Consider the following 109,948-nt stretch of genomic DNA (forward strand, 5'->3'; position numbering starts at 1 on the left):
GTCTTCGGCCTCTGCGCGCTGCTCGCCTTCGGCGTCAGGTCGCTCGCCGGCCAGGTGGAGTCGGACGACTCGACCCTGCACGCGACCACCGGCCTGATCGGCACCGCCGTCTCCGGGTCGTTCCTGCTGCTGCTCGGCCTGATCAACCTGGGCGCCTTCAACGGCATCCTCAAGGTGTTCCGCCGGATGCGCGTCGGCGAGTACGACGAGGCCGAGCTGGAGCGCCAGCTGGAGAAGCGCGGGCTGATGAACCGCATCCTCGGCCGGGTGACCAGGGCCGTCACCAAGCCCTGGCACATGTACCCGGTGGGCCTGCTGTTCGGCCTCGGCTTCGACACCGCCACCGAGGTGTCGCTGCTGGTGCTGGCGGGCGGCGCGGCGGCGTTCTCACTGCCCTGGTACGCGCTGCTCACGCTGCCGATCCTGTTCGCGGCGGGGATGAGCCTGCTGGACACCATCGACGGCTCGTTCATGAACTTCGCCTACGAGTGGGCGTTCTCCAAGCCGGTCCGCAAGATCTACTACAACCTGACCGTCACCGGCCTGTCGGTGCTGGTCGCGCTGGTGATCGGCCTGGTCGAGCTGGTCGGCCTGCTCGGCGAGAAGCTGGACATCACCAGCGGGCCGATCGCCTGGGTGGGCGAGCTGGACCTCAACTTCGTCGGCTACGCGATCGTCGGTCTCTTCGTGGTGACCTGGGCCGGTGCGATCGCGTTCTGGAAGTTCGGCAAGGTGGAGGAGAAGTGGTCGGCCGGGCTGGCCGCGGCGGCCGCCGAGTCCGAGTAGCCCGCGGCGCGCGGACCGAGGGGGCGGTGACCGGGGTCTGGTCACCGCCCCCTCGGGGCTTTCCGGACGGGCTCCCGCAGGGCGTGGGCCGCGGGACGCGGGGCGCCGGTGGCCAGGCGCAGAGCGCGCGGCCCCGGCGCCTTGGCCGGCCGGCGCGCCGGGGGGTCGCCTCCGTGCGCCGGCAGGTCGCCGCGGCCGGTGCGGCGGGCCCTGCGGCCGGTGCGGCCGGTGCCCTCCGGGCGTCCTACCGCAGCGCGGCGAGCACCGCGTCCGCCATCACCTTCTCGCCGGTGGCGTTCGGGTGGAACGGCACGGCGGGCGAGCCGGGCAGCGCGCCCTCGATCCAGCGGTCGTCCGAGCAGACGTCGTGGCCGAGGGTCGGCGTCGCGGTGTCGACGTAGGTGGCGCCGTTCGCCGCCGCGGTGGACCTGAGGGCCGCGTTCAGCTTGGTGAGCACGCCGTGCATGTACTCGACGTCGCCCGGGGTGACGGGCTGGCGCAGGATGCACTTCGAGCCGTCGGCGGGCAGCACCGACGGGTAGCCGACCAGCAGGATCCGGGCGCCCGGCGCCTTGGCGTGGATGCGCTTGAGCGTGTCGGCGATCTGCGGCGCGATAGTGGTGGTGATCCGCTCGGCGAGGTCGTCGTTGCCGTACTGCCAGGACCACGTGCTCCAGTCCCAGTAGCCGTGGTGGTAGACGTCCTTGCAGGGCGTGCCGAGCGGGTTGACGACGGCGCCGGCGATGCAGGTGGCGACCAGCTCGCCGAGGCCGAGGTCGCTGGCCGCGAGGTCGTTGCCGCCGATCCCGAGGGTGACCAGGTCGGTGTCGGGGGTCACCGCGTCCAGCTGCGGGTCGTTGACCCTGATGAAGGCGTCGTACTGCGGCTGCGTCATGGCCTTGACCTTGGCGGCGGCGCAGGTGACGTCGGTGTACGCGGCGGCCTTGAGGGCGCCGGCGACGAGGTGGCCGTAGTTGCGGTCGGAGCGCAGGCACAGGCCGGCCGACTGGCCGGGCACGCCGGCGCCGGCGGCGTAGGAGTCGCCGAGCGCCACCATGTGTTTCGGCGCCGGGGTCGCGGCCTGCGCACTGGTGGAGGTGAGGGCGAGGGCGGCGCCGACGGCCACCGCGGCGAGCGCGGTGGAGCGGCGGAGTTTCCGGGCAGGGCGGAGCACGGTTCCTCCTGGGGGAGAGAAACGACGGGTGGGGGTCGTGCCAGCCGGGCCACAGCTACTCACAGGTAAGTTACTGTCAGGTTTCGCGCACGTCCATGGCATGCGCAGAAATTCCCGAAATTCCGTCAGGTGGTATTTCGAATTACGCTCCACCGCGTATCGGAGGCATTTCCGAAACGCCGTGGAGCGGAATTGCCGCCGTCGGTTGTTACCCGCCGGTTGACCGGGCCTCGCCGCAGGCCGCAGTATCGGGCGCACGGCGACGCCGCCCGCCCGTGCGCCGCCCCGCCGACGGCGCCCGCCCCGGAGCGCCGTCCGTGCCCACCGCGACGGAGGACTGCGCAATGGCCCTGGACGCCGACGTCATCGTCATCGGAGCGGGACTCGCAGGCCTCGCCGCCACCGCCGAACTCGCCGACGCCGGACGGAGGGTGATCCTGCTCGACCAGGAGCCCGCGGCCTCCCTCGGCGGCCAGGCGCACTGGTCCTTCGGCGGCCTCTTCCTGGTCGACTCGCCCGAACAGCGCCGGATGCGGATCCGCGACTCGCACGACCTCGCCCGGCAGGACTGGCTCGGCACCGCCGGATTCGACCGGCCCGAGGACGCCTGGCCCCGGCGGTGGGCCGAGGCCTACGTCGACTTCGCGGCCGGTGAGAAGCGCTCCTGGCTGCACGGCATGGGCGTGCGCTTCTTCCCGGTCGTCGGCTGGGCCGAACGCGGCGGATTCCTCGCCGACGGGCCCGGCAATTCCGTGCCGCGCTTCCACATCACCTGGGGCACCGGGCCCGGCCTGCTGGAGCCCTTCGTCCGCCGGGTCCGGGCCGCGGCGGCCCGCGGTCTGGTCGACCTGCGCTTCCGGCACCGGGTCACCGGCCTCGCCGCCACCGCGGGCGTCACCGACACCGTCACCGGTGAGGTGCTGGTGCCCAGCCCGGCCGCCCGCGGCGAGGCCAGCTCGCGCGAGACCGCCGGCACCTTCGAACTGCGCGCCCAGGCCGTGATCGTCACCTCGGGCGGCATCGGCGGCAACCACGACCTGGTCCGCAAGGCGTGGCCGGCCCGGCTCGGCACCCCGCCCGCCAGGCTGCTCTCCGGCGTCCCCGCGCACGTGGACGGGCTGATGCTCGGCATCACCGGCGAGGCCGGCGGCCACCTGATCAACGGCGACCGGATGTGGCACTACACCGAGGGCATCGAGAACTGGGACCCGATCTGGGCCCGGCACGGCATCCGCATCCTGCCCGGCCCCTCCTCGCTCTGGCTCGACGCCCGCGGCGAGCGGCTGCCCGTCCCGCTCTTCCCCGGCTTCGACACCCTCGGCACCCTCGAGCACATCATGTCCACCGGGCACGAACACACCTGGTTCGTGCTCAACCAGCGCATCATCGAGAAGGAGTTCACCCTCTCCGGCTCGGAACAGAACCCCGACCTGACGGGCCGTTCGGTGCGCGGCGTCCTCGGCCGCGCCCTGCCCGGCGCCCCCGGCCCGGTCCGGGGCCACCTGCGGCACGGGCCCGACTTCGTCGTCGCGAGCACCCTCGCCGACCTCGCCCGCGGCATGAACGCCAGGACCCGCCGGGCGCTGATCGACCCCGACGCGCTGCGCCGCACCGTCGAGGCCCGCGACCGGCAGATCGCCAATCCCTTCGCCAAGGACCTCCAGGTCACCGCGATCCACGGCGCCCGCCGCTACCTGGGCGACAAGCTGATCCGCACCGCCGCTCCGCACCGCATCCTCGACCCGGCCGCCGCCCCGCTGATCGCGGTGCGGCTCAACATCCTCACCCGCAAGTCCCTCGGCGGGTTGGAGACCGACCTCTCCTCGCGCGTCCTGCGCCCCGGCGGGGAGGTCCTCCCGGGGGTCTACGCGGCCGGTGAGGCGGCCGGGTTCGGCGGCGGCGGGGTGCACGGCTACCGCTCGCTGGAGGGCACCTTCCTCGGCGGCTGCCTCTTCTCCGGCCGCACCGCGGGCCGCGCGGCGGCCCGGGCGGTCGCGTAGCGGGGCGGGGGCGGGTAGGCCGGCGGGCCGGGCGCACGAAGGCTGGAGCACGCGTGCGCCGGCCGGTGCGCCCCTCCCCTGTGGGAGCGCACCGACCGGCACCGGTAGGGGTCCAGCCTCCCCGAGCGGTGCGCGCGGAACTATCCACTCCGGGGCGGTGGCCCCGCACGTTTCCGGATAGCCGGCGAGGGCCCGGACTGCTACCGGGCCGCCGTCCGGCGGACCCGGGTGGCCGTCCGGCGGACGGGCGGCGCCGGTTGCCGGCGGACGGTCAGCGCCGGCCCCGCAGGGTCTCCGAGGGCAGCCGCCCGTACGCCCGCCGGTACTCGGCGCTGAACCGGCCCAGGTGGGTGAAGCCCCAGCGGCAGGCGACGTCGGTGACCGTCCCGGTGGCGTCCCCGGCGGCGACGGCCGTGAGGTCCTGGTGGGCGCGGTCGAGCCGGACCCGGCGCAGGTACGCCAGCGGCGTGGTGTCCAGGTGCCTGCGGAAGCCCTCCCGCAGGGTGCGCAGGCTGACCCGGGCGGCCCGGGCGATGTCGGACGCCGTGACGGCCTCGTCGGCGTGCTCGGCGCAGTAGGCCGTCGCCCGGCGCAGGGCGCTCGGCAGCAGGGCGCCGTCGTGGCCCACCGTCCGGCTCCGGTCGAGCGGGTGGACGTCCAGCAGGGTGTCGGCCAGCAGCCGCTCGAACTGCTCGACGCCCAGCGGGGAACGGCGGCCCAGCGGGGAGACGACGAACTCCCGGAAGGCGTGGGCCAGCGCCAGCCAGGAGTGCACGGCCGGGTCCGCCGGGTCGAGCGCGTGCTGCCGGAATCGCAGCGGGTGCCGCGGAACGTCCCCCAGCCGCACCGCGAGGGCCTCGTCCAGGGTCTCCCGGGACATCGCCAGCGCCGCGTTCACGGCCAGGCCGTCCCACTCCATCCCGACCTCGTCGCCCGGCCCGGCGACGAACGGCGGGGACAGCAGCCCGGTGCCGTTCACGGTCACCCGCCCGTGGCCGGCCTGGGGCAGGATGACGCTGTAGAAGTCGGGGATCTCCCCCGTCCACAGGCGTACGGGGGCGCCGTAGGCGAGGTCGTAGAGCGCCACCCGGCCCTCGTGGAAGGCCCGGAACCGGCCGGGCGCCAGTTGGTCGCCGAGCACCGTCAGCCGGTGCGGCGAGAGCCGGTCGCTCACGATCAGGCGCAGCTCCTCGATGCTGCCGCCCTCGTAGAGCGAGACCGGACCGCTCCCGTCGCCTTCCCGATCCAGTGCCGCGACCGCCACTGCCACCCCCTGATCCGATGATCCGAGCCCGGTGCCGGCGCCGCCCGTGCGGCGGCGCGACGGACCACTCTGACCCCCCGGGCACGGCCGGGCAACGGTATTACGGCGGGCGCCCGCGGGAGCGGCCGGTGGCCGGTCAGTCCTCGTCGGAGACGCCCAGCCGCAGGTGCTCGACGTGGTAGACGGCCTGGTCGAGCAGGGCGGCCACGTGGTCGTCGTGCAGGGAGTAGACCACCGAGCGGCCGCGGCGCTCGCCGACGACCAGGCCGAGGTTGCGCAGCAGCCGCAGCTGGTGCGAACACGCGGACTGCTCCAGGCCCACGGCGCCGGCGAGTTCGGTGGCGGCGCGCGGGCCCTCCCGCAGCGCGGCGAGGATCAGCAGCCGGGAGGGGGTGGCCAGGGCCTGCAGCGTGGTCGCGACCTTGGCCGCGTTGGACGCGTCCAGGCGCATCCGCGGTACGGCGTTCTCGGTGGTCGCGTGTCCCATGGGGGCATCCTACGGACCGCCGTGGCGCCCCGGCACCCGGCGGGGGCCCGCCCGCCGCCCGGTAGGCTGCGCGTGCACGACCCGCCCCTGACCTGGAGGAGAACCCCGACCGATGAACGTGCGAAGCGGGCGAGTCATACCGAGGTGCCGGTGGGCGTGCGCCCCGGCCGGGCGCTGCGGGGCCGGGGCATGAGCCGTCGGGACCGCGACCGCGGGCAGGGGGCCGGCTCCCCGGTGACCGTCACGGTCTGCCGCGGCTGCTGCTGCGGCACCGAGGCCAAGCACCCCGGCGTCGACCACGCGGGGCAGTACGAGCGCCTGCGGGCGGCGGTCGGCACGGCGGGCCGGGTCCGGGCGGTCAAGTGCCTGGACGTGTGCACCCAGTCCAACGTGGTGGTGGTCGGCCCCTCCTCGGCGGGCCGCGCGGCGGGCGGGCGGCCGGTCTGGCTCGGTTTCGTGCTGGCCGACGACATGATCGACGAGATCGCCGACTGGGTGCACGCGGGCGGCCCCGGTCTGGCCGATCCGCCCGGGCTGCTGGACCTCCAGCTGATCTCGGTCTCCCGCAGGGTCCGCGAGGCCCTGCCCGAGTAGTCCGCGAGGCCCTGCCCGAGTGGTGCGCGGGGCGGCGCCCGAGTGGTGCGCGGGGTGGCGTCCGAGTGGTGCGCGGGGTGGCCTCCGGGGCGGACTGAGCTCCCGTCACCGCCCTTTCCGGCCGGGCGGTTCGGCGGATCCTCCAGTCGACGGGCATCCGTGGGCGCCGCCCTCGGGCGGCCCCACTAGCATGACCCGTGGTCGCGAGCGGTTCCGCCCAGGGAGGAAGACGATGACGACGGTCTGCCGCATCTGCGCGGGCACCGGCCGGACCGCCGGCCTCAGCTGCCGGACCTGCCAGGGCACCGGCACCACCGAGGTGGGCGGCGGGGGCGGCAACTGCTTCCTCTGCGACGGCACCGGCGTCTACGTCCGGTACCGGGTCGACGCGGGCGGTGCCAAGCACGCCTACCGGGACGAGATCTGCCGCACCTGCGACGGCACCGGCAACCGCTCCACGACGCACTGGGACGAGCCGTCCGGCTGAGGAGCCGTCGGCGCGGCGCCTCCGCCCCGGCCCGACGGCCGCTCAGGCGGCCCCGCAGGTCGGGGCCATGATCCCCGGTCGGTCCGGCGGCGAGCGCGGTCTTTACTCCGTCTTGGTCGAACATTGGCGTTCGAATGAGCGGCACGCTGCGGCCCGTTCACCGCGCGTCCGCGTGCGGTCAACGCACCACTGGAAGAGTCCGGCACATGGATATCCCCAACATGGGCGTGCCGGCCCGGCTCGCCGACCGCATGAGCATGGCCGAGCAGCACGAGTACCTGCGGGCCCGTTTCTCCCGCCGCCGGATGCTGCGGGCCGGCGCCGTGACCGTCGGCGCCATCGCCGTCGGCGGTGCGATGGGCAGCGGCACCGCCTTCGCCGCGCCGGCCGGCCCGACGCTGCTCCCGGCCGGTACGGCGGACGGCATCGACGGTTCGCTGGTCGCGCCGATCGGCCGCCACCTCCAGTTCGGCCCCGAGCCGGACACCCAGTTCCGCGTCTCCTGGCAGGTGCCGGCGCCGGTCAAGAAGCCGTTCCTGCGCTTCGGCAGGACCCCGTGGGAGCTCAGCCACAAGGTGCAGGCCGAGGTCCGCGCCCTGCACACCCCGGCGCTGACCCCCACCGGCCAGCCGGTGGACCAGTACTACCTGCACGTGGCGCTGGAGGACCTCCACCCCGACACCACGTACTACTACGGCGTCGGCCACGAGGGCTTCGACCCGGCCTCGCAGCAGCAGATCTCCACCCTGCACACCTTCCGCACCGCGCCCTCCCGGGACCACCGCTGGGGCAAGGTCTACGAGCCGTTCACCTTCACGGCCTTCGGCGACCAGGGCGTCAGCGCGCACGCGGCCGGCAACGACCACATCATCAAGGCCCAGAAGCCGGCCTTCCACCTGCACGCCGGCGACATCTGCTACGCCGACCCGGCCGGTTCCGGCACCGACCCGGACAAGTCCGTCTTCAACGCGAAGACCTGGGACGCCTTCCTGGTCCAGACCGAGACCGTCGCCGCCGAGATCCCGTGGATGGTCGCCTACGGCAACCACGACATCGAGGCCTGGTACTCGCCCAACGGCTACGGCGGCGAGAACTCCCGCTTCTTCCTCCCGGACAACGGCCCGGACCCGCGCAGCGTCCCCGGCGTCTACACCTTCCGCTACAAGAACGTCGGCGTCATCTCCCTCGACGCCAACGACGTCTCCTACGAGATCCCGGCCAACCTGGGCGTCTCGGCGGGCAAGCAGACCAAGTGGCTGGAGCGCACCCTCAAGGACCTGCGCAGCGACGAGACCGTCGACTTCGTCGTGGTCTTCTTCCACCACTGCGCCTTCTCCACCACCGTCGCGCACGCCTCCGAGGGCGGCGTCCGCGAGGCCTGGGTGCCGCTGTTCGAGAAGTACCGGGTGGACCTGGTCATCAACGGCCACAACCACATCTACGAGCGCACCGACGCCATCCTGGGCAACAAGGTCTCGAAGCAGGTGCCGAGCGGCGCCACCATCGAGCCCGAGAAGGACGGCGTGGTCTACGTGACCGCGGGCGCGGCCGGCCGCAGCCTGTACAACTTCGCGACCCCGGACACCTACGAGGGCCACGAGAACCACCAGGACGAGGTCACCACGTACTACTGGAGCAAGGGCCGGGTGAAGACCCCCGAGACCATCCAGTGGTCGCGGGTGCGCTACACCGGCTACTCCTTCATCAAGGTCGACGTCACCCCGGCCCACCTGGGCCAGAAGTCGGTCATGAAGGTCACCGCCCTGGCGGAGGACGGCACGCAGATCGACAACTACTCGATCCTGCGCAAGGTCGGCGAGGGCTGGGACTCCGGCCGCGACGACGACGGCGAGGGCGGCGGCTGGGGCTGGTAGCCCCGGCGCGCCCGACGGGCCCCGGTGCCGGGGAGGCGAGTCCCCGGCACCGGGGCCCGGTGCGGCTCAGCGCCTCGGGCCGTACATGATGACGGCGACCCCGGCCAGGCAGATCAGTGCGCCGACCACGTCGTGGCGGGTCGGCCGGAAGCCGTCCACGAGCACGCCCCACAGCAGCGAACCGGCCACGAACACCCCGCCGTACGCGGCCAGCACCCGGCCGAACTGGGCGTCCGGCTGCAGCGCCGCGACGAAGCCGTAGGCGCCGAGCAGCACCACGCCCAGTCCGGCCAGCCACCACGGGCGCTGCTCGCGCACGCTCTGCCAGACCAGCCAGCAGCCGCCGATCTCGGCGAGGGCGGCGAGGACGAACAGGGCGGCGGAGCGCAGGACGGTCATGCGGTCGAGCCTAGGGTCCGTCCGGCGGGGCGGGGTGGGCGGTCAGCTCTGGCGGTACGTCGCCAGGAAGCGGCCGATGCGGTTGATGGCCGTCTCCAGGTCGTCGGCGCGGGGGAGCGTGACGAAGCGGAAGTGGTCGGGGCGGGGCCAGTTGAAGCCGGTGCCCTGGACGACGTGGATCTTCTCGCGCAGCAGCAGGTCCAGCACGAACTGCTCGTCGTCGACGATCCGGTGGACCGCCGGGTCGAGCCTGGCGAAGGCGTACAGCGCGCCCTTGGGCTTGACGCAGCTGACGCCGGGGATCTCGTTGAGGGCCTTGAAGGCGACGTCGCGCTGCTCGGTGAGCCGGCCGCCGGGCAGCACCAGGTCGTTGATGGACTGGTGGCCGCCGAGCGCGGCCTGGACGGCGTACTGGGCGGGCACGTTGGGGCACAGGCGCATCCCGGAGAGCATGGTCAGGCCCTCCAGGTAGTCGGTGGCGTGCTGCTTGGGCCCGGAGACGACCAGCCAGCCGCTGCGGAAGCCGGCCACCCGGTAGGCCTTGGAGAGGCCGTTGAAGGTGAGGGTGAGGACGTCGTCGGCGAGGGCGGCCAGGCAGTGGTGCTCGGTGTCGTCGTAGAGGATCTTGTCGTAGATCTCGTCGGCGAGGACCATCAGGTGGTGCCGGCGGGCGAGGTCGAGGATGCCCTCCAGCAGCTCCTTCGGGTAGACCGCGCCGGTCGGGTTGTTGGGGTTGATGACGACGATGGCCTTGGTGCGGGCGGTGATCTTCGCCGCGATGTCGTCGAGGTCCGGGTACCAGTCCGCCTGCTCGTCGCACAGGTAGTGCACGGCCTTGCCGCCGGCGAGGCGCACCACGGCCGTCCACAGCGGGTAGTCCGGCATCGGGACGAGCACTTCGTCGCCGTCGTCGACGAGCGCGGTGACGGCCATCTGGATCAGCTCGGACACGCCGTTGCCGAGGTAGACGTCGTTGACGCCGACCCCGCTGACGCCGCGCTGCTGGTAGTACTGCACCACCGCGCGGCGGGCCGGCAGGATGCCGCGCGAGTCGCTGTAGCCGTGCGCCCTGGGCAGGTTGCGGATGATGTCCTGGATGATCTCCTCGGGCGCCTCGAAGCCGAACGGAGCCGGGTTCCCGGTGTTCAGCCGCAGCACGCTGTGCCCGGCCTCCTCCAGCGCGTTGGCCTGGTCGACCACCGGGCCGCGGATCTCGTAGCACACGTCATTCAGCTTGCTGGACTGTCGAAACTCCATCAGCGGCCTCCCGACCGTCACCACCCGCATCGTTGCTGTTGCTTTGTTCTACCAAGTTGTCACTTGGAAAGTCCAACCTTTTGGCTATGCTGATCCACATGTCACGCCGAAGCTACGACCAGTACTGCGCCGTCGCCCGCGCCCTGGACGCGGTGGGGGAGCGCTGGAGCCTCCTGATCGTCCGTGAACTCCTGGGCGGTCCGCGCCGCTACACCGACCTGCACGCCGACCTGCCGGGCGTGTCCACCGACATCCTCGCCACCCGGCTCAAGCAGCTGGAGGGCGACGCCCTGGTCCTGCGCCGACGGCTCGAACGGCCCGCCAACGCCACCGTCTACGAGCTCACCGAGCGGGGCCGCGAACTGCGCCCGGTGATCGACGCCCTGGGCGAATGGGGCCTGCCGGCCCTCGGCGAGCAGCGGCCCACCGACGCCGTCCGCGAGCACTGGGTCGCCCCCCGGAAGGCCGTGGACGGGGCGGCCGTCGGGGCGTAGCGGCCCGCGCGTACGATCGTCGGGCCACGGAGCAACCGGAGCAGAGCGGAGGCCGCCCGTGCCCACCACCTACCGCAGGTACGTCGCCGTCGGGGACTCCTTCACCGAGGGGATGTGCGACGACCTGCTGCCCGACGGCCACTACCGGGGCTGGGCCGACCGGGTCGCCGGAGCACTCGCCGGCGAGGCCGCGGACGAGGAGTTCCGGTACGCCAACCTCGCCGTCCGCGGCAAGCTCATCGGCCAGATCCACGACGAGCAGCTGTCCGTCGCCGCCGCCATGGGCGCCGACCTGGTCACCCTCGCCGGCGGCCTCAACGACGTGCTGCGCCCGGGCTGCGACATCGCCCGGGTCGAGCGGCTGCTCGGCCGCTGCGCCACCGAACTGCGCGCCACCGGCGCCACCGTCGTGCTCTTCACCAGCACCGACCCCACCCGCAGGATGGCGGGCAGCGCCCGGCTGCTGCCCGCCATCCTGCGGATGAAGGCCTTCGTGCACGAGCTCGGGCAGGAGGAGGGCGTCGCCGTCGTCGACCTCTTCTCCGCCCCCTGCTTCGACGACCGCCGTCTCTGGGCCGAGGACCGCCTGCACCTCTCGCCCGAGGGGCACCGCCGGGTGGCCGACGGGGTGCTGGAGGCCCTCGGCCGCCCCGCCGCCGCCGACTGGCGCGCCCCGCTGCCGCCGGTCGCCCCGCCCGGCCCGGCCGAGCGGCTGCGCACCGACGCCCGCTGGCTGCGCAGCCACCTCGGGCCGTGGATCGGCCGCCGGCTCACCGGGCGCTCCTCCGGCGACGGCCGGCCGCCGAAGCGGGCGGAGCTGCTGCCCTACCGCGGGTGAGCGGTCGGGCGGCCTCCGGCCGCGGGTGAGCCGTCAGCCGTCAGCCGTGAGCCGTCAGCCGGCCTCCGGGTCGAGAACCAGGCTCGCCATCGGGGTGCGGGTGGTCCAGCCGATCGCCCGGTAGAGCGACTGGCCGGCCTCGGTGCCGACCAGGACGCCGGTGTCGGCGCCCGCCCGGTACGCGGTGTCCTGGAGGGTCCGCATCACCAGGGCGCCCAGGCCGCGGCGCCGGTGCTCGGGGGCGGTGAGGATCTGGTCCGGGACGGCCACCGCGCCGGCCAGGCCCGCCTGGCCGCGGGCGGCGAGGTGTCCGGCCCCGGTGCGGACCAGCACCCGGGCCACCCCGCCCCTGGTCCAGCTGGTCACGGTGTACCCCGCCGGCACCGCGGGCCGTTCGGCGGTCAGCGGGGCGGTCATCAGGTAGCCGGGCTCGTCCAGCCGCCACTGCGGGCCCAGCCAGGGCCGGACGGCGGCGTCCTCGGTGAACAGCTTCAGCCAGGTGCCGGGCGCGGTGGTGCACTCGGCGATCTTTCGGACGTCGGCCTCGGTCGGTTCGGGCAGCACGTGCCGGGCGACGTGGCCGACCACGCCGACGTCGATCGTCCAGCCCCAGGGCTCGTCCACCGGTTCGGCCGCCCCGCGTGAGACCGTCCACCCGGCGATCCACATCCGAACGAGTTCGTTGATGCTCGGGTCCTGCACTCCTACCCCCGTACGTAATAGGTGCACTACTGATTGAGACCTTACCGGGGTGGGGTGGCCGTGACCAGCGCCCGGCGGGCGCACAGTACGCTTGACGGGTTCCACGAGCCCGGCGAGTACCACCGACCGGCGGGTTCACCGCACCGGACCGCCCGGTGCCCCGACGCCGGAAGGACCGAGGAAACGTGCGCGAGACCGAGCCGCCGCAGGACCCCACGGCGGCCGGGCCGACCGAGCTGCGCTCCGACTGCACCAGCTGCTTCGGGCTCTGCTGCGTCGCGCTGCCCTTCGCCGCCGGCTCCGACTTCGCCGTCGACAAGGCCGCCGGCACGCCCTGCCGCAACCTGCAGACCGACTTCACCTGCGGCATCCACGAGAAGCTCCGCGACAAGGGCTTCCAGGGCTGCACCGTCTACGACTGCTTCGGCGCCGGGCAGCGCGTCTCCCAGGTCACCTTCGGCGGCCGCAGCTGGCGCGCCGAACCCGCCGGCGCCAGGGCGATGTACGAGGTCTTCCCCGTCGTGCGGCAGCTCCACGAGCTGCTCTGGTACCTCACCGAGGCCCTCACCTACGCCCCGGCCCGCCCCCTGCACGCCGACCTGCGGCAGGCCCTGGAGGAGACCGACCGGCTCGCCGGCGGCACCCCCGAGGAGGTCCTCGCCGTCGACGTCCCCGCGCACCGGCAGCGCGTGAGCGAACTGCTGCTGCGCGCCGGCGAACTCGTCCGGGCCGCCGTCCCGAACCGCCGCGAGCACCGCGGCGCCGACTTCTTCGGGGCCCGCCTGCGCGGCGCCGACCTGCGCGGGGCCAACCTGCGCGGCGCCCTGCTCGTCGCCGCCGACCTCACGGGCGCCGACCTGCGCCTCGCCGACCTCATCGGCGCCGACCTGCGCGACGCGGCCCTCGGCGGCGCCGACCTCACCGAGGCCCTCTTCCTGACCCAGGCCCAGCTCAACGCCGCCCGCGGCGACGCCTCCACCCGACTCCCCGCGGGCCTCACCCGGCCCGCCCACTGGCCGGACACCACCACCGCCCCGGTGGCCGCCGCCGCGCCCGCCGGCAAGGCGCGCGGCCCGCGCAGGCCGCGACCCGGCGGCCGCGAGGGTGGCGGCGGCCGCCAGGGCCGGCGGCGCTAGACCCGGGGGGCGGGCGCCCGGCGGGGGATCAGTCCGTGAGCAGCCGGGCCCGGAGGGCGGCGACCTGGTCGCGGTCCACGCCGAGGGTGCCGGTGGCGTAGGCCTCGACCGAACCGTGGCGGGCGGCCAGGTCGGCGAGGGCGAGCCGGATGACCGTCTCCGGGGCCCGCCCGTAGCCGGGCCAGCCCAGGGTGCGTCCCGGGTTGGCGGCGTGCCAGTCGGCGATCAGGTGCGGGGTGGCCAGCTCGGTGAGGGCGAAGTCGGCGGCGACGTCGTCCTCGGACACCCCGAGCAGGGTGAGCACGAGGGCGGCGACCAGGCCGGTGCGGTCCTTGCCGGAGGCGCAGTGGAAGACCAGCGGCTCCTCGGCCGCGGTGATCACGTCCAGGGCCTGGCGGATCTCCTTCACCCCGTCCTCGGCGACCTCGGCGAAGCGGTCGGCGAGGTAGCGCCAGGGGTCGAGCCGAGGGTCGATCGCGGCCTGGTCGTACGGGCGGTGCTCGATCGAGAGGTTGTGGTACGCGAGCCCGTCCAGGTCGGGCACCCGCCCCTTGGCGGCGATCTCCCACGGGTAGCGCAGGTCGATCACCGTCCGTACGCCGAGCTCCCGGAACCGTCCGAGGTCGCCGTCCGTGGTGAGCTTGCCCAGTGAGTCGGAGCGGTAGAGCAGACCCCACCGGACGGATCGTCCTCCGGCGGCCCGGTACCCGCCCAGATCGCGGAAGTTGTGCAGTCGGTCGAATGCGAGGTGACGCTTCGTCATGCGCCGCACTCTAGCCACCGGTCCCGCCACCACCCCGGGCCGGGGCGGCGGCGGACGGGGCCGGGAGGGGCTCAGGAGCCGAGCGAGTCCAGGATGCGGCGGATCGACTCCACGACGGGGGCGCCGGCGGCGGCGAGGGCCGCGACGCCGGAGATGTTGCGCAGGGCGCGGCGCAGGGTGGCCGGCGGGGTGCCGCGGCCGTCGCCGATGGCCTCCAGGGACTCGTCGAGGACCTCGCGGTCCTCGGCCGGGACCTGGCCGCGCAACTGCGCCACGGCGGCGATGAGTTCGCGCATCGCGGTCTGGGGGTCGACGGGGCCCTGGTTCTTGACGATGCCGATGTTGTGGTCGCCGTGCTGGGTGACCGAGTCGCCGAAGTGGATGCCGCCGTTCACAGACCGACCTTCTTTCCGATGTTGTGGTCGCCGTACTGGGTGATCCGGTCGCCGACGTGGACGTTCTCCACCTGGACCGCGAACTCGGCCTGCGGGTTGTCGATCGCCTCCATGATCAGCTCGATCAGGTTGTTGACCTGCCAGGCGTCGTGGCTGACCACGGCCGTGTTCGAGGAGCTGGACGTCTCGATGATCAGCGAGTACAGGGTCCGCATCCGCAGCCGGGTGACCAGCCGGTAGAGGCTCACCAGGAACAGGGCGACCATCACCACGGCGATCAGGTTGCCCGCGGTGGGGTTCGCGGAGCTGGAGGTGAGCGAGCCGAGCAGCGCGGTGGCCAGCAGCAGGCCGATCACCTGCCGGACGAACCGGAGGATCACCCGGGCGCGCTTCGGCGGCACCGTCTCGAACCGCCGGGCCCGCGCGATGTTGTGCAGCGGGTAGGCGTCACCGCCCACCCACAGCACCCGACGGCTGACCCTGACGTCGATCACATTGCTTCTGCGTGCCACGTTCCGTCCCCCTGCGCGTGAGTAGCGGGGAGAACCATAGCAACGGCCGCCGACCCGGGGCCGCCGCGAGCGCAGCGGAAGGACCGTCAGGCACCCGGTGCGGCAGTGCGCGGGGCGTGCCGTCAGGTGCACCGCGCCGGGAGTCAGGCGCCGCGGTGGCCGTCAGGCGCTGCGGTCGGCGAGCACCTCGCGGACGACGTGGCGGGCGTTGGCGGTCAGGCCCGGGTCGGTGTGGCGGTAGTACGGGATCGTCACCAGGGCGATGGAGAAGGCCCAGGCGCGGCCGCGGGCCCACATCGCGTCGTCGGCGCCTAGCGCGGCGCGGAAGGCGGGGCGGGCGGAGGCGGGCAGCAGGTTCCAGGCGACGATCAGGTCGGCGGTCGGGTCGCCGACGCCCATCAGGCCGAAGTCGACGACCGCGGCGAGCCGGCCGGTGCGGTCGACCAGCAGGTTGCCGGGGGTGAGGTCGCCGTGCATCCAGCTGGGCGGTCCCGCGTACTCGGGCAGCCGCAGGGCCTTGTCCCACAGGGCGGTCGCCGCCCCGGTGTCGACGGCCCCGGCGAGCTGGGCGATGGCGGCGCGGGTGGAGCCGTCCCGGGACGCGAGCGGGAGGCTGCGGTGGGCGGCGGGGCCGCCGGCCGGGTTGACGGCCCGCAGCGCGGTGACGAAGCCGGCCAGGTCGCGGGCGAGCCCGTCGGGGGCGGCGAGGGCGCCGACGGCCGGGTTGACGCCGTCGAGCCAGCGGACCACCGACCACTCCCAGGGGTAGCCGGCGGCGGGTCTGCCGACCGCGACGGGGGCGGGGACCGGCCGCGGGAGGTGCGGTGCGAGCTTCGGCAGCCACTGCTTCTCGCGCCGGACGTCCCCGGCCGCCCACTCCACCCGGGGGAGCCGGACGGCGAGTTCGGGCCCGAGCCGGAACATCGCGTTGTCCGTCCCGACGGAGGCGACCGGTGTGACCGGCAGGCCCACCCAGTCCGGGAACTGGGCGGATATCAGCCGCCGCACCAGGGCCGCGTCGATGACCAGTTCGTCGGGGTGCATCCGGGTGGCAGCGCACATGTGCGGCAGCGTACAGCGCGGACCGCCGCCCTTCAGGCGTTTCCGGAAGCCGGTCCGCCGACCCGCGGGCGCGGACCGTTCGCATGCCGGTGGCGGGTCGGGCCCGGGTGGCGGGTCCTCCCCTCGCCGGGTCGGGCCCGGGGGCCGGTCCTACCCCGCCGCGCGACGTACCCCGCCACGCGAGGTACCCCGCCGGCCGTCCGGGACCGGCTCAGTCCAGGGTGACCCGCACGCCGATCGTCCCGCCCTTGCCGAAGCGCAGCACGTTCGCGGTGAGCGCGATCGCGCAGAGCGGCCCGTACTTGCGGCGCAGCAGCCTGCGGTAGGCGGGGGCGCGCGCGGAGTCGAGGACGGCGGTCGCCGGGACCTGCTCGCCGAGCAGGGTGCCGCGGATGTCGCTCGGCCCGACCAGGACGTCGGAGCGGTTGCGCAGCCGCTTGACCTTCCCGGTGCGGGTGACGGTGGTGAAGACCAGCGCGTCCCCGTCGCGCGCCACCCAGACCGGGGTGTTCACGGGGGTGCCGTTCCTCCGGTGGGTGGTGAACAGCAGGTACTTGGCGGCGGCGAGCTCCGACAGCCGGGCGGAGGCGGCCGAGGAGGCGGTCGCGGGGGCGGTCGCGGAGGAGGCTCCGGCGCGGCCCGCGGACGGGGCCGGGCCGGCGTTCAGCGGGCGGGAGGTGTCCATGCGCGCCAGCGTAGGAGGGCACAACGGGGCCCGGCTGGAGTCCTGTTGGGGCCGCCCGGTGCCGCCGCCACGCCCGGCCGCGCCGGGTGCGGCCGGGAGCCGTCCCCGGCACCTGCCAGAATGCAGGGCGTACGGCGAAAGCACTGAAGGAGAAGGTGACCGGCTTCGTGACCACGCCAGTCGAACAGGTGGCCCGGCAGGCCCAGCAGGCGATCGAGCGCAAGATCGCGGAGGAGCTGGGCGTCCGCGAGGGGCAGGTGAAGGCGGCCGTCGACCTGCTCGACGGCGGCGCGACCGTCCCCTTCGTGGCCCGTTACCGCAAGGAGGTCACCGGCTCCCTGGACGACGCCCAGCTGCGCGCCCTGGAGGAGCGGCTGCGCTACCTGCGGGAGTTGGAGGAGCGCCGGACGGCCGTCCTGGAGTCGATCGAGGCCCAGGGCAAGCTCGACGACGCGCTGCGCGCCCGGGTGCTGGCGGCCGATTCCAAGGCCCGGCTGGAGGACATCTACCTGCCGTTCAAGCCGAAGCGGCGGACGAAGGCGCAGATCGCCCGTGAGGCCGGGCTGGAGCCGCTGGCCGACACCCTGCTGACCGACCCGACGCAGGACCCGGCGGCGCTCGCCGCCCGGTACCTCAACGAGTCCGTCGCGGACGGCGCGGCCGCGCTGGAGGGCGCCCGGGCGATCCTCGTGGAGCGCTTCGGCGAGGACGCCGACCTGGTCGGCTCGCTGCGCGAGCGGATGTGGACGCACGGCAGGCTGGTCGCCACCGTGCGCGACGGCAAGGAGCAGGACGGCGCCAAGTTCGCCGACTACTTCGACTTCGCCGAGCCCTACACCAAGCTCCCCTCGCACCGCATCCTGGCGATGCTGCGCGGGGAGAAGGAGGAGGTGCTGGACCTCGAACTCTCGCCGTACGACGGCGAGGAGGGCGACCTGCCGGGCGAGAACGACTACGAGCGGCGGATCGCCGCCCGGTTCGGCGTCGCCGACCGCGGCCGCCCGGCCGACAAGTGGCTCGGCGACACCGTCCGCTGGGCCTGGCGCACCCGCGTGCTGGTGCGCCTCGGGATCGACCTGCGCGCCCGGCTGCGCGCCGAGGCCGAGGACGAGGCGGTGCGGGTGTTCGCGGCGAACCTGCGCGACCTGCTGCTCGCCGCCCCGGCCGGCACCCGCGCCACCATGGGCCTGGACCCGGGCTTCCGCACCGGGGTGAAGGTCGCCGTGGTGGACGCCACCGGCAAGGTCGTCGCGCACGACACGATCTACCCCCACCAGCCGGCCAACAAGTGGGACGCCGCGATCGCGACCCTGGCCGCGCTGGCGAGGAAGCACGACGTGGACCTGGTGGCGATCGGCAACGGCACCGCCTCCCGGGAGACCGACAAGCTCGCCGAGGACCTGCTCAAGCGCCACCCCGAGCTGAAGCTCACCAGGGCGATGGTCAGCGAGGCGGGCGCCTCGGTCTACTCGGCCTCCGCGTTCGCCTCGCAGGAGCTGCCGGAGCTGGACGTGTCGATCCGCGGTGCGGTCTCGATCGCCCGCCGGCTGCAGGACCCGCTGGCCGAGCTGGTGAAGATCGACCCGAAGTCGATCGGCGTCGGCCAGTACCAGCACGACCTCAGCGAGGTGAAGCTCTCCCGCTCGCTGGACGCCGTGGTCGAGGACTGCGTGAACGCCGTCGGCGTGGACGTCAACACGGCCTCCGCACCGCTGCTGACCAGGGTCTCCGGCATCACCGGGACGCTGGCCGACAACATCGTGGCCCACCGCGACGCCAACGGCCCGTTCCGCACCCGCCGGCAGCTCAAGGACGTCTCCCGGCTCGGACCGAAGGCCTTCGAGCAGTGTGCGGGCTTCCTGCGCATCCCCGGCGGCGACGACCCGCTGGACGCCTCCAGCGTGCACCCCGAGGCCTACCCGGTGGTGCGCCGGATCCTCGCCTCGACCGGCGGCGAGCTGCGCGAGCTGATCGGCAACGGCGAGCGGCTGCGGGCCCTGCGTCCGGCGGACTTCGCCGACGAGGTGTTCGGCGTCCCGACCGTCACCGACATCCTCGGCGAGCTGGACAAGCCGGGCCGCGACCCGCGCCCGGCGTTCCGCACCGCGACCTTCAAGGAGGGCGTCGACAAGATCGGCGACCTGGAGGTCGGCATGGTGCTGGAGGGCGTGGTGACCAACGTGGCCGCGTTCGGCGCCTTCGTCGACGTGGGCGTCCACCAGGACGGCCTGGTGCACGTCTCGGCGCTGTCCCGGACCTTCGTCAAGGACCCGCGCGAGGTGGTCAAGCCGGGCGACATCGTGAAGGTCCGGGTGGTCTCGGTGGACGTGCCGCGCAAGCGGATCGGGCTGACCCTGCGGCTGGACGACGAGGTCGGCCGGGACCGGGGTGACCGGGGCGACCGGGGCGGGGAGCGTGGCGGCGACCGCGGCCGGGGTGGCCAGGGCGGCGAGCGGCAGGCCCGCCCGCCGCGCCAGGACCGTCGGGGCGGCGGCCAGGAGCGGCGCGGTCAGGGCGGCTCCGGCGGCGCCGCGGCGCCGTCCAACAGTGCCATGGCGGACGCGTTGCGCCGGGCGGGCCTGACCGGCGGCGAGGGCGGCTCGGGGGACCGGCGCTCCGGCCGGCGCTGAGCGGCCGCCCGGGCGCGAGAACACGGCGGCGGGGCCGGTGGACGACTGCTCCACCGGCCCCGCCGCCGTACCCGCCCGCCCGCTCAGACCAGCAGCTTGTCCTTGGCCTTCTGGTACTCCTCCTCGGAGATGGCGCCCTTCTCCCGGAGGTCGGCCAGCCTGGCGAGGTCGTCGACGTGGCTGCCGCCCGTGCCGCCCGTGCCGCCCTCCGGCCCGCCGGCGGCCGCGTCGCGGATGTACGTCTTGAACGCGGCCTCGGTCTGTCTGGCCTGCTCGACGTCCCGCTCACCCATCGACTTCCCGCGGGCGATCACGTAGATCAGCACGCCGACCAGCGGGATCAGGATCACGAGGATCAGCCAGCCGGCCTTGCCCCAGCCGCTCATGTCGCGGCTGCGGAAGATGTCCGTGATGATCTTGAACAGCAGGAAGAACCAGAGGATCCAGAGGAACAGCTCCAGCATCGTCCAGAAGATGTTGAGCAGCGGGTAGTTGTCCATAGCCGAGTCATATCACCGCAAAACGGACATCGTGCTCCGGTGTACGGCCATTCCGGTGGTTCTCGGTGCCGGCGGGAATAACCCCGGCCGCGGGAGACCGGGTGTCAGCCGGCGCCGGCAGCCGGGTGCCGGCCGACCTCGGGTGCCGGGCCCCGGCCGATGCGGCAGGCCGGGTGCCGGGCCCTGGTCGATGCGGCAGGCCGGAAGTCGGCCGTTGCGGCCGGACCGGTGTCAGCCGAGCCCTGCGCGGCGGCGCAGCTCCACCGCCAGGCCGACCAGCTCGCCCCACCACTCCTCGTGCCCGGCCAGCAGCAGCCGCTGCGCCTCGGCCGCCGGCACCGCCCGCACCTCGACCACCTGCTCGCCGTCCGCCGGGTTGGTCGGCGTCGAGTCCACCGAGACCTCCGCCCAGCCCCACAGCCACGCCTTCTCGGGGTGCGGCTGCCACGGCCGGTACGGCGTCGGGTCGTCGGTGCGGCAGCGGTGCGCGCCCAGCCAGTCCGGCTCGCCCAGCAGTCGGGCGCCGGCCTCCTCCCGCAGCTCGCGCTCCAGGCAGGAGGCGATGCTCTCGCCCTGCTCCCGGGTGCCGCCGGGCAGGAACCAGTGGTCCCGGTCGTCGCGGCAGAGCACCACCCGGTCCCCGGTGAAGCCGACCAGGTGGATGTTGGTGACCAGTTCGTCCGGCGGCAGCTCGGTGGAGAACAGGGCGTCGTACCTGCCCCACGTCCAGTACTGCGGCGCGTGCAACGCCGGGAAGAGCGCCGCCAGTTCGGCGGCTCTGCCGGAGGTGTCGGTGCGGTCCGTGGTGTCTGTCATTCGGTGATCGTAGTGCCGGCCGGGAAACGGTGGGGGGCGCTCGGATGGACGAGGGAGATGTCGGAGGTGGAGATGGCGCGCGGCCGCCGGACCCCCGAACCGGCCGGTTCGCCGACCCAACTCCCCAACGCCATCTCGGCGGTGATGCCCGGTCCGAAACCGGCGATCAGCCCCGGGGTGCCGTCCGGCACGCCCCCCTCGGCGAACAGCCGGGCGAGCGCGTCGAACACCACGGCGCTCGCGATGTTGCCGCGTTCGGTGAGGGTCGCGCGGCTGTGCCGGAAGGCGGCCGGCTCCAGGCCGAGGAACCGGCAGAGGTCGTCGAGGATCCGCGGGCCGCCGGCGTGCACGATGTAGAAGCCCAGCCCGGAGGCGTCCCAGCCGTGGTCGCCGGCCAGGCCGCGCAGGGCCGGGGCGAGCATCTCCATGGTGCCGGGCACCCGTTTGTCCAGCTGGAAGTGGAAGCCGGTGTCCTTCACCCCGTACGAGATCCAGTCCTCGGTGTCCGGGACGAGGTGCGAGCCGTTGCGCTCCACCTGTACGCCCGTGCCGCCGCGCCCGCGCATCACGACGGCGGCGACGGCGTCCCCGAACAGCCCGTTGGAGAGCAGCGAGCCGACGCCGAGGTCGGTCGGCTGGTAGCAGAGCGAGCAGAACTCGCAGGAGACGATCAGCACGTTGGCGCCCGGGTACGCGCGGCAGAAGTCGTGCGCGCGGCTGACCGCGGCCCCGCCGGCCGCACAGCCGAGCTGGGCGACCGGCAGCTGGCGGGTGTCGGGGCGGAAGCCCAGGGTGTTGATCAGCCAGGCGGTCAGCGAGGGCATCATGAAGCCGGTGCAGGACACGTAGATGATCAGGTCGACCTCCCGGGCGCCCAGCTCGGCGTGGAGCAGGGCCCGCTCCACCACCTCGGGGACGCGTCGCCGGGCCTCCCGCTCGTAGACCGCGTTGCGGGCGGTGAACCCCGGGTGGGTGAGGGTCCGCTCGATCGGCTGGACCAGGTGCCTGGTCCGCACCCCGGTGTTCTCGATCAGCCGCAGGGCGAGGCCGAGTTGCGGGTGGCCGGCGTGCAGGGAGCGGGCCAGGTCGAGCGTCTCGTCGAGGGTGACGACGTGCTCGGGCACGGCGATGGCCGGGCGGCAGAGTGTTGCCATGGGTGAGGGTCTCTTGTGAGGGGCCTGGACGGGCGGGGTGCGGGGGGTGGGGGTGTGCGGGCGGGGCCTGGACGGGCAGGGGGGCGCGGGCTGGGGCGTGCGGGCTGGGGTGTGCGGGCGGTCGGTCACCGGGGGCCGGTCACCGGACCGCTCGGTGACCGGCCCCCGGGGTCGGTCACCAGGCGACCGGCAGGGTGCGCGGGTAGCGCCAGATCGAGCCGGTCTGCCAGTCCAGTTCGGACGGGTCGACGGCGAGCCGCAGCCGGGGGAAGCGCCTTAGCAGGGTGCCGACGGCGACCTGCAGCTCCATCCGGGCCAGGTGAGCGCCGAGGCAGTGGTGCTGGCCGTGGCCGAAGGCCATGTGGGTCGGCGCCCCCCGGTCGAGGTCCAGCTCGTCGGGCCGCTCGTAGACGGCCGGGTCCCGGTTGGCGGTGAGGTAGGACACGTGTACGGCCTCGCCCGCCCGGATCGGCGTGCCGCCGAGCTCCACGTCCTCGGTGGCGACCCGGGCGATGCCGACGCCCTGGCGGAACGGGATGAACCGCAGCAGCTCCTCCAGGCCGCGCGGCAGCAGTTCGGGCCGGGCGCGCAGCTTGGCCAGCTGCTCGGGGTGGGTGAGCAGCGTGTAGGTGATGTTGCTGAGCTGGTAGGTGCTGGTGTCGTGACCGGTGACCAGCAGGACCATCGCCATGACGGCCAGCTCCTGGTCGTCCAGCAGCTCCTCGCCGTCCCGGGCGGTGGCCAGGGCGCTGATCAGGTCCTCGCCGGGGTGCGCCCGCCTGGCTGCCGTGAGCTCGGTGAAGTAGCCGCGCAGCGCCGCCTTGGCGGCCTCCTGGCCGTCCCGGCCGCCCGGGCCCGTCGCCATCATCGCCACGGCGTGCCCGCGCAGTTCGGCGCGGTCCGGCTCCGGGATGTCCAGCATCTCGCAGATGGTGGTGAGCGGGAGCCGGCCGGACAGGAAGTGGGCCAGGTCGGCGGGGGAGCCGTGCTCGGCCATCTCGTCGAGGCAGCCGTCCACGATCCGCTGGGTGGCCGGGCGCATCCGCTCCACCTGGCGGTTGGTGAAGCCCCGGGCGACCAGCCTGCGCAGGCGGTTGTGGGCCGGCGGGTCCATCAGGTTGATCGACTCGACCTGGGCGATCGGGGCGGGCGTCATCCGCGGCAGGTCGCGTCCGATGCCGGCGGCGCGGCTGAACCGGCGGTCGGTGGTGACCACCTTGACGTCCTCGTAGCGGGTGGCCAGCCAGGCCTCCCCCTCGCCGTGCGGCAGCCGGATCCTGGCGACCGGGGCCTCGGTGAGCAGCCGCCTGAGGAGGGGGTCGAACTCCAGGCCGTCGGTGTGGTCGAAGGGGCAGTCCCACACGGGGGCGGTGGTGGTCACGGGCCTGTCCAATTGTCCTGGTACTGCTTTCTGTGTCCTGCCTGCCGTGAACGGCCTGCTGTGAGCCGCCCCCGGTGCGACCCGGCCGGATGGGCCGGGTGGAGCGCCGTGGGCGTACCACCCGGGGGCGGATTCCTCGCCGGGCCCTGTTGTTCGGGCCCGGACAAGCCGATGTTCCCCCATGGATCGGCAAAAATCTTGCCTGCCAAGGGAGTTCGCTCAAATGAGTGAGCCGGATGATGGTCATGTGATGCGACGGCATTCTCGCGGTGTTCTCGCCGTCTTCTCGCGCGGTATTTCCGGCGTGCGCGGGGCACCGGTGGCCGGTGGGTGGCGGTCGGTGGCGAGGGCGTGGCGGGGCGTCGGCCGTTCGGTGCGACCCGGTGGCCCGACACCTGACGTGCGGTCAGGGGCGGGTGTTCGAGCGCCTATCATCACGCCATGGCCACCCCTGAGCTGATCCGCATCGTCTCCCGCTCCTCGCCCATGGCGCTCGCCCAGGTGGAGCGCGTCCGCGCCGAACTCGCCGCCCTGCACCCGGGGCTGCGCACCGAGGTGGTGCCCGTCACCACCTCGGGCGACCGCTGGACCGGAGACCTCGCCCGGCTGGGCGGCAAGGGCGCGTTCACCAAGGAGGTCGACGCCGCACTGCTCGCCGGGGAGGCCGACGTCGCCGTGCACTGCCTCAAGGACGTCCCCGCCGACCGCCCGCTGCCCGCCGGCACCGTCTTCGCCGCGTACCTGCGCCGCGACGACATCCGCGACGCCCTCGTCCACCCCGGCGGACTGACCCTGGCCGAACTGCCGCCCGGAACCCGGATCGGCACCTCCTCCGTCCGTCGGGTCGCCCAACTCGCCGCCTCCCACCCGCACCTGGTGTGCGTGCCGATCCGCGGCAACGCCAACAGCCGGCTGGCCAAACTGGCGGCGGGCGAGGCCGACGCCCTGCTGCTTGCCGTCTCCGGCCTCGAGCGCATCGGCGAGCAGGCGCGGATCACCGAGGTCCTGGACGTCGACGCGATGTGCCCGCCGATCGGGGCCGGCATCCTCGTCCTGCAGTGCCGTGAGGACGACGAGGCGACGATCGAGGCCGTCGCGGCGATCGGCCACCGTGACACCTGGCGCGAGGCCGCGGCCGAGCGGATGTTCCTGCACGTGCTGCAGGGGCACTGCAACAGCCCGATCGCCGGCTACGCCAGGGCCGAGGCGGACGGCCGCCTCTCGATGCGCGGCCGGGTGTTCAGCCCGGACGGCAAGCAGGTGCTGGACGCCCACGAGTGGGCGGGTGCGCTCAGCCCCGAGGACCTCGGCACCTCGACCGCGCTGGCGCTCAAGCGGCAGGGCGCGCAGGAGCTGATCGCGGGCATCCCGCACTGATCGGGCGGTGGGCGGGTGCCGGGCGGGTGCCGGCCTTGTGCTGACTGCGCCGGTCGGGCCCGGAGGCCGGTCGGGTCGCCCGACCGCCGGGCGTGCGTCCGGATCGTGCACGCCGGATCGTCGGGAGAGCCCGGAGGCCGTCCGCCCGCCCGAGGGCCCGGCGGGTCGGGCCGCCCGGGTCGTGTGCCCGCCCGTCCGTCCGCAGGTCAGGCCGTTCGCACGCCCCTCTTCCGGCCGCTCGGTTCGCCGGGCTTGCGGCAGAACCGGGCGGGTGTTCGAAGCGTCCGTTGGGGCGTGATCAGTGGAGTTATCGACCGAATCCCGATGTTCTGGCCCGGACTGCTGCTCGCCCTGGTCCCGGCGGCGCTGCTGAACCGGCCGGCGGGGCGGCTGCTGCGCGCGCACTGGGCGGTGGGCTTCCTGCTGCTGCTCGGGCTCGGCGGGGTGGTCACGGCGACACTGCTGCCGGACGCGTTCCGACTGTCCGCGGACGCCGTCCGGCACTGCGCCGTGGCCGGCGGGCGGCCGCGCTCGGCGCACGAGCTGCTGACCGTCCGGCACCTGGACCTCAAGCTGGCGGCCTTCGCCCCGGTCGGGCTCGCGGCCGCCCTGGCCGGCACCCGGCGGCGGGCCGTGCAGGCGCTGATCGGCGCGGCGGCGCTGCCGTTCGTGGTGTCGGCGGTCCAGTACGCGGTGCCCGCGATCGGGCGCCAGTGCGACGTACAGGACGTCTGGGACGGCGTGCAGGGCATCGTCATCGGCGCGGGCACCGGACTGCTGGCCGGGCCGCTGCTCCGCGCCGGGTGGTCCCGGTCGCGCCGGGAGGGCGCGGCCGGCTGAGGCGCGTCCGGCGGATCCCGCCGGATCCCCCTCGGCCAGTGGGAGGGTGCGGCCGGGCGCGGCCAGTGCTCGGGTCGGTGTTCGGGGCAGTGCTCCGGGCAGTGCTCGGGGCAGTGCTCAGGCCAGTGCTCGGGTCAGTGCTCCGGCCCGTCCTCGCCCGGCAGGAGCGGGAAGAGGCGGGCCACGGCGGCGACCGGGCGGGCGTCGGCGGGCCGGGCGGCCGGGTCGTCGTCGCGGTCGCGGTAGCGGGCGAGCACCCGGCGGATCTCCGCACCGACGGCGGACAGCTCGGCGGGGGTGAGGTGGACGACGGCACTGAACGCCTCGTCCCGGCGCCAGTCGGCGGGAGCCCCGTCCCGGTGGGCGAGCCAGCGACGGTAGCTCTCGTCCTCCAGGCCGCGCGCGAGCTCGCCGAACCCGTCCGCCTCCTGTCCCGCCCCCCGGGCCGGGTGCCCGGCGGGGGCCTCGGCAGGGTCCGGCTCCCGCGGCAGGCGCCAGGGCCGGGCACGTCCGTCGACGGGCGGGGCCTCCTCGACGAGCCCGTGGCGGGCCAGCTGGCGCAGGTGGAACGAGCACAGCCCCGAGCTGAACCCGAGCCGGGCGGCGGCCTCGGTCGAGGTGAGCGTGCCGGTCTCGGCGAGCAGCCGGAGCAGGGCCGTGCGCACGGCGTGCTCGGGCAGTGTGCCGGTGGCGGGGGCGGTGAGGTCGTCGGTCACTTTGCAAAGTCTGCTACTTTGCAAAGCAGCTGACAAGCCGTCGGCCACCCGTGGCCGGAGCCGAATCGACGAGGGAGCGCCGATGTCCGAACTGCGTGAACGCCCGACCGTCCTGCGGATCACCGAGGTCGGGGAGGAGATCCTCCGTCGCACCTGCCGCCCGGCCGACGCGACGGACTACGGCAGCGAGCGGCTGGCCCGGCTCATCGACGACATGTTCGCCACCATGTACGCCGCCGACGGGTGCGGACTCGCCGCCAACCAGGTCGACGTGGACCTCGGCCTCTTCGTCTACGACTGCCTCGACGACCGGGGAACCCGGCACGTCGGCCACGTCCTCAACCCGGTCGTCGAACCGCAGGAGCCGGGCCGCCGACTGATCGAGGACGCGGAGGGCTGCCTCTCCGTACCCGGCGCCAACACCGAACTCGCCCGCCCCGCCCGGGTGGTGGTACACGGCTTCGACCGCGACGGCGAGCCCGTCACCATCGAGGGCACCGGCTACTTCGCCCGCTGCCTCCAGCACGAGACCGACCACCTCAACGGCGGCCTCTACATCGACCGGCTGTCCGGCCGCGACCGCAAGCGCGTCCTGCGGCAGTCCGCCGACCGCCGCGAGTCCGTCTTCGCCGAGCGCGCCGCCCGAGCCGCAGCCGCAGCCGCCGCGAGGCCCGCGGGCTGACCATCGCGCCTGTTCACGCGGTCCGGCCCCGTCGAGGATCCTCAGATGCGGTCCGGCCGAGTGGGCCGACGTTCCGGCGACGGGCGACGTGACCGGCGCGGTCAGGGAAGCACACCCTGCCGGTTCGTCCATGGCCTGCTCCGCCGGATCGGTCGGATCGGTCGGATCGGTCGGGTCGATCGGCGAGGCGGCGTCCGGCCTCCCGTCCACGGGGTCGGTCGCTCCCGACTCGCCTGACTCCGAACGAGTTTCACCGCTCCGGGCGGCGGCCCGGGCGGCGGCCGGGCGTGGGTGGGGCGGTGCGCCGGTAGATGCTGCCGCCCGGTGCGTACCAGCTCGCCTTCTTCCGGACGGCCGGGCTCGGATCCCCGGTGCGGGACGCTTCCAGCGCGGCGGCGGCGCGCGCGTCGACGTGGACGAACTTGCCGACCAGCTCGGCGGCCATCGACCGGACCAGCGGGGAGGAGTCGGTGGCCAGATGCCGCAGCGCGGGTTCCAGGACCCGGTCCGCCCCCGGCGCGCAGGTGTCCCCCTTGCACCGGTCACAGGCCAGCGCGTGGAACGCGGCCACCCGCACCCGGGCGTCGGAATCGTCGGCCATGGTGATGAGCGCGGGCATGGACTCGATGTCCACCAGGTGGTCCAACAGGCGGCAGCAGCCCTCCCGGACGGCCGCGTCCGGATGGGACAGCCCGGCGCGGACGGCGGCGATCACGCCCTCCCCGCGCCGCAACAGCTCCTGGTAGGCCGGCACGGCGCGTTGCGGGTCGGCCAGGCAGGAGACGAGGGACTGGTCGTCGGTGCTGACGAATCCGAGCATGGCCCGAGTGTCCGGCGGCCCGGCCCCTTCCGGCAACGGGATTTCGCCGCCCCCGACGGCGCCGCCGGCCGGGGGTCGGCGTCGGCCCCCGGTCAGGCGCCGGTCCCGGTCAGGTGCCGGTGGAGCGCCCGTGCCGAGGAGGCCACCTGCGCGGCGGGCACCTCCAGGTGGCCACCGGGATTGGCGTGCAGCACCTTCGCCCGGGTGCCGAAGGCGTCGAACAGCGCGAGCGCCGCCTCGCGCGGCACCAACTCGTCGTCCCACTGCACGACGAACTCCACCGCGGCGTCGACCCGGGCCGCCGGCCGGTCCAGCGAGCCGTGCCCGGCCAGCCCGAACACGGCCGCCGTGATCCGGGGTTCGGCGGCGGCGAGCGGAACGCCGACCACACTGGCCAGCGACAGACCCCAGTACCCGACGGGACCGTCCGCACCGACCTCGTCCAGCCGCTGCAGGGCGTCCAGCACCGCCCGCCACTCGGGGACGGCCCGTTCCGCGAGCGCGGCGGTGTGCCGGGCGACCCGTTCGCCGATCGGCTCACCGTTCGCCAGCAACTCGCCGACGGCGGCCGGGAACCACTCGTCCTCGGCGGTCCGCGGGCGTTCACCGTGCCCGGGCGCGTCGAGGCCCGCGACCGCGAAGCCGCACCGCGCCACCCACCGGCGCGCCCGCTGCACCAGCCCCGGTGCCAGCTTGTGCTGACCGCCACCGTGCCCCTGCAGCACCAGCGGGCGGCCGCCGACCGCACCGGCGGGGGACCACAGCACCCCCGGGACGCCGTCGAGCGTGAACCGTCGTTCCGTGACGCCGCCGTCGGTCGTCTCCGAACTGAAGCGCATGAGCCCCCCGACCCTCGCGGGCGGCGCCGGATCCCGCCCTGCCCCCGTCCCCGCCCGCCGCATTCTCGCCGAGAACCCTCGCACGCTCCTCCCGGTTTCGCCCTCAGCAGCCGTGCGACGATCCCGGACGGCTCTGCGCTCCCCCTTGGACGACGACGGAAGCGGCCCGGGGAGGGGCTCCTCCGCGCCACCGACCGGGCGGCGCAACCCCAGCAGGCCCGGTCCTTGCTGCGCAGGAAGTCGGCCCATCCGACTTCCCGTGCGCAGCTCCTGTGTCGCCCGTGCGGTTGGAATATGTAGACCGGGCGTCATATTCTGCGAGGTGGCGAGGCGTGGAGTGGGAAGTCGGTGGGGTCGACTTTCTGTGTGGCGGCTGCTGTGGAGGGGGCTGCATATGTAGACCGGTCGTCATATTCGATTGCCCGCTTTCTCGCTGATTGCTGGGGAGGCGCACTGGAAGTCGATGGCTTCGACTTCCTGTGTGTGAGGGGTGCGACACTCGCGGAGTCTGTAGACCGGTCGTCATATTCGCTTCGGGTGCCCGGGGTCCTGGGGGCGGGGGAGTGTCGGGGGGGCGGGGCTAGGGTGTGGCTGGTGGACGACCAGTACTTCGCGTTGGCGTACAGGGGTGAGGCTCGGTGCCCCGTCTTCCTGAACGGTGTTCTCCACGAGGAGTTCGCCGAGGGGGCCTTCGACCGGCCGATGACGTACGGCTGGCAGCACGACGCCCCCGGGCAGGGGCCGCCCGGTGACCTTCCGGCCGAGCTGTGGCTCGTCACCAAGGACCGGTCCTACGGCTTCGACTTCCACACGGCCTTCGGCGGACACGTCGTCAGTGCGGGTTTCCTGGAGCTGCTGCGGGCCGGGGACACGGGTGACTGGCAGGTGTCGCGGCTGCAGGTGGTGTCCGCGAAGGGGCGTCCGATCCCGGCGAAGGAGTACTACTTCGTACGGTTCCCGCGGTCCGCGCTGCTGAGCACCGAGCGGCTGGTCGATCTGGAACGGTCGCGGATCGACCTGCGTCGTGACGGTCAGGTCAAGAAGGTGTGGGAGTTGCGCTTCGCGGAGTCGCCGGAGCGGGACTTCTTCCTGCTCGACTCGGTGGCGCTGTCGGGGGTCGCGTTCTGCTCCCGCCGCTTCGCCGAGGCCGCGGAGCGGCTGGGGCCGAAGGGTGTCGAGTTCGTGCCGTTGCCGGGGATCGGATCGCTGCAGAGCGCCTGACCCGGACTCGTCCGAGCCCGGGCCGGGCGCCCAGGGCCGGGTGCCGTGGGCGGTCAGTGTGGAACGGGCGGCGAGGTGGGGCCGAAGGCGCGCTCGGCGGCGGTCATCACCCAGAGCGGGAACTGGTCGAGGGGGAGTGCCGGCGAGGCCGGGAAGTCCGGGCGGATGGCGGCGTCGGGGAAGAACGCCGTCCGGCAGCCGAGGCAGAGCCAGCCGGCCTGCCAGACGCTCAGGTTCTGCTGCCACTGGGCCTTCTGGGCGGGCAGGACGATCGCGGCCGCCTGGCGGCGCCGCCGCCGGGACACGGCCTGCACGATCAGGCCGCAGACCACCAGGAGGCCGGGGAGGACGAACGGGCCCAGGCGGTAGCCGAGCCGGTAGGCGGCGTCGTAGCGGTCGAGGTCCCGGGCTCCGTGGAGCAGCGAGACGACGCCGAGCACGGCGAGGGCGGCGGCGATGCCGTAGAGCACCGTCGATGCCGTGCCGGCCTGCCCGGGTGCCGGTCGGGGTTCGGGCGGCGGGGCCAGCAGCGCGCGGGTCGGGCCGTCGAGGGGTGTGCTCGGGTCGGCCACCGCCCGGGGTATCGGGACGGTGTGGTCCGGCGCGGCGCACTGGGGGCAGGTGGCACTCATCGAACGGGTTCGCTCCTGGTGCGGACTGGTGCCTGAACGGTGGACCCGCGTAGTACACCACGGGCGGTCGGGCGGCTCGGTGCCCGGTCGGGCGGTGCCCGGCCGGTGGGCTACCGGCCGTTGCCGTCGAGGAGGGAGCGGGTGAGCCGGTCGGCGACCGTACCGTCCAGTGGGGCGTGGCCGAGCAGGAAGCGGTACCAGAAGACCCCGTAGACCTGGTCGACGACCAGGTCGAGGTCGGTGTCCTCGGCGAGTTCGCCGCGTTCGCGGCCGCGGGCGAGGAGTTCGCGCAGGGCGGTGCGGCGGGTGGCGGTGAAGCTCTGCATGAGGTCGGCGAGGTGGGGGTCGCGGGCGGCTTCGCGGACGAGGGTGCGCAGGGCGGGGGCGGTGGGGCCGCGTTGGGCGCCGTCGAAGGTGGTGGCGACGAAGGCGCGGAGGTCGCTGCGCAGGGTGCCGGTGTCGGCGCCGGGGACGTCCTGGTCGGCGCGGTCGGTGAGCGCGTCGAGCAGGACGGCGCCCTTGGACGGCCACCAGCGGTAGACGGTCTGCTTGCCGACGCCAGCGGTGCGGGCGATGGCGTCGATGGTGACGGGTGTGCCGTCGGAGGTGGCGAGCAGGCGGAGAGCGGCGTCGAGGATCGCCTGGTGGGCGGCCTCGTTGCGGCGGCGTCCGGTGTGCGGGCGGGTGGGGGTCGCGGGGGCGCCCGGGTCGGTGGTGTCCGGAGTCGCGGTATACGGAGCCGCGGTGTCCGGAGCAGGGGCGCCCGGGTTGGCCGGGGTGTCGGGCCGGGGGTCGGTCGCTGGCATGGCGGTCCCTCTTCTCTGCTGCGGTTCGCTGCATCCCCTTGACAAGACTAACAGTCTCGACAACCATCATTACCGGAACTAGCGGTCTCGACAAACCGGAGGATGCACCACCATGAGCACCACCTCTGAACTCTTCGCCGGACAGCACGTCGTCGTGATGGGCGGCAGCTCGGGCATCGGCGAGGCCTCGGCCGCCGCCTTCGCCGCGGACGGCGCCGAGGTCGTGATCACCGGCCGCGACCGGGAGCGCCTGGACGCGGCCGTCGCCCGGATCGGCGGCAAGACCACCGGTCACCGGGTGGACGCCGCGGACGCCGAGGCGGTCGCCGCCTTCTTCGCGGAGGTCGGCACCGTCGACCACCTGGTGGTCGCGGTCAGCGGCGCCGCCGGCAGCGGCCCGTTCGCCGGGCTCGATCTGGCCGATCTGGCCACCGGGTTCGACGCGAAGTTCTGGCCGCAGGTCCGCGTCCTGCAGGCGGCGCTCCCGCACCTGCGCCAGGACGGTTCGGTCACCCTGATCACCGCGGCCTCCGCCCGCGCCGCCATCCCCGGCACCGCCGGGCTGGCCGCCATCAACGGCGCCCTGGAGGCCATGGTCCCGCCGTTGGCCGTCGAGCTCGCCCCGCTGCGGATCAACGCGGTCTCGCCGGGCGTGATCGACACCCCGTGGTGGGACCGCGTCGCGGTCGAGCAGCGGACGGCGCTCTTCGACGGCCTCGCCGCGACCACCCCGGTCGGTCGGGTCGGCCGGGCCGAGGACGTCGCGCGGGCGATCCACCTGCTCGCCGCCAACACCTTCGTCACCGGTGTCGTGTTCGACTGCACCGGTGGGGCCAACCTTCCCACCGGGCGCTGAACCGGGGATAGTCGGATGATCGCGCCCGGTCCGGAGTCAGCCCCGGACCGGGCGCGCACCCGGGCGGACGACCCGGGTGCGGCCGGGCGGTCCGCTGCCCGTGCGCACATCCGTGCGGTGGAGGTTGACGACCCGGCGCCGCGGCCCGGGGTGTCACCCGTGCGGGGGCGTCACCACGCGGCCTCGCGGTAGTCCTTGAGGAACACTCCCGACACCGGGTGGCCGGCCTCCCCGCGCACGATGGGGTCGTAGACCCGGGCCGCGCCGTCCACGACGTCCAACGGGGTGCGGAAGCCCTGGTCGGCGAGGTGGGCCTTCTTCGGCGCCGGGTTCTCGTCGGTGATCCAGCCGGTGTCGACGGCGCACATGTGCACGCCCTGTCGGGCGAGTTCGGCGGCACTGGTGCGGGTGAGCATGTTGAGCGCGGCCTTGGCCATGTTGGTGTGGGGGTGGCCTGCGGTCTTGTTGCGGACGGCGAAGCGGCCCTCCACCGCGGTGACGTTGACGATGTAGCGGGCGGGGTGCGGCGAGGCGAGGAGGAGGGGGAGGAGGCGGTCGCACAGGAGGGTGGGGGCGAGGGCGTTGACGAGCTGGGTCTCCAGGACCTCCGCCGGGTCGAGCGAACCGAGCCGGACGGACCAGGAGTTGGCCGGGGAGAGGTCGGGCAGCAGCCCGGCCTCGTCGGTGAGGTCGAGCAAGGAGGCGGCACCCGAAGGGAGTTGGGCGAGCGCGGAGAGCGGCTGGAAACCGGGGGCGTGGGTGACGGCCCGGCGCTCGGCGGCGGGCAGGGCGCTGCGCTCGCCGGCGGCCAGCAGGGCGTAGGACTCCGGCGGGCGGCGCAGGGTCTGCGCGGCGTTGTTGACGAGGACGTCCAGCGGCCGGCCCTCGGCGGTCAGCCGGTCGGTGAGCCCGATGACCTGGCGCGGGTCGCGCAGGTCGATGCCGACCACGGTGAGCCGGTCCCACCACTGCCCGCTGCCCTCGGCGGCGCGGAAGCGGCGGACGGTGTCGTGCGGGAAGCGGCTGGTGACGATGAGCTCGGCGCCGTCGCGGAGCATCATCAGGGCCAGGTGGTAGCCGATCTTGACGCGCCCGCCGGTGAGCAGGGCGCGGCGGCCGCGCAGGTCGGTGCCCAGGGTGCGGCGGCCGGTGTTGTCGGCGGCGCAGTCCGGGCAGAGCATGTGGTAGAAGGCGTCGACCTGGTGGTACGGCCCCTTGCAGACGTAGCACTTGCGCGGGATCCGCAGGTCGCCGACCGGCCCGTGGGCGGTGGCGAGCGGTGCGTCCTCGCGGCGGTGCCGGGCGCCGGTCGCGGTGCCGGCGAGCAGCTCGGCGTCGGCCTGGCGCAGGGTGTCCCGGGCCTCGCGGCGGCGGAGTTTGCGGCTCTCCGTCACGAAGGAGCGGAGCTGCCGCTCGGCGTGCTGCCGGGTGCGGGAGTGTGCGGGGAGGGTGCGCAGTCGGCCGAGGGTGCGGTCGAAGGCGGCGAGCTCCTCGGCGGTGAGGTCACGGCCCGCATCGCCGACGCGGCCCGCATCGCCGACGCGGCCCGCAGCTTCGACACGGCCTGCATCGCGGACGCGGCCCGCAGGGCCGGTCGTGCCGCGGCCGTCGGCGGCTTCGGCCGCCGACGTGGTGCCGGTGTGCTGGTTCTCGTCGTCCCGGACCGTCATGCCGGTCATGTCCGCCCCCTCTGGTCGTGCAGGTGGGTGGGACTGTAGTGGACGGTCCGGCCTGATGAGATGCCAATTTCCGGGCGGTCGGCCCCCCGGCATCGCCGCCCGCCGGGAACGGGCCTCGGTCCTCCGGAACGCCGAGGTGCCGGCGGCCTCCCGGCCCGCCGGCACCTCGCCCCGCGGTGATCGGCCCGCGGATCAGCCCGCGTACTGCGCGAAGATCTTCGCGAACTCGTACGGCTGCTGCGGGATGTTGGTGCACTTGGACAGCGAGCCGCCGGTGCAGGCGTTGGCGTCCCGGGTGGCGTCCCAGAAGGCCAGCATGCCGAGGTGGTTCTGCTTGGCGAAGTTCACCAACTGCTGGGCGGCGGCCTGGTTGTAGATCTGGTGGTCGTCGTTCTCGCCGAGCATCGGGGTGACCCCGACCATGGCCCACAGCTGGGCGTCGGTCCGGGCCGGGTAGAGCGCCTTGAGCTGCCCGAAGAGCGCCTGGGCGGCCTGGACGGCGGCGTTGCCGTAGTCGGTGCCGGCCCGGTAGTAGTCCATGGCCATGATGTTCACCAGGTCGACGGCGACGCCCGCGTCCCGGGCCGACTTGACGATGGCGACGCCCTCGGAGGTCAGGCCCTCGGGCAGGACGGGCAGGGTGAACGAGACCTTGAGGCCCGGGTGGGCCTGCTGGAGCCTGGCGAGCGCGGCGGAGCGGCGGTCGTTGGAGACGGTGTCGGCGATGGCCGCGCCCTCGATGTCGAAGTCGACGTAGCGCAGGCCGTAGGCGTTGACCACGGCGTCGTACTCGTTGAACAGGGAGTCCACCGAGGTGCAGGCGGCGGCGAGTTCGGTGCCGCTGGCGCCGCCGAAGGAGAGCTTGACGTCGCCGCCGGCCGCCCGCAGCGCGTCGATCTGGTCCTTGGCCCAGCCGGTGCGCGGGTCGTAGGCGTTGAACCAGCTGGCCTTGCAGCCGACGGCGGTGACGAAGCCCATGGTGTAGGCCTTGAGGTTGCCGGCCTTGGCCATGGCGGGCATGGACGGGGTGGGCCAGGCGCCCATGTCGATGTACGGGGCGACGGGCACGGCGACGTTGGGCGGCGGGGTGCTCGGCCCGCCGGTCGGGGTGCCGGTCGGGCCGCCGGTGGGCGTGCCGGTCGGGGTGCCCGAGGTGGGCGGGGTGGTGGGGGTGCCGCCGGGGCCGGTGAGCGTGACGTCGTCGGCGAGGTAGGCGCCCTGCCCGTACCAGCCGTGCAGGTAGACGGTGACGCTGGTGGTGGCCGGTCCGGTGGTGAAACTCGTCGACAGCTGCTGCCAGTCGGCGCCGCCCGGGGTCCAGGTGGCCGGGTCGGTGACGCCGCTGCCGGTGGCGCCGAGGTAGACGTACTGGCCCTGCACCCAGGCGCTGAGCTGGTAGGTGGTGTTGGGCCGCACCGCGACGCTCTGGCCGCACTGCGCGGTGTCGCTCGCGCCCACCGCCCCCTTCAGCGCGTGGCTACCGCTGTGGGCGCCGGAGTTGACGACGCTGCCGGTGCCGCCGGAACAGCTCCACGGGCTCAGTGCGCCGCTCTCCAGGCCCGGGTTGGCGAGCAGGTTGCCGGGAGCGTCGGCGGCTCCGGCGTTCCCGGCGACGACGGCCAGACCGCCGGCGGCGAGCGCGGTGGCGGCGGCCAGGCCGAGCAGCTTGGTGCGGCCGCCGGAACGGCGGTGCGTGGGGGTGGGTCGGGGCGCGCTGGGCATGGGGGTGCCTCTCGGGACGTGGGGCCGCCCGCGCCGCGAGGGGGGAGACACGGTGCGGGCGGCAGCTTGGGGGCTGGTCCGGTGCGGGGGCGGATCCGGTGCGTGGGGAGCGCGGTGCGGGGGAGCGGTGCGGGGTGGGGCTGCGCGGTGCGGGGGAGCGGTGCGCGGTGGGGCTGCGCGGTGCTGAGCATCAAACTGGACTAGACCAGCTGTGCACGTCAAGCACTTCCGGCGCATCGGAAGGCCGCCCTGGGAAGGTTTTAGGAAGTGTTTAAGGCGGGGTTCCGGACGCGCCGGTGGGCCGACGGCGGTGCCGTCGGCCCACCGGGCCCGCGGGTCGGCCGGAGCCGGTCAGTGGCCGCAGCAGGAGGTGCACTCCTTCACCTGGACGTCGTCGAGGACCGGGCCGTACGCGCCGCCGACGGTGCTGACGAAGCTCAGGGTGGTGGACGTGCCCTGCGCGACGAAGGTGAACTGGCGCCCCACGTAGCCCATGGCGGCCCTCGTCCTGCCGGTGACGTCGAAGGAGAAGTCCTGGAAGTCCTGGCCGTCGATCAGCGCCCGGCCGGTGCGCAGGGCGACCCCGCCTTCGGGGTTGCCGGCGAGCGCGTAGGTGACGGAGTAGGTGGTGCCCGGGGTGGTGGTGAAGCCCTGGGCGACGGTGCCGCTGCCGGAGCCGTTGAGGTCGAGCGACTGGTCGCCCTCGGCGGCCTGCCAGAACCCGGCGCCGATCAGGTCGACGTTGCCGGCGGTGACCTTCCACGGGCCGATGGTCTGACCGGCGGACACCCCGGTGAAGGAGTTCGCCGGGACCTTCGGGGTCTCGAAGCTGCCGTCGTCGAAGCGGCTGAGCGCGCGGTGGCCGCCGGCGGCCTGGGCCGGGGCGGCCAGGGCGGTGGCGCCGACGACGAGCAGGACGGCGAGGGCGGTGCGGGTGCGGGAGAGCGGCACGGGTGGTCCTCCGAGGAGTGGTGGGGATCAACCGATGATCGGCCGATGATCGGCTGTGCACAGAGCGTCTTCGGTCACGGTGATCGCTGCCAAGACGGGACGGGCGGCGCCCGGTGGCGTGCACGGCCCCCGGGCAGGCTCTCGCGCGCCGGTTTCGACCGGGCCGGTGCGGCGGCGCCGGGCGGGAGGACCGTTCCCGGCGGTCGGCCCGGGCCGATCCGCCGTCATCAGGACGGCCCCGTCCAGGGAGTGGGACGATCCGCGCGAGCCCCCACCCCGTCGTGCGCTCCGGCCTAGGCTGAGCCGGTGATCGACGACACGCGCATCTGCTTCATCGGGGACTCCTTCGTCCAGGGCCTCGGCGACCCGGAGTTCCGCGGGTGGGTCGGCCGGGCGCTCCAGGCCTGCGCGGCCGACGTCACCGCGTACAACCTGGGCGTCCGCCGCAACACCTCCACGGACGTGCTGCGCCGCTGCTGGGCGGAGGTCGAGGCGCGTACGGTGCCCGGCGCCGACCACCGGCTGGTCGTCTCGGTCGGCAGCAACGACTCCACCGAGTCGCCGTCCGGCGGCCCGCGCGTCCCGCCGGACCGGACGCGGACGAACCTGGCCGCGCTGCTCGACGGCGCCCGGGACCGCAGCCACGGCGCCCTGGTGGTCGGGCCGCCCCCGGTGGTCATGGGCGGCGCCCGGCAACTGGACCGGATGCTGGCCCTGGTCCCGCTGCTCGCCGAGGTCTGCGCGGAGCGCGCCGTGCCGTTCGTCGACGTCACCCGGGCGCTGGCCGGGAACCCCGCGTGGGTGGCCGAGGCCACCGCGGGGGACGGCGCCCACCCGGGCGCGGGCGGCTACGCGGCGCTGGCCGAGCTCGTCCTGGCCGGCGGCTTCCGGGACTGGCTCCTGGCGGGCCGGGCCGACCGGGCGGCGCGCGCGGGCAGCGCGGACCGGCAGACCCCGACGGCCCCGGAGGCCCTGGCGACGCCCGAGGCCCCGACGGCCCCGGAGTCCCCGACGGCCCGGCCGGCCTGACGCACACCCGGCTCCGGGAGACCCGCCCGCCCCGGTGGCCCGGCCCCGGCGGACGCGCTTGACCTCGAGAGCACTCCAAGGTGAATGCTGGACGCGTCGGTCCACCGCACGACCGCCGCACCACCACCGCACAGATGGGAACACCGCCATGCGCAACGCCACGTTCGGTACCAACGGCCCGGAGACCGGTGTCATCGGCCTCGGCTGCATGGGGATGACCTGGGCGTACGACGTGCACAACCGGGACGACGACAACTCCGTCCGGGTGATCCGCCAGGCGCTGGACCTCGGGGTCACCCTCATCGACACCGCCGACATCTACGGCCCCTACAGCAACGAGGAGGTGGTGGGCGCGGCCCTGGCCGGCCCGTACCGGGAGCGCGCCTTCCTGGCCACCAAGGTCGGCCTCGTCCCGGGCGCCGGCGGCGAGCGGGTCGGGCGCGACGGCCGGCCCGAGCACGTGCGGCGCGCGATCGACGACAGCCTGCGCCGGCTCGGCACCGACCACGTCGACCTCTACCAGCTGCACCGGGTCGACCCGGAGGTCCCGATCGAGGAGACCTGGGGTGCGCTCGCCGAGGCCGTGGAGGCCGGCAAGGCCCGCCGGATCGGCCTGTCCGAGGTGAGCGTCGAGGAGATCGAGCGGGCCCGGGCGGTGCACCCGGTGGCCTCCGTGCAGTCGGAGCTGTCGCTCTGGACCCGGGACGCCCTGGCCGACGTCCTGCCGTACACCGAGGAGCACGGGATCGCCTTCCTGCCGTTCTCCCCGCTCGGCCGGGGCTTCCTGACCGGCAGCATCTCCTCCTTCGACGAGCTCCCGGCGGACGACTTCCGCCGTGCCCTGCCGCGCTTCCAGCAGGACGCGCTGAAGGCGAACCTGGAGCTGGTCGGCAGGGTCGAGGCGGTCGCCGAGCGGGTCGGCGCGACCCCGGCCCAGGTGGCGCTGGCCTGGGTGCTGGCGCAGGGGCGTCACGTCTTCCCGATCCCGGGGACCCGCACGCCGCGCTACCTGGTGGACAACGCGGGGGCGGCCGAGGTCGTGCTCACCGCCGCCGACCTGGCCGAGCTGGACGCGCTGCCGGCGCCGACCGGCGGGCGCTACTGACCGGCGGGCGCCACCGGCCGGCGCCCGCGCCAGCCGCGACGAACCCGCGCCCGCCACCGCCGGCCACACCGGCCGCCCGCCACCCGTGGGCGCGGCCCCGCTACCGCTCCATCACCCAGATCAGCTGCCGCCCGGTCTCGGCCGGCGCCCGGACGGCGGCCGCGGCGACCCGGTCGAGCCGGTAGCCGAGCTTGCGCGGGACGGCCGCGCTGGCGCCGTTCGCCTCGTCGCAGTGGATCTCCACCCGGGCGATGCCGGGCAGGGCCAGCGCGGCCTCGGTGAGCGCGGCGGTGGCGGTGGTGGCGATGCCGCGCCCGGCGTGCCGCGCGGCGACCCAGTAGCCGATCTCCAGCGCGCCGGGGCCGATCCGGCCGTGCAGGCCGAAGGCGCCGATCACCCCGCCGGGTTCGGCGTCCAGGCCGACCAGGTACATGAAGTCGGTGCCGGCCTCCCAGGCGAGGGCGCCGGCCCTGGTCAGCTCGGCGGACTGGGCCCGGCTGGGGGCCTCGGCCGCCCACTCCATCCAGGGCCGCAGGTGGTCGAGGTTGGCGCGGACGGCCTTGTTGAGGGCGAGCGCGTGGGTGGTGCGGCGGCGCAGCAGCGAGATCCCGCCGGGCAGCCGCAGCACCTCGGGCGGCCGCCCGGTGGTGACCTCCTGCGGGCCGGGGCCGGGGCCGGGGAACGGTGCGGGCGGGTGGTCGCAGGACCGTGGCTGCGGGTGGCTCATGACCGCGATTATGTCCTTGGCCGGGACCTGTCACCAGCCGGGTCCCGGGCGGCGCCCGCCCGCACGCCCCGGCGTGCGCGACCGGCCGCTCAGAGCCGGACGAGCACCTCGTCGAGCTCCTTGCGCCGCAGGTCCGGGACGCGCGCCCCGTCGGCCGGGTAGCCGACCGGGATGACGTAGGCGGCGCGCTCCTCGACCGGGCGGTCGCACACCTCGTTGAGGAACCTCATCGGGCTCGGCGTGTGGGTCAGGGTGGCCAGGCCGGCCTGGTGCAGGGAGGCCAGCAGCAGGCCGACGGCGATGCCCACCGACTCCTTGGTGTAGTACGGGCGCGGCGAGTCGGGCCCCTTGTGGACCTCGAACACCACGATCACCGCCGGTGCGTCCTCCAGGAACGGCTTGCGCCAGTCGGTGCCGATCGGTGCCAGTGCGGCCAGCCACTCCGCCGAGGCGCGGTGCGCGTAGAACTCGCGCTCCTCGGCCTCGGCGGCCTCGCGCAGCCGCCGCTTGCGCTCCGGGTCGGTGATCACCACGAACCGCCAGGGCTGGACGTGCGCGCCGCTGGGCGCGGTGTTGGCGGTCCGGACCGCCCACTCGACCACGCCGTCCGGGATCGGGCGGGTCGCGTAGTCGCGGACGGTCCGGCGCAGCGCCATCACGTCGTGGAAGGACCTGCTGCGGGCCTCGGCCTCGTGGGCGGGCACCGTCATGGGGCGGAGCGGGACGCTCGGGTAGGAGCTGCCGTCCGCCGTGCTGTCGATCGTACGGTTCTCAACCATGGTCGACAGCACAGCACATGGGCGCCGTGCCGGGAAGAGGTAGAGACCAATGGCGGTCTACAGCTCGTGCACCCGCCCGCCCCGGACCTCGATCCGCCGGTTCACCGCGACGGTGTCCAGCATCCGCCGGTCGTGGGTGACCAGCAGCAGGGTGCCGGTGTACGAGGAGAGCGCGGACTCCAACTGCTCGATCGCGGGCAGGTCCAGGTGGTTGGTGGGCTCGTCCAGCACCAGCAGGTTGACCCCGCGCGCCTGCAGCAGCGCGAGCGCGGCCCGGGTGCGCTCGCCGGGGGAGAGGGTGTCGGCCGGGCGCAGGACGTGCACCGCCTTGAGGCCGAACTTGGCCAGCAGGGTGCGCACCTCCTCCGGCGTGAGCTCCGGCACGGCGGCGGCGAACGCCTCCGCCAGCGGCTCGCCGCCGAGGAACAGCCCGCGCGCCTGGTCGACCTCGCCGACCACCACGCCGGAGCCCAACGAGGCGTTGCCGGAGTCGAGTTCGAGTCGGCCGAGCAGGGCGGCCAGCAGCGTGGACTTGCCCGCGCCGTTGGCGCCGGTGATGGCGATCCGGTCCGCCCAGTCGATCTGCAGGTCCACCGGGCCGAACGCGAAGTCGCCGCGCCGGGCGACGGCCGCGCGCAGGGTGGCGACCACCGCGCCGGAGCGCGGCGCGGTGGCGATCTCCATCCGCAGCTCCCACTCCTTGCGGGGCTCCTCGACCACGTCCAGCCGCTCGATCATCCGCTGGGTCTGGCGGGCCTTGGAGGCCTGCTTCTCGGTGGACTCGGCGCGCACCGCGCGGCCCATCTTGTCGTTGTCGCTGGACTTGCGGCGGGCGTTGCGCACGCCGTGCTCCATCCAGCCGCGCTGCATCCGGGCCCGGGCCTCCAGCCCGGCCTTGGTGTCGGCGTACTCCTCGTACTCCTCGCGGGCGTGCCGGCGGGCGACGTCGCGCTCCTCCAGGTACGCCTCGTAGCCGCCGCCGTACAGGTTGACCTGCTGCTGGTGCAGGTCCAGTTCGAGCACCTTGGTGACGGTGCGGGCCAGGAACTCGCGGTCGTGGCTGATCAGCACGGTGCCCGCGCGCAGGCCCTTGACGAAGGACTCCAGCCGCTCCAGGCCGTCCAGGTCGAGGTCGTTGGTGGGCTCGTCGAGCAGGAAGACGTCGTAGCGGGAGAGCAGCAGCGAGGCGAGGCCGGCCCGGGCGGCCTGGCCGCCGGACAGCGCCGTCATCGGCAGGTCGAGCGAGACCTTCAGCCCGAGCGAGTCGGCGACCTCCTCGGCGCGCTCCTCCAGGTCGGCGCCGCCGAGGTCCAGCCAGCGGTCCAGACTGACGGCGTAGGCGTCGTCGGCGCCCGGGCGGCCCTCGACGAGGCCCTCGGTGGCCTCGTCCAGCGCGGCCTGCGCGGCGGCCACCCCGGTGCGGCGGGCCAGGAAGTCGCGGACGGACTCGCCCTCGCGTCGCTCCGGCTCCTGCGGCAGGTGGCCGACGTTGGCGCTCGCCGGGCTCAGCCGCAGCGAACCGCCCTCGGGTGTGTCCAGGCCGGCCAGCAGCCGCAGCAGCGTCGACTTGCCGGCGCCGTTCACGCCGACCAGGCCGATCACGTCGCCCGGGGCGACGACCAGGTCCAGGCCGGAGAAGAGGGTGCGTTCGCCGTGGCCGGCGGCGAGGTCCTTGACTACGAGTGTGGCGCTCATGATGAGCCCGATTGTAGGAGGAGGGCGCCGGGCGGCGGAAAACCCGCAGGGTGCCGGGCCGGCGGGCCCGGCGCGGGCGGCGGGTGCAGGGGGACGCCCGGGGGCCGCGGCCGCGCCGGCCGCGGCCCCCGGGCGCGTGAGGGTCGCCCCTCAGCGGATCACTTGGCCTTCTTCGAGAAGTAGTCGAACATGTGCGCCGCCACGTCCTCGAGGTACGGGCCGGCCTCGTAGGTGTTCGCCCCGTTGCCGATGGAGGTGTCGCTGACCAGGGCCGGCTTGCCGTCCTTGGTCGCGTACCAGCCGCCGCCGCTGCTGCCGCCGGTCATGTTGCAGCCGATCAGCAGCATCGCCGGGCGGCTCGGGTCGCCGGTCTTCTTGGCGGGCTTGCCGCCGTCGCAGTGCTCCAGCTCGACGCCGTCGAAGGGCTTGCCCTCCGGGAAGCCGTAGTTGCTGACGGAGGCGAGCTGCTCGCGCGGGGCGTTGAACCACAGCGGCACCGAGCCGCCGACGGTCTCCTCGAGCGACTTGCCGTTCGGGTCGGGGTTGGCGACCTTGATGATGCCGAAGTCGTACTGGCTCCAGGGGCCGCCGTGCTCCGGGTCGGCCTCCGAGGTCCACTGCGGGGAGACCATGCCGGCGGTCGCGCCCCACTCGCCGTACGGCTCGGCGTCGTCCAGCTTGGACTTCTGCTTGTTGCCGTTGCTCAGCACGCCGTTGCTGTTGAAGGCCGGGGCGAAGGTGATGTCGGTGTAGTACTTGTTGCCCTTGCCGCCGTGCAGGCAGTGGCTCGCGGTCCACACCAGGTTGCTCTTGCCGGGGTTGGCCGGGTCGGAGACGACGGTGCCGGAGCAGACGTAGTCCTCGTTGCCGTCCTTGAAGAAGATCTTGCCGTTGACGTGCATGTTCTTCGGGAACGGGTGCGCCACGGGCTTCGCCGGGACGACGGCGGGCAGCTGGTCGGGCCCGGTCGGCGGCTGGGCGGCGGTGGGCTGGGCCGGGGCCGCGGTGGTGGGCTGCGCCGGGGCAGCGCCGGTCGGCTGGGCGGGCGCCTGCGTCGGGTCCTGGGCCGGGGCCTGCGGCAGCGGCTTGGGCTTGGCGTTCAGCAGCTTCTGCAGGGTCCAGTAGCCCTTGACCGCCGGGGTGACGACGTTCTCCTTGGCCCACTTGTCCCAGTCCTCGAGCTTCCAGGTCTTCAGCTCTTCGACGGTCGGCAGCTTGAGCGGCGCCGCGCCCGGCTTGCCGGAGGCGCTGGCGGCCACCGTGGGGGCCGCGGTCTGGGCCCCGGCCGGGTCGCTGTTGTCGGGGCCGCACGAGGTGGCGGCCAGCACGGTCAGCGCGGCGACGGAAGCGCCCAGGACGGCACGGCTCGGCCGGGATATCGGTGACATGAGTTCAGTTCCCCCTGTGAATAACGGCCGCACGCCCCGTTCCGCGGGTACGGCCCCGGGAGGGGCCGCAGGTGCGGCAGGTGAGGAGTCTGCCATGCGGATAAGGACCTCCTTACGCCCGCCCCGGGCTGGGACGGAGCCGTCACCGGATCGGCACCGGATCGGCACCCGCCCTCCTCCGGCGCCCGAAAACCGGTTGTCCGCGTCCGGCGGCGTGCGTAGCGTGGTCCGAGCCACCAGCCAGACAAGGAGAAGGCCGTTGCTCTACTGAGGTCCCGGGACACCGCCCCCGCCGCGCAGGCCTGTTGCCGTGCGGTGCGCGAGTGTGCGACCTCGGTCACGGCCCCCTGGCGAGCCCGGTCCCCGCGCGTCCTCCTGGACGCGCGGCCGACCTCCGGCGACTCCCCCCGGCCGTAGCGGCCCGCACCCGCGGTGTCTCCCCGTGTTGCTCCCCCTTCCTTCGGCAACCATCCGGGAGTCCCTTCATGGCACAACCCACCACCGCCGTGCTCTGCACCGACCTGTCCTTCGAGTGGCCGGACGGCAAGCCCGTCCTGGACGGCTTCCACCTCGCGGTCGGCCCCGGCCGCACCGGCCTGATCGGGCTCAACGGCGCCGGCAAGTCCACCCTGCTGCGGCTGCTGGCCGGCGAGCTGACCCCGACCGGCGGCACCGTCCGGGTCGACGGCGAACTCGGCCACCTCCCGCAGGGCCTGACGCTGGACACCGGGCTGCGGGTGGACGAGGCGCTCGGCGTCCGGGCCGCCCGCGAGGCCCTGCACGCCATCGAGTCCGGCGACACCGACCAGCGCCACTTCGACGCGGTCGGCGACGACTGGGACGTCGAGGAGCGCGCCCGCGCCACCCTCGACCGGCTCGGCCTGCACCGGCTCGACCTCGACCGCACCACCGGCGAACTCTCCGGCGGCGAGGCCGTGTTGCTGCGCCTCGCCGCGCTGCTCATGCGCCGCCCCGACGTCCTGCTGCTGGACGAGCCCACCAACAACCTCGACCGGGCCGCCCGGGAGCGGCTCTACGAGACGGTGGCGGGCTGGCACGGCGTCATGCTGATCGTCAGCCACGACCGCGAACTGCTGCAGCACGTCGACCAGATCGCCGACCTGAGGGACGGCGCGGTGACGTGGTACGGGGGCAACTTCGCCGCGTACGAGCGCACCCTGGCCGCCCAGCAGGAGACGGCCGAGCGGCTCCTGCGCAACGCCGAGGCCGACGTCCAGCGCCAGAAGCGGGACCTCACCGAGGCCCGCGTCCGGCTCGAGCGCAGCGCCAGCTACGGGAGGAAGCGCTCGATCGCCCGCAACGACCCGCACATCGTCGCGGGCAAGCTCAAACGCCAGGGCCAGGAGACGGCCGGGCGGCTCCAGGGCATGCACACCGAACGCCTGGAGGAGGCCAGGCAGCGGCTCACCGCCGCGGAGGAGGCCGTCCGCGACGACGCCGCGATCCGGATCGACCTGCCGCGCACCGCCGTCCCGGCCGGGCGCACCGTGCTCACCCTGCAGAAGGTCCGGCTGCCGCACGGCATCACCGCCGACCTCGATCTGCGCGGCCCCGAGCGGGTCGCCCTGGTCGGCCGCAACGGCGCGGGCAAGAGCACCCTGCTGCGAGCCGTCGCGGGCGAACTCGCGGCGCTGGAGGGGGAGATCACCACCCCGGTGCCGCTGCGCCACCTGCCGCAGCGGCTCGACCTGCTGGACGACGGGCTCACCGTGGTGGAGAACGTCAAGTCCTTCGCCCCCTCGGCGGGGGACAACGCGATCCGGGCCCGGCTGGCGCGCTTCCTGTTCCGCGGCGGCCGGGCCGACCAGCGGGCCGCCACCCTCTCCGGGGGCGAGCGGTTCCGGGCCACCCTGGCCGCCCTGCTGCTGGCCGACCCGCCGCCGCAGCTGCTGCTGCTCGACGAGCCGACCAACAACCTGGACCTCGCCAGCGTCCGCCAGCTCACCGAGGCGCTCGCCGCCTACCGGGGCGCGCTGATCGTGGCCAGCCACGACCTGCCGTTCCTGCGCGGCCTGGGCCCGACCAGGTGGTTGGAGCTGGACGGCGACCTGCGGGCGGTGGACCCGATGTGACGGCGCCGGTGCGGTGCCACCGCCGGCCGTGCCCGGGCCGTGCCCCGGGCACGGCCGGCTCCCCGGCGGCGCCGTGGCGGGGCGCCCGGCCGGAGCCCGTGGGCCCTGTCGCGGGCTCCGGCGGGCTCCGGCGGCGGGGCCGGTTCGGTACCCAACTCCGGTGTGCTCCAGTACCATCGGCGCCATGCCTGCGCTCAACATCGAGTACACGGAGCACGAGCTCGCCGCGATCCGCGAGGCCGCCGCCGCCGACGGGAAGAGCGTCAAGGCCTACGTCCACGACCTGAGCGTGCGGGAGCAGCAGCGGCGGGTGTTCGTGGACCACGCGGTGGCGTTCTGGAAGGCGCACCGGGCCGAGTTCGACGCCGCGTTCCCGGAGGACGCGCCCGCCGCGTGAACGGCAGGGGTGCGGAGCGGGCGCTGCTCCACGTCGACCTGCGCTGGCTGCTGGACGTCCAGGAGCTGGCCTCGCCCGAGGACCTCAGCGTGCGGGACTACTCGGCGCTGCAGGCCGCCGTCGCCCGGCACCGGGTGAACACCGCCCAGCTCGGCCACGACGCGGACGCCGCCTGGTGCGCGGCCACCCTGATGCACACGATCGTGCTGCTGCGGCCGCTGCCGGTGCGCAACAACCTGTACGCCTGCATGACGACGGCCGCGTACATGCACGCGGCCGGGGAGGGCGTCGACCCGCCGTACGGGGCGCTGGTCGAGCTGGCGAGGGACGTCGCCGAGGGGCGGGCGGACGTGTACGCGGCGGCCGACCGGATCCGCGCCTGGCGGATCTGAGGCCGGTCGCCGCTCGCGGCCGTCGTCGGGCGGGGACCGGTGCGCCCGGGCGGGCGTGCTAGGCCCGGGCGGGCCGGAGTCTGGCGGCCACCAGGGTGCCGAGTCGGTCGAGGCCGACCACGGCGGCCGCGAGCACGGTGAACTCGACGGTCAGCAGGGCGATCTGGCCCCAGACGTAGCCGTAGCCCTTGGTGGTGGGGTCGAAGAAGAAGTAGGGGTAGGGCGTCGGGTAGTCGTCGAAGAGCGCGTTGCGGGTCAGCACGATCGCGGCGTAGCCGAGCGGGAACGCCAGCCACAACGGGACGTCCTTCCAGGCCGCCGCGTTGCGCGGCTTCAGCACCAGCCAGTCGACGATCACCATCACCGGCGTGACGTAGTGCAGGAAGAAGGACGACCAGTGGGCGAGCCGGTCCGGCCCGTCGACCAGCCCGGGCAGCGGGTTGGCGCCGTGCTGGAGCAGGATGTGCGAGACCAGCCCGGTGATCAGGATGTAGAGGGTGGCGGCGCCGCGCAGCCGGGGCGCGGGCGCGTCCACGGTGCCGCGCTCGGTCATCCAGTACACCGCGCCGATGAAGTAGCCGAGCACGATGACGTTGCTCTGCACGGTGAAGTACACCAGTGGCGCCGTCCCGAGGGTCAGGCCGAGGCCCGCCGAGAGCACGATTCCCATGCGCCACCAGAGCGCGGGGCGGGTCCGGACAGTCATGCGGCCACCAGTTCGTTCCAGGCGATACGGGAGGTATCGGGCGGTTGCGGGGGAATCCCGCACTCTACTCGCAGGTAGCGGCCGGACGGAAGAAACGTCCCTGCCGGTGACCGGACGGCCCGGGCGGTCCGCTCACCGGCAGGTGTCCTCAGCCCGGCAGCACGAAGCCCGACTCGTACGCGGCGATCACCGCCTGGGTGCGGTCGCGGGCACCGAGCTTGGCGAGCACGCCGCCCACGTGCGTCTTCACCGTCTCCTGGCTGACCACCAGCTCCCGGGCGATCTCGCCGTTGTTGAGGCCGGTGGCCATCAACCGCAGCACCTGGCCCTCCCGTTCGGTCAGCCGGCCGATCGGCCCGCGCTCCGGGGCGGCGGCCCGGCGGGACTCCGCGCCTTGGCGCAGCGCGAGTTCGCGGACGGCCGCCGGGAAGAGCAGCGAGTCGCCGCGCGCGACCAGCCGCACCGCTTGGACCATCTCCTCGGCCCGCGCCCGCTTGAGCAGGAACCCGGCCGCGCCGGCCCGCAGCGCGTCGTACACGTGGTCGTCGTGCTCGAAGGTGGTGACCACCAGGATCCGCGGAGGCTCGGCCATCCCGCCGACCAGCTGCTCGGTGGCCCGGATGCCGTCGATGCCGGGCATCCGGACGTCCATCAGCACCACGTCCGGTCGCAGCTCGCGCACCAGCGGGACGACCTCGGCGCCGTCCGCGGCCTCGCCGACCACGGTGAGGTCCGGCTCGGCGTCGATCACCACCCGCAGGCCGGCCCGCACCAGCCGCTCGTCGTCGGCGATCACCACGCGGACGGTCCCGCCGCCGGCACCCCCGTCGCGGTGGTGCCCGTCGCGGTGCTGGCCGTCGCGGTGCTGGCCGTCCTGGCGGACGCCCCCGTCGCGGCGGTGCCCGTCGCGGTCGTACTCGTTCATCCTGCTGTTCCTCCCACCGGCAGCCAGACGGCCAGCCGCCACGTCGTCCCGTCCGCGCTGGGCCCGGCCGTGCTGCCGCCGCGCAGGGCCGTCGCGCGCTCCCCGATCCCGCGCAGCCCCCGCCCGCCGCCGGGGCGGCTCGGGCGGGCGGTGCCCAGCGGGTTGGTCAGTTCGATCTCCAGCCGGCCCCCGGCCAGCGCCACCCGCAGCCCGGCCGGTGCGGGCCCGGCGTGCCGCAGCACGTTGGTCAGGCCCTCCTGCACGATCCGGTAGGCCTCGCGGGAGACCCCGGCCGGCAGCCGGGCCAGGCCGGGGGCCAGGTCGGCGGACACCGTGACGCCGGTGCGGGCCAGTTGGCGCAGCAGGTCGTCCAGCCCGCCGAGGGTGGGGCCGGCCGGTCCGGCGGCGTCCTCCTCGCGCAGCAGCCCGAGCACGGTGTCCAGCTCGGCGACGGCCGCCCGTGCGGTCTCCTCGATCGCCTGCAGCGCCTCGGCCGCGAAGTCCGGGTCGCTGCGCAGCACCCGGGCGGCCGCCGAGGCCTGGATGCCGACGGCGCTGAGCGCGTGGCCGACCGAGTCGTGCAGCTCGCGGGCCAGCCGGTTGCGCTGGGCCAGTACGGTGGCCCGGCGCTCGGCCGCGGCCAGCCGCTCCTCCGGGGTCGGGCCGAGCAGGACGGGGGCCCAGCGGGCCAGCAGCGCGCCGCAGGCGGCGTTGGTGACGACGATCAGCAGTAGGACGGCGAGGCCCAGCGCCGGCCCGGTGAGCATCCAGCCGGGGAAACGGTTCTCCCAGTACTGCGCGAGGTCCGCGGCCCCGCCGAAGGAGAACATCAGCACCACCGCGAACGGCACCCCGGCGAGCGTCATCCCGGAGACCACCCCGCCGAAGAACAGGTGCAGCACGTACCAGAGCGCGGTGCGCCGGCGGGCCGCCCACGAGCGGGACGGACCGGTCGCCAGCTCCTCGGGCCGCTCCGCCGCGCACAGCGCCCGCGCCGCGGCCCCCTCCAGCGGGCGGACGGTCGGCACCAGCGCGGTGACGGCGGCCATCGGCAGGGAGGTGAACAGCGAGGCGATCTGCAACAGCACCTGGCGCAGGTGCCCCTGGGCCGGGTTGAGCGCCCCGAACAGCACCACCGAGAGCATCCAGTACGGCATCAGCAGGGCGCCGCCCAGCACCAGGTGCGTCCAGCGCAGTCGCGCCCGCCGGCCGAACCCGGCCCCGGCCGCACGCCGGATCCGGCTGCCCACCCCCGTGTTCACCCGGGCGACTCTACGTCAGCGGCCGCTCCGGGGAGAGCCATCCGCCCGGGCCGGGGCCCGGTACCGGCCGTACCGGCCGCACCCGCCGCCACCCGTCGCGCCGCCGCCCGCTCCACCAGCGCCACCGCGCCCACCACCAGGACCAGCAGCCCCGTCACCACCTGGGCGGCCTGCACCAGCGGCATCAGCCCGGGAACGGCCTTGCCCAGGTCCGTCACCCTGGTCGTGGTCGCGCCGAAGGCCACCACCTGCCAGCCGCCCCAGCCGAACAGCGAGCCGGAGGCCGTCCAGGCCACGAGCAGCGGCCCGACCAGCCGCCGCCGCGGCCCGGCCCGGAACACGAGGGCCAGCAGCGCGCCGACGGCGGCCACCGCCATCACCGCGGTCACCCCCTCCATCACCGCCACGCCCCGGTTGTGGTCCTCGGCCATGGTCGTCGGCAGCCCGGCGGTGCCGCCGCAGGCCCAGTAGGTGCGGGCCGCCGCGACGCCCAGGGCGAGCAGGGCGGCGGCGCAGGCGAGCGTGCGCTGCACGGTCAGCGTGGGGGAGTCGGGCAGGTCGCCGATCCGCTCCCGCAGCAGGCCCGGCCAGCGCCGCCGGGCGTACAGCGCGAAGGCGGTGAGCAGGGCGACCCCCTGGACGGCGAACCCGCCGTACACCACCCCGAAGACCCAGCCGCCGAGCCCGTCGGGGCCGTCCTGGCGGCTCTCCGGAGCGGGGCCGGCCAGCAGGGTGCTCAGCAGGAGCAGCGGCAGCGCGACGAGGATGGTTCCGAGCAGTCCGGTGGCGACCCACATCGGGAACGCCACCAGCCCGGCGGGCGCCCGCCGGCCCCATGGCCGGACGAAGGCCAGGGCCAGGGCCAGGGCGACGGCGTCCATGCCGAAGGTGAGCAGGTTCACCAGCCAGAGCGCGTCCAGGGCGGCCGGGTCGTCGGCGCCCACCGGATGGCCGGTCAGCCAGAGCGTCTTGAGCGTCAGGTACGGCACCGTCGCCAGGACGGCGACCCAGGCCGCCCCCGCCCGCACCGCGTTCTCGTAGGTCCTCATGGGTTCCACGGTCGCGCCCCGCCCGGGGGCGCCACGTCAACCCGGTGAAGGGTCGCCCTCCCCCTCCCGGGGGATCTTCCCGCGCGCCCCTCCTCCCGGCCCGGGGGAGGCTCGTTGATCCGCACGCGCACCGTACGAACCGCACGCGCACCGCAGGAACCCGCACGCGCGGCGCGCGCCCGTCGGCGCACCGTACGGGCCGGCGGGCGCAGCGCACCGCACCCGCACCCGCGCCGGCCGGCGCGGGTGCGGGGATCCGCAGTCGACGGGAGGGGACCCGCCATGACCGAGCCGTCCGCACCGGTACCGCCGCCCCGGCGGCCGCAGACACCCCCGCCGCCGCCCGGCGTCCCGGCGGTGGACCCGCTCCAGCAGCTCATCCAGGCCCAGACCGGGACGCCCCGCGGCGACGCCACCGCCTACCTGCGGGCGGGTGCCCACCTCGATCCGGCCTTCCGCGACGCGGTGATCGAGGAGCTGGCCGAGCACCCCTACCGGGTGCCGCCGCCGACCCCCGGGGTCGACCTGGTGGCGGTGCTCGCGGAGTGCTACGCCGCCCGGCGCCAAGCCGTCGCCCGGGCGGTGCTGGTCCTGCTGGCGGCGGCCGTGGTGCCGGTCCTCACGGTCTGCGCCGTCCTCGCCGTGGCGGAGGGCGGCCCGGCCGGGGCGCTCGACCCGCTGCTGCGGATCTGGCTGTTGCAGCTGGCCCTCCCGCTGGCGCTGGTCGCGGCCTGGCTGGTCCGGTCCGGGCGGCCCGGGCGCCGCCGGCTCGGCAACTGGCTGGCCGTCGGCTGGGCGCTGACCTCGGCCGCGGCCATCGGGTGGCCGTGGATCGCCGGACTGGTCGCGGTCTGGTTCGCGGTGGCCCTGGCCGGCCACCGGCGCCTCGAACTGACCCTGCACGACCTCGGAACCGGCCGCGCCGCCGCCCCCGAGGACCCGGACCCGGCCCACCAGGACCTCTACCGGCGGCTCGCCCGGCAGCAGGCCGACCCCGACGTGGTCTACAGCGACTACGCGCCCTTCGTCGGCGCCGGGATCGAGGTCGACCACTGGTCCTTCGCCGACGAGCTGGTGCCCGACCCGACGGCCGGCGACCCGGCCGACTTCTCGGCAGGTCCTTCGGTAGGCCCCTCGGCGGGCCCCTCGGCAGGTCCGGACGCCGCCCGGGCACCGCTGACCGCCCCGGCCGTCCACGCCCGGCTGCGCACCGAGCTCGCCCGGCTCGGTGCGGCGGGCGCCCCGGCCTACCCCGGCGACCGCCTGCACGGCATCGCCGTGGACGACCTGGTGTTCAAGAGCGGCAAGCGCCTCGGCCCGGCCGGCGACTGGTGCGGGCACGGCCCGGGCACCGCCTTCGCGGCCCTGGCGCCCTACGCGGCCCGCTGCGCCGCCGCCCTGAACCGCGGCCTGCGGGACCCGGCGGGCTGGTGGGTGGAGAGCGTCGACCTCGCGGCCGAGGAACGCCTGCGGCACTTCCTCGCGGTGCGGGTGTCCGGCTGGCACGAGGAGATCGTCGTCACCGTGTTCGTCCGGGCCCAACTCCAGGGCGGGCAGCTGTTCCTGGAGAGCCGGGCCTTCGTGCTCCCGCCGGTCGCCCGGGCCTACCACGCGATCGACACCGCCACCCCGGCCACCGGGGCGGCCGAGTGGACCGGTCTCGCCGCGGCGGCGCTGCTGTCGCTGCCCGCCCTGGTGGCGGGCTCGGCCGGGGTGGTGCGCCGCGCGGCCCGCAGCCGCCGGGCCGCCGTGCGCAACGCCGCCTGGTACGCGCGGATGTGCCGGGAGAACCGGCTGGTCGACCACGGGCCCGCGCTGTCCGTCCGGGAGCTGGGCGCGGAGCCCGCGTACCAGCAGCTGTTCCAGGAGATGGACGTCCAGCGGTACCTGAAGTGCGTCCGGGCCCGGATCGTGACGGCCGTCCAGGAGTGCCTGCGCGAGCACGGCTACCGGACGGAGGGGGCGCGGGCGCTCCAGAACGTGGTGGTCAACCACGGGGTGCAGGTGCACGGCGACGTGCACGGCGTGGTGCAGAGCGGGGAGTCGGCCGCCGCCTGGTACCAGCCGATCGCCACCCCCGCGCCGCGCGTCGGCAGCCCCCGGCCGGACTGAGCCCCGCCAGGGTCGGGCCCCGGCAGGACTGCGCCCCGGCAGGACTGCGCCCCGGTGACACCGCGGGCCACCCCAGAGCGTTCCGGCCCGGGACGACCCCGGACCGGACCACCCGAAGAGCAGAGGAGTCGACCGAGATGGCGAACGCGTCCGACGGCGGGACCGGGATCAGCATCACCGGGAACGTCACCGGCATCGTGCAGAGCGGCGGCCACGCCCGCGCGGAGTACACCCACCAGCAGGGCGCCCCGGCCCCGGGCGAGGCGCCGGAACTGCGCGCCCTGCTCGACGCCGTGGAGGCGCTGCGGGCGCAGCTGCGGGCGCTCGCCCCGGGGGAGCTGCCGCCGGGTGCGGCGGACGTGGCCGGTGAGGCCCTCGCCGAGGTCGCCGACGCGGCGGGGGCCGGCGGGGCCGGGAGCGGGGCCGGGGCCGGGCGGATCAGGCGCGCGGTCTTCACCCTGACCGGTGCCCTGGGCGCCGCCACGGCGCTGACCGCGGCCCTGCAGGCCCTGACCGCGGCGGCCGCCCCCTGGTTCTAGGCCCGTCGGGTCCGGGCCGGTCGGTTCCGGGTCGGTCGCCTCGGCGTCGTCGTACCGTCGCCGCCTGGTCCCGGAGCGCGTCGCCGTACCGTCGTCGGACCACCGCCCCGGCGGTCACCCCGGCCGTCGCCCGGCCCGCGGGGGTCTTGTTACCGGCGGGTCGCTTCCCTATCATCGCGAGTGTTACAGCTTTACTGTCAAACCCCGAAGGGTCTGCAGCCAGTGCGTGACACGAGCACTCCGCCGGGCACCGGGGCCGGTCCCTTGGCGGGGGTCAGGGTCGTCGAGCTCGCCGGGATCGGGCCGGGGCCGTTCGCGGCGATGCTGCTGGCGGACCTCGGCGCCGACGTCGTGCGGGTCGACCGGCCGGACCCGTCCCCGCTGGGGATCGACCCGGCCCGGGACGTCACCAACCGCAACAAGCGCTCGGTGCTGATCGACCTGAAGTCCCCGGAGGGCGCCGGCCGGGTGCTCGACCTGGTCGAACGGGCCGACCTGCTGATCGAGGGGTACCGCCCCGGCGTCGCCGAACGACTCGGCGTCGGCCCGCACGCCTGCCTGGCCCGCAACCCCGCCCTGGTGTACGGGCGGATGACCGGCTGGGGGCAGCAGGGGCCGCGTGCCGCCGCGGCCGGCCACGACCTCGGGTACGCCGCCGTGGCCGGGGTGCTCGGGGTGGTCGCCGCGCCCGGCGGGCCGGACCAGCCGCCCGGCATCCCGGCCAACCTGCTGGGCGACTACGCCGGCGGCTCGCTCTACCTCGCCGTCGGCCTGCTCGCCGCCCTGCACCACGCCCGCGCCACCGGCGCCGGCCAGGTCGTGGACGCGGCGATCGTGGACGGCGCGGCGCACCTGTCGAGCATGCTCTGGGGCCTGCTCGCGGCCGGCCACTGGCAGGACCGCCGGGGGGTGAACCTGCTGGACGGCGGTGCGCCGTTCTACGCGGTCTACCGGGCGGCGGACGGCGGGTACCTGGCGGTGGGGGCGCTGGAGCCGCGGTTCTACGCCGAGTTCGCCCGGCTGCTGGAGCTCGGCCCGGACGCCCCCGGCCAGCACGACCCGGCCCGCTGGCCCGAACTGCGGGGCCTGATCGCCGCCCGCTTCGCCACCCGCACCAGGGCCGAGTGGGAGGCCGTCTTCGCGGGCTCCGACGCCTGTGTGGAGCCGGTGCTGACGATGCGTCAGTCAGCCGCGGACGCGCACCTGGTGGCCCGCGGCACCTATCTGGAGGTGGACGGGGTCACCCAGCCCGCCCCCGCCCCGCGGTTCTCCGCCACCCCGGGCGCGGTGCGCCGCCCGCCCGCCCGGCCGGGCGCCGACACCGCCGAGGTGGCGCGCGACTGGGCGGTGCCCTCGCTCCGCCCGACGGCCACCGATGCCGGGGCCGTGGCCCCCGATGCCGAGGCGGCGCGACCCGATGCCGGGGCCGTGGCGCCCGACGCCGGGGCCGCGGTAGCCGATTCCGGGACGGCGGCACCCGATTCCGAGACAGGACAGGGAGCGTAGCGTTGCAGCGCGAGATCTACACCGAGCAGCACGAGGACTTCCGGCAGGTCGTGCGGGCCTTCCTCGCCAAGGAGGTGCTGCCGCACTACGACCGCTGGGAGAAGGCCGGCATCGTCGACCGCTCCGCCTGGCTCGCGGCCGGCCGCCAGGGCCTGCTGGGCACGGCCGTGCCCGAGGAGTTCGGCGGCGGCGGCGCCGCGGACTTCCGCTACGCCGCCGTACTGGCCGAGGAGTTCGCCCGGGCCGGCGCCTCCGGGCTGGCGATCGGCCTGCACAACGACATCATCGGCCCCTACCTCACCTCGCTCGCCACCGAGGAGCAGAAGCGCCGCTGGCTGCCCGGGTTCTGCACCGGCGAGCTGATCACCGCGATCGCGATGACCGAACCCGGCACCGGGTCCGACCTGCAGGGCATCCGCACCCGCGCGGTCGACCAGGGCGACCACTACCTGCTCGACGGCGCGAAGACCTTCATCTCCAACGGCATCCTCGCCGACCTGGTGATCGTGGTCGCCCGCACCACCCCGGAGGGCGGCGCGCACGGGCTGAGCCTGCTGGTCGTCGAGCGCGGGATGCCGGGGTTCGAGCGCGGGCGCAACCTCGACAAGATCGGCCAGAAGGCCCAGGACACCGCAGAGCTGTTCTTCCAGGACGTCCGGGTGCCGAAGGAGAACCTGCTCGGCGAGCTGAACGGCGGCTTCGTCCACCTGATGCAGAACCTCGCCCAGGAGCGGCTGACCATCGCGGCCGCGGCGATCGCCGGGGCCGAGTACCTGGTGGAGATCACCACCGACCACGTCAAGCGGCGCGAGGCCTTCGGCCGCCCGCTCGCCAAGCTCCAGCACGTCCGCTTCGAGATCGCCGAGCTCGCCACCGAGTGCGCCGTCACCCGGGCCTTCGTCGACCGCTGCATCACCGAGCACAACCGTTACGCGCTCACCCCGGCGGACGCCTCGATGGCCAAGTGGTGGGCCACCGAGCTGCAGAAGCGCACCGCCGACCGCTGCCTCCAACTGCACGGCGGCTACGGCTACATGAGCGAGTTCCCGGTCGCCCGGGCGTTCACCGACGGCCGGATCCAGACCATCTACGGCGGCACCACCGAGATCATGAAGGAGATCGTCGGCCGCTCCATCCTCGGCTGAGCACCCGCCCCGAGCCCGAGCCCGAGCCCGAGCCCGGACCCGCCCGCCCCGGAAGCCACCCCCCGAAAGCTGCCCCCGAAAGGCTCTCCACCGTGACCACCGAAGCGTACGTCTACGACGCGATCCGCACCCCGCGCGGCCGGGGCAAGGCCACCGGCTCGCTGCACGGCACCAAGCCGATCGACCTCGTCGTCGGCCTCATCCACGAACTGCGCCGCCGGTTCCCCGACCTGGACCCGGCCGCGGTCGACGACATCGTGCTCGGCGTGGTCAGCCCGATCGGCGACCAGGGCTCGGACATCGCCCGGATCGCCGCCATCGCGGCCGGCCTGCCCGACACGGTGGCCGGCGTCCAGGAGAACCGCTTCTGCGCCTCCGGACTGGAGGCCGTCAACCTGGCCGCCGCCAAGGTCCGCTCGGGCTGGGAGGACCTCGTCCTGGCCGGCGGGGTGGAGTCGATGTCCCGTGTCAAGATGGGCTCCGACGGCGGCGCCTGGTTCGCCGACCCGATGACCTCCTACGAGACGAACTTCGTCCCGCAGGGCATCGGCGCCGACCTGATCGCCACCCTCGAGGGCCTCTCCCGCACCGACGTGGACGCCTTCGCCGCCGAGTCCCAGGCCCGCGCCGCCAAGGCCCAGGCGGACGGCCTGTTCGACCGCTCGGTCGTCCCGGTGCGCGACCGCAACGGCCTGGTCGTGCTGGAGCGCGACGAGTTCATCCGCCCCGGCACCACCGTGGAGACCCTGGCCGGCCTCAAGCCCTCCTTCGCCGCCATCGGCGAGGCCGGCGGATTCGACGCCGTCGCCCTGCAGAAGTACCACTGGGTGGAGGCCGTCGACCACGTCCACCACGCCGGCAACTCCTCCGGCATCGTCGACGGCGCCGCGCTCGTCGCCATCGGCAACCGCGAGGTCGGCGAGCGGTACGGGCTGCGCCCGCGGGCCCGGATCGTCTCCGCCGCCGTCTCCGGCTCCGAGCCCACCATCATGCTCACCGGCCCCGCCCCGGCCACCCGCAAGGCGCTCGCCAAGGCCGGGCTCACCGCCGCCGACATCGACCTGGTCGAGATCAACGAGGCCTTCGCGGCCGTCGCCCTGCGCTTCATCCGCGAACTCGGCTTCCGGCCCGACCAGGTCAACGTCAACGGCGGCGCCATCGCCCTCGGCCACCCGCTCGGCGCCACCGGCGCGATGCTGCTCGGCACGGTCGTCGACGAGCTGGAGCGGCGCGACCTCCGGTACGGCCTGATCACCCTGTGCGTGGGCGGCGGCATGGGCGTGGCCACCATCGTCGAGCGCGTCTGACCCCCTGGTAGACCTGGAGACCCTGAACTCATGAGCGACACCACCACCATCCGCTGGGAGCAGGACCAGGACGGCGTGGTCACCCTCGTCCTCGACGACCCCACCCAGTCCGTCAACACCATGAACGAGGCCTTCACCGCCGACTTCGACGCCGTCGTCGAGCGGCTGGCCGCGCTCGCCGGGGCGGGGGAGCTGCGCGGGGTGATCGTCACCTCCGGCAAGCGGACCTTCTTCGCCGGGGGAGACCTGCGGATGCTCTCCGCCGCCCGCCCCGAGGACGCCGCCGCCGTCCTGGAGAAGTCCCTGCGGATCAAGCGCGCGCTGCGCAGGCTGGAGACCCTGGGCCGGCCCGTCGTCGCCGCCGTCAACGGCAGCGCGCTCGGCGGCGGCCTGGAGATCGCCCTCGCCTGCCACCACCGGATCGCCCTGGACACCCCGGCCAGCCGGCTCGGCCTGCCCGAGGTCACCCTCGGCCTGCTGCCCGGAGGCGGCGGCGTGGTCCGCACCGTGCGACTGTTCGGCATCACCGACGCCCTGCTGAAGTTCCTGCTGGAGGGCCGCCAGTACCGCCCGGCGCAGGCCCTGGAGCACGGGCTGGTCCACGAGCTCGTGGCCACCCCGGAGGAGCTCACCGCCCGGGCCCGGGCCTGGATCGAGGCCAACCCGACCGCCGTCCAGCCCTGGGACGTCAAGGGCTACCGGATCCCCGGCGGCACCCCGGCGACCCCGGCCTTCGCCGCCAACCTGCCCGCCTTCCCCGCCAACCTGCGCAAGCAGCTGAACGGCGCCCCCTACCCGGCCCCGCGCAACATCCTGGCCGCCGCCGTGGAGAGCGCCCAGGTCGACGTCGACACCGCGATGGTGGTCGAGGCCCGCTACTTCACCGAGCTGGCCTGCGGCCAGACCAGCAAGAACATGATCCAGGCGCTGTTCTTCGACATGCAGGCCGTCAACTCCGGTGCCGGGCGCCCCAAGGACGTCGAGAAGCGGACGGTCCGCCGGGTCGCCGTGCTCGGCGCCGGCATGATGGGTGCGGGCATCGCCTACACCTGCGCCAGGGCCGGCATCGAGGTCGTGCTCAAGGACGTGAGCCTGGAGGCCGCCGAGCGCGGCAAGGCCTACTCCGCCGGGCTGCTGGACAAGGCGATCGCCCGCGGCCGCTCCACCGAGGCCAAGCGCGACGCGCTGCTCGCCCGGATCACCCCCACCGCCGAACCCGCGGACCTGGCCGGCTGCGACGCGGTCATCGAGGCGGTCTTCGAGAACACCGAGCTCAAGCACGAGGTGTTCCGGGAGATCGAGGGCGTCGTCGCCCCCGACGCGCTGCTCTGCTCCAACACCTCCACGCTGCCGATCGGGGTGCTCGCCGAGGGCGTCGAGCGCACCGCCGACTTCATCGGCCTGCACTTCTTCTCCCCGGTCGACAAGATGCGCCTGGTCGAGATCATCCGCGGCCCGCAGACCGGTGACGAGGCGCTCGCCCGCGCCTTCGACCTGGTCCGGCAGATCGACCGCACCCCGATCGTGGTCAACGACTCGCGCGGCTTCTTCACCTCGCGGGTCATCGGGCAGTTCCTCAACGAGGGCGTCGCCATGATCGGCGAGGGCGTCCACCCGGCCAGCGTCGAGCAGGCCGCGGCGCAGGCCGGCTACCCGGCCAAGGTGCTCTCGCTGATGGACGAGCTCACCCTCACCCTGCCGCGCAAGATCCGCGACGAGTACCGGCGGGCCGTCGAGTCGACCGGCGGCAGCTGGACCCCTCACCCGGCGGACGCCGTGATCGACCGGATGGTCGACGAGTTCGGGCGCCCCGGGCGCAGCGGCGGCGCCGGCTTCTACGAGTACGGCGAGGACGGCGGCCGCGGGCGGCTCTGGCCCGGACTGCTGGAGCACTTCTCCGGCGCGGGCGGGGCCGAGGTGCCCTTCGAGGACCTCAAGGAGCGGATGCTGTTCAGCGAGGCGCTGGACTCGGTGCGCTGCCTGGAGGAGGGCGTGCTGACCTCGGTGGCCGACGCCAACGTGGGCTCCATCCTCGGCATCGGCTTCCCGGCCTGGACCGGCGGCGTCTTCCAGTACGTCAACGGGTACCGGGGCGGCCCGGCCGGCTTCGCGGCCCGCGCCCGCGAACTCGCCGCCGCCTACGGCGAGCGGTTCGCGCCGCCGGCGCTGCTGGAGCGGATCGCGGCGGAGGGGCGCACCTTCACGGACTGACCGCCGCTCAGGCGAGGGACCGAGTGACCGTCGTTCCGCACCGGACCGAGTGACCGCAGGTTCCGCACCGGACCGAGCGACCGTCAGTCCCGCGCGGGCGGGGCCGTGCCCAGCACGGCCCCGCCCAGCTCCTCCCGCAACGACCGCTGGAACGCCGTGACCAGCGCCTGCGCCACCATCGGCTGGATGTGGTCCGTCAGCGCCTTCATCCGGGCCAGCTCCTCCGGAGCCGGCTCGCTCTCCCGGTACGGCTTCCACACCGTCTCCCGGAACAGCCGCTGCAACTCCCGGGCCGTCGCCCGGCTGTGCTCCAGCACCACCGCGCGGGCGGCCAGCAGCGTCTCCAGCGGGATCGGGACGTCCAGGATCCGCACCCCGAGTGGCAGCAGGCCCGGATCCACCCGGAACACCTCGGGATCGGCCGTGCGCTCCACGGCCCCCATCGCCGCCAGCCGGCCGACCTGTTCCTCCGACAGGCCGCGCCCGGCCCGCCGCTCCAGCTGCGCCCGGCCCAGCTCCTCCACCGCCTCCGGCGTCCAGGACGCCACCAGCGCCCGGTGGATCGCCAGGTCCAGCGGCGTGCTGTCCTCCGGCAGCTGCGCCAGGTACCGCTCGATCGCGGCCAGGGTGAGGCCCTGGCGCTGCAGTTCCTCGATCAGCCCCAGCCGGTCCAGGTGCGCCGGGCCGTACAGCCCGACCCGTCGCGGGCCCAGCTCCGGCGGCGGGAGCAGCCCCTTCGTCCCGTAGAACCGGACCGTCCGCACCGTCACCCCGGCCCGCGCCGCCAGCTCGTCCACCGTGAGCCGGACCACCCCGTCCTCCACGGCTTCCCCCATCCGTCGCCTCCTGCGCTGGCACACTTCCGCTGTGACAGCTGCAGTGTGACAGTGCCGGGCGTGCGGGTCCACCACGTGCCGGTCCGGGCCCGCGCCGCCCCGCGTCCGCACACGGGTCCGCCCCCGGCGCGTGGTGGCGGCGGGGGCGGACGGGGCGCGCGGACGGCCCACGGGGCCCGTCGGGGCCTGGCCCGTCGGGACCTAGCGGGACGAGGCCTCGGCGAGGTCGGCGTGGTGGCGGCGGGTGACCTCGGGATGGGCCCGGGTGTACCCCTTCCACTCGTTGAGGCCGAACTCGGCGAACAGCGGGTTCTCCGGGTCCTCGGTGGCGCCGGGGGCGTGGTGGGCGAGCGGGAAGTCCAGCGGCTCGATGTGGGCGTCCAGGCGCGGGTTGTAGAAGAACGGCACGGAGAACCGCTCGCGGGCGCCGGCCGGGCTGACCACCCGGTGGTTGGTGGCCTTGAGGTACCCGTCCGTGGCCACCTCCAGCAGCTCGCCGAGGTTGACCACGAAGGCGCCCTCCATCGGCGGGACCTCCAGAAAGGTGCCGTCCGGGCGCTCGACCTGGAGCCCGCCGACGGTGTCCTGGAGGAGCAGCGTGATGAAGCCGTAGTCCTTGTGGGCGCCGACGCCCTGGCCGGCGCCGTCCGGCGCGGTGCCGGGGTAGCGCACCAGCTTGAGCCGCAGGTGCGGGTGGCCGGCGAAGGCGGCGTCGTAGAAGTCGGGGCGGGCGCCGATCGCGGCGAGGAGTTCGTGCAGCAGGCGGCGGGCGACGTCGCCGAGGTGGTCGATCCAGCCGAGCGCGGCGGTGCGCAGCTCGGGCAGCGCGGCCGGCCACTGGTTGGGCCCCTCCAGCCACCAGTACGGGGGCTCGCCGGTGCCGGGCACGTGCGCGGGCAGCTCGGCGCCTATGTCCAGCTGGTCGCGCCAGTCCTGGCTGCCGCCGGTGCGCTCGTCGCCGGTGCGGGTGTAGCCGCGGTAGTGCGGGGAGTTGAGGTTGCTCACGGCGAGCCGGTCGGCCTCGGGGAGGGCGAAGAAGGCGCGCATCGCCGCGGTGAGCGAGGCCGTCTCCGCCGGGGTGATGCCGTGGCCGACGAGCTGGAAGAACCCGACGCCGGTGGCCGCGGCACGGAGTTCGTCGTGCAGGCGGCGACGGTCCTCGGGGCCGCCGTGGGCGAGCGAGAGGTCGATCACCGGGAGGGAGTCGGGTACGGGCGTGTGCTGCTGCGACATGTGTGACATCCGCTGGTCTCGTCCCGGCGGGGCCCGGTGATCGACCGGGGGCGGCCGGAGGAACCGCCTGGTGCGGCGGGTGCTCCGGGGGCCGGGAGGTGGTGGCGGCCACGTGGGGGCCGCCCTGAGGGTGGTTGGCGCGAGGTTCAGCTGGAGCGTCGACAGGACATGCTCGTCACGCGGAGCAGGTCCACGTGGCGACGACGAACAAGGATGAGCACGTCACCAGCCTAGATGACCCCCTCGTCGGCGAGCGAGCCCCCTGCCGCGGAGTGAGCCCTCTCACTTGTCGGTGGGCGATCAAAGGTCGTCCGGGTCCGTCCGCCCGCGCCCCCGGCACCACCCTCCCGGGTGCCCCGGTCGGCCCGCCCCGGACCCCCGTTCCGGGGCGGGCCCGCCGGATCAGCCCAGCCGCGCCGCCGCGTACGCCTCCATGGCGGCCCGCTGGTAGGCGGCCAGACCCGGGGCCACGGCCTCGTACACGGCGCGCCACTGGTCGTTCCCGGTGCAGGAGCGCGCGATCGCGAGGTACTCCCCGACCGGGACGCCGCGCAGGGCGGTGAGCTGCCGGTACTCGGCGTCGACGTGGCTCTGCACGGTCTCCGCGTCCGCCGGGTGGCCGGCGGTCATCAGCTCCGCGAGCCGGACCATCCGCGCCGTCCGCTCGCGCTGGCCGGCCTCCACCTCGGCCGGGCTCATCGCGGCGGTGGTGCGGCGGGCGGCCTCGGCGTGCTCGGGGAAGTCCCGCAGGCTCCGCTCGACGTCGGCGGGCTGGATGCCCTCGAACAGGTTCTCCGGTCGGTTGATGCTGGTCATGGGTGTGCCGTCCCTTCGGGAACGTTCCAGGTCGGCGATCGTGCGGGAGACGGTGGCGGCCAGGGCGGCCAGCCGGTCGCGCTCGGCGAGCAGCCGGCGCTGGTGGTCCCGGAGGGCCTCCAGCTCGTCCACCTGATCGCCCGTGATCCGGGCGATCTCGGTCAGGCCGACCCCCAGCGCGCGCAGCACGAGGATCTGCTGCAGCTGCAGCAACTGCCGCTCCTCGTAGTACCGGTGGCCGTTGGAGCCGATCCGGGCCGGTGGCAGCAGCCCGATCTCGTCGTAGTGCCGCAGGGTCCGGGCGGTCACCCCGGACATCCGGGCGACCGCCGCGATCGGCCAGGCCGCTGCCATCCGTCTTCCCCCTCGTTCACGTCCGCTCGGACCGGGGCCGGTTCCTCCGGCCCTGGTCACGACCGTAGGAGCTGCCGTTGCGGCAACCGCAAGCCCTGACTCCGCCCGGATTCCGGCCGGTCTCCGCCTGCACCCCGTCGGGCGTCCCTCCGCACCCCGCCGGGCGTCCGCCTGCGCCGCCCCGCCCGGCGTCCGCCTGCGCCCCGCCCGGCCGCCGGGGCGTCCGGTGCGGGGCCCGCCCGGATCAGCCCAGCAGGCCGCCCAGGTGCGCGTCCTCGGCGAGCAGCCGCCACGAACGCCCCGGCGAGGCGAACGCCTCCGGGTCGACGGCCTCCACCAGACGGTCCACCACGGTGCTCAGCAGCGACTGCGGGTCGAACACCGCCCAGGTGTCCCGGCCCCGCCCGTAGTCCCAGCGGTCCCACTCCGCGCGCAGCCGTTCGCACGTCCACAGCGCGTAGAGCAGGGCGGACAGGTCGCGGTTGAGGTAGGCCTCCGGCTCGCCGTCGTCGTACCAGTCCGGCAGTTCGAGCCGGCCGGTGACACCGTCCAGCGCGATCGTCAGATCCGTCGGCCAGTCCCCGAGCGCCAGGAACTCCCGCTGGTACGGGCGCTCCTCCTCGCCGTCGAAGTACTCCGGGTACGCCTCCGCCATCGTGACCAGCGGCTCGGCGCCCACCCCGAACATCGCCCCGCCGAGCGGCAGCCCGATCTCCGTCAGCAGCCGCCGGGTCGGCTCGTGCACCAGCCCGGCGGGCAGCTCCTCCGCGCGGAAGCGGTGCACCGCGCCCGCGCCGTCGTCCTGGTCCGTCAACGCGGCGAGATCGGCGACCAGCTCCGCGCCCACCTCGAACGCCGGCCCGCCCGGACCACCCGGCAGCGCACCCCAGCCCAGCGCCCGCACCAGCAGTGCCGTGCCCCAGTGCGCCGGCGCGGCGGCCCGCCCGAACAGCTCCGGGTCGGCCTCCCGCATCCGGCGCTCCGCCCCGGCCGTCACCTCGGCGACCACCGCCGGTCCGCGCCGCCCGTCCAGGGCGTCCGCCCGCCGGGCCGCCGCGGCGACCTCCTCGACCTCCCGCACCAGCCCGGCCAACGCGGGCAGGCCGGAGGCCAGCGGATCCCGCCGCACCTCCCCGTCGGCCGTGCCCTCCTCGCCCAGGAACACCTCGCCGGTCACCCCGTCCAGCAGCACCGGGCCGCCGGCCGCGGCGAACGGCGCGCAGTACTCCGTCTCCCCGAGGACGAACCACCGCTCCGACCCCGGCAGGGCCTCCAACGTGCCGTCACCGATCACCCCGAAGTCCAGGAACGCCCCCGAGGCCGGCAGCCCCTCCCGCACCAGGAACTCCCGGCTCCCCGCGTGCACCACCCCGTCCGGCAGCCCTGCCGCCGCGACCCGAACCTGCCCCACGTGCCACACCCTCCCCAACCCTGACCCCCAGACCCTAGGGTCTGCCTTCGAACCCGCGTCCACGGGGGGCGGGGCACGCACTCCCCGAGCCATCGGCCGGAAGGCACCCCCACCGCGCGGACTTCCTCTCCGCCCCTGCGGCGCACGCACCCCCAGGCCACCCCGCCCGCCCTCCGAGCGGACGACGGGGGTTCGACGACAGACCCTAGCCGCCCCGCCCGACACCGCCGCCGACGGAGCCCTTCCGGCGACGGCGCGGGCAGGAGGCGCCGGAAGCCCCGGGCGAGCCCCGCCCGCCCGGACGCCACCGGGTGGCCCCGTACGTCGTCGCGCCCGCGGCGGTGCCGGCGGCCGTGATCCCGTTGCGGCGTCAGGCCGGTGCACGCGGCCGGTGCACGCGGGCGGGGGATGCGGGCGGGGGATGCGAGGGGCGCGACGCGGCGGTGCCCGCCCGCCTTGCGGCCCGCTCCGGCGGAGGGCCGCCGGATGCCGATGTCGGTTGAGTGGTGACTGTCGGTCACTCGTCGCGCAGTCGTCGGCCGTTGAGTTCGTCGTCCGGTGGGGGTGGGTTGTTCGGGGGCGTGGCGCTCACTCGCCCGGTGCGGCCTCCCGGCCTGCCTGCCGTGGCCGTCCGGCGAGGAGTGCCGGCTCCGGGTGGGGTGGGGTGGGGGCTCCCGATCCGGCGGGATCCCCCGGTGGCCGGCTTCCCCGCCGGGCGCCGCCTGCCGTCCGCCGTTCGGCGGATGCCTCCGGTGGTGGCGACCGGCCTGTTCCGGATCGGCTTCGCGCCCGTCCGCGGCCGGCGCCGGGGCGGTGTCGCCCGCAGCCGCAGGGCCTCTCGGGTCGCCGACCGTCCGGCTGTCACGGAGCGTGACGGGTGGGGTGGCCTGGTCGGACTTGAATCTTTGCGAACGAATGTTCGATCCTGGGGGTGTGCCCGTAATCGAATCTGTTTTCGAATCTGCTGCCGAGCGGCCGACGCTCCGGCCGGTGGCGTCGACCGCCGTGCCGGGGGACGGGCCGGCCGGCCGCGGGCTGCTCCCGGTGCCGCCCGCGCTGCGCGAGGTGCTGCCGGACGGCGGGCTGCGCAGGGGTGCGGCGGTGTCGGTGGCGGGCGGGGACACCGGGCTGCTGCTGGCGCTGGCGGCCGGGGTGAAGGAGACGGAGGGCGGCTGGGCCGCGGCCGTCGGCCTGCCGGAGCTGGGCCTGGCCGCGGCCGAGGGGTACGGGCTGGACCTGCGGCGGCTGCTGGTCGCCGACGACCCGGGGCCGCACTGGGCCGAGGTGGTCTCGGTGCTGGCCGGTGCGGTCGAGCTGGTCATGCTGCGCCCGGACGGCCCGGTGGCGCCGAAGCTGGCCGCCCGGCTGGCGGCGGTGCTGCGGCGCAGCGGGTGCGTGCTGCTGGTGGCCGGGCCCTGGCCGGGGGCGGTGCTGCGGCTGGGGGTGCGGTCCGGGCGCTGGTTCGGGCTGGGGGACGGCTACGGGCAGCTCGCCGGCCGACAGGTCGAGGTGGTGGCCGAGGGGCGCGGTTCGGCGGTGCGCGGGCGGACCGCCCGGCTCTGGCTGCCGGACGAGCACGGCGCGGTGCGGCCGGTCCGGGAACCGCAGGCCCTGGAGCACCCGGTCCTGGACCACCTCGCCCCGGACCGTCCGGTCACGGCACATCCGGTCACGGCAGGCCCGCGCGCGACCGGGCCGCGGCCGCTCGAGCAGGCGGCGGTGGTGTGAACGGCATGAGCAGCACGAGCGGCACGAGCGGCACGAACAGCACGAGCGGCGCGCGCGGCACGACGGAGGACGCCGACCGGACGCCGCGGGTGCTGGTGGTCTGGTGCCCGGACTGGCCGGTGGTGGCGGTGACCGGCGACGACCCGGTGGCCGTGACCGAGGGCGGGCGGATCCTCGCCTGTTCGGCCGGGGCCCGGGCGGCCGGGGTCCGGCAGGGGCAGCGGCTCAAGCTGGCCCAGCGGCTCTGCCCGGCGCTGGAACTGCGCGACCGTGACCCGGAGGCGGAGACCCGCCGCTTCGAGCCGGTGGTCGCGGCGGTGGAGGCGTTCACGCCCCGGGTGGAGGTGATCCGACCCGGTCTGTGCGCGATCCCGGTGAAGGGGCCGGGCCGCTACTTCGGCGGTGAGGAGGCGCTGGCGGCCAAGGTCGGGACGGCGGTCGCGGAGGCGCTGGCGCGGCGGCCGGTCCCGGACGCCGTCCCCGGCGCGGAGCCCGTACCCGAGCCCGCCCCGACCCTTACCCCGACCCCTACCCCGACCGCCCCGGAACCCGCCGCGGAGCCCGCGACCGCCCCGGCACCCGCCCCGGAGCCCCCGACCGCCCACGTCGGCGTGGCCGACGGCCTGTTCGCCGCCGTGCTCGCCGCCCGGGCCGGGGTGCTGGTGCCGCAGGGGCGGACCGCCGAGTTCCTCGCGCCCTACCCGGTGGGTGCGCTCGGCGACGAGGCGTTGGCGGAGCTGCTGGGGCGGCTCGGCCTGCCGACCGTCGGGGCGTTCGCGGCGCTGCCGCCCGAGGCGGTCGCGGACCGGTTCGGCCCGGTCGGGACGGTCGCGCACCGGCTGGCCCGCGGTCTGCAGCCGCGCCCGCTGGTGCCGCGCGACCAGGAGCCGGACCTCGCCGTCGAGCAGCGCTTCGACCCGCCCGAGCCGCTGGCCGAGCCCCTGGTGTTCGTGGCCCGCACGCTGGCGGAGCGCCTGCACCAGCGGCTGGCGGGGGCCGGGCTGACCTGTCGGCGGGTGGCCGTCGAGGTGGTCTGCGCGGACGGGCGGGCGGCCTCGCGGCTGTGGCGGCACGAGGGGCGGCTGTCGGCGACGGCGCTGGCCGAGCGGGTCCGCTGGCAGCTCCAGGCCTGGCAGGGCGCGGGCACCTTCGCGGCGTCGGTGTCCGGGGAGGGCGGCGGCTTCACCCTGCTCCGGCTGGCCCCGGACGGCCTCTCCCCGGACCAGGGGCGCCAGTTGGCGCTGTGGGGGCAGGCGGTCGCGGACGACCGGGTCGAGCGGGCGGTGGCCCGGGTGCAGGCGGTGCTCGGGCACGCCGGGCTGCGCCGGATCGAGCCGTCGGGCGGCCGGGGCCCGGGTGAGCAGGCGGTGAAGGTGCCGTGGGGCGAGCCGTACGAGGCGGCGGCGCCGGCCGACGCGCCGTGGCCGGGGCGGCTGCCGGACGTGTGGCCGGCGGTGGTGCTGCGGGATCCGGCGCCGGTGCGGGTGCTGGACGGGGCCGGGCTGCCGGTGACGGTGGACGGCCGGGCGGGGGTGTCGGCCCGGCCGGTGCTGGTGGTGTTCCAGGGGCGGGAGGAGCGGGTGGAAGGCTGGACCGGGCCCTGGCCGGCGGTCGAGTACTGGTGGGACCAGGCGCTCGCCCGTCGCCGGGCGCGGTTCCAGGTGGTGGTGGGTGGCGGCCGGGCGCTGCTGCTCACCGTGGAGGGGGGTGCGTGGTACCTGGAGGCCGGTTACGACTGACCGGCGGCCGGGCCCTGTGGGGGGGGATCCGAGCACGAGAACGACGAAGGCGACTCCCGATGGGCTTCACCAGCCACCCCACCGTCCCCTGGAGCGAGCTGCACCGCCGCCTGGCCGGCGCGGCGCCGGACCGCACGGTCGTCCCCCTGCACCGCCCCGCCCGGCAGGACGCCGCCCCCGAGGGCCCGGGACACCCCGGCGGCCCGGGGCGCCCCGGAGGTTCCGGCGACGGCCCCGGTGCCCCCGCCGACGAGCCCTGGGCCGAGCTGCACGTCCACTCCGCCTTCAGCTTCCTGGACGGCGCCAGCGACCCGGAGGACCTGGTCGCCGAGGCGGCCCGGCTGGGGGTGGAGACCCTGGCGATCACCGACCACGACGGCCTGTACGGTGCGGTCCGGCTGGCCGGGGCGGCCCGCGGCACGGGCGTGGCCACCGCGTTCGGCGCCGAGCTGACGATCCGTCACGACGGTGCCGGGGACGAGCACCTGCTGGTGCTGGCCCGCGACCCGGACGGCTACCGCCGGCTCTCCGCCGCGATCGCCGCCGCCCAGCTGGCGGGCGGGGCGAAGGGCCGCCCGGCGTACGACCTGGCGGCGCTGGCCGGGGCGCACGGCGGCCACTGGGCGGTGCTCACCGGCTGCCGGCTCGGCCGGGTCCCGGCCGGGCTCGGGGACGGCACCGCCGGGCGGCGGCTGGACACCCTGGTGGAGGCGTTCGGCCGCGACAGCGTCCACGTCGAGCTGATCGACCAGTGGCTGCCCGGTGACGACCGGCGCAACGACGCCCTCGCCGCGCTCGCCGCCGAGCACGGCCTGACCGCCGTCGCCTCCACCAACGCCCACCACGCGGGCCCCGCCCAGGGCCGGCTCGCGCAGAGCCTGGCCGCGCTGCGCGGACGCCGCACCCTGCAGGACGCGGCCGGCTGGACGCGGGCCGCCGGCACCGCGCACCTGCGCTCCGGCCGCGAGATGGCGGCCCGGCTGGCCCGCTTCCCGGGGGTGCGGCGGGCCACCGCCGAACTGGGCCGCGCCTGCGCCTTCGACTTCGCCCGGCTGGACCCCGAGCTCCCGGGCTTCCCCGTCCCGGCGGGCGAGACCGAGATCGGCCACCTGCGAGCCCTGGTCGCCGCCGGCGGCCCGGCGCGCTTCGGGCCCGGCAACGCGGCCGCCCGGCGCCAGCTCGCCAAGGAGCTGGACGTCATCGAGGACCTCGACCTGGCCGGCTACTTCCTGATCGTGCACGACATCGTCGACTTCTGCCGCCGGGAGGACATCTGGTGCCAGGGCCGCGGCTCGGCGGCCAACTCGGCGGTCTGCTACGCGCTGGGGATCACCGCCGTCGACCCGGTCCACTACCGGCTGCTGTTCGAGCGCTTCCTGTCCACCGCGCGGGACGGGCCGCCCGACATCGACCTGGACATCGAGAACCGCCGCCGCGAGGAGGTCATCCAGTACGTCTACCGCCGTTACGGCCGCGAGCACGCCGCGCAGGTCGCCAACGTGATCACCTACCGGCCGCGGCTGGCGATCCGCGACGCGGCCCGGGTGCTCGGCTACCCGCAGGGCCAGGTGGACGCGTTCAGCCGGCAGACCGACTTCCGCTCCGCGCCCGGGGCGGACGCCGTGATCCCCGCCGACGTGCTCGCGCTCGCCGCCCAACTCCACGGCCTGCCGCGGCACCTGGGCATCCACTCGGGCGGCATGGTGCTCACCAGGGAGCCGATCGGCGAGATCTGCCCGACCGAGTGGGCCCGGATGCCCGGGCGTTCGGTGCTGCAGTGGGACAAGGAGTCCACCGCCGGCGCCGGGCTGGTGAAGATCGACCTGCTCGGCCTCGGCATGCTCGCGGCGCTGCACGACGCCTGCGACCTGGTCGCCGAGCACCACGGCCTGCGCTACGACCTGGCCGGCATCCCGGACGACGACCCGGGCGTGTACGCGATGCTGCGCCGGGCGGACACCGTCGGGGTGTTCCAGGTCGAGTCGCGGGCGCAGATGGCGACGCTGCCCCGGCTCAAGCCGGACCACTTCTACGACCTGGTGGTCGAGGTGGCGCTGATCCGGCCCGGGCCGATCCAGGGCGGCTCCGTCCACCCGTACCTGCGCCGCCGCGCCGGGGCCGAGCCGCCCGGCTGCCCGCACCCGCTGATGGAGAACGCGCTCGGCAAGACCCTCGGGGTGCCGCTGTTCCAGGAGCAGATGATGCAACTGGCCATCGACTGCGCGGGGTTCACCCCTCCCGAGGCCGACCGGCTGCGGCAGGCGATGGGTGCCAAGCGCTCGCACGAGCGGGTCGCCGAACTGCGCGAGAGGCTGCTCACCGGGATGGCCGAGCGCGGCATCCCGCCGGAGGTGGCCGAGGACGTCTACGGCAAGATCGAGGCGTTCTCCAACTACGGCTTCCCGGAGAGCCACGCGATCAGCTTCGCCTACCTGGTGTACGCCAGCGCCTGGCTCAAGTACCACTTCCCGGCGGCCTTCGCGTGCGCGCTGCTGGCCAACCAGCCGATGGGCTTCTACTCGCCGCTCAGCCTGGTCTCGGACGCGCGGCGGCACGGCGTGCGGGTGCGCGGGGTGGACGTCAACGCCAGCGGGCCGCGGCCCACCCTGGAGCCGTACCGGGGGCCGACCCCGAAGCCGCCGCTGACCGCGGGCCGCCCGCAGCCGGCGATCCGGCTCGGCCTGGAGACGGTGCGCGGCATCGGCACCCCGCAGGCCGAGGCGATCGCGGCCGGGCGGCCGTACGCCGACCTGGAGGACTTCGCCCGTCGCACCGCCCTGCCCGCGCCGGTCCTGGAGGCGCTGGCGACGGCGGGGGCCTTCGACTGCTTCGGCCTGACGCGCCGTCAGGCGCTCTGGTCGGCAGGGGCGTTCGCCGGGATATCGGACGGGGTGATCCCCGGCACCACGCCCGGCACCGAGGCACCGGAGCTGCCCGAGCTGAGCCCGGTCGAGGCGACCATCGCCGACCTGTGGGCCACCGGCACCTCCGCCACCAGCCACCCGCTCCAGCACCTGCGCACCCACCTGGAGCGCGGCGGCGCCCTGTCCGCCGCCCAGCTCCCGGACGTGCCGCCGGGGACGGCGGTGGTGGTCGGCGGCCTGGTCACCCACCGGCAGCGGCCGCCGACGGCCGGCGGGGTGCTCTTCCTCAGCCTGGAGGACGAGACCGGCCTGATCAACGTGATCTGCAACCGCCCGGTCTGGGAGTCCCAGCGCCGCACCGCCCTGGACCGGGCCGGCCTGCTGGTGCACGGCCACGTCGAGCGCGACCGCGGCGCCACCAACCTGATCGCGACCCGCCTCACCCCGCTGCGGATCGGCCTCTGAGGCCTGCGCCCTCCGAGGCCTGCGCCGAAGCCCGCCCCCGACGCGTTCGCCGGGGGTGGGCGGGCCGCCCCACCGAACGCGTCAGGCGCCCGCGTCCCGTCCCTTCCCCGGCGCCCCGGCGAAGGCCTGGGCGATCGGCAGCCAGGCGGTGGCGACCGGGCCGGTGGCGGTGAGGGCGAGGTCGTCGCGGTGGCGGCGCTGGGTCACCAGCAGGCAGAAGTCCAGTGCGGGCCCGGCCACCAGGTCCGTCGCCCCGGCCGGGCCGAAGGTCCACGACCCGCCGTCGGGGGCGGTCAGTTCGAGGCGCACCGGCTGCTCCGGCACGGGCAGTCCGCGCAGCTGGAAGGCGAAGCCGAGGGTGCGCAGCCCCAGGTGGGCGATGTGCCGCAGCCGGTCGGTCGGCTCCCGCACCACCCCCAGCGCGTCGGCGACGTCCTGGCCGTGCGCCCAGGTCTCCATCAGTCGCGCGGTGGCCATCGAGGCGGGCTTCATCGGCGGGCCGAACCAGGGCAGCCGCTGGTCGGCCGGGGCGGCGGCCAGCGCGGCCAGCGCCGCCTCCCGGCCGGCCCGCCAGCGGGCCAGCAGGGCCGCCGGTGCGGCCGCCGCCCCCTCCGCGGCACCGGCCTCCACCGGGTCGGTGCCGGCGTCCAGCAGCGCGCCGAAGTGCTCGCCGAGCGCCGTGCCGAAGCCCTCCGCGTCGCGGGCGGCGAGGGCGGTCCAGTCGTCGGTCCAGGCCAGGTGGGCGATCTGGTGCGCGACGGTCCAGCCCTCGGCGGGGGTCGGGCGGGCCCAGCCGTCCGCGGGCAGGTCGGCGACCAGGGCGTCCAGCACCGCGCTCTCGGCCCGCAGGTCGTCGAGCAGCCCGGTCAGGACGTCCGCCGCGGGCGGTGTCGGGGCGTTCGGATCCGTCATCGGTTCCCTTCCTCCGGTCCCGGCGCATTACCCGCCGGTAATCCACGGCCGCACCCTACGCCGGGCCCGGCCGGCCCGCCCGGAACTCCGCGGAACCCGCACGTCGGACCTCTCGCCAGCGGCCGTGGCGCGTGTGACAATCTCGCGGTGAAGACGGACCCCAGGGCCGCGGACACCCCCAGGCCGACGCCCGCGGACGACCCCGGGATCGGCGCGCGCGCCGCCGAGTTGGTGCGGGACGCGGTGCTGGGCGACCTCGCCCGCCGGGTGGTGGCGCAGTGCGGGGCGGACGTCGGCCTGGTGGGCGTGCCCGAGCCGCTGCCGGTGGCGGTGCCCGGGCACCGCGCGGGCGAGGACGGCCTGGTGCTGCGGCACTGGGCGGGCACCCGGGCGGACCTGCTGCACGACCGCCCCGTCCCGACCGGCACCGGGCTGGGCGGGCGGGCGCTGGCCGAGCGGGCACCCAGCTGGGTGCCCGACTACCGTGCCGCCACCACGATCTCGCACCACCACGACGCCGCCGTCAGTGCCGAGGGCCTGTACGCGATGCTCACCGTGCCGCTGCTGCACGGCGGCACCGTGTACGGCGTGGTGTACGCCTCGCTGCGCGCCGTCGTCCCGTTCGGGGACGTCCGGATCGCGGCCGTTGGCCGGCTCGCGGCGACCGCCACCCGGGCGCTCGCCGGCGCCGCGGCCTGGGGCCGCCCGGAGTCCGCACGGCCGGGCGCCGGGCCGGGCGCCGGGCCGGCAGGCTCCGGACGGACCGCCCCCGTACGGCCGTTGACCCCGCGCGAGCACGAGGTGCTGCGCTGGGCGGCGACCGGCCGGACCAACCCGGAGATCGCCGCCCGGCTTGGGCTGACCTGCAACACCGTGACGGGCTACCTGAAGTCCGCCATGCACAAGCTGGGGGTCCGCAACCGGACCGAACTCGCCGTGGCGGCCCGGGAGTCCGGCCTGGTCGACTGACCGGAGCCGGTCGGCCGACCCGCCCCCTGTGCCGGGTCGGCCGACCCGCGGTCCGCGCCGGCCCGGTCGACCCGCCGTCCGCGCCGGGTCAGTTGACCTGCCGTCCGCGCCCCGACCAGTACGGCTCGCGCAGCCGGAACTTCTGCAGCTTGCCGGTGGCCGTGCGCGGGAGGGCCTCCCGGAACTCCACCGAGGTGGGGGACTTGTAGCCGGCCAGCCGCTGCTTGCAGTGCGCGATCAGCTCGGCCTCGGTGACGGCCTCCCGGCCCTCCCGGAGCACCACCAGTGCCTTGACGGTCTCGCCCCACTTCTCGTCCGGCACGCCGATCACCGCGGCCTCGGCGACCGCCGGGTGGCTGTACAGGCAGTCCTCGACCTCGATCGAGGAGACGTTCTCCCCGCCGCTGATGATGACGTCCTTCTTCCGGTCCGAGATGGTCAGCTGGCCGTCGGTGAGGGTTCCGCCGTCACCGGTGTGGAACCAGCCGTCCCGGAGCGCCTCGGCGGTGGCCTCGGGCTGCTGCCAGTAGCCGTCCAGCACGGTGTTGGAGCGCACCAGCACCTCGCCGGACGGGTCCACCCGCAGCCGGGTGCCGATCGCCGGCGCGCCGGCCTGCACCAGCCGCTCGGCCCGCTCGGCGGCGGGCAGGGCGTCCCACTCGGCGCGCGAGCGGTTGACGGTGACCACGGGGGAGGTCTCGGTCAGGCCGTAGAGCTGCATGAACTCCCAGCCCAGCTGCTCCTCGACCTGCTGCACCACGGAGGTCGGCGGCGGCGCGCCGGCCACGATCATCCGCACCCGGTCGCGGCCGGGCACCGGGCCGTCCCAGTCGGCGGCCGCGTCCAGCACCATCTGGACGACGGCGGGCGCCCCGGACAGGAAGGTCACCCCGTGCCGCTCGACCCGGCGCAGGATCTCCGCGCCGTCCACCTTGCGCAGCACGATGTGCCGGGCACCGAGCCCGGTGAGCGAGAACGGCAGCCCCCAGCCGTTGGCGTGGAACATCGGCAGGGTGTGCAGGTAGACGTCCCGGTCGCTCGCGCCGTAGTGCAGGCCCATCAGCACCGCGTTCAGCCAGATGTTGCGGTGGGTGAGCTGGACGCCCTTGGGGCGGGCGGTGGTTCCGCTGGTGTAGTTGATCGTGGCGGTGTCGTTCTCGGAGAGCTCGTACCGCCGGGGGGCGTGGTCGAAGTCGTACAGCAGGGCGTCGCTGTCCGCGCCGAGCGTGAAGGTGTGCTTGGCCGTCACCCCGTGCAGGGAGTCGGCGAGTTCCGGGTCGACCAGCAGGACGGACGCGCCGCTCTGCTCGACGATGTACGCCACCTCCTCGGCGCGCAGCCGGAAGTTCACCGGCACCAGCACCCGCCCGTGGCCGCTCACCCCGAACAGGGCGGTCATCAGCCGGGCCGAGTTGTGCGACACGACGGCGACCCGCTCGCCGGGCCCGACGCCCAGCCGGTCCAACCCGGCCGCCTGCGCCCGGGCCAGTTCGGCGACCCGGCGGTAGCTCAGCTCGCCCCAGGATTCGGCCGGCTGCACCGGCTCGTCGACGATGCCGACCCGGTCGCCGTAGACCAGCTCGGCCCGGTCGAGGAAGTCCATCACGGAGAGTGGAATCTGCATGCGCCCACTGTCCTCCCCGGGCCGCCCGCCGCATACCCCCGATCGGGGGTGTCGCCCGCGCGGGCGTCCCCGTCCGCCGGTGCCGGCGCCGCCCGGGCCACCCGCCCGGGTGCCGGGGTCACGCTTTCGGGTGCGCCCCGGCCGCCGCGAGGGCCGCGACCAGCCGGTCCCGGGCCTCGGTCTGCGCGGCGATCCGGCGCTCCATGACGGCAAGCCGCTCCCGGGCGATCCGCAGCGCCTCCGCGGACGGAGCCTGCGCCAGCACGTCGCCGTCCAGGCAGCCGAGGAAGGGGCGGACGTCCTCCAGGGTGAACCCGGCCGCGACCAGCGCGCGGATGTTGCGCACCCGGACGGCGGCCTGCTCCCCGTACTCCCGGTACCCGTTGGCGGACCGCTCGGAGCCGATCAGCCCGGCCTGCTCGTAGTGCCGCAGGATGCGCGGCGTCGTGTCCGTCCGCTCGGCCAGCTCACCGATCCGCACCCGCACGGCCCCCGTTCCCGCTGCACGGCGCGTCACATCACGAGCGCGCCCCCGTCCACCGAGAACACTACCCCGGTGACGAACGAGGCCTGCGGTGAGGCGAGTTGGGTGACCGCCCAGGCGATCTCGGCGGGCTGCGCGATCCGGCCCAGCGGGGTGTGCGCGACCTGCCAGGCACGCAGCGCCGCCAGCTGTTCGGGGCCCAGCCCGGTGTGCTCGCCGATCGGCGTGTCCACCGCGCCCGGCGCCACCGCCACCACCCGGACACCGCGCGGCGCCAGCTGGACGGCCCAGCTGCGGGTGACCGACTCCAGTGCGGCCTTGCCCGCCGCGTACACCGAGTCCCGCGGCCAGCCGCGCTGACCGACGGCGGTGCTGATGTTGACGATCACGCCCCGGCTCCGGGTGAGCGCGGGCAGCGCGGCCTGGCCGAGCAGCACGGGGGCGACCAGGTTGGTGGCGAGCAGGGCCCCGACGCGCTCCCGGGTGAGGCCGCCGAGCTCCCCGCCGCCGACGACCGCCGCGTTGTTGACCAGTACGTCCAGCCGGCCGTACCGCTCCGTGGCCTCCCGCACGATCGCCTCCGGGGCACCCGGCCCGGTGACGTCCGCGACCAGCGGCAGGATCCGCTCCGGATGCGCGGCCGCCGTCCCTTCCAGCGGTTCGGGCCGCCGCCCGACCGCCACCACCCGCACCCCCGGGCCCTGCGCGGCGAACGCCCGGGCGGTCTCCCGCCCGATGCCCGTCCCCGCCCCGGTGACCACCACGACCCGCTGCCGTTCCCTCTGCTCGTCGTCCATGCCCCGAGTCTGCGAGCCTGCCGCCAGTGGCAGGGTCAAGCGGGCGGGGTCGAGCGGGCGGGCGCCTTCCCGCCGGCCTCCCAGTCGGCCTCCCGCCGGCCTCCCCACCGGCGGGGAGGCCGGCGTTCCACTTGCTGAGCCCGGCGCGAACAGACGCCGACCGGTGCGCCGGAGCGGCCGTCCACCTGTTAGGAAGGGCGCAGCACGCGGAGTCCCGCACGCGAACCACGGGGAGAACTGCCATGGGCGACGAACGCTCGACGAACCTCTACGAGGCCGTCGGCGGCCTGGAGGCGCTGCGCCGCCTCAGCCGCACCTTCTACGAGGGGGTCCTCGCCGACCCCCTGCTCGCGCCGGTCTTCGCCGGCTTCACCACCGCGCACGTCGAGCACGTCGCGGTCTGGCTGGCCGAGGTCTTCGGCGGCCCGGCCCGCTTCACCGCCGACCTCGGCGGCCACCAGTCGCTGCTCCGCTCGCACCTGGGCCTGGCCATCACCGAGGAGCAGCGGCTGCGCTGGATGGAGCTGATGGCCGACGCCGTGCGGGCGGAGCTGCCCGAGGACGAGCTGCTGCGGCGCCGGGTGCTGGAGTACTTCGACTGGGGCACCAGGATCGCCGAGGACGTCTCGGCCTCCCCGGCCGGAACCGACCTGGGGGACCCGGGCCCGACCCCGCGCTGGGGCTGGGAGGGTCTGCAGTGACGGTCGCCGCCGCCGGTCCGCGGGCCCGGGGCCTGCTGCTGCGCCCCTTCGTGGAGGGGGACGCGCCGGCCCTGGTCGAGGCCTACCGGGACGCGACGCTGCGCCGCTTCACCCGGGTCCCGGTGGACGACGCCGAGCAGGCCGCGCACTGGCTGGGCCTGCAGGAGCGGGGCCGGGCGGAGGGCACCCGGTACAGCTTCGCGGTCCTGGAGGAGGGGGTGCTCGTCGCCAACGTCGCGCTCAAGCGCGGCGTCCCGGGCGGGCCGGTGGCCGAGGTGGGCTACTGGACGGCGGCCGCGGCCCGCGGCCGGGGGGTGGCCCCGCGGGCCGTGGAGGCGGTGACGGCCTGGGCGTTCCGGGCCTTCGCCGCCGAGGGCCTGGACCGGATCGACCTGCTGCACCAGGTGGACAACCGGGCCTCCTGCCGGGTGGCGGTCAAGAGCGGCTACGCCCTCCGGGAGGTGCTGACGGCCCTGCCGCCGGAGTTCCCGCTGGACGGCCACCGGCACTCCCGGAATCGGCTGGACGGATCGGGAGACGGCCGGTCAGAGTAGCCGGATGGCTTCTCTGGTACGACATGTGACGATCGACTGCGCCGACCCGTACGAGCTCGCCCGGTTCTGGGCGCTGGTGCTGGACGGCACCCTGGGCGAGGACGACCACCCGGGGGACCCGGAGGCGGTGGTGGAGTCCGCGGGCGCCTCGCTGCTGTTCATCCGGGTGCCCGAGGGCAGGTCGGTGAAGAACCGCCTCCACCTCGACCTGCAGCCGCAGGACCGCGGCCGGGACGAGGAGGTGGCGCGCGTGGTCGCCCTGGGCGCCACCGTGCTGGCCGACCGCCGCACCCCGGACGGGAAGGGCTGGGTCACCCTGGGGGACCCTGAGGGCAACGAGTTCTGCGTCGAGCGCAGCCGGGCCGAGCGGGCCGCCACCGACGGCGCCTGACGGCCCGCCGCCGGTCCGTCCGCGGCTCCGTGACGGCCCCTCCCGCGGGGCGGGCCGTCACACGACAGGCCGCCGCCCCGGGCCCGCACGGGGACTCCGTCTGATAATCGGACCTATCCGGCGTCAGCCCTGCGGTGACGCCCCGCCCCGGAGGAACGGCAGGTACCCCCATGGCCAGGATCGCCGTGATCGGCGCCGGCGGCTCCATCGGCGGCGCGGTCGTCACGGAGGCGGCGGCGCGCGGGCACGAGGTCACCGCCGTGGTCCGCGACCCGGCCCGCTACCGGGGCATCGCCGCCGCCGTGGAGCGGGCGGACGTCCTGGACCCGGCGCAGGTGGCCCGGGTGGCGGCCGGCCGGGACGTCCTGGTCAGCGCCGTCGGCGGCGGCGACGGCCCGGGCCACCTGGCGCTCGTCGAGCCGGCCGCCCGGTCGCTGGTGGAGGGCCTGCGCTCGCTCGGCGGCGCGGCGCCCCGGCTGGTCGCGGTGGGCGGGGCGGGCAGTCTGGAGACCGCACCGGGCGTGCGGGTCTGGGACGCACCGGGCCTGCCGGAGCCGGTCCTGCAGATCATGCACGCGCACGGCGCCGCCCTGGACTACTACCGGACGGTCGCCGACGTGCGCTGGACGGTGCTCAGCCCGGCCGCCGAGCTGGTCCCCGGCGAGCGGACCGGCCGGTACCGGACCGGCCTGGAGCAGCTGCTCACCGACGCCGGGGGGCGGAGCCGGATCTCGGTGCCGGACTACGCGGTCGCCCTGGTCGACGAGGTCGAGCAGCCGGAGCACATCGGGGAGCGCTTCACCTGCTGCGCCCCGTGAGGCCTCAGCCCAGCTGGATCGACCGCTTCGCCAGCCCCATCCAGAACCCGTCGATGACGCTGCGCTGGCTGCCGAGGTCGGCCTCGCCGGCGCCGAGCGTGACGAACAGCGGGGCGAAGTGCTCGGTGCGCGGGTGGGCGAGCCGCCCGGCGGGGGCCTTGCGTTCGAAGTCGAGCAGGGCGTCGAGGTCCTGCGCGTCCAGGGCGCGCCGGCCCCAGTCGTCGAACTCGGCCATCACCGAGCTGATCCGGCCCTCGCTGCTGAGCGCGCGGAGGTTGTGGGTGAAGAAGCCGCTGCCGATGACCAGCACGCCCTCGTCGCGCAGCGGGGCGAGCCGGCGGCCGATCTCCAGCAGGCGCTGCGGGTCGAGGGTGGGCATGGAGATCTGCAGGACCGGGACGTCGGCCGCCGGGAACATCTCCACCAGCGGGACGTAGGCGCCGTGGTCGAGCCCGCGGTCGGGGATGTCCTGGACGGGGGTGCCGGGCGCGCGCAGCAGTTTGCGGACGCGCTCGGCGAGCTCCGGAGCGCCGGGTGCCCCGTACCGGACCCGGTAGTAGTGCTCGGGGAAGCCCCAGAAGTCGTACACCAGCGGCACGGTGGTGACGGCGCCGACGGCGAGCGGGGCCTCCTCCCAGTGGGCGGAGACCATCAGGACCGCGGTGGGCCGGGGCAGGCCGGCGGACCAGGCGGCCAGTTCACCGGGCCAGACCGGGTCGTCGGCGAGCGGCGGCGCGCCGTGCGAGAGGTACAGGGCGGGCATGCGCTCGGGAGCCGCGGTGCTCATGGCGTCCTCCTCCGGGGTCGGACCGGGGTGCGTGGGGGCGGGGTGCCGGGTGGGGCCGGCGAGGTTAGTTCAAATTTGAACGTCTCGGAGTCGACGGTACACCTTCGTTCGAATTTGAACAACAGGAGTAGGCTTCACCCCATGTCCACACTGAACGAGCCCCGCTGGCTGGACCAGGACGAGATGGCCGCCTGGCGGGGCTTCGTCGTCGCGAGCAACCTGCTCAACCGCCGGCTGGAGCGCCAGCTCAAGGAGGACTCCGGCCTCTCGCACCAGCAGTACGAGATCCTGGTGCACCTGTCCGCCGCCCCGGCCGGGTCGCTGCGGATGACCGAACTCGCCGACAAGCTGGTCACCTCCAAGAGCGGCCTCACCTACCAGGTCACCCAGCTGGAGCGGATGGGCCTGGTCGGCCGCCGCTCCTGCCCCAGCGACGTGCGCGGCGTCTTCGCCGAACTCACCGACCAGGGGCGGGAGGCGCTGCGGCAGGCCGCGCCCGGGCACGTCGCCCTGGTCCGCGAACTGCTGATCGACGTGCTCACCCGCGAGCAGCTCGCGGTGCTCGCCGAGGGCCTCGGCGAGGTCAGTGCCCGGCTGCGCCTCGACGACGCTCCCTGACGGCGCGCCCGACGAACTGGCCGGCCCGGCGGCCCCGTGTCCGCCGGACCGGCCCCGGGCGGGCTCAGGCCGGCCCGTCCCCGGTCGCGGCCGCCCGCTCCCGCAGCAGCTCCCGCTCCCGCTCGTTGCGGGTCAGCTCCGCCGCCCGCTCGAACTCCGCCCGCGCCTCCGCCGCCCGCCCGAGCCGGTCCAGCAGGTCACCGCGCACGCTGGGCAGCAGGTGGTAGCCGCGCAGGGCCGGCTCCGCCGCGAGCGCGTCCACCAGCTCCAGCCCGGCCGCCGGCCCGCGGGCCATCGACACCGCCACCGCCCGGTTCAGCGCCACCACCGGGGACGGCGTCAGCACCAGCAGCCGCTCGTACAGCGCGGCGATGGTCGCCCAGTCGGTGTCCTGGTAGCGCCGGGCCTTGGCGTGGCAGGCCGCGATCGCGGCCTGCACCGAGTACGGGCCGGTGCCGGCCCGCCCCAGTGCGTCGAAGCCCCGCCGGATCAGCAGGCCGTCCCAGCGGGCCCGGTTCTGTTCGGCCAGCAGCACGGGCCGTCCGTCCGGGCCGGTCCGCGCCGCCGTCCGGGAGGCCTGGAACTCCAGCAGGGCGGCCAGCCCGTGCACCTCCGGCTCGCCCGGCATCAGTCCGGCCAGCACCCGGGCCAGCCGCAGCGCGTCCTCGCACAGCTGCGGGCGCAGCAGGTCGTCCCCCGCGGTGGCCGAGTAGCCCTCGTTGAAGACCAGGTAGACCACCTCCAGGACGGAGGAGAGCCGCTCCGCGCGGTCCGCCCCGTACGGCACCTCGAACGGCACCCGGGCCCCGGCCAGCGCCCGCTTGGCCCGGACGATCCGCTGCGCCACCGTCGCTTCGGACACCAGGAAGGCCCGGGCGATCTCCGGGGTGGTCAGCCCGCCGAGCAGCCGCAGGGTGAGCGCGATCCGGGCCTCGGTGGCCAGCACCGGGTGGCAGGCGGTGAAGATCAGCCGCAGCAGGTCGTCGTCGATGTCGTCCGGCTCGACCGGCTCCGGCGCCGGGACGTCCTCCAGGGACCGCCCCACCTCGGCGAGTTTGCGGGCGTAGACCTCCCGGCGGCGCACCAGGTCGATCGCCCGGTGCTTGGCGGTGGCCGTCAGCCAGGCGCCCGGGTTGTCCGGCACGCCCGACCGCGGCCACTGCTCCAGCGCGGCCACCACGGCGTCCTGCGCCAACTCCTCGGCGATGCCGACGTCCCGCACGATCCGGGTCACCGCGGCGATGATCCGCCCGGACTCGATCCTGAAGACCGTCTCGACGGCGACCGCCGCGTCCCTCTCCGTCACGGCCACCCATCAGAACAGTCGGCGGAGAGGGAGGCAAACGGACCCGCGGCTACGCCTGGGGCGGCTGCGCCGCCTCGTCGATCTGCCGGACCTCCGCCTCGACCGTCCAGCCGTCCGGGTGGACGGTCAGGAACCGGCGGGTCCACTCCAGGGCCTCCGCCTTGTCCTTGCACTGCAGGATGGCGTAGCCGCCGACGACCTCCTTGGTCTCGGTGAACGGGCCGTCGGTGCAACCGATCCTCCCGCCGTTCCAGCTGAGCCGGGTGCCCTGGGAGGTCGGGGTCAGCCCGGCGGTCTCCAGCATCACCCCGGCCTTGGTGATCTCCTCGAACAGCGCCCCCATCCGCTTCTCGAAGTCCGGGTCGGACTCGAACCCGGCGGCGGCCTGCTCGTCGATGCGGATCAGCGTCATGAAGCGCGGCATGGTGACTCCTCGGTCGGACGGGCGGGGCCTCTCCCCGCCTCTCACCCCTGCGTCGAACGGGCCGACCGTGGATCGACACCGGCCCGGAGGAATTTTCCGCGGACGGCGGATCCGCCGCCCGCAGGCCCGCCGTCCGCCGCCGCCGGGGGCCGGAGGGTCACCGGCGGCGGCCGGGGGTCACCGGGCCGCCGCCGGCTGCGGTGCGCAGAGCAGGGCGGCCCGCAGGTCCAGCCGGTCCCGCAGGCGGGCCAGGTTGCGGCCGGTCAGCTCCTCGATCCGGCGGATCCGGTAGTGCACGGTGTTGACGTGGATGTGCAGCGACTCCGCCGTCCGGGCCCAGGATCCGTCGTGGTCCAGGAAGACGGCCAGGGTGCCCAGCAGCGAGACGCTGTTCTCCTGGTCGTGCGTGGTCAGCGGGGCCAGCAGCCGGGCGTGGAAGGCCGCCGTCACCTCCGGCGGGATGCCGCGCAGCAGCCCGTCCAGCGAGTCCAGGTCGGCGGCGCTGCCGACCGGGCCGGCCGAGCCCTCCAGCACGTACCGGGCCTGCACCAGCGCCGCCCGCAGGGCGGCGGGGGCGGGCGCGGCGGCCGGTCCGACACCGACCCGCAGGGTGCGCCGGCCGGCCAGCCGGGCCTGGAGCGCGGGCCGGGCCCGGCGCAGCCGCTCGGCGACCCGTTCGACGGGCGCGGCCACCAGCGCGGCGGACCGCCCGGCGCGGTCGGTCCCGGCGGCGTACGGCACGCCGAGCGGGTGCAGCGCCTCGGCCAGCGCGTACGCGGCCCAGGCGGCGGGCGTGCCCGCGCCGGGGTCGTCGGCCCGGCCGCCGTCGATCCGCGCGGTGACGGCGACCAGCGCCTCGGTCTCGCCCAGCCCGCACCCGGCGAGCGGTTCGGCGAGCCCGCCCTCCCCGGCGAGCGCGTCCAGCAGCCGCCCGGCGGCCCGGCGCCGGGCGTCGGCGTCGGCGCGGGCCCGGGCGGCGAGCGGTGAGAGCAGCTCGGCCAGGCCCTGCAGCACGGGTTCGGCCGCCGCGGTGGCCAGGTGCGGGCGCAGCCGCCAGCCGTCGAACGGCGAGCCGTCCTGCGGGCCGACCGGCAGCCCGGTGTCGCCGCGGCCGGCGGACGGGACGGGCGTGGCGGTGGTGGCGACGGCCCGGCCGCCGGTGGTGGTGATCGAGCAGTCCGGGACCCCGAGCCGGCCGACGGCGTGCGCCAGCACCCCGCCGGCCCCGGCGTCGGCGCGCAGCAGGTCGAGCAGTTCGCGCCGGACGGTCTCCGGGATGGCGGCGGCGTCCTGGGCGCCGGCCCGCAGGTCGCCCCAGAGCCGGAGGTAGACGCGGTCGGTGACGGCGCGGAAGCTGACCCCGGCGGGCACCGCGAGCAGCGGGATGCCGTGGGTGCGGCAGGCCTCGGCGAGGCTGTCCGGGATGCTGCCGTGGGTGCCCTCGCCGGCCAGCAGCGCCGCCACGCCCGCGCTGCGCAGGGCGGTGGCGAAGCGCAGCGCGCCGGAGGCGTCGGCGGGCTGCCACCAGACCAGTCCGGTGAGCACGAGTTCGCCGGGCTGGAGGTAGCGGGCCGGGTCCTGGAGGTCGGTGGAGCTGACCCCGGTCACCGGGCGGTCGAGCAGGTCCGGCGTGCCCCAGGCCAGCCGGATGTCCAGGTCGTCGAGGTTCAGCAGGTCGCCGACGATCATCTCTCGCTCATCTCTCGCTCGCTCTCGCCTTGTGCTCAGCGCGGGACCGTGTCTCGCAAGTGCAAGGTTCAGGTGCGCACTGGCATCGTAAATGCAAGTGGGATGGCGGTGAATCGTCTTGTCGGATCATCCAGCGCGGGGCCCTTCGGCTGGTGCTGGGAACCAGTCGTCCGCCCGATTGCGGGGTTGCTTCAATCGGCGCGGGGCGCGTCGCAGCCTGTCTCCTCCGGCGCGCCCCGCACGTCGGCCGCCTCGTCCGCGCCGGCGCCGCGTGTCCGCGGATGCGAGCTGAAAGCGCCGTCCGCCATGGCGGATGCCACTGAAGGAAAGCTTTCAGCGTGGCTTCTGCGAATGCCCGGGCTCCCCCTCGGGTAACCCCCTCCCGGGTCGCGACGGTGCGGCCCGGGAGGAGGGAGCACCATGACCCCGGCCAGACCCACCGCGCTGACGGCGGCGCCCACCGTCCGGCTGCACGGCCACCTCGACCGGCCCGCGGAGCTGACGGTGGAGCAGCTGCGCGCCCTCCCGGCCCACCGCGTCGAGGTCGGCTTCGACTGCCTGAGCGAGGGCGAGCAGCGCCACGGGTACGAGGGCCCGGCGCTCTGGGACGTGCTGTGCGCGGCCGGGCCGCGGATCGACTTCTCCGGCCGCAAGCAGCGGCTGCGCTTCCTGCTGTCCGTCAGCGGTGCGGACGGTCACCGGGCCGTGGTGTCCTGGGCCGAGATCGACCCGGACTTCGGCGGCCAGCGGATCCTGCTGGCGACCAGCATGGACGGCGTGCCGCTGGACGCGGCCGGCCCGCAGCTGGTCGTGCCCGACGACCACTGCGGGGCCCCGCTACGTCAGCGGCGTCACCGCGGTCTGGCTCGGCCCGCTGGGCGCGCCGGCGTCCTGAGCGGCCGACCGGCGGGCGTCCGCCCACGCGGGTGCCGCCGGGTGCCGCCGGGTGCCGCCGGGGGAGCCGCGCTGCGGGCCGGGCGGCGCGGGCCGCAGCGCGGCGCGTCGGGCGCGTCAGGCCGTCGCGAGCGAGACCTCGGTCGACTTGATCAGGGCGACGACCGGCGAACCGGCCGCCAGGCCCAGGTCGGCCGCCGCGTCCGCGGTGATCGCGGCGGTCAGCGCGCCGCCCGCGACGTCGACCTTGACCCCGGCCATCGCGCCGCCGGTGGCGACCTCGGTGACCGTGCCGGGGATCTGGTTGCGGATGCTGAGCCCGGCGACGGGGCCGGTGGCCAGGGCGACCTCGGTGGACTTCACCAGGGCCTGGACGGAGCTGCCCGCGCTCAGCCCGAGGTCCTTCACGGCGTCCACCGTGACGGCGGCGGTGAGTTCCTGGCCCGAGTCGAGCCGGACCTTGACGGTGGCCATCACCTCGCCGGTGGTGACGGAGCTGACGGTGCCGGGCAGCTGGTTGCGGATGCTGAGGCTCATGCGGGGGCCTTCCGATCGTGTTCCGCGGGCGGAACGAGGGTGTTCCGGCCGTGCCGCCTTCCACCCTAGTGCGTGGAAAGTCGCAGGTCAGAGGGCATTTCGCGACGTGATCGACGCCCCGTCGCAGCTGCCATGGCGATCACCGCCCCCGGCTCGCATCCGCCGGTCGGCCCGGGCCGGGGATCCGCCGGGACCCTCCGGCCGGGTGTACGCCTGACGGTCCGTCGGGGACGATGGGGCCATGACCGTCGATCTCGCCTTCGCCGAAGGCTTCGCCCGGACCTGGGCCGCCGACTGGAACTCCCGCGACCTGGAGCGCATCCTCGCGCACTTCACCGAGGACGTGGTCTTCGCCTCGCCCCGGATCCGGGTGCTCACCGGCGAGCCGCTGGACGAGGTGCGCGGCAAGGAGGCGCTGCGGGCCTACTGGCGGCAGGGCCTGGAGCGCCTGCCGAACCTGCACTTCACCGTCGAGGACGTCCGCGCCTCGGTGGACACCGTGGTCATCAACTACCGCAACGAGCGCGGCCAGGCCGTCGCCGAGGTGCTGACCTTCCGTGACGGCCTGGTCTGCCGGGGGCTCGGCGCGTACGGCCCGGAGGCCTGACCCGCTCGCCCGGGCGGGGCGGAGCGGGGCGGGGAACGCGGTGGACAAACCACTCGCCGGACGCGGTTTTCCGTGTCAACATGCCCCATATGGGGACGATCCTGCGCGGCACCCTCGTCACGCTCCGCCCGGCCACGACCGAGGACATCCCGGCCCTGGTGGCCATCCGCGCCACGCCCGAGGTCTTCGCGCGCTGGCGGGGCGGTGACGACCTGGCCGACGCGGTCGCCACCGACCTGGCGGAGCCGGACACCGAGACCTTCGCGGTCGACGTGGGCGGCCGGGTGGTCGGCGCCATCCAGTGGTACGCCAACAACGACGACGAGTACCGGCACGCCGGCATCGACCTCTACCTGGACCCGTCGGTGCACGGCCTGGGCCTGGGCACCGACGCCGTCCGCACGATGGCCCGCCACCTGGTGCACGAGCACCACTACCACCGGCTGATCATCGACCCGGCCGCGGACAACGCCGCCGCGATCCGCTGCTACAGCAAGGTCGGCTTCCGTGCGGTCGGCACCATGCGCCAGTACGAGCGGGGTCCGGACGGCACCTGGCACGACAACCTGCTGATGGACCTGATCGCGGACGAGCTGGTCGACGGCTGACCAGGAGCGCCCCCCGGCGCGAACTCCCCGGGCACACGGGCGACTTGTCGTCCGCGTACCCGGGAACCGGCTCGGCTGACGCTCGGCAGACCGGTGTCGGGCCCGCGTCGGACCGGCGTCGGACCGGCGTCAGCCCCGGGACGCGCCGTCCGCGGCCGGGCAGCCGCAGGAGCGCCGCAGCACCAGCCTGGCCGGGAACGTCCGCGCCCCGGTGGAGCGCTCCTCGGCGCCGCCGAGCACGAGGTCCACGGCCGCGCGGGCCATCTCGTCCTGCCCGGTGGTGACGGTGGTCAGCGCGGGCCCGGCGATCACCGCCTCGGCGATGTCGTCGAAGCCGGCCACCGCGAGCTGCTCGGGCACCCGGATGCCCAGGTCGTCGGCGGCCCGCAGCAGGCCGATCGCCTGGTCGTCCGTCGCGCAGAACACGGCGGACGGCCGGTCGGGCCGGGACAGCAGGGTGAGCGCCTCGGCGTGCGCCCGGACGCGGTCGAACGGCGCCGCCGTCAGCCTCCCCGCGGGGGTCAGGCCGACCTCGGCCAGCGCGGCGGCCCAGCCGGCCGTCCGCCCCGTCACCGGGTCGTGCGGGCTGAGCGAGAGCGTCCCGCCGAAGCAGTGCACCTCGGCGTGCCCGTGCCCGAGCAGGTGGCGGACCACCTCGCGGGCGCCGCCCTCGTCGTCCGCCACCACGGCGACGCCGCCGGAGCTCTCGGCCCGGTGGTGCAGCAGGACGACGGGCGTGCCGTCGCCCACGTCGAAGCCGGTGAGGCCGGGGGTGGCCGGGTCCTGGGTGACCAGGATCAGGCCGTCCACCTGCATCCCGAGGAAGGCGCGGATGTAGTGGGCCTCGCGCTCGTCCACGTAGTCGGAGTTGCCGATCAGCAGCAGTCGGCCGTGCTCGGTGGCGGCCTGCTCGACCGCGTGGGCGAGGCCGGCGAAGAACGGCTGGCGGGCGTCCGGCACGACCATCCCGAGCAGGTTGGTCCGCCGCCGGGCCATCGCCTGGGCGACCCGGTTGGGGCGGTACCCGAGCTCCTCCACGGCCGCGAGCACCCGCGCCCGGGTCGCCGGCGCCACCGGCCGCGGTCCGTCGTTGATCACATAACTCACGACCGCCGTGGACGTCCCCGCCACCCGTGCCACATCGTCCCGCGTCACCCTCGCCATGCCCGCGAGCCTACACAGCGGCACCGACCGGTCCCTCGCCCGCCGGTGCCGCCGCCCACCGCCGGGACTCGATCGGCCCCCTGCGGTTGCGGGGCCCGCGGCCCGGGCCGGAGGGTGGCGGGACAGGCGCCGACCCGGCGCCCCCCGCCGACCGTGGGAGCAGGCCGATGACCGCCTCGCCGCACCGGCGGGCCGTCCGGTCCCCGCGCCCGGCGGCCCGGCCGCGGGTCCGGATCCCCGGCCGGGCGCGGGCCGCGGTCGCCCCGCCGGCCCGGCCGAGGGTGCGGCCCTGGCGCGCCTACGCGGTGCTCGCGGTGATCGCCCTGCTGGTCGCCGCCGGGCTACTGCTCTACTTCGACGAGCGCTCCAGCCGGGGCCACGTCCAGGTGGTGGGCCCGGAGAGCTCCGAGACCGGCCCGGACGTCCTGGAGGTCTACGTGCTGCTCCAGCGGGTGGACGCGGCCGCGCAGACGCTCACCACCAAGATCCTGGTCGAGCCGCACGGGGCGCTGCAGGTGCCGGACCGGCCGCTGGTCCCGGTCCAGGACGTGGTGCTGGAGACCACCTCGCTGGAGCAGACCACGCTCCGGTACCCGGCGGGCCAGCAGATCCCCTCCGGCCTGGTCTCCTTCAGCCTGGTCGGCGGACGGATCACCGACTACCCCTTCGACCGCTACCACACGGCCATCGGCTTCCAGGCGACCGTCGGGGGCAGACCGGTGCCCGTGGTGATCGGGATCGAGGAGGGCGACCCGTTCTTCGCCTTCCGGCAGGGCGAGCAGGAGAGCGAGGACTTCGCCGTCGGGGTGACGGAACGGATCAGCCGCTCGCGCAGCACCTTCATCCTGGCCTGGTTCATGATCGCCGCGATGTGGGCGCTGGCGTTGTCGGTGCTGGTCGCGGCCTGGCTGATCGTCCGGCAGCGGCGCGGGATGCTCTGGCCGGCCCTGGGCTGGATGGCCGCGACGCTGTTCGCCCTGGTCGGCATGCGCAACGCCGCGCCCGGCAGCCCGCCGATCGGCTCGCTGCTGGACTACGCGGCCTTCTTCTGGGCCGAGCTGCTGGTCGCGGTGGGCCTGACCATGGTGGTGGTGCGCGGGGCGCGGATCGAGGGCGGGCACGGGCCGGACCGCCGGCCCTAGGGGCGGCAGCACACCCCGGGGCTCGCCCCGGCCCGCCGGCCGTACGCCTCAGCGTCCGTCCGGCACGATCACGGTCAGCGCGGTGCTCAGCAGGGTGAAGCCGAGGCGCTCGTAGACCCGGCGGGCGGGGTTGCCGTCGGTGACCGCCAGCCGCACCTCGGGGAGCCCCCGCCCGGCGGCGTCGCCGACCACCCGGCGCAGCAGGTCGGCGCCGAGGCCGCGGTAGCCGCGCTCCGGGTGGCGGAACACCTCGGCGACCCACGGCACGCCGTCGCGGTCGGTGAGCACCACCCCGGCGACCACCGCGCCCCGCTCGTCCACGGCGAGCACGCTGGACGGCAGCACCGGCCCGATGGCCTTCCCGGCGAGCAGCGGGACGAGCCGTTCGGCCAGCGCCCGGGCGTCGTCCCCCGCGAAGCGGTCGACGTGACCGGGGGCGAAGGCGGCCCGCCAGGCTTCGAACAGCTCCTCGGGGGCGCGGTCGCAGGGCGCCGCGTGCAGGCCCGCCCGCAGGGGTGCGGCGGCCCAGTCGGCGGGCGGCGGGTCGGTGCGCAGGTCCCGCCCCAGGGTGTGGGCGTGCCGCAGCACGGTCGCGCCGTCGTCCAGCAGGGCCCGCCCGAACTCGGGGGTGCCGGAGACCACCCACCCGGCCATCCGGGACCGGACGAAACCCACCGGGTCCGCGGCGCCGTCCCGCACCTCCAGCAGGTCGGCCCAGGGCCGGCCCTCCCGTTCGCCGGGCAGGTAGTCCACCACCGGCACGCCGTCGTCGTCGCAGCCCGTCACCCGGTCCGTCTCGGTCACGCCTGGCCCCCTCGTCGGGATCGTCCGTCCGCCGCTCATGCTCGGCGACGGCGCGGCCGCGGGGCAAACGGATTGTCAGGCGACCACCGCGGCCCGGACGCAGAGCACGTCCGGCAGGTGGGCGAGCAGCTGCGACCAGCTCTCGCCCTCGTCGCGGCTGCCGTAGACGTCGCCGGTCCGGTTGCCGAAGTAGATCCCGGCCGGTTCGGCGTCGTCGGTGCGCAGCGCGTCGCGCAGCACGACGCCGTAGTGGTCCTCGCCGGGCAGCCCGTCGGCGAGCGGCTGCCAGCTGTCGCCGCCGTCGGTGGTGCGGAAGATCCGGCAGCGCCGACCGGGCGGGACGCGGTCGTCGGAGCCGCCGAGCGGGAACAGGTAGGCGGTGCCGGCCCGGCGCGGGTGGGCGGCGACGGCGAAGCCGAACTCGGCCGGCAGTCCGTCGACGATGGAGTGCCAGTTCGCGCCCCAGTCGTCGCTGCGGTAGACGCCGCCGTGGTTCTGCAGGTAGAGGCGGTCGGGGTGGACCGGGTCCGGTGCGATCTTGTGCACGCACTGGCCGAACTCCGGGTACTGGCCGCCGGGCGGGAGGAACTCGGCGCGCAGGCCGGTGTTGGAGGGCTGCCAGCTGTCGCCGCCGTCCTTGCTGCGGTAGACGCCGCCGCTGGAGACGGCGACCAGCAACCGCTGTGGGTCGCGCGGGTCGGTGAGGACGGTGTGGAGCCCCTGGCCGCCGTAGCCGGCGCCCCATTCGGCGCGCTGCGGGTGGTCCCAGAGCGACTCGACCAGGGCGAAGGTCTCGCCGCCGTCCTCGGACCGGAACAGCGCGGCGGGCTCGGTGCCCGCGTAGACGACGCCGGGCGCCTCCGGACCGGCCGGCTGGAGCTGCCAGACCCGGGTGAGCGAGGCGCCGGTGGACTCCGGGAACCGGATCGCCGGCCGCGCCGGCTCGGTCCAGGTGGCGCCGAGGTCGTCGGAGCGCCAGACCGACGGCCCCCAGTGGCTGCTGTCGGCGCCGACCAGCAGCCGGGTGCGCCCGGCGCGGCGGTCGACGGAGACGGCGTAGACCGCGTTCATCGGGAAGTGCGGCCCGCTGAACTCCCAGTCCAGCCGGTCACGACTGCGGCCGAGAAAGAGGCCCTTCTCGGTTCCGACGGCCAACAGCACCTCGGTCATGCCTCACACCACCTGGTCGACGCGACGCCCCCGGGACGGCCCCCGACTGCCAGTGTCCCGCCGTCCACCGGCGGCCACACCTCGCCGCGCCGGGTCCTGCGGAGGTGCTCGCCGCCGGGGGCCCGGAGCTCAGCCCCGGCAGCCCTCCAGCAGCCGCAGCCACACCTCGCTGATCGTCGGGTAGGCGGGCACGGCGTGCCAGAGCCGGTCGATGGGCACCTCGCCGACCACGGCGACGGTCGCCGAGTGCAGCAGTTCGGCGACGCCGGGGCCGACCAGGCACGCCCCGACCAGCACCTGCCGGTCGAGGTCGAAGACCACCCGGGCCCGGCCCCGGTAGTCGTCGCCGTACAGCGAGGCCCCGGCGACGGCGCCGAGGTCGTGGTCGACGGTCCGGACCCGCAGCCCGGCCCGCTCGGCCGCCTCGAGGGTGAGACCGACGGCCGCGACCTCCGGTTGGGTGAACACCACCTGCGGCGCTCCCGCGCTGTCGGCAGACGCGGCGTGCACGCCCCAGCGCGCGGTGTCCAGCGCACGCCCTTCGGCGCGGGCCGCGATCGCCCCGCCGGCGATCCGGGCCTGGTACTTGCCCTGGTGGGTGAGCAGCGCCCGGTGGTTGACGTCCCCCACGGCGTACAGCCACTCCCCGTCCACGCCGAGCACCGTGCAGCTGTCGTCCACCTCCAGCCAGTCGCCCGGCTTCAGCCCCACCTGCTCCAGCCCGACGTCGGCGGTGCGCGGGGCGCGGCCGGTCGCGTAGAGCACCTCGTCGACGGTCAGCCGCTCGCCGTCGCCGGAGCCCTGCCCGTCATCGGAGCCCTGCCCGTCACCGGACGGCCCGCGGCCGGTGAGGGTCAGCACCACCGGCCCGGTGCCGCCCGTGCGCTCCAGCGCGGTGACCTCCACCCCGAAGCGGACGTCCACCCCGGCGTCCCGCAGCCCCTCGGTGACCAGCTCGCCCGCGAAGGGCTCCATCTTCGGCAGCAGCCCGGCGCCGCGCACCAGCAGCACCACCTCGGAGCCGAGCGCCCGCCAGGCGGCGGCCATCTCCACCCCGACCACCCCGCCGCCGACCACGGCCAACCGGCCGGGCACCGACGGCGAGCCGGTCGCCTCCCGGTTGGTCCACGGGTGGGCCTCCGCCAGCCCGGGCACGCCGGTGGGCAGCACCGGGCGGCTGCCGGTGCACACGGCGACGGCGTGCCGGGCGGTGAGCACCCGCTCGCTGCCGTCCTCGGCCTCCACCGTGACGGTCCGCACGCCGGCCAGCCGGCCGTGGCCGCGCACCAGGTCGATCCCGGTGTCCCGCAGCCAGCCGACCTGGCCGTCGTCGTTCCAGTGCGAGGTGAAGGAGTCCCGCCGGGCCAGCACCGCGGCCGGGTCCAGCCGGCCGTCGCCGACCGCCTCCCGGGAGCCGGCCACTGCGCGGGCGTCGGCCAGCGCGGCCACCGGGCGCAGCAGCGCCTTGCTCGGCATGCAGGCCCAGTACGAGCACTCGCCGCCGACCAGTTCGGCCTCCACGATCACCGTGCGCAGCCCGGCGGCGACGGCCCGGTCGGCAACGTTCTCGCCGGTCGGGCCGGCTCCCAGGACGATGACGTCGTACTCCTCGGCGGTGCTGGTCATGCCCCGTCCCTTCGGCTCGGGTCCGGCCGCCCCGCCGGACCGGCGCCGGGCCGCGTGCCCGGCGCCGTGCCCATCCTGCGACGTCCGCCCTGGTTCGCGCAGTCGAACACGCGGACCGGGCACGGTCGGGACAGTGCCGGGGCACGGTCGGGACAGTGCCCCGGCGCGCCCGGGCACGCCCGGACGCGGCTCTCGCACCGGGTCAGAGCCGGGCCAGCTCCGCCAGCAGCGCCGCCGTGTCGTCGGGGCGGGAGAACATCGGCCAGTGCCCGGTGGGGAGTTCGCGCAGTTCCCAGTTCGGCCCGTCCAGCCCGGCGAACCAGGGGTGGCCGGACGCGACCATCGCCCGCACCTGGGCGATCGGGAACGAGCAGGACACCAGGGCCTGCGGCAGCGCCGCCCCCGCGCCGGTCAGCCGCAGCCGGTCCCGGTAGGCCCCGGCCGGCTGCGGGGTGGCCCGCTCACGGATCCGGGCCAGCGCGGCCCCGTCCAGACCGGCCGCGCCGGCGCCGTGGGCGGCGAGGAACTCCCAGGACGGCATCGGCAGGCGGCCGTCCACCACCGAGGCGTCGGCGGCCTCGCGGTAGTCCGGCGGCCAGAGGTCGTACAGCGACCCGCCGTCGATCACCGGCCCGCTGTCCAGGTAGACCACCCGGCGGATCCGCTCGGGCATCCGGTCCGCCACCCCGCCCGCCGGGGCGCAGCCGCCGCTGTGCGCGACCAGCACCACCTCCCAGAGGTCCTCCCGGACCAGCAGGTCGGCCAGCGCGGTGACGTGGTCCGCCAGCCCGATCGGCTCACGGTCCCCGGCGCGCTCCGCGACCCCGGGCAGGGTGACCGGGTGGACGGCGTGCCCGGCCGCCCGCAGCGGAGCGGCCACCTCGTCCCAGGCCCAGGCGCCCAGCCAGAATCCGGGGACCAGTACGAACGTGCTCATGGGGGATCACTCCTCGTCGTGGTGCGGGGCCGTGTCGCGACGACTCTAGGGTCCGCCCCGGCGATCGGCCCGCAACCGGCGACGACCGGCGGGACGGGGCCCGGGGGAGGGGAGCGGATCCGGACGGCGCCGGCGGGGAGGACGCCGCCGGCGCGGAACGCACCGGGGCCCGGGGAGAGGACTCCCCGGGCCCCGACGCGGGTGGCCTCAGGCCTGGCCCCCGGCCGCCTGCTCCTCGGCGACCTTGCGCTTCACCTCGGCCATGTCCAGCCCGCGGGCCTGGCCGATCAGGTCCTCGAACACCGCCTCGGGCAGCGCACCGGCCTGCGAGAAGACCAGCACGCCCTCGCGGATGATCGCCAGCGTCGGGATGGACTGGATCCCGAACGCGGACGCCAGCTCCTGCTGCGCCTCTGTGTCCACCTTGGCGAAGACGAGGTCCGAGTGGCGCTCGGCCGCCTTCTCGTACACCGGGGCGAACTGCCGGCACGGCCCGCACCACCCGGCCCAGAAGTCGATGAAGACGAAGTCCTTGCCCTCCGGGCCGGGGACGATGTCGTCGAAGTTCTCCTTGGTCAGCTCGACCGTGCTGCTCATCTCGCGATTCCTTCCCTTCCGGAGGAGGCGGTTCAGACCGTGTGCTCGCGACAACCGCGCCCCCCGACGGGGTATTCCGGCGCCGGCCGGGGCCGGTTTGAGCAGTCGGGCGCCGCTTCGCGTACTTGAGGGTGTCCACCCGTCCACCGACCGCGGGAGCACCTCATGCGCAGCAATCGCCGAACCCGCCGGGCCGCCGTGCTGGCCGCCTCCGGCATCGCGGCGGCCGCCCTGGTCGCCGGTTGCGGGTCGTCCGGGTCCAGCGCACCCGCCGCGCCCGCGAGCCCGAGCGCACCGGCCACCCCGGCACCGAGCACCCCGGCACCGAGCACGCCGGGCACGGCGGCGAACACCTCCCTGCAGACCGCCACCGACCCGAAGCTCGGCACGATCGTCACCGACGGCGCCGGGTTCACCCTCTACCGCTTCGACCATGACCAGAGCAGCCCGTCGAAGGCCACCTGCAACGGCGACTGCGCCTCGCTGTGGCCGCCGGAGCAGGACAACGGCAACGTCATGCTCAAGGGCATCGACGCCAAGCTGGTCGGCAGCGTCACCCGCGACGACGGCACCAAGCAGGTCACCCTGAACGGCTGGCCGGCCTACCGCTACTCGCCGGACTCCAAGCCCGGCGACACCAAGGGCCAGGGCGTCGGCGGGGCGTGGTTCGCGCTGACCCCGAGCGGCGGCAAGGCGGGCACCACCGGGAGCTCCACCCCGATGCCGTCCACCCCCGCCAGCCCCAAGCCCAGTGCACCGAGCAGCGGCTACGGCTACTGAGCCGACCGCCGCGGTCCGTCCGCCCTCGACCGGGAGACCAGGGTGCGCAACGATGAAGTGGTGACCGAGGAGCATCCCGGCGGCGGCAGGTCCGCCCGCGGTACGGGGGCGCCGGACGAGGAGCTGATGCGCGCCCTCTACCACGAGCACGCCGGGCCGCTCTTCGGGTTCGTCCTCCACCTCGTCGCGGGGGACCGGCAGCGGGCCGAGGACGTCGTCCAGGAGACGCTGGTCCGGGCCTGGCGCAACATCGACCGGCTCGACCCGGGGGCCGGATCGCTGCGGCCCTGGCTGGTCACGGTCGCGCGGCGGATCGTCATCGACGGCCACCGCAGCGCCCGGGCCAGGCCCCGGGAGGTGGACGCGGCGGCACTGGAACTGATGCCCGCCGAGGACGAACTCGACCGTGCCCTGCGGATGATGACGGTCGCGGACGCACTGGGCGACCTCTCGGCGGCGCACCGCGAGATCATCGTCGAGACCTATCTGAAGGGCCGCACCGCAGCCGAGGCGGCCGCCGAACTCGGCATCCCGGCCGGGACCGTCCGGTCGCGGGTGTTCTACGCACTGCGCTCGCTCAGGCTCGCGCTGGAGGAGAGGGGAGTGACCTCGTGACCAAGCGCCCCGACCCCGTGCCCGGCGGCCCGGAGCAGGTCCCCGGTGTCCCCGGCGTGCCCGGTGCCCCCGGCGGGTCCGGCGGCGTCCCCGGCGCCGGACCGGACCACGTCGACGTCGGCGCGTACGTCCTCGACCTGCTGGAACCCGCCGAGCGCGCCGCGTTCGAGCGGCACCTCGCCACCTGCCCGCAGTGCACCGAGCAGGTGGCGCGGCTCGGCTTCGTGGAGCCGCTGCTGGCCGAGTACGCCGCCTCGGCGACGGCGGCCGGCCTCGATCCGGCCGGCCCGGCCCCGCGTCCGGGCCCGGAGCTCCTGGACCGGCTGGTCGCCGAGGTGGCGTCCGGACGGCGGCGGGGCCGGGTGCGGCGGCTGGTGCTGGCCCTGGCCGCGGCCGTGCTGGTGGCCACCGGCCCCGCCGTCACGGCCGCGGTGCTCACCGCCGGTTCCACGCCGGCCGTGGTCGCCGTCGCCGAGCAGTTCAGCGCCACCGACCCGGGCACCGGCGCCCGGGCCACCGTCGGCGTGGACGCGATGCCCTGGGGGAGCCAGGTGAGTCTGCAACTCTCCGGCGTCCACGGGCCGTTGACCTGCCGTCTGGTCGCCGTGTCGCACACCGGCGAGCGGCAGACGGTCACCACCTGGAGCGTCCCGGCCGGCACCTACGGGAACCCGGGCGGCCCCGCCGAGCTGCGCACCGGCGGCGGTGCGGCGCTCCAGCCGGGGGACATCGACCACTTCGAGGTGCGCGTCCAGAACAGCAACGCCCTGCTGGTCGCCGTCCCGGCGCACCGCGCCTGAGCCGTCCCGGCGCACCGCGCCCGAGCGGCGGGGGCGACCGCGTCCCGGGGCCGGCCCGTCACCACGCCGGATCGAAGCACGGACGCACCTCGTACGCCTCCAGCCGCTCGACCCGCTCCGGACCCCGGACACCAGGCCAGCGCGGGTTCGGCAGGCCTTGGCCGGTCATGTGCTCCCGCTGCCGGATCCCGCTCCTGCCGACCCGCAGGGCCGGCTCGAAGCTGTGCAGGCCGCCGCACGGACACGGCTGCCGCACCCACGCGCAGACCCGGCAGAGCCCGGCGAGGCCGTGGCCGGTCGAGAGCTCCAGGAGCGGCCCCTCCTCGCCGCAGCCAGGGCAGCCGGGCAGCTCGGCGCCGTCCAGCAGCGCGTTCTGCCGCCGCACGAAGTCCGGCAGCGCCAGCGGCGGGTGGATGAACGGGTCGTGCCGCCAGGCCGCGTCCGGCGCGCCCCACCGGGGCCGGCGCCACCACGGCGGCTCGGCCTGCCCGCGCCGCCCGGCCCGCTTCTCGGCGCGCCGCTGCGCCGCGTACCGCTCCGCCCGCGCGAGCCAGAGCACCCGAGCCCCGTGGAGCTCCTCCACGGCCCGCCCCAGCGCGTCCGGGTCGGCCTCCAGCAGCCGCGGGATCCGGGCGCTGAGCGTGAGGTGGTGGTACGTCGCGTGGTAGCCGTAGGGCGCGAAGGAGGTCAGGCAGGTCCGCAGGGCGCCGTGCCGGCGGTGGAGCGGGAGCCCGGCGTCGTGCACCCGGGCCCGGTGGGTGAGGAAGCCGGTCATCGGGCCGGCTCCCGGTACCGGGCCGGCTCCCGGTCCACGGCCCGGACGCGCACGCAGCCGTCCGGGGCGGTGGTCGGGGCGTGCGGGGCAGGCGTCATCGGCGTCATCGGCCGATCATGCCGGATCGGCTGGCCTGGTGTTCACGGTGGGTGCGGCGCACTCTGGAGGAGTAACCGATGGAGGTGATCCGCCATGCAGACTCTGGTCGGTTGGCACATCGAGATGGAGTTCCGCGAGGACGGTGCGCGGACGACCGCCGCCGCCATGCTCCGGCTCCGCGACGGCAGTGAACTACGGGCCCACGGCTACAGCAGCCGCCACCCCTCGGACCCGGAGCAGCTGCGGGTCGGCGAGGAGATCGCGGGGGCGCGGGCGCTCAACGACCTGGCCTCGCAGCTCCTCACCAAGGCCCACGGCGAGATCCAGGAGGTCAGCCCCGTCCCGACCCACCCGCTGACGTGAGCCGGCACCCGGAGGGCGACCACACCGGCGAGCCGTACCACACGCGCATCCCGCTGATCTGTCCGCGCTGCGGGCACGAGCAGCGGGTCGTGCCCGGCGGCCCCGGCCGGGCGGTCAAGGTCGTGCACGCGGGGACGGGCCAGGAGGCCTGCGAGTCCGCCGACCTGGCGAAGGCGCCGGAGGAGGGGGTCGGGTGAGGGCCTTGGCGCGCCCGCTGCGGACGGCGGACGCGCCTCAGTTGACGCAGTAGCCCGTCGGCGGCTCCCACTCCGGCCCGACCAGTCGGCGCTCCACCTCGTTGAGCGTGATGCGGATGCCGACCGTCCCGGCCAGCCCGACCCGGAACCTGCTGCGGGCCAGCGCGAGCACCGCCGTCAGGCCGTACTTGTTGATCAGCTCGGTGCGGTAGCGGGCGGTCGCGTCCTCGTCGCAGAGCCGGGCCCGGGCCGGGACGCTGCGCCCGGTCGGGCGGCCGTGGGCGTCGCAGGGGCCGACCAGCACCCGGGGGTGGTGCCGGATCCGTTCGGCCTCGCCGGAGTGCGCGGGGGTCCAGATGCCGAGCGCGGTGCCGTCGGCCACGACCCAGGTCTGCGAGTCCCGGCGGCTGCCGTCCTCGCCGAAGGTGGTGAGCCGGAGGTACTTGCTGTCGGCGAGCTGGTCGGTCCGGTGGTGCACGACGTCCTCCCTCTGGCGTGGGGGCCGGGCCCGGTCAGTGACCGTGGCCCCGGGTGATCCCGCGGTACTCCTCGGCGGTGGGGCCGGCGATCCGGGCGTGCTCGCCGTGCAGCCCGCGGGACAGCCTCGCGCGGACGCGGGTGAGCGCACCCGCGGGGCGGGCGACACCATTCTCGTCGACCCGGGCCGGTAGTTCGAGGGGGCGCGGCCGCTCGGGTGCCGTGAGCCGGTGCAGTTCGGCGGGCGCGAGCGGGGCGTGCACCTCGGTGTACTCGCCGTGCGGCAGACGCCGGACGACGCCGGTCTCACGCCCGTGCAGCACCTTGTCCCGGTCGCGCCGCTGCAGGCCGAGGCACCAGCGCTTGGTGATCACGAAGACGGCCACCGGGACGGCGAGGGCGCCGATCCGCACGGCGTACGTGATGGCGTTCAGCGACAGGTGCAGATGGGTGGCGATCAGGTCGTTGCCGCCGCCGGCCAGCATCACCAGGTACAGGCTGATCCAGGCGGCGCCGAGCGCGGTGCGGACGGGGGCGTCGCGCGGCCGGTCCAGCAGATGGCGCTCCCGCCCGTCGGGGGTGAGCCAGGCCTCGACGAACGGGTAGGCCGCGACGGCGCCCAGGACGACCGGGAAGAGGGCGAAGGGGATCAGCACGCCCAGGTTGAGGGTGTGGCCCGCGAGCCCGACCTCCCAGCCGGGCATCACCCGGATCAGGCCCTCGGCGAAGCCCATGTACCAGTCCGGCTGGGCGTCGGTGGAGACCTGGTCCGGCCGGTACGGTCCGTACGCCCAGATCGGGTTGATGGTGGCGACGGCCGACACCAGGGCGATGACGCCGAAGACCAGGAAGAAGAACCCGCCCGCCTTGGCCAGGTAGACGGGCATCAGCGGCATGCCGACGACGTTGCGCTCCGTCCGGCCGGGCCCCGCCCACTGGGTGTGCTTGTGGTGGAAGACCAGGATCAGGTGGGCGACCAGCAGCGCGACCATGACGCCGGGGACGAGCAGCACGTGGACGGAGAAGAACCGCGGGACGACGTCGTGCCCGGGGAACTCGCCGCCGAACAGGAACATCTGCAGGTAGCTGCCGACCAGCGGTACGGCCAGCAGCACGCCCTCGATGAACCGGATGCCGGTGCCGGAGAGCAGGTCGTCGGGGAGCGAGTAGCCGAGGAAGCCGTCCAGCATGCCGAGGAAGAGCAGCAGGAAGCCGAAGAGCCAGTTGACCTCGCGCGGCTTGCGGAACGCGCCGGTGAAGAACACCCGCATCATGTGGACGAACATGGCCGCCACGAAGACCACCGCGGCCCAGTGGTGGATCTGCCGGATCAGCAGGCCGCCGCGGACCTCGAAGCCGATGTCGACCGTGGAGGCGTAGGCCTCGGACATCGGCACGCCCTTCAGCGGGACGTACGAGCCGTGGTAGACCACCTCGGCCATGCTCGGCTTGAAGAACAGGGTCAGCCAGACACCGGTCAGGACGATGATCAGGAAGGTGTACAGGCAGATCTCGCCCAGCATGAAGGACCAGTGGTCCGGGAAGACCTTGCGCAGGTTCGCCCTGGCCAGGGTGTGGATCCCCAGCCTGCCGTCCGCCCAGTCGGCGGCCCGTCGCCCCCGCCCTGGGGCCTGATTCCGGGTCATGTGCACGCACCTCAGTCCGATGGAAGCGGGGATAGTTCCCCGTTTCACGCTGGGGCCACCATAATCGGGGAGTGATCCCCGTTTCCACCCCGGGGTGTCCCGGACCGCCCGGTGGTCGGACCCCCCGGGCCGGACGGCCGGCCCGGCGCTGCGTGCGGGCCGCACGCGCCCGGAACCCGGAAACGGCGAGCGGCCCGCCCGGCGTCGTGGAGACACCGGACGGGCCGCGTACGCACCCGAGTGGACCCGCAGGCGTCAGTGCACCAGCACCGGCACCTCGTCGGCCTTCGCCGCACCGGCGCCCGACTCCTGGGCCAGCGACGGCCGGCCCGCGTTGACGAAGGTGAAGGCGATCGCGGCGGCCGCCACCAGGATCCCGAAGGACACCCAGATCGCGGTCGTGAAGCCGTGCACCATACCGCCGAACTGCACGGCCTTGGCGGCCTGCGGCGAGGCGGCCGCGGCGCCGGCGTGGGCGGCCAGCCAGCTGGTGGTGGCGCTGGCCGCGATGGTGTTCAGCAGCGCGGTGCCGATGGCGCCGCCGACCTGCTGCGAGGTGTTGACCATCGCGGAGGCCACGCCCGCGTCCCGCGGCTGGACCCCGTAGGTGGCCAGGCTCATCGCCGGCATGAACGCGGTGCCCATGCCGAGGCCCATCAGGACCAGTCCGGGCAGGATCAGCACCGGGTAGGAGGTGTCCAGGCCGATGTTGGTCAGCAGCAGCATGCCCATCGAGGCGACCAGGAAGCCGGGCGCCATCAGGTAGCGCGCCGGGACGCGGGTCATCAGCCGGGCGCCGATCTGGGTCGAGCCGGTGATCATGCCCGCCACCATCGGCAGGAACGCCACGCCGGTCAGCACCGGGCTGTAGCCCAGCACGATCTGCAGGTAGTAGGTCAGGAACAGGAACAGGCCGAACATGCCGATCACGGCCAGGCCCAGCGACAGGTACACGCCGCCGCGGTTGCGGTTCAGCACCACGCGCAGCGGCAGCAGCGGGGCCTTGACCTTCCGCTCCACCAGCACGAACGCGGTCAGCAGCACCGCGGCCGCGACGAACAGCGCCAGCGTGCTGCCGGCCGTCCAGCCGCTGGACTCGGCGCGGGTGAAGCCGTACACCAGGGAGACCAGGCCGGTGGTCACCAGCAGGACGCCGGGGACGTCCAGACGGTTGCGGTTGCGGCCCTCGGCGGGCTCGCGGATCACCATGACGGCGCCGGCGGCGGCCACGATGGCGAACGGGATGTTGACGAAGAAGGTCCAGCGCCAGTTCATGTACTCGGTCAGCAGGCCGCCGAGGATCAGGCCGATGGCGCCACCGCCACCGGCGATCGCCCCGTAGATGCCGAAGGCCTTCGCGCGCTCCTTCGCCTCGGTGAAGGTCACCGCGAGCAGCGACAGCGCGGCCGGCGCGAGCAGCGCGCCGAACACGCCCTGCAGGGCGCGCGCGCCGAGCAGCATCGCGGTGTTGGCCGCGAAGCCGCCGAGCGCGGAGGCCACCGCGAAGCCGGTCAGGCCGACGATGAAGGTCCGCTTGCGGCCCCAGAGGTCCGCGATCCGGCCGCCGAACAGCAGCAGGCCGCCGAAGGCCAGCGCGTAGGCCGTGATCACCCACTGGCGGTTGCCGTCGGAGATGCCCAGGTCGCGCTGGGCGGACGGAAGGGCGATGTTCACGATGGTGGCGTCGAGGACGACCATCAGCTGGGCGAGGCCGATGAATATCAGCGCCTTCCAGCGCCGGGGATCGGGCAGCGTCGCCGGTCGGGCGTCGGTTCCAGGCATGGGGGTACTCACTTCACGGTGCGTGGCGTGCGGGAACGGTCGGGTCACCGTGCGGCTCGCCGCCTCACGGGGCGGTCGCGGCCGGACGGTCGGTCGGGTGCGGTCGGTCGGGGCCCGGGCGTGCCGGGGCGGTCCCGGCGGTCCGGTCCGGACGGCGCGGGAGGTCGGGTCGGTCGGTGGTGCTACCGGTGGTCGGTCAGTGGGGGTCGGAAGTCCTCGAAGGTCGCCGCCCGGCCCGGGAGGACCGAACGGGCCGGCGCGCGCAGGCCGTCCAGGAACAGCTGCAGGTGCCGGTGGACGAAGTCGTCGAGCAGCTGGCAGGACGTCCCCGGCAGCGGCCGGGTCAGCTGGCTCATCGCGATGACCAGGTCGCCGTGTTCGGCGTCCGGCCGCAGCTCGCCCGCCGCCCGCGCGCGCTCCATCAGGCCGCTCACGGCGGCCGTCAGGCGCTCACGGGCCTCGGTGAGGTCCGGGTCGTACGGGTCCACGTGGCTGGTGAACACCGGGCAGAGCGCGCCGACCTTCTCCGCGACGGTCGCGTGCGCGAACCGCTGCAGAGCGTCGAACGGGCCCCCGCCACCCGGGGCGTCCGCGTCCGCCGCCGCCGTTTCGGCGATGGCCAGGACGCGGTTCTTGACCAGCAGCGCCACCTCGCGGATCAGTGCCCTGCGGTCGGGGAAGTTACGGTACAGCGTGGCGTTGCCCACCCCGGCCCGCTTCGCGATCTCGTCCAGCGGCACGTCCGCACCGTGTTCGACGAAGGCGTCGCGGGCAGCCAGGACGATCCGTTCCCGGTTGCGGGTCGCGTCGGCGCGCAGCTTGGGCGCGCGAACGGTCTCCACGGGACGGACCGGCTCGGTGGCTGCGGTGGTCACGGCGACTGCTCCTCCAGGATACCGGGGAAGTTCTCCCCGCTTGTGCCTACGAAGATGCAAACGGGGATTCCGTCCCCGGAAATTTCAGCTCCGGATGTGACCTGCATCACATGCTCCCGGCGTGCCCGTCACCCGCGCCGCCCGGGCCGCGGGCGAGCCGCCGTGCACCGTCGTCGGACTCGGGACGGTCCGTGACCGCCCGCCGCTCGGCGCGTTGACCCCGGGGAACGCCGGAGTGGAGGAGGAAGGCCCGTGACCGCGATCTCCGATCGTCCGCAGATGCAGCCGGAGGAATTCGAGGAGCTCGCCCGTGGTGCGGCCCGGACCCTCGAACGCCTCCGGCTGGAGTTCATCGACGGGAAGCTGCGGGTCAAGCCCGTGCCGGACGGCGACCACGGCCGGATCGTCCAGTGGTTGTTCCGGACCTGCACCCGGGCCCGGCCGGAGCTCCACCTGCACGACCAGGGGTTGAGGATCGAGGGTCCCCATCCCCATGGTGGATACGCCCGGCCGGACGGCACGCTGGCTCATCAGGACGCGTTCGTCGGCGAGGGGGAGTGGGCCGGGACCGACGCCGTACTGATGGTCGTCGAGGTCGCCTCCTACGATTCCGACACCGATCGGCGCGACCGTGTAGAGAAGCCCCGTGCCTACGGCGAGTCCGGTGTCCCGGTCTACCTGCTGATCGACCGGGACTCCGCCGAGGTGACCGTCTACAGCCAGCCTGACGGCGTGCGCTACGAGACCGCCCACACGGTTCCGTTCGGCAAGGCCGTCCGGCTGCCCGAGCCGGTGGGGATCGTGCTGGACACCGAGCCGCTGAAGAACTGGGTCCGCTGAACCCGGCCATGCCTTCCCGGGGGCGCTCGGCCGCGCGGCCTAGGCTGAGGGCGTCCCGGGCGGCCGGTGGGCCGTGGGAGTCGGGAGGGGCCCGGCGGCCGGGTGGCGAGGAGGTCCGGGATGGGCAGCGGTGAGACCGCCAGGGTGCGCTGCGTGGCGGCCGTTCCGTGCTGGGTGAGCCTGATGGCCCGGGACCTGGAGGGGGCCAAGGAGTTCTACGGTCCCCTGCTCGGCTGGGAGTTCGAGCCGGGCCCGGACCGGTTCGGCCCCTACGTGCACGCGGTGACGGGCGGGGAGGCGGTCGCCGGGCTGGGGGTCACGGGCGCCGGCTGGGACATTCCGGTGTCGTGGACCAGCTACTTCGGCACCGAGAGCGCGGACGCCGCCGCCGACGCGGTGCGTGAGCGCGGGGCGACCCTCGCGGTGGGCCCGCTGGCCTTCGACGCCGGGCGGGTGGCCTTCGCCGCGGACCCGGCCGGGGCGGTGTTCGGCATCTGGGAGGGCCCGCCGGGCCGGGCCCGGCGGCTGGACCTGCCGGGCGCGCCGGTCTGGATCGAGCTGCGCACGCCGGACCCGTTCGCGGCGGCGCTGTTCTACGGCGAGGTGTTCCGCTGGGACGGCCGAGACCCGGAGCGCTTCGAGGTCCGCTGGGAGCACGACCGGGTGGTGTTGCGGACGGAGGGGCACAGCGTCGCGGCGCTGGCCAAGGAGCAGACGGACGGCCCCGCGGGGCTGCCGCCGCACTGGGAGGTGTCCTTCGCCGTCCCGGACACCGACCGGGCGGTGGCCCGGGCCGAGGAGCTGGGCGGCTCGGCGCTGGGCCCGGCCTTCGACTCGCCGTACGGGCGGGTGGCCCGGCTGCGGGACCGCGAGGGCGGCCGGTTCGCGGTGATCAGCCCGAAGGGCTGACGGTCACGGGGCCGCCCCGGCGGCCTCTCCGGCCGGGCCGGCGTCCGCACCGCCCGTACCGTTCCCGACGCCCGCACCGCCCGTACCGTTCCCGGCGTCCGTGGGGTCCTGGGCGGGCTCCGCGCGTTCGGCCCGCAGCCGGTCCCCGAGGGCCGCGCGGGCGGCGGCGGGCAGGGCCTTGCGGGCGGCGGGGAAGAGCTGCTTCTCCTCGCCGGCCAGGTGCCGGCGGAGGGTGTCGGCCAGTCCGCGCAGCAGGGGGTCGAAGCCGGGGTCGTCGGCGGGCAGGCCCTGCAGGTCGGAGAGGTACTGCCCGATCGCGAGGTGGTCGTGGATGCTGCTGAACACCAGCGCCCCGCCCTCGGGCACGTCGTGCTGCACGACGGGGAAGAGGTGCTCCTCCTCGGCCGCGCAGTGGGTGAACAGCAGGTCGGTGAGGCGGGTCAGCAGGTCGGCGCGTTCGGCGGCGCCCGCGGGTGCGGCCTCGACCCGGTCGAGCAGCTCGGTGACCGCCCGGTGGTCGGCGGTGAACTCGCCGAGGATGTCCGGCCTGCGGCTCATGGCGCGCCCGCCTCTCGAACGGAAACCTTCCCCCGCTCCCTCCAGTATCCGGCGTCGGCCGCCGGATCCTCCCCCGGGGCGGCGCGGACGGGGCGGGGGCGGGGGTGTCGCCGCAGGTCAGGGGTGGTCGCGTCGCCCGGTGAGGGCGAGCAGCCGGGTCTGCGGGCCCGCGTCGTCGGGGGCGGGCAGGGGCGGGTCGAAGAGGCCGCTGCCGGAGAGGTCCCCGTAACCGGTGATCTCGCCGAGGGCGAAGTCGACGAGTTCCGCCGGGAGCCGGGTGCGCCGACCGATGCCGTCGGCGAGGTCCCAGGCGTGGATGACGAGGTCGGTCGTGAGCTGGTCGAGGTAGTACTGGCCGGAGACGTCGCCGAAGGACAGGTGGACGGTGAGCTCGGTGGCGCCGGGGACGGCGAAGGCCTCCCGGGCGGCCGCGGCGGCACCGGCCCAGGCGGCGACGGGGTCACTGCCGAGGACGTCGCCGTCGAAGCGCCCGCCGACCTCGGAGACGGTGGCGCCCATCAGGAGTTCGGGGATCCAGAGCTGTTCGCCGGTGAGGTGGTTGACGAGGTCGCGGACGGACCAGTCGGCGCACGGGGTGGGGGCGCCCCACTGGTCGGGGGCGATCAGGCGGACGCGTTCGTCGAAGGCCGCGAGGGCCTGGGCGTACGGCGTGCCGGGGTCCGCGGCCGGTCGGTGGTGCCTGCGTTGGGCCATGTCTCCACCCTGCCCCGGGCGGGGTCCGGCCCGCGAGTCGCTCACGGACCGTCAGTTGTTCAAATTCGAACTCCAAGGTACGGTCGAGGAGCGGCCGGTTCAAATTTGAACAACAGCTGCGGGGCGACGGCCCCGCCCGTGCTGCACCGCCACACCCCTACGACCGACCCCGATCGATGGAGACGCGCATGCCGAGCAGCAGCCCGAGCACGACCGCCCCCACCACCGCCACCGTCCGCCCGGGCCGGGCGACCCCCGGTCCCGCGGCGACCTCGCCGCACGCCTACGACGCCGGACTCCTGCTCCTGCGCCTGGTCCTCGGCCTGACCATGGCCGCGCACGGCAGCCAGAAGCTGTTCGGCTGGTTCGGCGGCGGGGGGATCGACGGCACCGGTCAGTTCTTCACCATGAGCGGCTACCCGGCGGGCGACACCATGGCCGTGGTCGCCGGCCTCACCGAGACGCTCGGCGGACTCGCGCTCGCCGTCGGCCTGTTGACGCCGCTGGCGGGTGCCGCGATCGTCGGGACGATGGTCAACGCGATCGCCGTCACCTGGGGCGGCGGCTTCTTCGCCCCGAAGGGCAGCGAGTACGAGCTGCTGCTGACCGCGGGTGCCGCGGCGCTCGCGCTGACCGGCCCGGGCCGGTACGCCGTGGACCGCTTCCTGCCGGTGCTGCGCGCGCACCGGCTGGCCTACGGGGCGGCCGCCGTCCTGGTCGGCCTGGTGACGGCTGGCGCGATCCTGCTGCTGCGCAAGTAGCGCCCCGGACCGCCGGCGGGGCGGAGCGGGTCCGTGGACCGTGGCGCCCGGAGGGTCCGCGACGAGGCCGTGGTGACGAACCGTCACCACGGCCTCGTCGTCGTCCCGTTCCCGTTCGAACCGATCTCGGCTCAGGGGCTGTTCAACGTCATGTGATGTGTGCCATGGTACATGTCACACTCCCCACCGTGTGCACGGCGGAGCCGCCCCCACGCGGAGCCGCCGCCAACGGTCCTCGCCCCCACACCGGCCGCACCCCCAGCGCGGCCGACGACGGCCCGGAGGCCCCCACGTGAGTACCCCACGCCCGTTGCGACTCCCGCAGCTGGCAAGACTGTTGACGCTCGCCCTGACCCTGCTCCTGACGGTCGGCCTGTTCGCCCCGCGCAGCCAGGCCGCCCCCGCCGCCGCCCCGAGCCCCGGCGACGCCACCGCGACCCGTCCCGCGCCGACCGCGCCGGCCCCGCCGCCCGCGATCGGCGCCTCCCCGGCGCAGGCCGCCGCGGAGGCGGCGGACGGCCGTAGCGCCCTCCCGCCCCGCCAACCCGCCCCGCTGGCCCTGGAGTCGGCGGATCCGGCGGCGTCCGGGCGGTCCGCCGCCAAGGCCCTCGGCTCCGGCGCGGCCGGTGCCGGCGCCGCGGCGGCCTGCAACGTCGGCGACTTCACCGGCCGCACCGGTGGCGCCCTCGTGCAGCAGATCAAGTCCGTGGACCTGGACTGCATCAGCAGCCTGTTCCAGATCGGCCGCGGCGACGCGGCGGCGGCCTTCCGTGAGTCCCAGATGGTCACCGTGGCCTACGCGGTGCGCGACGCCGCCGGCGGCTACCGGGGTACCAACGACTCGTCGATCACGCAGCTGATGTACTACCTGCAGGCCGGCTACTTCGTGCAGTTCTACAACGCGGACGTGGTGGGCCCGTACGGCGCCGCCCTGAAGACGGCGACCCGCTCCGCGCTGGACGCGTTCTTCGCCAACCCCCACTCCCGGGACGTCAGTTACGACAACTCGGGCCCGCTCGGCCGGGCGACCACGCTGATCGACAGCGCCCAGGACAGCGCCCGCTACCTGCCCGTCGTGAAGCAGCTGCTCGCCGCCTACGACAGTGCCACCTGGAACCCGGCCAACATGGCGTACGCGCTGAACCCGGTGTTCACCGCGCTCTTCCGCGGCCACCAGGAAGCGGACTTCCTGCCCGCCGTACAGGCCGACCCGAGCGTGCTGGACGCCCTGTACACCTTCGCCGTGCGCAACAACGACCAGCTCGGCGGCTCCTACGGCAACCTGGTCTTCAACGCGGTCACCGAGATGACCCGCTTCATGCAGTACCAGTCCTTCGTGCCCAGGATCCGCCCGTGGGCGCAGACGCTGGCCGCGCAGTCCTCCCCGGCCGACCGCACCCGCTACCAGCGGGCGGCCGTCGCCCTCGCGGTCCGCTTCTACGACACCGCCAACTGCGCCTCCTACGGCACCTGCGACGACGCGGCCCGCTTCAAGGCCGCCAACCTGCCGGTCTCGTACACCTGCAGCCCGAGCATCACGATCCTCGCCCAGGCGTTGGACACCACTCAACTCGGCACCGCCTGCACCAGCCTGACCGGCCAGGACGCCTTCTTCCACACCGTCGCGCGCGACAACGGCCCGGTCCGGGACGACAACAACCGGACGATCGAGGTCGTGGTCTTCCACTCCTCCTTCGACTACCAGGTGCTGGCCGCCGTCATCTACGCGATCAACACCAACAACGGCGGCATGTACCTGGAGGGCGACCCGGCCAAGGCCGGCAACCAGCCGCGGTTCGTCGCCTACGAGGCCGAGTGGGCCCGCCCCTCGTTCGAGATCTGGAACCTCAACCACGAGTACACGCACTTCCTCGACGGCCGGTTCGACATGTACGGCGACTTCGACGCCGGGATGTCGACCCCGACCGTCTGGTGGGTCGAGGGCTTCGCGGAGTACGTGTCCTACGCGTACCGCAAGGTCGTCAACGACGGTGCCATCGCGGCGGCCGCCCGGCACACCTACAAGCTGAGCGACCTCTTCGACACCGGCTACGGTGACCAGGACCGGGTCTACCGCTGGGGCTACCTCGCCGTCCGCTACATGCTGGAGCAGCACCGCTCCGACCTCGACGCCGTACTCGCCGAGTACCGCACGGGCGACTGGGCCGGAGCCCGGACCCTGCTCAAGACCACCATCGGCACCCGGTACGACGCCGACTTCGACGCCTGGCTGACCAGGTGCGCCAGCGGCGCCTGCGCCGGCGGCACGCCCACCCAGCCGCAGCTGCCGGAGTGCGCGGGCACCGACGTCCGCAAGCTGGACGCCAACTGCGCGCGCAGCAACATCGCGGCCACCACCGGCAACTACGCGCACTTCTACCTGCTGGTGCCGGCCGGCACCAAGCAGGTGAGGATCACCACCAGCGGCGGCACCGGCAACGGCGACCTCTACTACAACCCGAGCGGCTGGGCGTACACCAACGCCTACGCCACCCGCTCGGCGGGGCCGGACAACGCGGAGACCCTCACCGTCACCGATCCGCCGGCCGGCTACGTCTACTTCAGCCTCTACGCCCAGCAGGGCTTCGGCGGGGTGAGCGTCACGAGCGAACTCTGACGGCGCCCCGGAGCGACCGATCACGGACAGGTGACCGCCCCGGCGGGAGCGCTTCGGCGCCCCGCCGGGGCGGGTCCGCTTCCCCGTCCTGCGGTCCGCTTCCCCCGCGGGGCGCCTACTCGCCGATCCGGACCAGCGCCAGGGTGATGTTGTCCGGCCCGCCCGCCTCGACGGCCGCCTTCCACAGGTCGAAGGCGGCCTTCCCGTCGGCGCGCTCCGAGCCGCCCGAGGAGCGGGCCAGCAGGTCCGCGAGCTCCTCCTCCGGCACCGGGTCGGTCAGTCCGTCGCTGCACACCAGGTAGCGGTCGCCGGTGGCCAGCGGCTCGGTGCGCAGGTGCGGCTCGACGAAGGTCAGTCCGAGCGAGCCGCCCAGGGTCTGGGTGACCACGGAGGTGGTGCGCCGGCCGGGCGGCAGCGGGGGGCTGTCGTCGACGCTCACCCGGTGCAGGCCGTCCGCGGTGATCCGGTAGACCCGGCTGTCGCCGACGTTGAAGGCCAGGGCCTGGTCGGGCAGCAGGACGAGGCCGGCCACCGTGGTGCCCATGGCGGCGAGCCCGGGGTCGCCGCCGGCGGCCGCGTAGACCGCGCGGTTGCAGTCCTGGAGCTCCTCCCGGACGGCCTCCTCGTCGGTCAGTCCGGCGCCGTCGGCGGCCAGCCGGCGGGCGACCAGGGAGCTGGCGACCTCGCCGCCGGGGTGGCCGCCGAGCCCGTCGGCGACGGCGACCACGCAGGGCGGGCCGAGCGGGAACAGCAGGGTCTGCGGGTTGCCGGTCACGGTGGCGCAGAGCGTCCACGGGCCGACCGTGAGGCTGTCCTCGTTGTGTTCCCGCACCAGGCCCTCGTGGCTCAGCGCGCTCACCGCGATGTACGCCGCCATCGGTTCGCCGCCCTTCCGGAGCTCCTCCCTCAATTGTGGGCGGGTCCCGTGGATCCCGCGGGGCCGGCGGCCGGCGGGGGAGCGGTGCGTCCGGGGCGGGGGCGCCCGGTGGGAATAGTGGGGCGCACCCCGGTGCTAAGGTGGTTGAAAGTTTGACGATCTGGCCCGGGAGGGCCACGGAGCCCGGGCCCGCAGGCCCGGGCCGACCTGGAGTGTGGTGAGCAGCATGCAGTTCGGAATCTTCACCGTCGGCGACGTCACCCCCGACCCGACCACCGGACGCACCCCGAGCGAGCACGAGCGGATCAAGGCCATGGTGGCCATCGCGCGCAAGGCCGAGGAGGTCGGCCTCGACGTCTTCGCGACGGGCGAGCACCACAACCCGCCGTTCGTCCCGTCCTCGCCGACGACGATGCTCGGCTACGTCGCCGCGCAGACCGAGCGCATCATCCTCTCCACCTCGACCACCCTGATCACCACCAACGACCCGGTGAAGATCGCCGAGGACTACGCGATGCTCCAGCACCTGGCCGACGGCCGGGTGGACCTCATGATGGGCCGCGGCAACACCGGCCCGGTCTACCCGTGGTTCGGCCAGGACATCCGCCAGGGCATCCCGCTCGCGATCGAGAACTACGCACTGCTGCACCAGCTCTGGCGCGAGGACGTGGTGGACTGGGAGGGTCGCTTCCGCACCCCGCTGCAGTCCTTCACCGCCACCCCGCGCCCGCTGGACGGCGTCCCGCCGTTCGTCTGGCACGGCTCGATCCGCAGCCCGGAGATCGCCGAACAGGCCGCCTACTACGGGGACGGCTTCTTCGCGAACAACATCTTCTGGCCCAAGGAGCACTTCCGGAAGCTGGTCGGCCTCTACCGCGAGCGCTACGCCCACTACGGCCACGGCACGCCGGAGCAGGCGTACGTCGGCCTCGGCGGCCAGGTGTTCATGCGCCGCAACTCGCAGGACGCGGTGCGGGAGTTCCGTCCGTACTTCGACAACGCGCCGGTGTACGGGCACGGGCCCTCGCTGGAAGAGTTCACCGAGCAGACCCCGCTGACCGTCGGCAGCCCGCAGGAGGTCGTCGAGAAGACGCTGTCCTTCCGCGAGACCTTCGGCGACTACCAGCGCCAGCTGTTCCTGATGGACCACGCCGGCCTGCCGCTGAAGACCGTCCTGGAGCAGCTGGACCTGCTCGGCGAGGAGGTCGTGCCGGTGCTGCGCGAGGAGTTCGCCAAGGGCCGCCCGGCCGGGGTGCCGGACGGGCCGACGCACGCCGCCCGGGTGGCGGCCCGGGACGAGGAAGCCGTGGAGGTGGCCGAGTGAACGCGTTCAAGCTGGTGGTGGTGAGTGCCGGGCTGAGCAAGCCGTCCTCGACCAGACTGCTGGCCGACCGGCTCGCCGGGTCGACGGACCGGCAGCTGGCCGCGCGGGCGGGGCTGCCGGAGGGCGCCGCGGCCGACGTGACGGTGGTCGAACTGCGCGACCTGGCGGTCGAGATCGCCAACAACCTGGTCACCGGCTTCCCCGGTGCGGCGCTGCGGGCTGCGGTCGGGGCGGTGACGGAGGCGGACGCCGTGATCGCGGTGACGCCGGTCTTCACCGCCTCCTACAGCGGTCTGTTCAAGTCCTTCTTCGACGTGATCGACCACGACGCGCTCGCCGGCAAGCCGGTGCTGATCGCCGCCACCGGCGGCACGCCCCGGCACTCGCTCGCCCTGGAGCACGCCGTCCGGCCGCTCTTCGCCTACCTGCGGGCGG

Annotated in this window: 107 protein-coding genes and 2 pseudogenes (2 of these 109 running past the window's edge); 51 read left to right on the top strand and 58 right to left on the bottom strand. The window is 75.0% G+C overall.

The features are described 5' to 3' along the window. Positions 1–786, top strand: the 3' portion of a protein-coding gene (locus tag ACIA8Q_RS21055) for a HoxN/HupN/NixA family nickel/cobalt transporter (protein ID WP_360213032.1). 315 nt of this gene lie to the left of the window's left edge; only the last 786 of its 1,101 coding nucleotides appear in the window; the start codon falls outside the window, past its left edge; the stop codon is at positions 784–786. A 244-nt stretch (positions 787–1,030) separates the two neighbouring features. Here the strand turns inward: ACIA8Q_RS21055 and ACIA8Q_RS21060 are convergent, their stop codons facing one another. Beyond that, complete coding sequence (locus tag ACIA8Q_RS21060; protein WP_360213034.1) at positions 1,031–1,960, bottom strand: SGNH/GDSL hydrolase family protein; 930 nt, start codon at positions 1,958–1,960, stop codon at positions 1,031–1,033. Between the two features lie 344 nt (positions 1,961–2,304). Between ACIA8Q_RS21060 and ACIA8Q_RS21065 the strand changes: the two genes are divergently transcribed. Beyond that, positions 2,305–3,960, top strand: coding sequence for an FAD-binding dehydrogenase (locus tag ACIA8Q_RS21065; RefSeq protein ID WP_396317557.1), 1,656 nt, complete (start codon positions 2,305–2,307; stop codon positions 3,958–3,960). Between the two features lie 271 nt (positions 3,961–4,231). On the opposite strand, the gene ACIA8Q_RS21070 is transcribed toward ACIA8Q_RS21065, so the two are convergent. Beyond that, positions 4,232–5,230 (bottom strand): AraC family transcriptional regulator, encoded by a 999-nt coding sequence (locus ACIA8Q_RS21070; protein ID WP_387904853.1) that lies wholly within the window; start codon positions 5,228–5,230, stop codon positions 4,232–4,234. 130 nt (positions 5,231–5,360) lie between these two features. After that, positions 5,361–5,711, bottom strand: a complete 351-nt coding sequence (locus ACIA8Q_RS21075) for a metalloregulator ArsR/SmtB family transcription factor (protein ID WP_360213038.1) — start codon at positions 5,709–5,711, stop codon at positions 5,361–5,363. A gap of 189 nt (positions 5,712–5,900) precedes the next feature. On the opposite strand from ACIA8Q_RS21075, the gene ACIA8Q_RS21080 reads away from it, so the two are divergent. The 3 genes from ACIA8Q_RS21080 (at position 5,901) to ACIA8Q_RS21090 (ending at position 8,666) form a co-directional block, all read left to right on the top strand. Beyond that, on the top strand, positions 5,901–6,305 hold the full coding sequence (locus tag ACIA8Q_RS21080; RefSeq protein ID WP_360213040.1) for a (2Fe-2S) ferredoxin domain-containing protein: 405 nt from the start codon (positions 5,901–5,903) through the stop codon (positions 6,303–6,305). Positions 6,306–6,537: 232 nt separating this feature from the next. Continuing rightward, positions 6,538–6,792, top strand: a complete 255-nt coding sequence (locus ACIA8Q_RS21085) for a hypothetical protein (RefSeq protein ID WP_360213042.1) — start codon at positions 6,538–6,540, stop codon at positions 6,790–6,792. A gap of 206 nt (positions 6,793–6,998) precedes the next feature. After that, positions 6,999–8,666, top strand: coding sequence for a metallophosphoesterase family protein (locus ACIA8Q_RS21090; protein ID WP_360213044.1), 1,668 nt, complete (start codon positions 6,999–7,001; stop codon positions 8,664–8,666). Between the two features lie 66 nt (positions 8,667–8,732). Here the strand turns inward: ACIA8Q_RS21090 and ACIA8Q_RS21095 are convergent, their stop codons facing one another. Continuing rightward, entirely contained in the window at positions 8,733–9,065 is a 333-nt protein-coding gene (locus ACIA8Q_RS21095; RefSeq protein ID WP_360213046.1) for a YnfA family protein, read from the bottom strand. Between the two features lie 42 nt (positions 9,066–9,107). Further along, positions 9,108–10,322, bottom strand: a complete 1,215-nt coding sequence (locus tag ACIA8Q_RS21100) for a pyridoxal phosphate-dependent aminotransferase (protein ID WP_360213048.1) — start codon at positions 10,320–10,322, stop codon at positions 9,108–9,110. Between the two features lie 98 nt (positions 10,323–10,420). Here ACIA8Q_RS21100 and ACIA8Q_RS21105 point away from each other — a divergent pair. Both ACIA8Q_RS21105 and ACIA8Q_RS21110 read left to right on the top strand, forming a co-directional pair. Then, positions 10,421–10,777: pseudogene (locus ACIA8Q_RS21105) on the top strand (winged helix-turn-helix transcriptional regulator); the annotation flags it as partial. A 97-nt stretch (positions 10,778–10,874) separates the two neighbouring features. After that, complete coding sequence (locus ACIA8Q_RS21110) at positions 10,875–11,654, top strand: SGNH/GDSL hydrolase family protein (RefSeq protein WP_396317541.1); 780 nt, start codon at positions 10,875–10,877, stop codon at positions 11,652–11,654. 54 nt (positions 11,655–11,708) lie between these two features. Here ACIA8Q_RS21110 and ACIA8Q_RS21115 read toward each other — a convergent pair whose 3' ends face one another. Next, positions 11,709–12,356, bottom strand: a complete 648-nt coding sequence (locus tag ACIA8Q_RS21115; protein ID WP_396317542.1) for a GNAT family N-acetyltransferase — start codon at positions 12,354–12,356, stop codon at positions 11,709–11,711. 185 nt (positions 12,357–12,541) lie between these two features. On the opposite strand from ACIA8Q_RS21115, the gene ACIA8Q_RS21120 reads away from it, so the two are divergent. Further along, positions 12,542–13,492, top strand: a complete 951-nt coding sequence (locus ACIA8Q_RS21120) for a pentapeptide repeat-containing protein (RefSeq protein ID WP_396317543.1) — start codon at positions 12,542–12,544, stop codon at positions 13,490–13,492. 28 nt (positions 13,493–13,520) lie between these two features. Here the strand turns inward: ACIA8Q_RS21120 and ACIA8Q_RS21125 are convergent, their stop codons facing one another. From ACIA8Q_RS21125 to ACIA8Q_RS21145, 5 genes are all read right to left on the bottom strand, one after another. After that, the gene (locus ACIA8Q_RS21125; RefSeq protein ID WP_360213056.1) at positions 13,521–14,255 is read right to left on the bottom strand and encodes a tyrosine-protein phosphatase; all 735 of its coding nucleotides are present in this window, start codon (positions 14,253–14,255) and stop codon (positions 13,521–13,523) included. A gap of 71 nt (positions 14,256–14,326) precedes the next feature. After that, positions 14,327–14,650, bottom strand: coding sequence for a hypothetical protein (locus ACIA8Q_RS21130; protein ID WP_396317544.1), 324 nt, complete (start codon positions 14,648–14,650; stop codon positions 14,327–14,329). After that, on the bottom strand, positions 14,647–15,162 hold the full coding sequence (locus ACIA8Q_RS21135; RefSeq protein WP_360213060.1) for a DUF6232 family protein: 516 nt from the start codon (positions 15,160–15,162) through the stop codon (positions 14,647–14,649). Before ACIA8Q_RS21135 ends, ACIA8Q_RS21130 begins: the two co-directional genes overlap by 4 nt. 162 nt (positions 15,163–15,324) lie before the next feature. Next, positions 15,325–16,224 carry an aminoglycoside phosphotransferase family protein gene (locus tag ACIA8Q_RS21140; protein WP_360213062.1) on the bottom strand — a complete coding sequence of 300 codons (900 nt, stop codon included), beginning with the start codon at positions 16,222–16,224 and terminating at the stop codon, positions 15,325–15,327. 211 nt (positions 16,225–16,435) lie between these two features. Further along, positions 16,436–16,909 carry a PPOX class F420-dependent oxidoreductase gene (locus ACIA8Q_RS21145; RefSeq protein WP_396317545.1) on the bottom strand — a complete coding sequence of 158 codons (474 nt, stop codon included), beginning with the start codon at positions 16,907–16,909 and terminating at the stop codon, positions 16,436–16,438. A gap of 167 nt (positions 16,910–17,076) precedes the next feature. On the opposite strand from ACIA8Q_RS21145, the gene ACIA8Q_RS21150 reads away from it, so the two are divergent. Beyond that, positions 17,077–19,539 carry a Tex family protein gene (locus tag ACIA8Q_RS21150; protein WP_360213066.1) on the top strand — a complete coding sequence of 821 codons (2,463 nt, stop codon included), beginning with the start codon at positions 17,077–17,079 and terminating at the stop codon, positions 19,537–19,539. A gap of 83 nt (positions 19,540–19,622) precedes the next feature. Here the strand turns inward: ACIA8Q_RS21150 and ACIA8Q_RS21155 are convergent, their stop codons facing one another. The 4 genes from ACIA8Q_RS21155 to ACIA8Q_RS21170 all read right to left on the bottom strand — a co-directional run bounded on the left by ACIA8Q_RS21155 (position 19,623) and on the right by ACIA8Q_RS21170 (position 23,390). Next, on the bottom strand, positions 19,623–20,039 hold the full coding sequence (locus tag ACIA8Q_RS21155) for an SHOCT domain-containing protein (protein ID WP_396317546.1): 417 nt from the start codon (positions 20,037–20,039) through the stop codon (positions 19,623–19,625). A 231-nt stretch (positions 20,040–20,270) separates the two neighbouring features. Further along, positions 20,271–20,855 (bottom strand): NUDIX domain-containing protein, encoded by a 585-nt coding sequence (locus ACIA8Q_RS21160; RefSeq protein WP_360213070.1) that lies wholly within the window; start codon positions 20,853–20,855, stop codon positions 20,271–20,273. Further along, on the bottom strand, positions 20,852–22,009 hold the full coding sequence (locus ACIA8Q_RS21165; protein WP_396317547.1) for a type III polyketide synthase: 1,158 nt from the start codon (positions 22,007–22,009) through the stop codon (positions 20,852–20,854). The genes ACIA8Q_RS21160 and ACIA8Q_RS21165 overlap by 4 nt, the downstream gene beginning before the upstream one ends. 175 nt (positions 22,010–22,184) lie before the next feature. After that, positions 22,185–23,390 carry a cytochrome P450 gene (locus ACIA8Q_RS21170; protein WP_360213074.1) on the bottom strand — a complete coding sequence of 402 codons (1,206 nt, stop codon included), beginning with the start codon at positions 23,388–23,390 and terminating at the stop codon, positions 22,185–22,187. 441 nt (positions 23,391–23,831) lie between these two features. Here ACIA8Q_RS21170 and hemC point away from each other — a divergent pair, with 441 nt between their 5' ends. Then, positions 23,832–24,767, top strand: coding sequence for a hydroxymethylbilane synthase (hemC, locus tag ACIA8Q_RS21175; protein ID WP_360213076.1), 936 nt, complete (start codon positions 23,832–23,834; stop codon positions 24,765–24,767). Positions 24,768–25,091: 324 nt separating this feature from the next. Then, positions 25,092–25,607 (top strand): hypothetical protein, encoded by a 516-nt coding sequence (locus ACIA8Q_RS21180; protein ID WP_360213078.1) that lies wholly within the window; start codon positions 25,092–25,094, stop codon positions 25,605–25,607. 134 nt (positions 25,608–25,741) lie between these two features. On the opposite strand, the gene ACIA8Q_RS21185 is transcribed toward ACIA8Q_RS21180, so the two are convergent. Beyond that, positions 25,742–26,323 (bottom strand): winged helix-turn-helix domain-containing protein, encoded by a 582-nt coding sequence (locus ACIA8Q_RS21185; protein ID WP_387904875.1) that lies wholly within the window; start codon positions 26,321–26,323, stop codon positions 25,742–25,744. An 82-nt stretch (positions 26,324–26,405) separates the two neighbouring features. Here ACIA8Q_RS21185 and def point away from each other — a divergent pair, with 82 nt between their 5' ends. Continuing rightward, complete coding sequence (gene def, locus ACIA8Q_RS21190; protein ID WP_360213082.1) at positions 26,406–27,005, top strand: peptide deformylase; 600 nt, start codon at positions 26,406–26,408, stop codon at positions 27,003–27,005. Between the two features lie 250 nt (positions 27,006–27,255). On the opposite strand, the gene ACIA8Q_RS21195 is transcribed toward def, so the two are convergent. Beyond that, a complete protein-coding gene (locus tag ACIA8Q_RS21195) occupies positions 27,256–27,825 on the bottom strand; it encodes a HEAT repeat domain-containing protein (protein WP_360213084.1) in 570 nt (189 codons plus the stop codon). 92 nt (positions 27,826–27,917) lie between these two features. Continuing rightward, positions 27,918–28,664, bottom strand: a complete 747-nt coding sequence (locus ACIA8Q_RS21200; protein ID WP_396317548.1) for an alpha/beta hydrolase — start codon at positions 28,662–28,664, stop codon at positions 27,918–27,920. Between the two features lie 594 nt (positions 28,665–29,258). Between ACIA8Q_RS21200 and ACIA8Q_RS21205 the strand changes: the two genes are divergently transcribed. After that, the gene (locus tag ACIA8Q_RS21205; RefSeq protein ID WP_396317549.1) at positions 29,259–29,885 is read left to right on the top strand and encodes an Imm43 family immunity protein; all 627 of its coding nucleotides are present in this window, start codon (positions 29,259–29,261) and stop codon (positions 29,883–29,885) included. Positions 29,886–29,938: 53 nt separating this feature from the next. Here the strand turns inward: ACIA8Q_RS21205 and ACIA8Q_RS21210 are convergent, their stop codons facing one another. Both ACIA8Q_RS21210 and ACIA8Q_RS21215 read right to left on the bottom strand, forming a co-directional pair. Beyond that, complete coding sequence (locus tag ACIA8Q_RS21210; protein WP_360213090.1) at positions 29,939–30,517, bottom strand: hypothetical protein; 579 nt, start codon at positions 30,515–30,517, stop codon at positions 29,939–29,941. A 110-nt stretch (positions 30,518–30,627) separates the two neighbouring features. Beyond that, positions 30,628–31,323: a TetR/AcrR family transcriptional regulator gene (locus ACIA8Q_RS21215; RefSeq protein ID WP_360213092.1), complete on the bottom strand. Its 696-nt coding sequence runs from the start codon at positions 31,321–31,323 to the stop codon at positions 30,628–30,630. A 112-nt stretch (positions 31,324–31,435) separates the two neighbouring features. On the opposite strand from ACIA8Q_RS21215, the gene ACIA8Q_RS21220 reads away from it, so the two are divergent. Next, a complete protein-coding gene (locus ACIA8Q_RS21220) occupies positions 31,436–32,179 on the top strand; it encodes an SDR family oxidoreductase (protein WP_360213094.1) in 744 nt (247 codons plus the stop codon). 170 nt (positions 32,180–32,349) lie between these two features. Here ACIA8Q_RS21220 and ACIA8Q_RS21225 read toward each other — a convergent pair whose 3' ends face one another. The 3 genes from ACIA8Q_RS21225 to ACIA8Q_RS21235 all read right to left on the bottom strand — a co-directional run bounded on the left by ACIA8Q_RS21225 (position 32,350) and on the right by ACIA8Q_RS21235 (position 36,531). Next, a complete protein-coding gene (locus ACIA8Q_RS21225; RefSeq protein ID WP_360213096.1) occupies positions 32,350–33,858 on the bottom strand; it encodes an SDR family oxidoreductase in 1,509 nt (502 codons plus the stop codon). Positions 33,859–34,050: 192 nt separating this feature from the next. Continuing rightward, positions 34,051–35,580, bottom strand: coding sequence for a carbohydrate binding domain-containing protein (locus ACIA8Q_RS21230; protein WP_360213098.1), 1,530 nt, complete (start codon positions 35,578–35,580; stop codon positions 34,051–34,053). A gap of 351 nt (positions 35,581–35,931) precedes the next feature. Beyond that, positions 35,932–36,531, bottom strand: a complete 600-nt coding sequence (locus ACIA8Q_RS21235) for a choice-of-anchor C family protein (RefSeq protein ID WP_360214114.1) — start codon at positions 36,529–36,531, stop codon at positions 35,932–35,934. A gap of 306 nt (positions 36,532–36,837) precedes the next feature. On the opposite strand from ACIA8Q_RS21235, the gene ACIA8Q_RS21240 reads away from it, so the two are divergent. Both ACIA8Q_RS21240 and ACIA8Q_RS21245 read left to right on the top strand, forming a co-directional pair. After that, entirely contained in the window at positions 36,838–37,560 is a 723-nt protein-coding gene (locus ACIA8Q_RS21240; RefSeq protein ID WP_360214116.1) for a GDSL-type esterase/lipase family protein, read from the top strand. Between the two features lie 148 nt (positions 37,561–37,708). Next, positions 37,709–38,665, top strand: coding sequence for an aldo/keto reductase (locus ACIA8Q_RS21245; protein ID WP_360214118.1), 957 nt, complete (start codon positions 37,709–37,711; stop codon positions 38,663–38,665). Between the two features lie 100 nt (positions 38,666–38,765). Here ACIA8Q_RS21245 and ACIA8Q_RS21250 read toward each other — a convergent pair whose 3' ends face one another. From ACIA8Q_RS21250 to ACIA8Q_RS21265, 4 genes are all read right to left on the bottom strand, one after another. Beyond that, positions 38,766–39,392 carry a GNAT family N-acetyltransferase gene (locus ACIA8Q_RS21250; protein WP_387904902.1) on the bottom strand — a complete coding sequence of 209 codons (627 nt, stop codon included), beginning with the start codon at positions 39,390–39,392 and terminating at the stop codon, positions 38,766–38,768. Positions 39,393–39,481: 89 nt separating this feature from the next. Continuing rightward, complete coding sequence (locus ACIA8Q_RS21255) at positions 39,482–40,171, bottom strand: nitroreductase family protein (RefSeq protein WP_360214122.1); 690 nt, start codon at positions 40,169–40,171, stop codon at positions 39,482–39,484. A 57-nt stretch (positions 40,172–40,228) separates the two neighbouring features. After that, a complete protein-coding gene (locus ACIA8Q_RS21260; RefSeq protein ID WP_360214124.1) occupies positions 40,229–41,866 on the bottom strand; it encodes an ABC-F family ATP-binding cassette domain-containing protein in 1,638 nt (545 codons plus the stop codon). Positions 41,867–42,024: 158 nt separating this feature from the next. After that, entirely contained in the window at positions 42,025–43,254 is a 1,230-nt protein-coding gene (locus tag ACIA8Q_RS21265; protein ID WP_360214126.1) for a hypothetical protein, read from the bottom strand. 485 nt (positions 43,255–43,739) lie between these two features. Here ACIA8Q_RS21265 and ACIA8Q_RS21270 point away from each other — a divergent pair, with 485 nt between their 5' ends. The 3 genes from ACIA8Q_RS21270 to ACIA8Q_RS21280 all read left to right on the top strand — a co-directional run bounded on the left by ACIA8Q_RS21270 (position 43,740) and on the right by ACIA8Q_RS21280 (position 46,136). After that, positions 43,740–45,347, top strand: a complete 1,608-nt coding sequence (locus tag ACIA8Q_RS21270) for an ABC-F family ATP-binding cassette domain-containing protein (RefSeq protein ID WP_360214128.1) — start codon at positions 43,740–43,742, stop codon at positions 45,345–45,347. A 184-nt stretch (positions 45,348–45,531) separates the two neighbouring features. Further along, positions 45,532–45,744 carry a hypothetical protein gene (locus ACIA8Q_RS21275; RefSeq protein ID WP_360214130.1) on the top strand — a complete coding sequence of 71 codons (213 nt, stop codon included), beginning with the start codon at positions 45,532–45,534 and terminating at the stop codon, positions 45,742–45,744. Continuing rightward, positions 45,741–46,136: a toxin Doc gene (locus tag ACIA8Q_RS21280; protein WP_360214132.1), complete on the top strand. Its 396-nt coding sequence runs from the start codon at positions 45,741–45,743 to the stop codon at positions 46,134–46,136. Before ACIA8Q_RS21275 ends, ACIA8Q_RS21280 begins: the two co-directional genes overlap by 4 nt. A gap of 58 nt (positions 46,137–46,194) precedes the next feature. Here ACIA8Q_RS21280 and ACIA8Q_RS21285 read toward each other — a convergent pair whose 3' ends face one another. The 4 genes from ACIA8Q_RS21285 to ACIA8Q_RS21300 all read right to left on the bottom strand — a co-directional run bounded on the left by ACIA8Q_RS21285 (position 46,195) and on the right by ACIA8Q_RS21300 (position 50,078). After that, positions 46,195–46,842, bottom strand: a complete 648-nt coding sequence (locus ACIA8Q_RS21285; protein WP_360214134.1) for a Pr6Pr family membrane protein — start codon at positions 46,840–46,842, stop codon at positions 46,195–46,197. Positions 46,843–46,990: 148 nt separating this feature from the next. After that, complete coding sequence (locus ACIA8Q_RS21290) at positions 46,991–47,767, bottom strand: response regulator transcription factor (RefSeq protein ID WP_360214136.1); 777 nt, start codon at positions 47,765–47,767, stop codon at positions 46,991–46,993. Continuing rightward, a complete protein-coding gene (locus ACIA8Q_RS21295) occupies positions 47,764–49,029 on the bottom strand; it encodes a histidine kinase (RefSeq protein ID WP_360214138.1) in 1,266 nt (421 codons plus the stop codon). Before ACIA8Q_RS21295 ends, ACIA8Q_RS21290 begins: the two co-directional genes overlap by 4 nt. Beyond that, positions 49,026–50,078 (bottom strand): hypothetical protein, encoded by a 1,053-nt coding sequence (locus ACIA8Q_RS21300; RefSeq protein WP_360214140.1) that lies wholly within the window; start codon positions 50,076–50,078, stop codon positions 49,026–49,028. Before ACIA8Q_RS21300 ends, ACIA8Q_RS21295 begins: the two co-directional genes overlap by 4 nt. Before the next feature lie 282 nt (positions 50,079–50,360). Between ACIA8Q_RS21300 and ACIA8Q_RS21305 the strand changes: the two genes are divergently transcribed. From ACIA8Q_RS21305 to ACIA8Q_RS21330, 6 genes are all read left to right on the top strand, one after another. Next, entirely contained in the window at positions 50,361–52,190 is a 1,830-nt protein-coding gene (locus ACIA8Q_RS21305; protein WP_360214142.1) for a hypothetical protein, read from the top strand. A gap of 137 nt (positions 52,191–52,327) precedes the next feature. Continuing rightward, the gene (locus tag ACIA8Q_RS21310) at positions 52,328–52,729 is read left to right on the top strand and encodes a DUF5955 family protein (protein WP_360214144.1); all 402 of its coding nucleotides are present in this window, start codon (positions 52,328–52,330) and stop codon (positions 52,727–52,729) included. 180 nt (positions 52,730–52,909) lie between these two features. Next, positions 52,910–54,235: a CaiB/BaiF CoA transferase family protein gene (locus ACIA8Q_RS21315; RefSeq protein WP_396317550.1), complete on the top strand. Its 1,326-nt coding sequence runs from the start codon at positions 52,910–52,912 to the stop codon at positions 54,233–54,235. A gap of 2 nt (positions 54,236–54,237) precedes the next feature. Continuing rightward, positions 54,238–55,380, top strand: a complete 1,143-nt coding sequence (locus ACIA8Q_RS21320) for an acyl-CoA dehydrogenase family protein (RefSeq protein WP_360214148.1) — start codon at positions 54,238–54,240, stop codon at positions 55,378–55,380. Positions 55,381–55,472: 92 nt separating this feature from the next. Then, positions 55,473–56,687 carry an acetyl-CoA C-acetyltransferase gene (locus tag ACIA8Q_RS21325; RefSeq protein ID WP_360214150.1) on the top strand — a complete coding sequence of 405 codons (1,215 nt, stop codon included), beginning with the start codon at positions 55,473–55,475 and terminating at the stop codon, positions 56,685–56,687. A gap of 30 nt (positions 56,688–56,717) precedes the next feature. Continuing rightward, positions 56,718–58,898, top strand: a complete 2,181-nt coding sequence (locus ACIA8Q_RS21330) for a 3-hydroxyacyl-CoA dehydrogenase NAD-binding domain-containing protein (protein ID WP_360214152.1) — start codon at positions 56,718–56,720, stop codon at positions 58,896–58,898. Between the two features lie 83 nt (positions 58,899–58,981). Here ACIA8Q_RS21330 and ACIA8Q_RS21335 read toward each other — a convergent pair whose 3' ends face one another. From ACIA8Q_RS21335 to ACIA8Q_RS21350, 4 genes are all read right to left on the bottom strand, one after another. Beyond that, entirely contained in the window at positions 58,982–59,734 is a 753-nt protein-coding gene (locus ACIA8Q_RS21335) for a MerR family transcriptional regulator (RefSeq protein WP_360214154.1), read from the bottom strand. A 201-nt stretch (positions 59,735–59,935) separates the two neighbouring features. Further along, entirely contained in the window at positions 59,936–60,967 is a 1,032-nt protein-coding gene (locus ACIA8Q_RS21340; protein WP_387904921.1) for an isopenicillin N synthase family dioxygenase, read from the bottom strand. Positions 60,968–61,369: 402 nt separating this feature from the next. Continuing rightward, complete coding sequence (locus ACIA8Q_RS21345; protein WP_360214158.1) at positions 61,370–62,137, bottom strand: MerR family transcriptional regulator; 768 nt, start codon at positions 62,135–62,137, stop codon at positions 61,370–61,372. Between the two features lie 244 nt (positions 62,138–62,381). Then, positions 62,382–63,641 (bottom strand): SUKH-4 family immunity protein, encoded by a 1,260-nt coding sequence (locus tag ACIA8Q_RS21350; RefSeq protein ID WP_360214160.1) that lies wholly within the window; start codon positions 63,639–63,641, stop codon positions 62,382–62,384. Positions 63,642–64,538: 897 nt separating this feature from the next. On the opposite strand from ACIA8Q_RS21350, the gene ACIA8Q_RS21355 reads away from it, so the two are divergent. The 3 genes from ACIA8Q_RS21355 to ACIA8Q_RS21365 are packed head-to-tail and all read left to right on the top strand — an operon-like array spanning position 64,539 to position 70,344. Further along, complete coding sequence (locus ACIA8Q_RS21355) at positions 64,539–65,276, top strand: hypothetical protein (RefSeq protein ID WP_360214162.1); 738 nt, start codon at positions 64,539–64,541, stop codon at positions 65,274–65,276. 5 nt (positions 65,277–65,281) lie between these two features. Further along, positions 65,282–67,015 (top strand): DNA polymerase Y family protein, encoded by a 1,734-nt coding sequence (locus ACIA8Q_RS21360; RefSeq protein ID WP_396317551.1) that lies wholly within the window; start codon positions 65,282–65,284, stop codon positions 67,013–67,015. A 59-nt stretch (positions 67,016–67,074) separates the two neighbouring features. Further along, the gene (locus ACIA8Q_RS21365) at positions 67,075–70,344 is read left to right on the top strand and encodes an error-prone DNA polymerase (RefSeq protein ID WP_396317552.1); all 3,270 of its coding nucleotides are present in this window, start codon (positions 67,075–67,077) and stop codon (positions 70,342–70,344) included. Positions 70,345–70,425: 81 nt separating this feature from the next. On the opposite strand, the gene ACIA8Q_RS21370 is transcribed toward ACIA8Q_RS21365, so the two are convergent. Next, positions 70,426–71,256, bottom strand: coding sequence for a TIGR03084 family metal-binding protein (locus tag ACIA8Q_RS21370; RefSeq protein ID WP_360214168.1), 831 nt, complete (start codon positions 71,254–71,256; stop codon positions 70,426–70,428). A 147-nt stretch (positions 71,257–71,403) separates the two neighbouring features. On the opposite strand from ACIA8Q_RS21370, the gene ACIA8Q_RS21375 reads away from it, so the two are divergent. After that, positions 71,404–72,225 carry a LuxR C-terminal-related transcriptional regulator gene (locus tag ACIA8Q_RS21375; protein WP_360214170.1) on the top strand — a complete coding sequence of 274 codons (822 nt, stop codon included), beginning with the start codon at positions 71,404–71,406 and terminating at the stop codon, positions 72,223–72,225. 88 nt (positions 72,226–72,313) lie between these two features. Here ACIA8Q_RS21375 and ACIA8Q_RS21380 read toward each other — a convergent pair whose 3' ends face one another. From ACIA8Q_RS21380 to ACIA8Q_RS21390, 3 genes are all read right to left on the bottom strand, one after another. Further along, positions 72,314–73,849, bottom strand: a complete 1,536-nt coding sequence (locus tag ACIA8Q_RS21380; RefSeq protein WP_360214172.1) for an AMP-binding protein — start codon at positions 73,847–73,849, stop codon at positions 72,314–72,316. Positions 73,850–73,967: 118 nt separating this feature from the next. Next, positions 73,968–74,330, bottom strand: coding sequence for a MerR family transcriptional regulator (locus ACIA8Q_RS21385; RefSeq protein ID WP_360214259.1), 363 nt, complete (start codon positions 74,328–74,330; stop codon positions 73,968–73,970). 32 nt (positions 74,331–74,362) lie between these two features. Beyond that, complete coding sequence (locus ACIA8Q_RS21390) at positions 74,363–75,130, bottom strand: SDR family NAD(P)-dependent oxidoreductase (RefSeq protein ID WP_396317553.1); 768 nt, start codon at positions 75,128–75,130, stop codon at positions 74,363–74,365. 242 nt (positions 75,131–75,372) lie between these two features. On the opposite strand from ACIA8Q_RS21390, the gene ACIA8Q_RS21395 reads away from it, so the two are divergent. The 4 genes from ACIA8Q_RS21395 to ACIA8Q_RS21410 all read left to right on the top strand — a co-directional run bounded on the left by ACIA8Q_RS21395 (position 75,373) and on the right by ACIA8Q_RS21410 (position 77,594). Further along, complete coding sequence (locus ACIA8Q_RS21395; protein ID WP_360214176.1) at positions 75,373–75,831, top strand: group II truncated hemoglobin; 459 nt, start codon at positions 75,373–75,375, stop codon at positions 75,829–75,831. After that, complete coding sequence (locus ACIA8Q_RS21400) at positions 75,828–76,385, top strand: GNAT family N-acetyltransferase (protein ID WP_360214178.1); 558 nt, start codon at positions 75,828–75,830, stop codon at positions 76,383–76,385. Before ACIA8Q_RS21395 ends, ACIA8Q_RS21400 begins: the two co-directional genes overlap by 4 nt. A gap of 4 nt (positions 76,386–76,389) precedes the next feature. Beyond that, positions 76,390–76,776, top strand: a complete 387-nt coding sequence (locus tag ACIA8Q_RS21405; protein WP_360214180.1) for a VOC family protein — start codon at positions 76,390–76,392, stop codon at positions 76,774–76,776. Positions 76,777–76,946: 170 nt separating this feature from the next. Next, positions 76,947–77,594, top strand: coding sequence for an NAD(P)-dependent oxidoreductase (locus ACIA8Q_RS21410; protein WP_387904936.1), 648 nt, complete (start codon positions 76,947–76,949; stop codon positions 77,592–77,594). A 4-nt stretch (positions 77,595–77,598) separates the two neighbouring features. Here ACIA8Q_RS21410 and ACIA8Q_RS21415 read toward each other — a convergent pair whose 3' ends face one another. Continuing rightward, complete coding sequence (locus ACIA8Q_RS21415; RefSeq protein ID WP_387904939.1) at positions 77,599–78,381, bottom strand: dioxygenase; 783 nt, start codon at positions 78,379–78,381, stop codon at positions 77,599–77,601. A 150-nt stretch (positions 78,382–78,531) separates the two neighbouring features. On the opposite strand from ACIA8Q_RS21415, the gene ACIA8Q_RS21420 reads away from it, so the two are divergent. Beyond that, entirely contained in the window at positions 78,532–78,999 is a 468-nt protein-coding gene (locus ACIA8Q_RS21420) for a MarR family transcriptional regulator (protein WP_360214261.1), read from the top strand. 64 nt (positions 79,000–79,063) lie between these two features. On the opposite strand, the gene ACIA8Q_RS21425 is transcribed toward ACIA8Q_RS21420, so the two are convergent. The 3 genes from ACIA8Q_RS21425 to ACIA8Q_RS21435 all read right to left on the bottom strand — a co-directional run bounded on the left by ACIA8Q_RS21425 (position 79,064) and on the right by ACIA8Q_RS21435 (position 82,418). After that, entirely contained in the window at positions 79,064–80,305 is a 1,242-nt protein-coding gene (locus ACIA8Q_RS21425) for an RNA polymerase sigma factor (RefSeq protein WP_396317554.1), read from the bottom strand. A 49-nt stretch (positions 80,306–80,354) separates the two neighbouring features. Continuing rightward, entirely contained in the window at positions 80,355–80,729 is a 375-nt protein-coding gene (locus ACIA8Q_RS21430) for a YciI family protein (protein WP_360214188.1), read from the bottom strand. Positions 80,730–80,906: 177 nt separating this feature from the next. Beyond that, a complete protein-coding gene (locus ACIA8Q_RS21435; protein WP_360214190.1) occupies positions 80,907–82,418 on the bottom strand; it encodes a PucR family transcriptional regulator in 1,512 nt (503 codons plus the stop codon). 420 nt (positions 82,419–82,838) lie between these two features. Between ACIA8Q_RS21435 and ACIA8Q_RS21440 the strand changes: the two are divergent. Further along, positions 82,839–83,150: pseudogene (locus tag ACIA8Q_RS21440) on the top strand (hypothetical protein); the annotation flags it as partial. A gap of 279 nt (positions 83,151–83,429) precedes the next feature. Here ACIA8Q_RS21440 and ACIA8Q_RS21445 read toward each other — a convergent pair. Next, positions 83,430–83,849 (bottom strand): TOBE domain-containing protein, encoded by a 420-nt coding sequence (locus ACIA8Q_RS21445; RefSeq protein WP_360214194.1) that lies wholly within the window; start codon positions 83,847–83,849, stop codon positions 83,430–83,432. Between the two features lie 241 nt (positions 83,850–84,090). Here ACIA8Q_RS21445 and ACIA8Q_RS21450 point away from each other — a divergent pair, with 241 nt between their 5' ends. Both ACIA8Q_RS21450 and ACIA8Q_RS21455 read left to right on the top strand, forming a co-directional pair. Then, positions 84,091–84,456: a nuclear transport factor 2 family protein gene (locus tag ACIA8Q_RS21450; protein WP_396317555.1), complete on the top strand. Its 366-nt coding sequence runs from the start codon at positions 84,091–84,093 to the stop codon at positions 84,454–84,456. An 89-nt stretch (positions 84,457–84,545) separates the two neighbouring features. Then, positions 84,546–85,064 carry a GNAT family protein gene (locus tag ACIA8Q_RS21455; protein ID WP_360214198.1) on the top strand — a complete coding sequence of 173 codons (519 nt, stop codon included), beginning with the start codon at positions 84,546–84,548 and terminating at the stop codon, positions 85,062–85,064. Positions 85,065–85,193: 129 nt separating this feature from the next. On the opposite strand, the gene ACIA8Q_RS21460 is transcribed toward ACIA8Q_RS21455, so the two are convergent. Next, the gene (locus ACIA8Q_RS21460; RefSeq protein ID WP_360214200.1) at positions 85,194–86,228 is read right to left on the bottom strand and encodes a LacI family DNA-binding transcriptional regulator; all 1,035 of its coding nucleotides are present in this window, start codon (positions 86,226–86,228) and stop codon (positions 85,194–85,196) included. A gap of 167 nt (positions 86,229–86,395) precedes the next feature. Here ACIA8Q_RS21460 and ACIA8Q_RS21465 point away from each other — a divergent pair, with 167 nt between their 5' ends. Then, entirely contained in the window at positions 86,396–87,370 is a 975-nt protein-coding gene (locus tag ACIA8Q_RS21465) for a DUF4436 family protein (protein WP_387904955.1), read from the top strand. Between the two features lie 48 nt (positions 87,371–87,418). Here the strand turns inward: ACIA8Q_RS21465 and ACIA8Q_RS21470 are convergent, their stop codons facing one another. The 5 genes from ACIA8Q_RS21470 to ACIA8Q_RS21490 form a co-directional block, all read right to left on the bottom strand. Then, positions 87,419–88,174, bottom strand: a complete 756-nt coding sequence (locus tag ACIA8Q_RS21470) for a GNAT family N-acetyltransferase (RefSeq protein ID WP_360214204.1) — start codon at positions 88,172–88,174, stop codon at positions 87,419–87,421. Between the two features lie 75 nt (positions 88,175–88,249). Further along, the gene (locus ACIA8Q_RS21475; protein WP_387904959.1) at positions 88,250–89,344 is read right to left on the bottom strand and encodes a WD40/YVTN/BNR-like repeat-containing protein; all 1,095 of its coding nucleotides are present in this window, start codon (positions 89,342–89,344) and stop codon (positions 88,250–88,252) included. 129 nt (positions 89,345–89,473) lie between these two features. Next, complete coding sequence (locus ACIA8Q_RS21480; protein ID WP_360214208.1) at positions 89,474–90,970, bottom strand: NAD(P)/FAD-dependent oxidoreductase; 1,497 nt, start codon at positions 90,968–90,970, stop codon at positions 89,474–89,476. A gap of 202 nt (positions 90,971–91,172) precedes the next feature. Further along, on the bottom strand, positions 91,173–91,907 hold the full coding sequence (locus ACIA8Q_RS21485; RefSeq protein WP_360214210.1) for an alpha/beta hydrolase: 735 nt from the start codon (positions 91,905–91,907) through the stop codon (positions 91,173–91,175). A gap of 207 nt (positions 91,908–92,114) precedes the next feature. Further along, on the bottom strand, positions 92,115–92,504 hold the full coding sequence (locus ACIA8Q_RS21490) for a thioredoxin domain-containing protein (protein ID WP_360214212.1): 390 nt from the start codon (positions 92,502–92,504) through the stop codon (positions 92,115–92,117). Positions 92,505–92,669: 165 nt separating this feature from the next. Here ACIA8Q_RS21490 and ACIA8Q_RS21495 point away from each other — a divergent pair, with 165 nt between their 5' ends. The 3 genes from ACIA8Q_RS21495 to ACIA8Q_RS21505 are packed head-to-tail and all read left to right on the top strand — an operon-like array spanning position 92,670 to position 94,699. Continuing rightward, positions 92,670–93,284, top strand: coding sequence for a hypothetical protein (locus ACIA8Q_RS21495; protein ID WP_360214214.1), 615 nt, complete (start codon positions 92,670–92,672; stop codon positions 93,282–93,284). Positions 93,285–93,326: 42 nt separating this feature from the next. After that, entirely contained in the window at positions 93,327–93,899 is a 573-nt protein-coding gene (locus ACIA8Q_RS21500; RefSeq protein WP_387904967.1) for a sigma-70 family RNA polymerase sigma factor, read from the top strand. Continuing rightward, complete coding sequence (locus ACIA8Q_RS21505) at positions 93,896–94,699, top strand: zf-HC2 domain-containing protein (RefSeq protein ID WP_360214216.1); 804 nt, start codon at positions 93,896–93,898, stop codon at positions 94,697–94,699. The genes ACIA8Q_RS21500 and ACIA8Q_RS21505 overlap by 4 nt, the downstream gene beginning before the upstream one ends. A 58-nt stretch (positions 94,700–94,757) precedes the next feature. Here the strand turns inward: ACIA8Q_RS21505 and ACIA8Q_RS21510 are convergent, their stop codons facing one another. Beyond that, positions 94,758–95,474 (bottom strand): hypothetical protein, encoded by a 717-nt coding sequence (locus tag ACIA8Q_RS21510; RefSeq protein ID WP_360214218.1) that lies wholly within the window; start codon positions 95,472–95,474, stop codon positions 94,758–94,760. A gap of 192 nt (positions 95,475–95,666) precedes the next feature. On the opposite strand from ACIA8Q_RS21510, the gene ACIA8Q_RS21515 reads away from it, so the two are divergent. Continuing rightward, positions 95,667–95,936 carry a DUF1876 domain-containing protein gene (locus ACIA8Q_RS21515; protein ID WP_360214220.1) on the top strand — a complete coding sequence of 90 codons (270 nt, stop codon included), beginning with the start codon at positions 95,667–95,669 and terminating at the stop codon, positions 95,934–95,936. Then, a complete protein-coding gene (locus ACIA8Q_RS21520) occupies positions 95,933–96,133 on the top strand; it encodes a hypothetical protein (RefSeq protein WP_360214222.1) in 201 nt (66 codons plus the stop codon). The genes ACIA8Q_RS21515 and ACIA8Q_RS21520 overlap by 4 nt, the downstream gene beginning before the upstream one ends. Positions 96,134–96,170: 37 nt before the next feature. Here the strand turns inward: ACIA8Q_RS21520 and ACIA8Q_RS21525 are convergent, their stop codons facing one another. The 4 genes from ACIA8Q_RS21525 to ACIA8Q_RS21540 form a co-directional block, all read right to left on the bottom strand. Further along, positions 96,171–96,611: a PPOX class F420-dependent oxidoreductase gene (locus ACIA8Q_RS21525; RefSeq protein ID WP_360214225.1), complete on the bottom strand. Its 441-nt coding sequence runs from the start codon at positions 96,609–96,611 to the stop codon at positions 96,171–96,173. Positions 96,612–96,645: 34 nt separating this feature from the next. Further along, the gene (locus ACIA8Q_RS21530) at positions 96,646–98,256 is read right to left on the bottom strand and encodes a cytochrome bc complex cytochrome b subunit (protein ID WP_360214227.1); all 1,611 of its coding nucleotides are present in this window, start codon (positions 98,254–98,256) and stop codon (positions 96,646–96,648) included. Between the two features lie 255 nt (positions 98,257–98,511). Next, a complete protein-coding gene (locus ACIA8Q_RS21535; RefSeq protein WP_360214229.1) occupies positions 98,512–100,038 on the bottom strand; it encodes an MFS transporter in 1,527 nt (508 codons plus the stop codon). A 182-nt stretch (positions 100,039–100,220) separates the two neighbouring features. Beyond that, on the bottom strand, positions 100,221–100,913 hold the full coding sequence (locus ACIA8Q_RS21540; RefSeq protein ID WP_360214231.1) for a TetR/AcrR family transcriptional regulator: 693 nt from the start codon (positions 100,911–100,913) through the stop codon (positions 100,221–100,223). Between the two features lie 121 nt (positions 100,914–101,034). Between ACIA8Q_RS21540 and ACIA8Q_RS21545 the strand changes: the two genes are divergently transcribed. The 3 genes from ACIA8Q_RS21545 (at position 101,035) to ACIA8Q_RS21555 (ending at position 102,662) form a co-directional block, all read left to right on the top strand. Next, positions 101,035–101,169 (top strand): hypothetical protein, encoded by a 135-nt coding sequence (locus ACIA8Q_RS21545; protein ID WP_360214233.1) that lies wholly within the window; start codon positions 101,035–101,037, stop codon positions 101,167–101,169. Beyond that, complete coding sequence (locus tag ACIA8Q_RS21550; RefSeq protein ID WP_360214235.1) at positions 101,166–101,753, top strand: Uma2 family endonuclease; 588 nt, start codon at positions 101,166–101,168, stop codon at positions 101,751–101,753. Before ACIA8Q_RS21545 ends, ACIA8Q_RS21550 begins: the two co-directional genes overlap by 4 nt. A gap of 120 nt (positions 101,754–101,873) precedes the next feature. After that, entirely contained in the window at positions 101,874–102,662 is a 789-nt protein-coding gene (locus tag ACIA8Q_RS21555) for a VOC family protein (protein WP_360214237.1), read from the top strand. Positions 102,663–102,665: 3 nt separating this feature from the next. On the opposite strand, the gene ACIA8Q_RS21560 is transcribed toward ACIA8Q_RS21555, so the two are convergent. Both ACIA8Q_RS21560 and ACIA8Q_RS21565 read right to left on the bottom strand, forming a co-directional pair. Beyond that, the gene (locus ACIA8Q_RS21560; RefSeq protein WP_360214239.1) at positions 102,666–103,220 is read right to left on the bottom strand and encodes a hemerythrin domain-containing protein; all 555 of its coding nucleotides are present in this window, start codon (positions 103,218–103,220) and stop codon (positions 102,666–102,668) included. 117 nt (positions 103,221–103,337) lie between these two features. Further along, positions 103,338–103,934, bottom strand: coding sequence for a TIGR03086 family metal-binding protein (locus tag ACIA8Q_RS21565; protein ID WP_360214241.1), 597 nt, complete (start codon positions 103,932–103,934; stop codon positions 103,338–103,340). A 188-nt stretch (positions 103,935–104,122) separates the two neighbouring features. Here ACIA8Q_RS21565 and ACIA8Q_RS21570 point away from each other — a divergent pair, with 188 nt between their 5' ends. From ACIA8Q_RS21570 to ACIA8Q_RS21580, 3 genes are all read left to right on the top strand, one after another. Further along, complete coding sequence (locus tag ACIA8Q_RS21570; protein ID WP_360214243.1) at positions 104,123–104,695, top strand: DoxX family protein; 573 nt, start codon at positions 104,123–104,125, stop codon at positions 104,693–104,695. A gap of 33 nt (positions 104,696–104,728) precedes the next feature. Continuing rightward, positions 104,729–104,851, top strand: a complete 123-nt coding sequence (locus ACIA8Q_RS21575; protein WP_360214245.1) for a hypothetical protein — start codon at positions 104,729–104,731, stop codon at positions 104,849–104,851. A gap of 136 nt (positions 104,852–104,987) precedes the next feature. Continuing rightward, complete coding sequence (locus ACIA8Q_RS21580; RefSeq protein WP_360214247.1) at positions 104,988–107,312, top strand: M9 family metallopeptidase; 2,325 nt, start codon at positions 104,988–104,990, stop codon at positions 107,310–107,312. Between the two features lie 115 nt (positions 107,313–107,427). Here ACIA8Q_RS21580 and ACIA8Q_RS21585 read toward each other — a convergent pair whose 3' ends face one another. Next, complete coding sequence (locus ACIA8Q_RS21585) at positions 107,428–108,189, bottom strand: protein phosphatase 2C domain-containing protein (RefSeq protein ID WP_360214249.1); 762 nt, start codon at positions 108,187–108,189, stop codon at positions 107,428–107,430. A 226-nt stretch (positions 108,190–108,415) separates the two neighbouring features. Between ACIA8Q_RS21585 and ACIA8Q_RS21590 the strand changes: the two genes are divergently transcribed. Both ACIA8Q_RS21590 and ACIA8Q_RS21595 read left to right on the top strand, forming a co-directional pair. Further along, positions 108,416–109,513, top strand: a complete 1,098-nt coding sequence (locus ACIA8Q_RS21590; RefSeq protein WP_360214251.1) for an LLM class flavin-dependent oxidoreductase — start codon at positions 108,416–108,418, stop codon at positions 109,511–109,513. Continuing rightward, on the top strand, positions 109,510–109,948 hold the 5' portion of the coding sequence (locus ACIA8Q_RS21595) for an FMN reductase (RefSeq protein ID WP_360214253.1). 200 nt of this gene lie beyond the right edge of the window; only the first 439 of its 639 coding nucleotides appear in the window; it begins with the start codon at positions 109,510–109,512; the stop codon falls past the right edge of the window. Before ACIA8Q_RS21590 ends, ACIA8Q_RS21595 begins: the two co-directional genes overlap by 4 nt.

It is taken from the genome of Kitasatospora sp. NPDC051705, from assembly GCF_044453265.1.
In the GTDB taxonomy this organism is placed as follows: domain Bacteria; phylum Actinomycetota; class Actinomycetes; order Streptomycetales; family Streptomycetaceae; genus Kitasatospora.

Bases quoted from the DNA above. Each gene is read 5' to 3' on its own strand.
- ACIA8Q_RS21065 (WP_396317557.1), top strand. From the start codon at position 2,305: ATGGCCCTGGACGCCGACGTCATCGTCATCGGAGCGGGACTCGCAGGC.
- ACIA8Q_RS21075 (WP_360213038.1), bottom strand. From the start codon at position 5,711: ATGGGACACGCGACCACCGAGAACGCCGTACCGCGGATGCGCCTGGAC.
- ACIA8Q_RS21080 (WP_360213040.1), top strand. From the start codon at position 5,901: ATGAGCCGTCGGGACCGCGACCGCGGGCAGGGGGCCGGCTCCCCGGTG.
- ACIA8Q_RS21085 (WP_360213042.1), top strand. From the start codon at position 6,538: ATGACGACGGTCTGCCGCATCTGCGCGGGCACCGGCCGGACCGCCGGC.
- ACIA8Q_RS21090 (WP_360213044.1), top strand. From the start codon at position 6,999: ATGGATATCCCCAACATGGGCGTGCCGGCCCGGCTCGCCGACCGCATG.
- ACIA8Q_RS21095 (WP_360213046.1), bottom strand. From the start codon at position 9,065: ATGACCGTCCTGCGCTCCGCCGCCCTGTTCGTCCTCGCCGCCCTCGCC.
- ACIA8Q_RS21100 (WP_360213048.1), bottom strand. From the start codon at position 10,322: ATGGAGTTTCGACAGTCCAGCAAGCTGAATGACGTGTGCTACGAGATC.
- ACIA8Q_RS21125 (WP_360213056.1), bottom strand. From the start codon at position 14,255: ATGACGAAGCGTCACCTCGCATTCGACCGACTGCACAACTTCCGCGAT.
- ACIA8Q_RS21140 (WP_360213062.1), bottom strand. From the start codon at position 16,224: ATGTGCGCTGCCACCCGGATGCACCCCGACGAACTGGTCATCGACGCG.
- ACIA8Q_RS21145 (WP_396317545.1), bottom strand. From the start codon at position 16,909: ATGGACACCTCCCGCCCGCTGAACGCCGGCCCGGCCCCGTCCGCGGGC.
- ACIA8Q_RS21155 (WP_396317546.1), bottom strand. From the start codon at position 20,039: ATGGACAACTACCCGCTGCTCAACATCTTCTGGACGATGCTGGAGCTG.
- ACIA8Q_RS21160 (WP_360213070.1), bottom strand. From the start codon at position 20,855: ATGACAGACACCACGGACCGCACCGACACCTCCGGCAGAGCCGCCGAA.
- ACIA8Q_RS21165 (WP_396317547.1), bottom strand. From the start codon at position 22,009: ATGGCAACACTCTGCCGCCCGGCCATCGCCGTGCCCGAGCACGTCGTC.
- hemC (WP_360213076.1), top strand. From the start codon at position 23,832: ATGGCCACCCCTGAGCTGATCCGCATCGTCTCCCGCTCCTCGCCCATG.
- ACIA8Q_RS21180 (WP_360213078.1), top strand. From the start codon at position 25,092: ATGTTCTGGCCCGGACTGCTGCTCGCCCTGGTCCCGGCGGCGCTGCTG.
- def (WP_360213082.1), top strand. From the start codon at position 26,406: ATGTCCGAACTGCGTGAACGCCCGACCGTCCTGCGGATCACCGAGGTC.
- ACIA8Q_RS21195 (WP_360213084.1), bottom strand. From the start codon at position 27,825: ATGCTCGGATTCGTCAGCACCGACGACCAGTCCCTCGTCTCCTGCCTG.
- ACIA8Q_RS21200 (WP_396317548.1), bottom strand. From the start codon at position 28,664: ATGCGCTTCAGTTCGGAGACGACCGACGGCGGCGTCACGGAACGACGG.
- ACIA8Q_RS21210 (WP_360213090.1), bottom strand. From the start codon at position 30,517: ATGAGTGCCACCTGCCCCCAGTGCGCCGCGCCGGACCACACCGTCCCG.
- ACIA8Q_RS21215 (WP_360213092.1), bottom strand. From the start codon at position 31,323: ATGCCAGCGACCGACCCCCGGCCCGACACCCCGGCCAACCCGGGCGCC.
- ACIA8Q_RS21220 (WP_360213094.1), top strand. From the start codon at position 31,436: ATGAGCACCACCTCTGAACTCTTCGCCGGACAGCACGTCGTCGTGATG.
- ACIA8Q_RS21225 (WP_360213096.1), bottom strand. From the start codon at position 33,858: ATGACCGGCATGACGGTCCGGGACGACGAGAACCAGCACACCGGCACC.
- ACIA8Q_RS21230 (WP_360213098.1), bottom strand. From the start codon at position 35,580: ATGCCCAGCGCGCCCCGACCCACCCCCACGCACCGCCGTTCCGGCGGC.
- ACIA8Q_RS21245 (WP_360214118.1), top strand. From the start codon at position 37,709: ATGCGCAACGCCACGTTCGGTACCAACGGCCCGGAGACCGGTGTCATC.
- ACIA8Q_RS21250 (WP_387904902.1), bottom strand. From the start codon at position 39,392: ATGAGCCACCCGCAGCCACGGTCCTGCGACCACCCGCCCGCACCGTTC.
- ACIA8Q_RS21255 (WP_360214122.1), bottom strand. From the start codon at position 40,171: ATGGTTGAGAACCGTACGATCGACAGCACGGCGGACGGCAGCTCCTAC.
- ACIA8Q_RS21260 (WP_360214124.1), bottom strand. From the start codon at position 41,866: ATGAGCGCCACACTCGTAGTCAAGGACCTCGCCGCCGGCCACGGCGAA.
- ACIA8Q_RS21265 (WP_360214126.1), bottom strand. From the start codon at position 43,254: ATGTCACCGATATCCCGGCCGAGCCGTGCCGTCCTGGGCGCTTCCGTC.
- ACIA8Q_RS21270 (WP_360214128.1), top strand. From the start codon at position 43,740: ATGGCACAACCCACCACCGCCGTGCTCTGCACCGACCTGTCCTTCGAG.
- ACIA8Q_RS21275 (WP_360214130.1), top strand. From the start codon at position 45,532: ATGCCTGCGCTCAACATCGAGTACACGGAGCACGAGCTCGCCGCGATC.
- ACIA8Q_RS21285 (WP_360214134.1), bottom strand. From the start codon at position 46,842: ATGACTGTCCGGACCCGCCCCGCGCTCTGGTGGCGCATGGGAATCGTG.
- ACIA8Q_RS21290 (WP_360214136.1), bottom strand. From the start codon at position 47,767: ATGAACGAGTACGACCGCGACGGGCACCGCCGCGACGGGGGCGTCCGC.
- ACIA8Q_RS21300 (WP_360214140.1), bottom strand. From the start codon at position 50,078: ATGAGGACCTACGAGAACGCGGTGCGGGCGGGGGCGGCCTGGGTCGCC.
- ACIA8Q_RS21305 (WP_360214142.1), top strand. From the start codon at position 50,361: ATGACCGAGCCGTCCGCACCGGTACCGCCGCCCCGGCGGCCGCAGACA.
- ACIA8Q_RS21310 (WP_360214144.1), top strand. From the start codon at position 52,328: ATGGCGAACGCGTCCGACGGCGGGACCGGGATCAGCATCACCGGGAAC.
- ACIA8Q_RS21330 (WP_360214152.1), top strand. From the start codon at position 56,718: ATGAGCGACACCACCACCATCCGCTGGGAGCAGGACCAGGACGGCGTG.
- ACIA8Q_RS21335 (WP_360214154.1), bottom strand. From the start codon at position 59,734: ATGGGGGAAGCCGTGGAGGACGGGGTGGTCCGGCTCACGGTGGACGAG.
- ACIA8Q_RS21340 (WP_387904921.1), bottom strand. From the start codon at position 60,967: ATGTCGCAGCAGCACACGCCCGTACCCGACTCCCTCCCGGTGATCGAC.
- ACIA8Q_RS21345 (WP_360214158.1), bottom strand. From the start codon at position 62,137: ATGGCAGCGGCCTGGCCGATCGCGGCGGTCGCCCGGATGTCCGGGGTG.
- ACIA8Q_RS21350 (WP_360214160.1), bottom strand. From the start codon at position 63,641: ATGGCTCGGGGAGTGCGTGCCCCGCCCCCCGTGGACGCGGGTTCGAAG.
- ACIA8Q_RS21360 (WP_396317551.1), top strand. From the start codon at position 65,282: ATGAGCAGCACGAGCGGCACGAGCGGCACGAACAGCACGAGCGGCGCG.
- ACIA8Q_RS21365 (WP_396317552.1), top strand. From the start codon at position 67,075: ATGGGCTTCACCAGCCACCCCACCGTCCCCTGGAGCGAGCTGCACCGC.
- ACIA8Q_RS21370 (WP_360214168.1), bottom strand. From the start codon at position 71,256: ATGACGGATCCGAACGCCCCGACACCGCCCGCGGCGGACGTCCTGACC.
- ACIA8Q_RS21380 (WP_360214172.1), bottom strand. From the start codon at position 73,849: ATGCAGATTCCACTCTCCGTGATGGACTTCCTCGACCGGGCCGAGCTG.
- ACIA8Q_RS21390 (WP_396317553.1), bottom strand. From the start codon at position 75,130: ATGGACGACGAGCAGAGGGAACGGCAGCGGGTCGTGGTGGTCACCGGG.
- ACIA8Q_RS21395 (WP_360214176.1), top strand. From the start codon at position 75,373: ATGGGCGACGAACGCTCGACGAACCTCTACGAGGCCGTCGGCGGCCTG.
- ACIA8Q_RS21405 (WP_360214180.1), top strand. From the start codon at position 76,390: ATGGCTTCTCTGGTACGACATGTGACGATCGACTGCGCCGACCCGTAC.
- ACIA8Q_RS21410 (WP_387904936.1), top strand. From the start codon at position 76,947: ATGGCCAGGATCGCCGTGATCGGCGCCGGCGGCTCCATCGGCGGCGCG.
- ACIA8Q_RS21415 (WP_387904939.1), bottom strand. From the start codon at position 78,381: ATGAGCACCGCGGCTCCCGAGCGCATGCCCGCCCTGTACCTCTCGCAC.
- ACIA8Q_RS21430 (WP_360214188.1), bottom strand. From the start codon at position 80,729: ATGCCGCGCTTCATGACGCTGATCCGCATCGACGAGCAGGCCGCCGCC.
- ACIA8Q_RS21435 (WP_360214190.1), bottom strand. From the start codon at position 82,418: ATGATCGTCGGCGACCTGCTGAACCTCGACGACCTGGACATCCGGCTG.
- ACIA8Q_RS21445 (WP_360214194.1), bottom strand. From the start codon at position 83,849: ATGAGCCTCAGCATCCGCAACCAGCTGCCCGGCACCGTCAGCTCCGTC.
- ACIA8Q_RS21450 (WP_396317555.1), top strand. From the start codon at position 84,091: ATGACCGTCGATCTCGCCTTCGCCGAAGGCTTCGCCCGGACCTGGGCC.
- ACIA8Q_RS21455 (WP_360214198.1), top strand. From the start codon at position 84,546: ATGGGGACGATCCTGCGCGGCACCCTCGTCACGCTCCGCCCGGCCACG.
- ACIA8Q_RS21460 (WP_360214200.1), bottom strand. From the start codon at position 86,228: ATGGCGAGGGTGACGCGGGACGATGTGGCACGGGTGGCGGGGACGTCC.
- ACIA8Q_RS21465 (WP_387904955.1), top strand. From the start codon at position 86,396: ATGACCGCCTCGCCGCACCGGCGGGCCGTCCGGTCCCCGCGCCCGGCG.
- ACIA8Q_RS21475 (WP_387904959.1), bottom strand. From the start codon at position 89,344: ATGACCGAGGTGCTGTTGGCCGTCGGAACCGAGAAGGGCCTCTTTCTC.
- ACIA8Q_RS21480 (WP_360214208.1), bottom strand. From the start codon at position 90,970: ATGACCAGCACCGCCGAGGAGTACGACGTCATCGTCCTGGGAGCCGGC.
- ACIA8Q_RS21485 (WP_360214210.1), bottom strand. From the start codon at position 91,907: ATGAGCACGTTCGTACTGGTCCCCGGATTCTGGCTGGGCGCCTGGGCC.
- ACIA8Q_RS21490 (WP_360214212.1), bottom strand. From the start codon at position 92,504: ATGAGCAGCACGGTCGAGCTGACCAAGGAGAACTTCGACGACATCGTC.
- ACIA8Q_RS21495 (WP_360214214.1), top strand. From the start codon at position 92,670: ATGCGCAGCAATCGCCGAACCCGCCGGGCCGCCGTGCTGGCCGCCTCC.
- ACIA8Q_RS21510 (WP_360214218.1), bottom strand. From the start codon at position 95,474: ATGACCGGCTTCCTCACCCACCGGGCCCGGGTGCACGACGCCGGGCTC.
- ACIA8Q_RS21515 (WP_360214220.1), top strand. From the start codon at position 95,667: ATGCAGACTCTGGTCGGTTGGCACATCGAGATGGAGTTCCGCGAGGAC.
- ACIA8Q_RS21530 (WP_360214227.1), bottom strand. From the start codon at position 98,256: ATGACCCGGAATCAGGCCCCAGGGCGGGGGCGACGGGCCGCCGACTGG.
- ACIA8Q_RS21535 (WP_360214229.1), bottom strand. From the start codon at position 100,038: ATGCCTGGAACCGACGCCCGACCGGCGACGCTGCCCGATCCCCGGCGC.
- ACIA8Q_RS21555 (WP_360214237.1), top strand. From the start codon at position 101,874: ATGGGCAGCGGTGAGACCGCCAGGGTGCGCTGCGTGGCGGCCGTTCCG.
- ACIA8Q_RS21560 (WP_360214239.1), bottom strand. From the start codon at position 103,220: ATGAGCCGCAGGCCGGACATCCTCGGCGAGTTCACCGCCGACCACCGG.
- ACIA8Q_RS21565 (WP_360214241.1), bottom strand. From the start codon at position 103,934: ATGGCCCAACGCAGGCACCACCGACCGGCCGCGGACCCCGGCACGCCG.
- ACIA8Q_RS21570 (WP_360214243.1), top strand. From the start codon at position 104,123: ATGCCGAGCAGCAGCCCGAGCACGACCGCCCCCACCACCGCCACCGTC.
- ACIA8Q_RS21585 (WP_360214249.1), bottom strand. From the start codon at position 108,189: ATGGCGGCGTACATCGCGGTGAGCGCGCTGAGCCACGAGGGCCTGGTG.
- ACIA8Q_RS21590 (WP_360214251.1), top strand. From the start codon at position 108,416: ATGCAGTTCGGAATCTTCACCGTCGGCGACGTCACCCCCGACCCGACC.